Source organism: Agromyces sp. NPDC127015, assembly GCF_042725165.1.
GTDB lineage: Bacteria > Actinomycetota > Actinomycetes > Actinomycetales > Microbacteriaceae > Agromyces > Agromyces chromiiresistens.
This window is the reverse complement of sequence record NZ_JBHXDI010000001.1, coordinates 170,420-285,762: the sequence shown is the minus strand read 5'-3', so window position 1 is coordinate 285,762 and position 115,343 is coordinate 170,420. Positions and strand designations below refer to the sequence as shown.

101 protein-coding genes (2 of these 101 running past the window's edge) are annotated in these 115,343 nt (G+C 72.0%); 61 read left to right on the top strand and 40 right to left on the bottom strand.

Annotated elements, in window-relative coordinates:
* Positions 1–867, top strand: the 3' portion of a protein-coding gene (gene efeB / locus ACFWGP_RS01225; protein ID WP_376929949.1) for an iron uptake transporter deferrochelatase/peroxidase subunit. 450 nt of this gene lie to the left of the window's left edge; the window shows 867 of its 1,317 coding nt (coding positions 451–1,317); its start codon lies off the left edge, out of view; the stop codon is at positions 865–867.
* A gap of 20 nt (positions 868–887) precedes the next feature.
* Here efeB and ACFWGP_RS01220 read toward each other — a convergent pair whose 3' ends face one another.
* Both ACFWGP_RS01220 and ACFWGP_RS01215 read right to left on the bottom strand, forming a co-directional pair.
* Positions 888–1,271 carry a hypothetical protein gene (locus ACFWGP_RS01220; protein ID WP_275505953.1) on the bottom strand — a complete coding sequence of 128 codons (384 nt, stop codon included), beginning with the start codon at positions 1,269–1,271 and terminating at the stop codon, positions 888–890.
* Between the two features lie 94 nt (positions 1,272–1,365).
* Positions 1,366–1,761 carry a hypothetical protein gene (locus tag ACFWGP_RS01215; RefSeq protein ID WP_231429152.1) on the bottom strand — a complete coding sequence of 132 codons (396 nt, stop codon included), beginning with the start codon at positions 1,759–1,761 and terminating at the stop codon, positions 1,366–1,368.
* A gap of 504 nt (positions 1,762–2,265) precedes the next feature.
* Here ACFWGP_RS01215 and ACFWGP_RS01210 point away from each other — a divergent pair.
* From ACFWGP_RS01210 to ACFWGP_RS01190, 5 genes are all read left to right on the top strand, one after another.
* Positions 2,266–2,460: a hypothetical protein gene (locus ACFWGP_RS01210; RefSeq protein WP_231429151.1), complete on the top strand. Its 195-nt coding sequence runs from the start codon at positions 2,266–2,268 to the stop codon at positions 2,458–2,460.
* Positions 2,461–2,564: 104 nt separating this feature from the next.
* Positions 2,565–5,606: an AAA family ATPase gene (locus ACFWGP_RS01205; RefSeq protein WP_376929948.1), complete on the top strand. Its 3,042-nt coding sequence runs from the start codon at positions 2,565–2,567 to the stop codon at positions 5,604–5,606.
* Between the two features lie 81 nt (positions 5,607–5,687).
* A complete protein-coding gene (locus ACFWGP_RS01200; RefSeq protein ID WP_275505956.1) occupies positions 5,688–6,404 on the top strand; it encodes a tyrosine-protein phosphatase in 717 nt (238 codons plus the stop codon).
* Between the two features lie 70 nt (positions 6,405–6,474).
* A complete protein-coding gene (locus ACFWGP_RS01195) occupies positions 6,475–6,990 on the top strand; it encodes a GNAT family N-acetyltransferase (protein WP_231429148.1) in 516 nt (171 codons plus the stop codon).
* Positions 6,991–7,045: 55 nt separating this feature from the next.
* Positions 7,046–7,693: a TetR/AcrR family transcriptional regulator gene (locus ACFWGP_RS01190; protein ID WP_231429147.1), complete on the top strand. Its 648-nt coding sequence runs from the start codon at positions 7,046–7,048 to the stop codon at positions 7,691–7,693.
* Between the two features lie 147 nt (positions 7,694–7,840).
* Here ACFWGP_RS01190 and ACFWGP_RS01185 read toward each other — a convergent pair whose 3' ends face one another.
* The 4 genes from ACFWGP_RS01185 to ACFWGP_RS01170 all read right to left on the bottom strand — a co-directional run bounded on the left by ACFWGP_RS01185 (position 7,841) and on the right by ACFWGP_RS01170 (position 13,747).
* Positions 7,841–10,627: an immune inhibitor A domain-containing protein gene (locus ACFWGP_RS01185; protein ID WP_231429146.1), complete on the bottom strand. Its 2,787-nt coding sequence runs from the start codon at positions 10,625–10,627 to the stop codon at positions 7,841–7,843.
* 321 nt (positions 10,628–10,948) lie between these two features.
* Entirely contained in the window at positions 10,949–11,623 is a 675-nt protein-coding gene (locus ACFWGP_RS01180) for an HAD hydrolase-like protein (RefSeq protein ID WP_231429145.1), read from the bottom strand.
* A 127-nt stretch (positions 11,624–11,750) separates the two neighbouring features.
* On the bottom strand, positions 11,751–12,446 hold the full coding sequence (gene nucS / locus ACFWGP_RS01175) for an endonuclease NucS (RefSeq protein WP_231429144.1): 696 nt from the start codon (positions 12,444–12,446) through the stop codon (positions 11,751–11,753).
* Positions 12,447–12,490: 44 nt separating this feature from the next.
* Entirely contained in the window at positions 12,491–13,747 is a 1,257-nt protein-coding gene (locus ACFWGP_RS01170; protein ID WP_275505961.1) for an MFS transporter, read from the bottom strand.
* Between the two features lie 265 nt (positions 13,748–14,012).
* Here ACFWGP_RS01170 and ACFWGP_RS01165 point away from each other — a divergent pair, with 265 nt between their 5' ends.
* From ACFWGP_RS01165 to ACFWGP_RS01120, 10 genes are all read left to right on the top strand, one after another.
* Complete coding sequence (locus ACFWGP_RS01165; RefSeq protein WP_376929947.1) at positions 14,013–15,287, top strand: ABC transporter substrate-binding protein; 1,275 nt, start codon at positions 14,013–14,015, stop codon at positions 15,285–15,287.
* Positions 15,288–15,291: 4 nt separating this feature from the next.
* Entirely contained in the window at positions 15,292–16,266 is a 975-nt protein-coding gene (locus ACFWGP_RS01160; protein WP_231429141.1) for a carbohydrate ABC transporter permease, read from the top strand.
* The gene (locus tag ACFWGP_RS01155) at positions 16,259–17,161 is read left to right on the top strand and encodes a carbohydrate ABC transporter permease (protein WP_275505963.1); all 903 of its coding nucleotides are present in this window, start codon (positions 16,259–16,261) and stop codon (positions 17,159–17,161) included. Before ACFWGP_RS01160 ends, ACFWGP_RS01155 begins: the two co-directional genes overlap by 8 nt.
* 70 nt (positions 17,162–17,231) lie before the next feature.
* A complete protein-coding gene (locus tag ACFWGP_RS01150; protein WP_231429139.1) occupies positions 17,232–18,263 on the top strand; it encodes a LacI family DNA-binding transcriptional regulator in 1,032 nt (343 codons plus the stop codon).
* Positions 18,264–18,312: 49 nt separating this feature from the next.
* On the top strand, positions 18,313–19,503 hold the full coding sequence (locus ACFWGP_RS01145) for a Gfo/Idh/MocA family protein (protein WP_231429138.1): 1,191 nt from the start codon (positions 18,313–18,315) through the stop codon (positions 19,501–19,503).
* Between the two features lie 128 nt (positions 19,504–19,631).
* A complete protein-coding gene (tdh, locus tag ACFWGP_RS01140; protein ID WP_231429137.1) occupies positions 19,632–20,675 on the top strand; it encodes an L-threonine 3-dehydrogenase in 1,044 nt (347 codons plus the stop codon).
* A 1-nt stretch (position 20,676) separates the two neighbouring features.
* Positions 20,677–21,861, top strand: coding sequence for a glycine C-acetyltransferase (locus ACFWGP_RS01135; protein WP_231429136.1), 1,185 nt, complete (start codon positions 20,677–20,679; stop codon positions 21,859–21,861).
* Positions 21,862–21,977: 116 nt separating this feature from the next.
* Positions 21,978–22,409: an SRPBCC domain-containing protein gene (locus ACFWGP_RS01130; RefSeq protein WP_231429135.1), complete on the top strand. Its 432-nt coding sequence runs from the start codon at positions 21,978–21,980 to the stop codon at positions 22,407–22,409.
* A gap of 71 nt (positions 22,410–22,480) precedes the next feature.
* Complete coding sequence (locus ACFWGP_RS01125; RefSeq protein WP_231429134.1) at positions 22,481–23,557, top strand: LacI family DNA-binding transcriptional regulator; 1,077 nt, start codon at positions 22,481–22,483, stop codon at positions 23,555–23,557.
* A gap of 33 nt (positions 23,558–23,590) precedes the next feature.
* Positions 23,591–24,820, top strand: a complete 1,230-nt coding sequence (locus ACFWGP_RS01120; RefSeq protein WP_376929946.1) for an amidohydrolase — start codon at positions 23,591–23,593, stop codon at positions 24,818–24,820.
* Between the two features lie 118 nt (positions 24,821–24,938).
* Here ACFWGP_RS01120 and ACFWGP_RS01115 read toward each other — a convergent pair whose 3' ends face one another.
* The 5 genes from ACFWGP_RS01115 to ACFWGP_RS01095 form a co-directional block, all read right to left on the bottom strand.
* Positions 24,939–26,360, bottom strand: coding sequence for an MATE family efflux transporter (locus ACFWGP_RS01115; protein ID WP_376929945.1), 1,422 nt, complete (start codon positions 26,358–26,360; stop codon positions 24,939–24,941).
* Positions 26,361–26,473: 113 nt separating this feature from the next.
* A complete protein-coding gene (locus ACFWGP_RS01110; protein WP_275505969.1) occupies positions 26,474–27,394 on the bottom strand; it encodes an alpha/beta hydrolase in 921 nt (306 codons plus the stop codon).
* Between the two features lie 143 nt (positions 27,395–27,537).
* Positions 27,538–28,194 (bottom strand): response regulator transcription factor, encoded by a 657-nt coding sequence (locus tag ACFWGP_RS01105; protein WP_275505970.1) that lies wholly within the window; start codon positions 28,192–28,194, stop codon positions 27,538–27,540.
* On the bottom strand, positions 28,182–29,912 hold the full coding sequence (locus tag ACFWGP_RS01100; protein WP_231429129.1) for a sensor histidine kinase: 1,731 nt from the start codon (positions 29,910–29,912) through the stop codon (positions 28,182–28,184). The genes ACFWGP_RS01105 and ACFWGP_RS01100 overlap by 13 nt, the downstream gene beginning before the upstream one ends.
* Positions 29,913–30,037: 125 nt before the next feature.
* Positions 30,038–30,409 carry a YccF domain-containing protein gene (locus ACFWGP_RS01095; RefSeq protein ID WP_231429128.1) on the bottom strand — a complete coding sequence of 124 codons (372 nt, stop codon included), beginning with the start codon at positions 30,407–30,409 and terminating at the stop codon, positions 30,038–30,040.
* Positions 30,410–30,456: 47 nt separating this feature from the next.
* On the opposite strand from ACFWGP_RS01095, the gene ACFWGP_RS01090 reads away from it, so the two are divergent.
* The 3 genes from ACFWGP_RS01090 to ACFWGP_RS01080 all read left to right on the top strand — a co-directional run bounded on the left by ACFWGP_RS01090 (position 30,457) and on the right by ACFWGP_RS01080 (position 34,062).
* The gene (locus ACFWGP_RS01090) at positions 30,457–32,511 is read left to right on the top strand and encodes a M13 family metallopeptidase (RefSeq protein ID WP_376929944.1); all 2,055 of its coding nucleotides are present in this window, start codon (positions 30,457–30,459) and stop codon (positions 32,509–32,511) included.
* A 95-nt stretch (positions 32,512–32,606) separates the two neighbouring features.
* Positions 32,607–33,515: a serine hydrolase gene (locus tag ACFWGP_RS01085; protein WP_275505972.1), complete on the top strand. Its 909-nt coding sequence runs from the start codon at positions 32,607–32,609 to the stop codon at positions 33,513–33,515.
* A gap of 13 nt (positions 33,516–33,528) precedes the next feature.
* Positions 33,529–34,062, top strand: a complete 534-nt coding sequence (locus tag ACFWGP_RS01080) for a GNAT family N-acetyltransferase (protein WP_376929943.1) — start codon at positions 33,529–33,531, stop codon at positions 34,060–34,062.
* Here ACFWGP_RS01080 and ACFWGP_RS01075 read toward each other — a convergent pair.
* Both ACFWGP_RS01075 and ACFWGP_RS01070 read right to left on the bottom strand, forming a co-directional pair.
* Positions 34,035–35,603, bottom strand: coding sequence for an alpha/beta fold hydrolase (locus ACFWGP_RS01075; protein WP_376929942.1), 1,569 nt, complete (start codon positions 35,601–35,603; stop codon positions 34,035–34,037). The genes ACFWGP_RS01080 and ACFWGP_RS01075 overlap by 28 nt on opposite strands.
* A gap of 73 nt (positions 35,604–35,676) precedes the next feature.
* On the bottom strand, positions 35,677–36,084 hold the full coding sequence (locus ACFWGP_RS01070; protein WP_231429122.1) for an NUDIX domain-containing protein: 408 nt from the start codon (positions 36,082–36,084) through the stop codon (positions 35,677–35,679).
* Positions 36,085–36,174: 90 nt separating this feature from the next.
* Here ACFWGP_RS01070 and ACFWGP_RS01065 point away from each other — a divergent pair, with 90 nt between their 5' ends.
* Together ACFWGP_RS01065 and ACFWGP_RS01060 are read left to right on the top strand one after the other, a co-directional pair.
* Positions 36,175–37,560 carry a glycine--tRNA ligase gene (locus tag ACFWGP_RS01065; protein WP_231429121.1) on the top strand — a complete coding sequence of 462 codons (1,386 nt, stop codon included), beginning with the start codon at positions 36,175–36,177 and terminating at the stop codon, positions 37,558–37,560.
* Positions 37,561–37,567: 7 nt separating this feature from the next.
* A complete protein-coding gene (locus ACFWGP_RS01060) occupies positions 37,568–38,296 on the top strand; it encodes a GNAT family N-acetyltransferase (protein ID WP_376929941.1) in 729 nt (242 codons plus the stop codon).
* Between the two features lie 124 nt (positions 38,297–38,420).
* On the opposite strand, the gene ACFWGP_RS01055 is transcribed toward ACFWGP_RS01060, so the two are convergent.
* Positions 38,421–39,458 carry a LacI family DNA-binding transcriptional regulator gene (locus tag ACFWGP_RS01055; RefSeq protein ID WP_231429119.1) on the bottom strand — a complete coding sequence of 346 codons (1,038 nt, stop codon included), beginning with the start codon at positions 39,456–39,458 and terminating at the stop codon, positions 38,421–38,423.
* Positions 39,459–39,675: 217 nt separating this feature from the next.
* Between ACFWGP_RS01055 and ACFWGP_RS01050 the strand changes: the two genes are divergently transcribed.
* From ACFWGP_RS01050 to ACFWGP_RS01030, 5 genes are all read left to right on the top strand, one after another.
* Entirely contained in the window at positions 39,676–40,962 is a 1,287-nt protein-coding gene (locus ACFWGP_RS01050; protein ID WP_231429118.1) for a sugar ABC transporter substrate-binding protein, read from the top strand.
* A gap of 98 nt (positions 40,963–41,060) precedes the next feature.
* On the top strand, positions 41,061–42,062 hold the full coding sequence (locus ACFWGP_RS01045) for a carbohydrate ABC transporter permease (RefSeq protein ID WP_275505977.1): 1,002 nt from the start codon (positions 41,061–41,063) through the stop codon (positions 42,060–42,062).
* Positions 42,059–42,973: a carbohydrate ABC transporter permease gene (locus ACFWGP_RS01040; RefSeq protein ID WP_376929940.1), complete on the top strand. Its 915-nt coding sequence runs from the start codon at positions 42,059–42,061 to the stop codon at positions 42,971–42,973. The genes ACFWGP_RS01045 and ACFWGP_RS01040 overlap by 4 nt, the downstream gene beginning before the upstream one ends.
* On the top strand, positions 42,970–44,745 hold the full coding sequence (locus tag ACFWGP_RS01035; protein WP_376929939.1) for a glycoside hydrolase family 35 protein: 1,776 nt from the start codon (positions 42,970–42,972) through the stop codon (positions 44,743–44,745). The genes ACFWGP_RS01040 and ACFWGP_RS01035 overlap by 4 nt, the downstream gene beginning before the upstream one ends.
* Positions 44,746–44,806: 61 nt before the next feature.
* Entirely contained in the window at positions 44,807–49,168 is a 4,362-nt protein-coding gene (locus tag ACFWGP_RS01030) for an endo-alpha-N-acetylgalactosaminidase family protein (protein WP_376929938.1), read from the top strand.
* Positions 49,169–49,574: 406 nt separating this feature from the next.
* Here ACFWGP_RS01030 and ACFWGP_RS01025 read toward each other — a convergent pair whose 3' ends face one another.
* Entirely contained in the window at positions 49,575–50,387 is an 813-nt protein-coding gene (locus tag ACFWGP_RS01025; protein ID WP_275505981.1) for an AraC family transcriptional regulator, read from the bottom strand.
* A gap of 66 nt (positions 50,388–50,453) precedes the next feature.
* Here ACFWGP_RS01025 and ACFWGP_RS01020 point away from each other — a divergent pair, with 66 nt between their 5' ends.
* Entirely contained in the window at positions 50,454–51,305 is an 852-nt protein-coding gene (locus ACFWGP_RS01020; RefSeq protein ID WP_231429112.1) for a phytanoyl-CoA dioxygenase family protein, read from the top strand.
* A gap of 238 nt (positions 51,306–51,543) precedes the next feature.
* Positions 51,544–52,647, top strand: a complete 1,104-nt coding sequence (locus tag ACFWGP_RS01015; protein ID WP_275505984.1) for a phospholipase D-like domain-containing protein — start codon at positions 51,544–51,546, stop codon at positions 52,645–52,647.
* A gap of 24 nt (positions 52,648–52,671) precedes the next feature.
* Here the strand turns inward: ACFWGP_RS01015 and ACFWGP_RS01010 are convergent, their stop codons facing one another.
* Together ACFWGP_RS01010 and ACFWGP_RS01005 are read right to left on the bottom strand one after the other, a co-directional pair.
* Complete coding sequence (locus ACFWGP_RS01010; protein WP_376929937.1) at positions 52,672–54,063, bottom strand: glutamyl-tRNA reductase; 1,392 nt, start codon at positions 54,061–54,063, stop codon at positions 52,672–52,674.
* Between the two features lie 64 nt (positions 54,064–54,127).
* Positions 54,128–54,850, bottom strand: coding sequence for a hypothetical protein (locus ACFWGP_RS01005; RefSeq protein WP_376929936.1), 723 nt, complete (start codon positions 54,848–54,850; stop codon positions 54,128–54,130).
* Between the two features lie 338 nt (positions 54,851–55,188).
* Between ACFWGP_RS01005 and hemE the strand changes: the two genes are divergently transcribed.
* Together hemE and hemG are read left to right on the top strand one after the other, a co-directional pair.
* On the top strand, positions 55,189–56,346 hold the full coding sequence (gene hemE / locus ACFWGP_RS01000; protein WP_376929935.1) for a uroporphyrinogen decarboxylase: 1,158 nt from the start codon (positions 55,189–55,191) through the stop codon (positions 56,344–56,346).
* On the top strand, positions 56,343–57,917 hold the full coding sequence (gene hemG, locus ACFWGP_RS00995) for a protoporphyrinogen oxidase (protein ID WP_376929934.1): 1,575 nt from the start codon (positions 56,343–56,345) through the stop codon (positions 57,915–57,917). Before hemE ends, hemG begins: the two co-directional genes overlap by 4 nt.
* A 9-nt stretch (positions 57,918–57,926) precedes the next feature.
* Here hemG and ACFWGP_RS00990 read toward each other — a convergent pair whose 3' ends face one another.
* The 3 genes from ACFWGP_RS00990 to ACFWGP_RS00980 form a co-directional block, all read right to left on the bottom strand.
* Positions 57,927–58,487, bottom strand: a complete 561-nt coding sequence (locus tag ACFWGP_RS00990) for a GNAT family N-acetyltransferase (protein WP_231429106.1) — start codon at positions 58,485–58,487, stop codon at positions 57,927–57,929.
* Positions 58,488–58,580: 93 nt separating this feature from the next.
* A complete protein-coding gene (locus ACFWGP_RS00985; protein WP_231429105.1) occupies positions 58,581–59,090 on the bottom strand; it encodes an RNA polymerase sigma factor in 510 nt (169 codons plus the stop codon).
* Positions 59,087–59,626 (bottom strand): hypothetical protein, encoded by a 540-nt coding sequence (locus ACFWGP_RS00980; protein ID WP_376929933.1) that lies wholly within the window; start codon positions 59,624–59,626, stop codon positions 59,087–59,089. The genes ACFWGP_RS00985 and ACFWGP_RS00980 overlap by 4 nt, the downstream gene beginning before the upstream one ends.
* A gap of 328 nt (positions 59,627–59,954) precedes the next feature.
* On the opposite strand from ACFWGP_RS00980, the gene ACFWGP_RS00975 reads away from it, so the two are divergent.
* Genes ACFWGP_RS00975 through ACFWGP_RS00960 form a run of 4 tightly spaced genes read left to right on the top strand, consistent with a single transcriptional unit; the run spans position 59,955 to position 61,913 of the window.
* Positions 59,955–60,413 (top strand): hypothetical protein, encoded by a 459-nt coding sequence (locus ACFWGP_RS00975; protein WP_231429103.1) that lies wholly within the window; start codon positions 59,955–59,957, stop codon positions 60,411–60,413.
* Positions 60,414–60,431: 18 nt separating this feature from the next.
* Positions 60,432–60,839 carry a phage holin family protein gene (locus tag ACFWGP_RS00970; RefSeq protein WP_231429102.1) on the top strand — a complete coding sequence of 136 codons (408 nt, stop codon included), beginning with the start codon at positions 60,432–60,434 and terminating at the stop codon, positions 60,837–60,839.
* Positions 60,823–61,131, top strand: coding sequence for a DUF3618 domain-containing protein (locus tag ACFWGP_RS00965; protein ID WP_231429101.1), 309 nt, complete (start codon positions 60,823–60,825; stop codon positions 61,129–61,131). The genes ACFWGP_RS00970 and ACFWGP_RS00965 overlap by 17 nt, the downstream gene beginning before the upstream one ends.
* A gap of 26 nt (positions 61,132–61,157) precedes the next feature.
* Positions 61,158–61,913, top strand: a complete 756-nt coding sequence (locus ACFWGP_RS00960) for a GntR family transcriptional regulator (RefSeq protein WP_376929932.1) — start codon at positions 61,158–61,160, stop codon at positions 61,911–61,913.
* On the opposite strand, the gene ACFWGP_RS00955 is transcribed toward ACFWGP_RS00960, so the two are convergent.
* Genes ACFWGP_RS00955 through idi form a run of 7 tightly spaced genes read right to left on the bottom strand, consistent with a single transcriptional unit; the run spans position 61,903 to position 67,517 of the window.
* Positions 61,903–62,790, bottom strand: coding sequence for a prenyltransferase (locus tag ACFWGP_RS00955; RefSeq protein ID WP_376929931.1), 888 nt, complete (start codon positions 62,788–62,790; stop codon positions 61,903–61,905). The genes ACFWGP_RS00960 and ACFWGP_RS00955 overlap by 11 nt on opposite strands.
* Positions 62,780–63,085, bottom strand: a complete 306-nt coding sequence (locus tag ACFWGP_RS00950) for a lycopene cyclase domain-containing protein (RefSeq protein ID WP_231429098.1) — start codon at positions 63,083–63,085, stop codon at positions 62,780–62,782. The genes ACFWGP_RS00955 and ACFWGP_RS00950 overlap by 11 nt, the downstream gene beginning before the upstream one ends.
* Positions 63,082–63,417, bottom strand: coding sequence for a lycopene cyclase domain-containing protein (locus ACFWGP_RS00945; protein ID WP_275505995.1), 336 nt, complete (start codon positions 63,415–63,417; stop codon positions 63,082–63,084). The genes ACFWGP_RS00950 and ACFWGP_RS00945 overlap by 4 nt, the downstream gene beginning before the upstream one ends.
* On the bottom strand, positions 63,414–64,979 hold the full coding sequence (gene crtI, locus ACFWGP_RS00940; protein WP_376929930.1) for a phytoene desaturase family protein: 1,566 nt from the start codon (positions 64,977–64,979) through the stop codon (positions 63,414–63,416). The genes ACFWGP_RS00945 and crtI overlap by 4 nt, the downstream gene beginning before the upstream one ends.
* Complete coding sequence (locus ACFWGP_RS00935) at positions 64,976–65,902, bottom strand: phytoene/squalene synthase family protein (protein WP_376929929.1); 927 nt, start codon at positions 65,900–65,902, stop codon at positions 64,976–64,978. The genes crtI and ACFWGP_RS00935 overlap by 4 nt, the downstream gene beginning before the upstream one ends.
* On the bottom strand, positions 65,899–66,963 hold the full coding sequence (locus tag ACFWGP_RS00930) for a polyprenyl synthetase family protein (RefSeq protein ID WP_376929928.1): 1,065 nt from the start codon (positions 66,961–66,963) through the stop codon (positions 65,899–65,901). Before ACFWGP_RS00930 ends, ACFWGP_RS00935 begins: the two co-directional genes overlap by 4 nt.
* On the bottom strand, positions 66,960–67,517 hold the full coding sequence (gene idi, locus ACFWGP_RS00925; RefSeq protein ID WP_231432206.1) for an isopentenyl-diphosphate Delta-isomerase: 558 nt from the start codon (positions 67,515–67,517) through the stop codon (positions 66,960–66,962). Before idi ends, ACFWGP_RS00930 begins: the two co-directional genes overlap by 4 nt.
* A gap of 82 nt (positions 67,518–67,599) precedes the next feature.
* Between idi and ACFWGP_RS00920 the strand changes: the two genes are divergently transcribed.
* Positions 67,600–68,181 carry a MarR family winged helix-turn-helix transcriptional regulator gene (locus ACFWGP_RS00920; RefSeq protein ID WP_376929927.1) on the top strand — a complete coding sequence of 194 codons (582 nt, stop codon included), beginning with the start codon at positions 67,600–67,602 and terminating at the stop codon, positions 68,179–68,181.
* On the opposite strand, the gene ACFWGP_RS00915 is transcribed toward ACFWGP_RS00920, so the two are convergent.
* On the bottom strand, positions 68,172–68,630 hold the full coding sequence (locus tag ACFWGP_RS00915) for a pyrimidine dimer DNA glycosylase/endonuclease V (RefSeq protein WP_231429092.1): 459 nt from the start codon (positions 68,628–68,630) through the stop codon (positions 68,172–68,174). The two genes, ACFWGP_RS00920 and ACFWGP_RS00915, sit on opposite strands and share 10 nt — an antisense overlap.
* A gap of 74 nt (positions 68,631–68,704) precedes the next feature.
* Between ACFWGP_RS00915 and hemQ the strand changes: the two genes are divergently transcribed.
* The 17 genes from hemQ (at position 68,705) to ACFWGP_RS00830 (ending at position 92,858) form a co-directional block, all read left to right on the top strand.
* The gene (hemQ, locus tag ACFWGP_RS00910; protein ID WP_231429091.1) at positions 68,705–69,442 is read left to right on the top strand and encodes a hydrogen peroxide-dependent heme synthase; all 738 of its coding nucleotides are present in this window, start codon (positions 68,705–68,707) and stop codon (positions 69,440–69,442) included.
* The gene (locus ACFWGP_RS00905; RefSeq protein ID WP_376929926.1) at positions 69,442–70,521 is read left to right on the top strand and encodes a ferrochelatase; all 1,080 of its coding nucleotides are present in this window, start codon (positions 69,442–69,444) and stop codon (positions 70,519–70,521) included. The genes hemQ and ACFWGP_RS00905 overlap by 1 nt, the downstream gene beginning before the upstream one ends.
* Positions 70,518–71,477, top strand: a complete 960-nt coding sequence (gene hemC / locus ACFWGP_RS00900) for a hydroxymethylbilane synthase (protein WP_231429089.1) — start codon at positions 70,518–70,520, stop codon at positions 71,475–71,477. Before ACFWGP_RS00905 ends, hemC begins: the two co-directional genes overlap by 4 nt.
* Positions 71,478–71,491: 14 nt before the next feature.
* Complete coding sequence (locus tag ACFWGP_RS00895; RefSeq protein ID WP_231432205.1) at positions 71,492–72,292, top strand: uroporphyrinogen-III synthase; 801 nt, start codon at positions 71,492–71,494, stop codon at positions 72,290–72,292.
* A gap of 46 nt (positions 72,293–72,338) precedes the next feature.
* Positions 72,339–73,376, top strand: coding sequence for a DMT family transporter (locus ACFWGP_RS00890; RefSeq protein WP_376929925.1), 1,038 nt, complete (start codon positions 72,339–72,341; stop codon positions 73,374–73,376).
* Positions 73,373–74,740 carry a heparan-alpha-glucosaminide N-acetyltransferase domain-containing protein gene (locus tag ACFWGP_RS00885; protein ID WP_376929924.1) on the top strand — a complete coding sequence of 456 codons (1,368 nt, stop codon included), beginning with the start codon at positions 73,373–73,375 and terminating at the stop codon, positions 74,738–74,740. Before ACFWGP_RS00890 ends, ACFWGP_RS00885 begins: the two co-directional genes overlap by 4 nt.
* A gap of 9 nt (positions 74,741–74,749) precedes the next feature.
* Positions 74,750–75,748: a porphobilinogen synthase gene (gene hemB, locus ACFWGP_RS00880; RefSeq protein ID WP_231429087.1), complete on the top strand. Its 999-nt coding sequence runs from the start codon at positions 74,750–74,752 to the stop codon at positions 75,746–75,748.
* Positions 75,745–77,082: a glutamate-1-semialdehyde 2,1-aminomutase gene (gene hemL / locus ACFWGP_RS00875; protein ID WP_231429086.1), complete on the top strand. Its 1,338-nt coding sequence runs from the start codon at positions 75,745–75,747 to the stop codon at positions 77,080–77,082. The genes hemB and hemL overlap by 4 nt, the downstream gene beginning before the upstream one ends.
* 109 nt (positions 77,083–77,191) lie before the next feature.
* Complete coding sequence (locus ACFWGP_RS00870; RefSeq protein WP_231429085.1) at positions 77,192–77,572, top strand: hypothetical protein; 381 nt, start codon at positions 77,192–77,194, stop codon at positions 77,570–77,572.
* A 228-nt stretch (positions 77,573–77,800) separates the two neighbouring features.
* Positions 77,801–78,940 (top strand): serine/threonine-protein kinase, encoded by a 1,140-nt coding sequence (locus ACFWGP_RS00865; protein ID WP_231429084.1) that lies wholly within the window; start codon positions 77,801–77,803, stop codon positions 78,938–78,940.
* Positions 78,940–84,912, top strand: a complete 5,973-nt coding sequence (locus tag ACFWGP_RS00860; RefSeq protein WP_376929923.1) for an Ig-like domain-containing protein — start codon at positions 78,940–78,942, stop codon at positions 84,910–84,912. Before ACFWGP_RS00865 ends, ACFWGP_RS00860 begins: the two co-directional genes overlap by 1 nt.
* Positions 84,913–84,967: 55 nt before the next feature.
* On the top strand, positions 84,968–85,933 hold the full coding sequence (locus tag ACFWGP_RS00855) for a MoxR family ATPase (RefSeq protein ID WP_231429082.1): 966 nt from the start codon (positions 84,968–84,970) through the stop codon (positions 85,931–85,933).
* On the top strand, positions 85,930–87,318 hold the full coding sequence (locus ACFWGP_RS00850) for a DUF58 domain-containing protein (protein ID WP_376929922.1): 1,389 nt from the start codon (positions 85,930–85,932) through the stop codon (positions 87,316–87,318). Before ACFWGP_RS00855 ends, ACFWGP_RS00850 begins: the two co-directional genes overlap by 4 nt.
* A complete protein-coding gene (locus ACFWGP_RS00845; protein WP_231429080.1) occupies positions 87,315–89,885 on the top strand; it encodes a transglutaminase-like domain-containing protein in 2,571 nt (856 codons plus the stop codon). Before ACFWGP_RS00850 ends, ACFWGP_RS00845 begins: the two co-directional genes overlap by 4 nt.
* Positions 89,882–91,411: a DUF5684 domain-containing protein gene (locus ACFWGP_RS00840; protein WP_231429079.1), complete on the top strand. Its 1,530-nt coding sequence runs from the start codon at positions 89,882–89,884 to the stop codon at positions 91,409–91,411. Before ACFWGP_RS00845 ends, ACFWGP_RS00840 begins: the two co-directional genes overlap by 4 nt.
* A gap of 14 nt (positions 91,412–91,425) precedes the next feature.
* On the top strand, positions 91,426–92,247 hold the full coding sequence (locus ACFWGP_RS00835; RefSeq protein ID WP_231429078.1) for a PP2C family serine/threonine-protein phosphatase: 822 nt from the start codon (positions 91,426–91,428) through the stop codon (positions 92,245–92,247).
* A complete protein-coding gene (locus ACFWGP_RS00830) occupies positions 92,244–92,858 on the top strand; it encodes a hypothetical protein (RefSeq protein ID WP_231429077.1) in 615 nt (204 codons plus the stop codon). Before ACFWGP_RS00835 ends, ACFWGP_RS00830 begins: the two co-directional genes overlap by 4 nt.
* Positions 92,859–92,889: 31 nt before the next feature.
* On the opposite strand, the gene ACFWGP_RS00825 is transcribed toward ACFWGP_RS00830, so the two are convergent.
* Positions 92,890–93,273, bottom strand: coding sequence for a DUF1304 domain-containing protein (locus ACFWGP_RS00825; RefSeq protein WP_231429076.1), 384 nt, complete (start codon positions 93,271–93,273; stop codon positions 92,890–92,892).
* Positions 93,274–93,500: 227 nt separating this feature from the next.
* Here ACFWGP_RS00825 and ACFWGP_RS00820 point away from each other — a divergent pair, with 227 nt between their 5' ends.
* Complete coding sequence (locus tag ACFWGP_RS00820; protein WP_376929921.1) at positions 93,501–94,904, top strand: recombinase family protein; 1,404 nt, start codon at positions 93,501–93,503, stop codon at positions 94,902–94,904.
* Positions 94,905–95,080: 176 nt separating this feature from the next.
* Here the strand turns inward: ACFWGP_RS00820 and ACFWGP_RS00815 are convergent, their stop codons facing one another.
* The 6 genes from ACFWGP_RS00815 to ACFWGP_RS00790 form a co-directional block, all read right to left on the bottom strand.
* Positions 95,081–95,611 carry a hypothetical protein gene (locus ACFWGP_RS00815; protein ID WP_376929920.1) on the bottom strand — a complete coding sequence of 177 codons (531 nt, stop codon included), beginning with the start codon at positions 95,609–95,611 and terminating at the stop codon, positions 95,081–95,083.
* Positions 95,612–96,190: 579 nt separating this feature from the next.
* Positions 96,191–97,981 (bottom strand): ATP-dependent endonuclease, encoded by a 1,791-nt coding sequence (locus ACFWGP_RS00810; protein WP_376929919.1) that lies wholly within the window; start codon positions 97,979–97,981, stop codon positions 96,191–96,193.
* Positions 97,982–98,316: 335 nt separating this feature from the next.
* Positions 98,317–99,468, bottom strand: a complete 1,152-nt coding sequence (locus tag ACFWGP_RS00805; RefSeq protein ID WP_376929918.1) for a winged helix DNA-binding domain-containing protein — start codon at positions 99,466–99,468, stop codon at positions 98,317–98,319.
* A complete protein-coding gene (locus ACFWGP_RS00800) occupies positions 99,469–100,314 on the bottom strand; it encodes an ABC transporter permease subunit (protein WP_231429074.1) in 846 nt (281 codons plus the stop codon).
* Complete coding sequence (locus ACFWGP_RS00795; protein ID WP_231429073.1) at positions 100,311–101,210, bottom strand: ATP-binding cassette domain-containing protein; 900 nt, start codon at positions 101,208–101,210, stop codon at positions 100,311–100,313. The genes ACFWGP_RS00800 and ACFWGP_RS00795 overlap by 4 nt, the downstream gene beginning before the upstream one ends.
* Positions 101,211–101,393: 183 nt before the next feature.
* Entirely contained in the window at positions 101,394–102,164 is a 771-nt protein-coding gene (locus ACFWGP_RS00790; RefSeq protein WP_376929917.1) for an isocitrate lyase/phosphoenolpyruvate mutase family protein, read from the bottom strand.
* A gap of 64 nt (positions 102,165–102,228) precedes the next feature.
* Between ACFWGP_RS00790 and ACFWGP_RS00785 the strand changes: the two genes are divergently transcribed.
* Positions 102,229–103,677: an LssY C-terminal domain-containing protein gene (locus ACFWGP_RS00785; RefSeq protein ID WP_231429071.1), complete on the top strand. Its 1,449-nt coding sequence runs from the start codon at positions 102,229–102,231 to the stop codon at positions 103,675–103,677.
* A 51-nt stretch (positions 103,678–103,728) separates the two neighbouring features.
* Here the strand turns inward: ACFWGP_RS00785 and ACFWGP_RS00780 are convergent, their stop codons facing one another.
* The gene (locus ACFWGP_RS00780; protein ID WP_275506015.1) at positions 103,729–104,979 is read right to left on the bottom strand and encodes an FAD-dependent monooxygenase; all 1,251 of its coding nucleotides are present in this window, start codon (positions 104,977–104,979) and stop codon (positions 103,729–103,731) included.
* 106 nt (positions 104,980–105,085) lie between these two features.
* Here ACFWGP_RS00780 and ACFWGP_RS00775 point away from each other — a divergent pair, with 106 nt between their 5' ends.
* Complete coding sequence (locus ACFWGP_RS00775; protein ID WP_231429069.1) at positions 105,086–105,676, top strand: TetR family transcriptional regulator; 591 nt, start codon at positions 105,086–105,088, stop codon at positions 105,674–105,676.
* An 81-nt stretch (positions 105,677–105,757) separates the two neighbouring features.
* Here the strand turns inward: ACFWGP_RS00775 and ACFWGP_RS00770 are convergent, their stop codons facing one another.
* On the bottom strand, positions 105,758–106,657 hold the full coding sequence (locus ACFWGP_RS00770; RefSeq protein WP_231429068.1) for a rhodanese-related sulfurtransferase: 900 nt from the start codon (positions 106,655–106,657) through the stop codon (positions 105,758–105,760).
* 68 nt (positions 106,658–106,725) lie between these two features.
* Between ACFWGP_RS00770 and ACFWGP_RS00765 the strand changes: the two genes are divergently transcribed.
* Positions 106,726–107,283 (top strand): YbhB/YbcL family Raf kinase inhibitor-like protein, encoded by a 558-nt coding sequence (locus tag ACFWGP_RS00765; RefSeq protein ID WP_231429067.1) that lies wholly within the window; start codon positions 106,726–106,728, stop codon positions 107,281–107,283.
* Positions 107,284–107,289: 6 nt separating this feature from the next.
* Here ACFWGP_RS00765 and ACFWGP_RS00760 read toward each other — a convergent pair whose 3' ends face one another.
* Positions 107,290–107,928, bottom strand: coding sequence for a LysE family translocator (locus ACFWGP_RS00760; RefSeq protein WP_376929916.1), 639 nt, complete (start codon positions 107,926–107,928; stop codon positions 107,290–107,292).
* A gap of 189 nt (positions 107,929–108,117) precedes the next feature.
* On the opposite strand from ACFWGP_RS00760, the gene ACFWGP_RS00755 reads away from it, so the two are divergent.
* Positions 108,118–109,179, top strand: coding sequence for an enoyl-CoA hydratase/isomerase family protein (locus ACFWGP_RS00755; RefSeq protein ID WP_376929915.1), 1,062 nt, complete (start codon positions 108,118–108,120; stop codon positions 109,177–109,179).
* A 13-nt stretch (positions 109,180–109,192) separates the two neighbouring features.
* On the opposite strand, the gene sufU is transcribed toward ACFWGP_RS00755, so the two are convergent.
* Complete coding sequence (sufU, locus tag ACFWGP_RS00750) at positions 109,193–109,684, bottom strand: Fe-S cluster assembly sulfur transfer protein SufU (protein ID WP_231429064.1); 492 nt, start codon at positions 109,682–109,684, stop codon at positions 109,193–109,195.
* Positions 109,681–110,994, bottom strand: coding sequence for an aminotransferase class V-fold PLP-dependent enzyme (locus tag ACFWGP_RS00745; RefSeq protein WP_231429063.1), 1,314 nt, complete (start codon positions 110,992–110,994; stop codon positions 109,681–109,683). Before ACFWGP_RS00745 ends, sufU begins: the two co-directional genes overlap by 4 nt.
* A 126-nt stretch (positions 110,995–111,120) precedes the next feature.
* On the opposite strand from ACFWGP_RS00745, the gene ACFWGP_RS00740 reads away from it, so the two are divergent.
* The 4 genes in view from ACFWGP_RS00740 to ACFWGP_RS00725 are tightly spaced (at most 35 nt apart) and all read left to right on the top strand, a layout consistent with a single transcriptional unit that may run on beyond the window.
* On the top strand, positions 111,121–111,792 hold the full coding sequence (locus ACFWGP_RS00740) for a GntR family transcriptional regulator (protein ID WP_231429062.1): 672 nt from the start codon (positions 111,121–111,123) through the stop codon (positions 111,790–111,792).
* A 35-nt stretch (positions 111,793–111,827) separates the two neighbouring features.
* Positions 111,828–113,363, top strand: a complete 1,536-nt coding sequence (locus ACFWGP_RS00735) for an MmgE/PrpD family protein (protein WP_231432203.1) — start codon at positions 111,828–111,830, stop codon at positions 113,361–113,363.
* A complete protein-coding gene (gene prpB, locus ACFWGP_RS00730) occupies positions 113,363–114,262 on the top strand; it encodes a methylisocitrate lyase (protein WP_376929914.1) in 900 nt (299 codons plus the stop codon). The genes ACFWGP_RS00735 and prpB overlap by 1 nt, the downstream gene beginning before the upstream one ends.
* 32 nt (positions 114,263–114,294) lie before the next feature.
* Positions 114,295–115,343: the 5' portion of a bifunctional 2-methylcitrate synthase/citrate synthase gene (locus tag ACFWGP_RS00725; RefSeq protein ID WP_231429060.1), read on the top strand. 85 nt of this gene lie beyond the right edge of the window; only the first 1,049 of its 1,134 coding nucleotides appear in the window; the start codon lies at positions 114,295–114,297; the stop codon falls past the right edge of the window.

Below are 115,343 nucleotides of genomic sequence, written 5' to 3'. Positions count from 1 at the left end.
TTCGGCTTCGGGCCCGGCATCTTCGAGGACGCCTCGGGCGCCGACCGCTTCGGCCTCGCGAGCCGCCGACCGCCGGAGCTCGCGCCGCTGCCGCGCTTCCAGGGCGACGCCCTCGAACCGGCACGCACGGGTGGCGACCTCTGCATCCAGGCGTGCGCCGACGACCCGCAGGTCGCGGTGCACGCGATCCGCAACCTCAGCCGCATCGCGTTCGGGCGGGCGACGCTGCGCTGGTCGCAGCTCGGCTTCGGCCGCACCTCGTCGACCTCGACCGCACAGGCGACGCCTCGCAACCTGTTCGGCTTCAAGGACGGCACCGCGAACGTCAAGGCCGAGGAGGCGGACGTCGTCGACGAGCAGGTCTGGGTCGCGGAGTCCGACGGGCCTGCGTGGATGGCGGGCGGCTCGTACCTCGTCGCGCGGCGGATCCGCATGATCATCGAGAACTGGGACCGCGTGCAGCTCGGCGAGCAGGAGATGCTCGTCGGCCGGTCGAAGGGCGAGGGCGCACCGCTCTCGGGCGGCACGGAGTTCACGGAGCCCGACTTCGAGGCCGAGGGAGCGACCGGGGCACCGCTCATCGACACCAACGCCCACGTTCGCCTCGCGCACTCGTCGAACAACAACGGCGCGCGCATGCTGCGTCGCGGTTACAACTTCGTCGACGGCAACGACGAGCTCGGCCGCCTCGACGCGGGCCTGTTCTTCCTGTCGTTCCAGCGGTCGCCGCAGCAGTTCATCGACATCCAGACGTCGCTCGCGACCGACGGGCTCAACGAGTACCTGAAGCACGTCGGCTCGGCGATCTTCGCCGTGCCCGGCGGCGTCTCCGAAGGCGAGTTCGTGGGGCAGAAGCTGTTCGCCTGAGCCGCTGACGGCCGAGGCGGTCAGAACTCGACGACCTCCCACCGGTCGCCCGAGACGTGGCGCAGCCGGCCCCGCTCGCCGTGCTGTCCGTCGAGCACGCCGACGAAGTCGAGCACGGGCTGCGATCCCGACCGCTCCTCACCGGCCGTGACCTCGGTGTCGGTGTAGCCGAGCTCCGCGAGTGCGACCCGCTGCGCCTCGGCATCCCAGGCCTGCGACATCCCCCAGGTCATGAGCCCCCCGGCGACGAGCCCGCCGATCGCCGCGAACACGCCGAGCTCGATCATCCGCGAGCCCCTGCGCCGGACGCCGATGGCGACCACGACGGTGCCGCCGAACACGATGAGCAGCGGGATCACGAGCGGCCACGGGTTCCATGCCGCGATGGTGACGACCTCGGTCATTCGGGCCTCCTCGCCTCACCTGATGACCCGACGATACCGGGCGCCTGCGCGGGCATCCATCCCTGCTGCCGGCGCCGGCGCCGAGGCATCCCGTTCAGTCGTCTTCTTCGACCTCGGTGACCTGCCACTGGTCGCCGCCCGTGCTCTTGAGGAACCCTCGCACCCGTTCGCCGTCGCGCTCGGCCTGGAACGCGATGACGGCCGGTTCGCCCGGGCCGGTGATCTGCTCGGCCGAGAACGTCGGCGACTCGTAGCCGAGCCCGACGAGCGCGTCGGCGCGCGCACCCTGGTCCCACGAGCCGGGCATGAAGCCGAACATCGCGAGCGCCCCGAGTGCGGCGAGGAAGAAGATCGCGCTGCCGAGCTCGCGCACCGGCTTCGAGTGCCGGCGCGTGCCGATGCTCGACACGACGATGCCGCCGATCGCGATCACGATGGGGATCGCGAGCGGCCAGGGATGCCACGGCGTGACGGTGACGATCTCGTTCACAGCTGGCCTCCGCTCTGTTCGTACTGCGTGGTCTCCTACTGCGTGCACGGGCGGTTCGCGGGCCGATCGCGGCGGTGCGGTCGAGCGTCGAGGCGACAGCGAGGTCGCGGCAGTCCGCGTCGTCGATCACGATACTCGCCGCCGACCTCAGGGCCCACCCCGGCGGGCAGGCCCCGGTCCGATTCGGTGCGCGCGCTGATGACGCGGCCCGGAGACTCCCGAATGCTCTCCTGACGGAATGGAGACCCACTCATGCTCATGCTCATGCTCACCCTCGGAATGCTCGCCGTCTCGGCGATCGTCGCCGCCGTCGTCGAGGTCCGCCTCGACGGGCTCGGCAGGCCTCGGCAGACCCTTCCGGCGCCGGGCTCGCGATCGTCTTAAGCCGGTCTCCGGCGGCTGCGGCGCCGAAATAGGGCGATCGTCCGATGGGCCCGAGGCGCCTTAGCGAGGAGTCTGAGGTCATCCGATCGCAACGGTCGGAGTCCGACACAGGAGGAAACCATGCAGTACTCGGCAGATCTCGTCGCGATCCGCACGCATGAGGCGAACGTGCTCCTGGCGGAGCGCCGGCTCGCGCAGCGGCTCGCCGTCGACGAGCAGGCGGTCGAGGCGGACGCCGCGGGCACGGCCTCGGCCGGTCACGTCCGGCGCCGGCGGCACGTCGGCCGCCGCGCTCCGCAGCTCGCCCTGCGGTGAGCGGTTCGGCCGCGGTCGTGAGCATCTTCCCGGTCGTGCGATCGATCGCGGATGCCTCGGCCGAACGCACCGCGCGTGTCACCGGCGCATGGGACGATGTGTTGGTGACCACCGCCGCGTCCAGCGCCACGATGATCGGGCGCGATGCCGAGCTCGCATGGCTCGGCGGCCTCCTCGACGAGGCTGCCGCCGGGGTGCCCCGCACGATCGTGATCGGCGGCGAGGCCGGCATCGGCAAGAGTCGCCTCATCCGCGAGTTCCGGCAGCGCGCCGAGCGCACCGCGCGAGTCGTGTTCGGCCAGTGCGTCGACCTCGGCGCGGTCGCGGCGCCCTACGCGCCCGTCAAGGCGGCGCTCCGCGCCCTGGTCGCGGAGGTCGGCGGCGAGCGGGCGCTCGAGATCGTCGGCCCGGGCCGCGCCGCATTCGTCGCCCTCCTGCCCGAGCTGGGGGCGATCGGCGAGCCCGTCGACACCGTGGCGATCGCCGGTGGGTCGGGTGCGAGCGGGCAGTTGCACGAGGCGATCGCGGTGCTGCTCGAGACGCTCTCGCACGAGCGGCCCATCGTGCTCATCGTCGAAGACCTCCACTGGATCGACCCCGCGAGCCTCGCACTGCTGCGCTTCCTCACCCGCATGCTCGCGTCGAGCCGGGTGCTCATCGTGCTGAGCTACCGCAGCGAAGACGTCACCCGTGGCCATCTCCTGCGGCCCTTCCTCTCCGAGCTCGAGCGCGACCGCTGGGTCGAGCGGCGCGAGCTCGCGCGCCTCTCGCGCGACGAGGTGCGCGAGCTCGTGGCATCCATCGCCGACGAGTGGCCGACCGACGGTGTGCTCGACGTCCTCTTCCGCCGCAGCGACGGCGTGCCGTTCTTCGTCGAAGAGGTCGTGGGCCTCGACGGCTGCCGCGACGAGTCCGACCTTCCCGACACCCTGCGCGAGCTGCTGCTCGCACGCTACGAGCGCCTCTCCGACGAGGCGCAGCAACTGCTCCGGCTGATCGCGACCGGCGGCGTGCGCGTGAACCACTCGATGCTCACCGCGGTCTTCCGCGGCGGTGACGCCGATCCCTCGACCGGCGCGGGCCAGCGCCTCGATGAGGCAGCGCGCGAGGCGATCCTCGGCGGCGTTCTCGTCGTCGACGGCGACGAGTACGGCTTCCGCCACGCGCTCGTCCGCGAGGCGATCGCGGCCGACATCCTTCCCGGCGAACGGGCGCGGTACCACGCCCGGTACGCCGAGGCCTACGAGTCGCTGGCCGCCGCCGGCACGCGCCGTCTCGCGGCTGAGATCTCGTACCACTGGCTGGGTGCGAACAATGCGGCCAAGGCGTTCCCCGCCACCGTGCAGGCGATGCACGAGGCCCGCCGCTCGACGGCGTTCGCGTCGGCCGCGCAGCTCGGCGAGCGGGCGCTGGGCCTGTGGGACGTGGTCGACGATGCCGAGCAGATCGCCGGCATGAGCCGCATGGAGTTCATGGGCCGCACCGCTTCGCATCTGCGCAACGCGGGCGAGAACGAGCGCAGCCTCACCCTGCTGAAGTCCGCCCTCGCCGAGTGCCCGCCCGACGACCCCGACTTCCCCCGCCTCCTCCGCGACGAGGCGCTCACCCTCGCTGGGGCGGGGCGGCCGGGCTCGATCCCGCTGCTCGAGCAGGCGCTCGAGGTGCTCGGCGACCGGTCATCGCTCATGCGGGCGACGGTGCTCTCGGCGCTCGCCGGCCGGCAGATGATCGAGGGCCGACTGCGGCAGGCGATCGAGACGGCCGAGAGCGCACTCGCACTCGCACTGCGCGAGGGCTCGGCGCGCACGGCCTCGGTGTCGCTCAACGTCGCTGCCGTGTGCCGGGTGAACCTGGGCGAGGTCGAACGCGGCCTCGCCGACCTCGAGCGCAGTCGAGAGCTCGCGGAGGGCGACGGGCCCGCACTGCTGCGGTACTGGGTCAACGCCTCCGACGTGCACTACCTGATCGGCGAGTACGCGCGAGCCGTCGAGCTCGCCGAGGCGGGCCTCGCCCGCGCGCGACAGCTCGGCCTCGAGCGCAGTTCGGGCGTGATCCTCGCCTCGAACGCCGTCGACCCGCACTACGCGCTCGGCCAGTGGGAGCAGGCGCTGCCGCTCATCGAGCGTGCGCTCGCGCTCGACCCGCCGATGCAGTTCAAGGTGTACCTGCTTCGGGCGAAGGTCTGGGCGAGGCTGTGGCAGGGCGACGCGGAGGGCGCCGATCGCGAGTTCCGCGCGATCCGCCCGATCACCGTCAATCCCGTCAACATCGAGATGCAGACCCGGCTCTCGGTGGGCCGGCTCGCGACCGAGCTCGCGCTCGCGCGCGGCGACGTCGCCAGGGCCTGGCGCGAGACGCAGGGGCTCTTCGATTCACGAGAGCGCCCGGCGGTGGCGCTCGGCTTCCCGTACGCCTGGGCGGTGGCCCGCGTCGTGGCCGCGGCGAAGGCCGGAGCGGGCGCCGCCGATGCCGAGGGGGCGGCGATCGTCGCCGAGGCCGCCGCAGCCGAGCCAGCACTGCGCGAGCTCATCGACGAATTCGACGAGTGGCCGCTGCAGCCGCTCTGGTCCGCCCTCATCGACGCGGAGCTCGCCGCGCCGACCGACGACCCTTCGGGCACCGGCGTCACCGGCGCCGCCGGAGCGTCCGCCGTGGGCGCAGACGCGGCCGCCTGGCGGGCCGCGGTCGCCGCGACCTCCGACCCGACGGCCGAGGCGTTCCTCCGGCCGTACGCGCTGCTCAGGCTCGGCCAGGCCGAGCTCGCGGCGGGTGATCGGGCCGCCGCACGCGCGACCCTGCAGGCTGCGCACGACGAGGCCGAGGCGGTCGGCGTGGGCGCGGTGCTCGCGTCGGTCATGCGAGTCGCCGGTGCGGCCGGGCTGGCGCTCGAGGCCGACCAGCGCGTCGGCGCCGAGGTGATCGGCATCACCGACGGCGTCGCCGCCTCGACCGGTGCCGCCGCCGAGCTGACCGCCCGCGAGCGACAGGTGCTCGAGCTCATCGCCGAAGGCCTCAGCAACAAGCAGATCGGGGAGCGCCTCTTCATCAGCGGGAAGACGGCGAGCGTGCACGTGTCGTCGATCCTTCGCAAGCTGGGTGCGGCGACCCGCACCGAGGCGGCGTACCGCGCCGGCGCGCTGCACTGAAGCGCTGCCCCGCGCTGGAGGGCAACGCAGGGGAGCACTCCCCATGCGCTCGGTGCGACCCGGTCCGATAGCGTCGAGCGCATGACGCGTCGAATGACCTGGGCCGGGCTGCCGAACACGTGGGACCTCGGCGGGCTCGACGGTGCACTCGGTACCACTCGGCACGGGCGGGTCTACCGGTCGGCGATGCTCGACGGCCTCGGCGAGGCCGGGCGTTCCGAGCTGTACGACAACGGCGTGCGCACGATCATCGACCTGCGCAACGACGACGAGGTCGGCAGGGCGATCGAGGAGCCGTTCACGCGTCACCACCGTCCGGTGGAGGACCAGTCGAACACCGAGTTCATGGCGAGATGGGAGACGCTCGACTCGCCCGGCTACTACGCCGAGGTGCTCGAGCGCTGGCCCGAGCTCATCGTCGCGGTGTTCGACGCGCTCGCCGGCTCAGGCGGTCCGCGCGACTCCCGGCCGGGCGCGCTGCTCCTCCACTGCGCCCACGGTCGCGACCGGACCGGCATGATCACGTCGATGCTGCTGCAGTTGTGCGAGGTCGACCGCACCGAGATCGTCGCCGACTACCTCGGCGCGGTGCACGCGATCGATGCGCACGAACGGCTCGCGGGCGACGCGAGCGCCGGCGGCCGCACGGTGTCGCCGGCCGAGTTCGAGGTGCTCAACGAGCGTCGGGTGCGCGAACTCGATGAGTTCCTCGACGGCCTCGACGTCGCCGGCTACCTCGTCGCGAACGGATTCGAGGCAGACGGCATCGACCGCGTGCGGGCGCGGCTCCTCGCCTGATCGGGCGGTGGCATCGCACGCCGTCGTGCAGCACCTCGTCGCGTCGCGCCGCGATCGATACGCTCGAGTGATGGCGAGCTCCGCGGCATCCCCGGTCATCAGAGACGCCCGGTCGGGCGATGCGCCGTTCATCGCGCGCATGCACTGGGAGAGCCACCAGTCGACCTACATCGCGTCGGGCGCCGTCGCACGGGAACGCATCGAGGCGTGGACGCTCGACCGGCGCAGCGAGGCGTGGGAGCGCATCGTCGACGAATCGGTGCGCGGCGAGCGCACCGTCGTCGTCGCCGTCGACGGCGAACGCATCGTCGGCTTCGCCGACGCGAGACCGGCCGATCGCACGGAGGAGCCCGACGCGCCACGCGACCTCGAACTGAAGGGGCTGTACCTGCTCGATGCGTACCAGGGCTCGGGCCTCGGCCAGGCGCTGCTCGACGCCGCGATCGGTTCCCGGCCGGGGTTCCTCTGGGCGATGGCGGGTGAGACGAGGGCCCGCGCGTTCTACCGGCGCAACGGGTTCGAACCCGACGGGGTCGAGCTGCCGTTCGAGCCCTGGGACATCTCCACGGTGCGACTGGTGCGCTGAAGGCTGCCGCGCGCCCGGTAGCGTTGAGGGTCGACCCCGAGGAGCACCACCGCACATGAGACCCGGCCCCAGGCGCAGCGTCAGCCAGTCCGACATCGTCGACGCCGCGTTCGAGATCCTCGAGGAGAAGGGCGTCGCCGCCGTCTCGGTGCGCGGCGTCGCCGCGGCGCTCGGCCTCACGCCGACCGCGATGTACACGTACTTCGCCTCGAAGAACGCGCTGCTGCAGGCGATGGTCGAACAGCTGCTCTCGGGCGTCGCGAAGCATCCGCAGTCGATCGGAGATGCCTCGGCGCCGGCGTGGCGCGAGCGGGTCGTGGCGATCGCGCTCGCCCTCCGGGCGCGCCTCGCGGAGCATGCCGGCTCGATCGTGCTCGTGACGAGCGGGCCGCTCGACGGACCGAACGCCCTCGCCTTGGCCGAGACGCTCATCGAGGCGTTCGTCGAGTCGGGACTCGACGCCCCCGACGCCGCACGCGCGGGCCACGCCGTGCGCGCGTTCACGCTCGGGCAGGCGGCGCTCGAGGCGGCCCGTCGCGCGGCTCCGGGCGAGGCATCCGGATCTGAAACGCTGTGGTCGGACTCGCGCCACCCGCTCGTGGAACAGACGGCGCATCTCGACCTCGACGGCGAAGGCGACGCCGAGTTCTCCGCCGCGATCGAGCGGCTCATCGCCGGCGTCACCGCGTCGGTGGTCGAGTAGCGAGCAGCGTCGCGTCGCGCGCCACGTCCTGACTCGGCTCGGCCCGCCCGCACGATGGTCGGCTCGCTCCCGTCCGCCTGACGCATGCGGCGAGGCGCCGACCCCCGGAGGGGCCGACGCCTCGTCGGTGTTGCGAAGGTGCGGTGGTCAGTCGACCGTCGGGGGCACGACGCGGATGAGCGCCGCGGTGTTGCCCTTGAAGGCCTTCTTGACCTGGACGACGGTGCCGTAGCCCACGCCGTCGTCGGCCGGGTTGCCCGAGCCGAACGGGCCGAGGCCCACGTCGAGGCCGTCGTAATCGGGCAGGCGGTTGCCCTCGAGGTCGTACAGCGGGGTGCTGTACTGCGCGTTGCCCACCGACGGCACGACGGTCGACGCGTCGCGGTCGCGGTAGAACAGCGCGCCGTCCGACTCGCGGAGGGCGAAGCCCGGCACCCAGCCGTGGTCGTCGGTGAAGGTGCTCACCGGGTCGAGCGCGGGGATGTCGGTGCAGTACTCGTTGAAGTCGGCGTCGGCGATGCACTCGGTGAACGGGTGCGTCTTCTCGAGGCCGAAGGCCGCGTTGGACGACTGCGCACGCGAGGCCATCACGTTGAGCGTCGACGGGTCGACGTCGGCGGCCTCACCCGTGCGCTGCAGCGGGTTGAAGTGGCTGTCGACGATGAGCAGGCCGCCCTTGGCGCCGTAGCTCGGCAGGGCCGCTTCGTTCGCCGCCGGCATGTTCGAGTTGCCGTACGTCGTGTCGCGGTACCAGACGAGAGCACCCGGGGCGTTGTAGGCGAGCTTCGCGACCTTCCATGCGCCGTCCTGGTAGATGCTGTTGTAGCCGTACTTCAGGCCCTCGTCGAAGCCGTCGAAGTTGCGCCACTCGACCAGGTAGTACTGCGCCTTGACCGACGTGCCGGTGTCCTTGCGCCAGCCGGGGCCGGTGGTCGTCGTGAAGGAGGCGACCTCCTTCGTCCAGCCGTTGTCGTCGGCACCCTCGACGTCGTCGCTCCAGACGGCCGTGTCGCCGCTCGTGACCGAGAAGTCGTCGCTGAACCAGCCGCGGTCCTGGTAGGCCGCGTCGGTCGCGAGGCGCAGGCGAACCTGCACGGTCTGACCCGCGTAGGCGGTGAGGTCGACGTAGTCGTGACGCCAGCCGTCGCTCGAGCCGGTGAGGCCGTAGACCTTCGGTGCGCCCTCTGCCGCGCCGAAGTCCTTCATGCGCCCGTTGGGGTCGGAGTAGCCGTCGTCGGTCGAGACCAGGTTGCCGGCCGCGTCGTAGACCTTCTGCTCGGCCCACGTCGTGCCGCCGTCGGTCGAGACCTCGACGTAGCCGAAGTCCCAGTCCTCTTCGATGACGAAGTTGTTCCACATCCAGAACTTCGGAGCGGTGGCGGGAACCTCGACGGTGCGGCCCAGGCGCAGGTCGGCCCAGTCCTGGTCGGCGCCCGAGTACCACATGTTCTCACCGCTGTGCGGTTCGGCGAGCGTGATCACCTTGTCGGGAAGGTCGATCTTGATGCCGTCTTCGGTGCCCTTCGCGGGGCGCGAGGACTGGCCCACCTTGATGGTGGTCTCGTCGTCACCGGGCGACACGACCTCGGGGTCGGCCCAGCCGAGCACCCACTTGTCCCAGAGGCCCATGTGGGTGGGCATCGACTGGAAGATCGGGCCCGAGTGCGAACCCGAGCTCATGAGGTCCCAGAAGTCGACGTCGCTCGACGCGACGTTCGAGGTGTCGTAGAGGTCGGGCAGGCCGAGGTCGTGGCCGTACTCGTGCGCGAACACACCGACGCCCGAGTCCTCGGGCTGCACGATGTAGTTCGACAGCTTGAGGTCGGTGCCGGGGATGTCGGCGCCGCCTGCGACGGCGGAGGAGTGGGCCCAGAGGGCGTAGGTGCCCTCGGCGCCGCCGCCGCCCGACTTGTCTTCACCGGCGTGCACGAGCACGACGTGGTCGATCACGCCGTCGGGCTCGAGCACGTTGCCGTCGCCGTCACGGTCGCCCTGGTCTTCGATGTCGTAGTCGGCCCACGGGAAGTCGGGCTGCGCCGCCGCGAGCGCTGCGACCGCGTCGATCGGCAGCTGGCCCGGGCCGAGCGGGTTGTCGGGGTGACCCTGCATGTCCTGCATGGGGCCGGCCTCGTAGACGCCCTCGTCGTTGAGGTGGCAGACCGTGGCGCCGTAGTACGCCTCGGAGTGCGGCACCTTGATCCACGGGGTCGCCTCGCCGTGCACCGTGTAGGCGCCGCGCGACATCTCCTCGTACATGTTCTTCATGGTGAAGCCCGAGATGTCGAAGCCGGGCTGGCCGTCGGGACCCGTCAGGTCGGTGCGGACGCGCTCGGTGATGCCTTCATCGGTGAAGAGCATCTTGTTGAAGTGCTCGCTCGAGAAGTCGGGCACCCACATCGAGTTGTTGTCCTCGAGCTCGTACGTGGCGGGGTCGGGGATGTTGTTGTGCAGCGGGCCGGACTGGACGGCACCGGGCTTGCAGTCGGTCGCTCCGAACGACGTCGGCACCTGCAGGTTGCTGAAGTCCTCGGTTCCGTCGAACTCGACGAGGATCGTGAGCAGCTTCGCCTCTTGCGTGCCCTTGGCCTTCTTGAGCGCCTTCGGGCTCTTGCCCGTCTTCTGCGCCTTGGCCTCGGTCTTCGCCAGCTGATGCGCGGCCTTGGGGTTGCCCTGCGCGTACTTCTGGTCGACGGACTTGGCGAGCTCGAGCGCCGTCTCGGCGCTCGGGGCGCCGGACTTCTTGCCGTTGACGTCGACGACCGCTTCATCGTCGCCCGTCAGTTCGGCTTCGGCGCGAGGCGCGACGTAGTTCATGTAGTACTCGTCGTCGCCGATCACCGGCGCGGAGATGTGCGATGGCGTCGCGTTCGCGGGCACTGCGCCGAAGGTCGCCAGACCGGCGGCCGCGAGCGCAAGCACGGAAGTCGTCGCCACCACGCGCCTGCGCGCGCGAGTGGAGTTTCCAGACATGCTTCTCCCTTCGAGTGCCGCGGCGGGGGTGACCGCCGGCAACACGCATGGCGCCCGTCGGTGGACGGACGTAATCGGAATCCTGCCCTTAACGGGCGGGCCTATGGAAGACCTGAGATTCAAACTGTGGAGAACTCGGCCCATCCGTCATGCAGACGGCGGCGATCGGGTCACGATGTCCGAGAACGCTTCCGCGAGGCGAGGGAGTCGAATAGACTCCGACCTTCCGGTCGGTCGGCGGCACGATCCCCGGTGGGAGTGCGAAGGGGCTCGAGCGTCGCCTCGCTACCCGACGAGCAGGCCGCGCAGCTGGTCGGTCGAATGCACGATCGCCATGGCGTCGTCGGCCTCGGCGGGCGAGCCGTACCCCCACTCGACGAGGATGGTCGGAACGCCGTTCGCGAGCGCGCCGATCGTGTCGTGGCTGCGGTCGCCCACCATCACCGACTGCGACGTGTCGACGCCCTCCGCCTGCAGGCGGCGGAGCGCCTCGGCGACGACGGCCGTCTTCGTGGCACGAGTGCCGTCGGTGGTGGCCCCGGTGATCACGGTGAAGTACTCGCTGAGCCCGGCGTTGTCGAGCACCGCGCGTGCGGTGTGCTCGGGCTTCGACGTGGCCAGCGCAACGGGCACGCCCGCGGCGTGCAGCCGCTCGAGGAGGCCCCGCACGCCGGGGAACACTGGCGATGACAGCACGTGGTCGGCGTAGTGCGCGCGATACGTCGCGACGGCCTCCTCGGCCAGCGCGTCCTCGAGGCCGTGGCCGGCGCCGAACACCTCCGTCAGCGGCGGGCCCACGTACGAGCGCAGCGTCGCGTCGTCGGGAACGGGCAGCCCGAGCGTGGAGAACGTGTGCGCGAGCGAGGCGGTGATGTCGGCGGCCGAGTCGATGATGGTGCCGTCGAGGTCGAAGAGCACCGCCGACCAGGTGCGGGTGAGCATGGGTGCGGGGGAGGTCACCGTGACATCCTAGGGTCATCGAATGCGAGCATTGCTCGCATCGCCGCGGGATCACAGAGAACCGGCAGCCCGCGCTCAGGAAACTGGGTCAAGCGTCCCAGTCCAGACGGGCCGACGCAGTCCGTCGTCAGAACAGCCGAGCATGCCCGTCGTCGACGCCGCGCATGGCGTCGTAGTCGAGCACGAGGCAGCGGATGCCGCGGTCCTCGGCGAGCGTGCGCGCCTGCGGCTTGATCTCCTGCGCGGCGAACACGCCAGACACCGGCGCGAGCAGCGGGTCGCGGTTCATGAGCTCGAGATAGCGGGTGAGCTGCTCGACGCCGTCGATGTCGCCGCGTCGCTTCAGCTCGACCGCGACGCTCGCGCCCGAGGCATCCGTCGCCAGGATGTCGACCGGGCCGATCGCCGTCATGTACTCGCGGCGCACCAGCCGGTGTCCCTCGCCGAGCAGTTCGATCTGCTCGGCGAGCAGCTTCTGCAGGTGCGCCTCGACGCCGTCCTTCTGGAGGCCGGGGTCGATGCCGAGCTCGTGCGAGGTGTCGTGCAGCACCTCGTGGATCGAGACGATGAGGCGGTCGGCGGTCTTCTTGTGCGTGACCGTCCAGAGTTCGGCGATGCCGGCCTCGCGCTGCTCGTCGTCGGGCTCGGCCGTCTCGAGCGTGCACGGCGGGCTCATCCAGTTGAGGGGCTTGTAGCTGCCGCCGTCGGAATGCACGAGCAGGCTGCCGTCGCCCTTCACCATCAGCAGCCGGGTGGCCAGCGGGAGGTGGGCTTGCAGCCGCCCCGCGTAATCGACGGAGCAGCGGGCGATGACGAGACGCACCCGACGAGTTTACCGGCGGGGGCGCGCGGGCGCGCAGGTCACGGTCAGGCCTGCGAGCCGGATGCCGCGGGCCGCGTCTGCTCGCGGGCGGCCGGCGCCGCCAGCGCCGAGAGCACGAGCAGCACGAGGATCACGAGGAGCGCGTTGAGGATGCCGAAGTGCTGCCCGATGAAGCCGAGCAGCGGCGGCCCGGCAAGGAAGGCGCAGTAGCCGATGATCGCGACGGCGCTCACGCGCGCCGCCGAGTCGGTCGGGTGGTCGGCCGCGGCCGACATGCCGACCGGGAACCCGAGCGACGAGCCGAGGCCCCACAGCACGGTGCCCACGACGAGCATCCACGTCTCGGTGCCGAAGATGAAGAGCGAGAGCCCGGCGATGCCGATGATCGCGAGCGTGCGCAGCACGGGCACGCGCCCGAACCGGTCGAGGATCGGACCGCCGACGACCCGGCCGGCCGTGATCGAGACCGTGAAAACGCCGAACATGAGCGCGCCGGTGGTGGCGTCGAAGCCGTGGCCGTCGACGACGGCGAGGGCGAGCCAGTCGTTGGCCGAGCCCTCGGCGAACGACATGCCGAGCATGATGACGCCGATGAGCAGCAGCCGCACGTCGCCCCACACGGCGAGGTTCGCCTTGAGCCGCTCGGTCCACGGCGGCCGGGGTGCGCCGGCGTGCGTGTCGTCGCCGACCTCGGCGCGCAGCGGCACGTAGCGCACGGCCACGAGGATGCTGGCGGCGATGAGCAGTGCCATCACGCCGAGGTGCATCGACACCGGCACGTCGATCGCCGACGCGGCGGCGGCGACCGCGGCACCCGCGACCGTGCCGAACGAGAAGAACGCGTGCATGAGCGGCATCACCGTGCGGCCGATCTCGCGCTCGGCCTCGGCGCCCTCGACGTTCATCATCACGTCGACCGCGCCGTTGCCGAGGCCGAAGAGTACGAGCCCGATGACGACGAGGGGCACGGCGGGCAGCAGGGAGCCGCCGACGCCGACGAACACGAGCCCGACCGAGACGGTCACGAGTGCGGCGATCATGCCGAGGCGGGCGCCCAGGCGCGCGAGCAGCCAGGGGGCCGCGACGAGACCGAGGATCGAGCCGATCGAGCCGCCGAGGATGACGAGCCCGACGCCCTGGGTGCTGAGCCCGGTGTCGTCGCGGATCGCGGGGATGCGCGCGACCCAGCTCGCCATGCTGAGCCCCGAGAGGAAGAAGATCGCGAAGATCGCGTTGCGCCAGGCGACGAGCTCGTGAGCGGGGCGCGTCGTCGGCGCGGCGTTGCCGGAGGTCTCGGTCATGGTCGGTGCTGCTTCTCAGGTCGGCGGTGGGGTTCCGGTGGGCGATCGGACGAGTCGAATCGATTCGACTCGTCGAGAACCCTAGCCGCCCGCGGGATCGCCCGCAAGCCGCGGCCGAGCCGATCGTCCGCAATCGGCGGCTCGCGCTTGCGTCGGCCTCCGGCCTCCCCTACAGTCACGTGTTAATCGTTTAGCTAAACGATTAACACTCGCGGGCTCCGCACCCGCACCCTTCACCAGAGAGACAGATCCAAAGGAGGATCGGATGCTTCGACGTGCAATCACCCGCCGCGGTGCCGCCGCGCTGGCCGTGGCCGCGACCGCGGCGCTCGCGATGAGCGCCTGCAGCGGCTCGGGTTCGAACGGAGGCGACGGCGAGGACGTCACCATCACGTACGGGATCTGGGACGAGAACCAGCAGCCCGCGATGGAGGAGATCGCCTCGGCGTTCACCGAGGAGCACCCGAACGTGACGGTCGACATCCAGCTCACGCCGTACAAGGAGTACTTCACGAAGCTCCAGACCTCGGTGTCGGGCGGATCGGCGCCCGACGTGTTCTGGATGAACGGTCCGAACTTCCAGCTCTACGCGTCGAACGGCGTGCTCGCGCCCCTCGACGACCAGGGGATCGACGCCGCCGACTACCCGCAGGGACTCATCGACCTGTACACCTACGACGGCGCGCTCTACGGTGCGCCCAAGGACTTCGACACCGTCGCGCTCTGGTACAACAAGGAGCTCTTCGACGCGGCGGGCGTCGCCTACCCCGAGGCCGGCTGGACCTGGGACGACCTGAAGGCCGCCGCCGCGAAGCTGACCGACCCGGCGAAGGGCCAGTACGGCATCGCCGCGAGCCAGTACGGCCAGGAGAACTTCTACAACTCGATCGCCCAGGCGGGCGGCGAGGTCATCGACGCCGACGGTACCGAGTCGGGCTACGGGTCGCCCGAGGCCCTCGCCGGCATCGAGCTCTGGACCGACCTCATCGAGGCCGGCTCCTCACCGACGGCCCAGCAGATGACCGACACGAACCCCGAGGACTTCTTCCTCTCGGGCAAGGTCGCCATGTTCCAGAACGGCTCATGGGCCGCGGTCGCGTACGCCGACAACGCCGACATCGCCGACAAGGTCGACGTCGCGCCGCTCGCCGAGGGCGCCACCGGCAACCAGAGCGTGATCCACGGCATCGGCAACGTCGCCAACGCCAAGAGCGAGCACGTCGACGTCGCGAAGCAGTTCGCCGCCTTCGCGAGCTCGGAGCAGGCCGCCGAGATCCAGGCGGAGACCGGCACGGTCATCCCGGCCTTCAACGGCACCCAGCAGGCGTGGGTCGACGCGCTCCCGCAGTACGACCTGCAGGTTTACATCGACGCGCTCGACACGGCCGTCGCCTACCCCGTCTCGAAGAACACCTCGGCGTGGACGTCGATCGAGAGCGAGGTCCTCGCGCAGGTCTGGGCCGGCACGGTCTCGCCGGAGGAGGGCCTCCAGCAGCTCGCCGAGCAGATGCAGGCCGCGCTGGACGCGGAGTCGGAGTAATCCCATGTCCGACCTGATCGCGCAGCGCACGAGCGCGCCGATCTCCGAACTCGACCGGGAGCGGCCCGAGGCCGCTCCCGGCCGGGGGCGGCGACGCGGCCGGGGTCCCGGGCAGTCGCCGTGGTGGGCGCTGCTCTTCATCGGTCCGACCGCCGCAGGCCTCCTCGCCTTCTACCTGTGGCCGACCGTGCGCACCTTCCTGATGTCGTTCACGGAGTCGGGCCCGTTCGGCGGCTCCCAGTTCGTCGGCCTCGACAACTACGTCCGCCTCTTCCAGGACCCGGAGCTCATCGGGGCGCTCCGCAACACCGCGGTCTACACCGTGATCGCGCTCGTCGGCATCCCGATCGCCATCGCCATCGCCGCGCTGCTCAACACCACCGGGCTCCGCGGGCGCGGCGTGTACCGCACCCTCTACTTCATCCCCGTCGTGACGATGCCCGCGGCGATCGCGCTCGTCTGGCGCATGATCTACAACGGCGACTACGGCGTGCTCAACGCGGCGCTCGCGGTGTTCGGCATCGAGGGCAAGAGCTGGCTCACCGACCCGAACACCGCCCTCGTCGCCATCGCGGTCGTCGGCATCTGGGCCGGCCTCGGCACCAACATCGTCATCTTCCTCGCGGGCCTGCAGAGCATCCCCGACACGGTGATGGAGGCCGCAGACCTCGACGGCGCCGGTCCGATGCGCAAGTTCTTCTCGATCACGATCCCGCTGCTGAGCCCCAGCATCTTCTTCGTGAGCGTCATCAGCGTGATCGGCGCGCTGCAGGTCTTCGACCTCATCTACATGATGCTCGGCCGGTCGAACCCCGCGATGCCGAGCACCCGTACGATCGTCTACCTCTTCTACGAGGCGGGCTTCCTCGACAACCAGCAGGGGTACGCGGCCGCGATCGCGTTCCTGCTGCTCATCATCATCCTCATCCTGACGGTCGTGCAGTTCCGTCTGCAGAAGAAGTGGGTGCACTATGAGTGACCTCGCCGTCGACACCCGTGCCATGACGGGCGCCCCGCCCGAGGCATCCGCCCCTCGCCCCGCCCGCACCCGCGGCGGCCGCAACCGCGGCCACTGGGTCGTGCACCTGCTGCTCGCCGGCGGCGCGGTGCTCATGGTCTTCCCGTTCGTGTGGCAGACGCTGACCGCGTTCAAGACGTTCCAGGACTCGGTGCAGGTGCCGCCCGTGGTGTTCCCCGATCCGTGGGTGTGGACGAACTTCGCCGAGGTCTTCGAGTCGATGCCGTTCGGCCAGATGTTCCTCAACTCGGTGCTGCTCACCGTCGGCCGCACCGTCGGCCAGGTGGTGCTGTGCACGATGGCGGGCTACGCCTTCGCGCGCATCCCCTTCAGGGGCCGCAACGTCGTCTTCGTGCTGTTCCTCTCGGTGCTCATGGTGCCCTCGCAGCTCTACCTGCTGCCGCAGTACGAGATCATCCAGAACCTGGGCTGGCTCAACACCCTGCAGGCGCTCATCGTGCCGGGCATCTTCAGCGCCTTCGGCACCTTCCTCATGCGGCAGTTCTTCATGTCGATGCCGGCCGAGCTCGAGGAGGCGGCCCGCATCGACGGTGCGAACCCCTGGCAGACGTTCTGGCGCGTGATGGTGCCGCTCGCCAAGCCCGGCATCGTCGCCCTCACGGTGTTCACGGTGCTGTGGTCGTGGAACGACCTGCTGTGGCCCCTCGTGGTCACGACCGACCCCGAGAAGATGCCGCTCTCGGTGGGCCTGTCGCAGCTCGTCGGCCTGCACGGCACTGACTACCCTGTGCTGATGGCGGGCGCACTGCTGGCGACGCTGCCCATGCTGGTCACCTTCATGATCCTGCAGAAGCAGTTCATCCAGGGCATCGCGTTCTCGGGAACGAAGGGGTGACGTGATGGTGCGGGCGAATGCGGGAGGCGCGACGGCGCACGGAAGCTCCGGCCCGGCAGGGGGCACGAACGTGCGCCGCCGCCCCACGCTGCGGATGGTCGCCGAGCTCGCCGGCGTCTCGACGGCGACGGTGTCGTACGTGTTCTCGGGCCGCTCCGGCGGCGGCTCGGGCGTCGCCGAGGCGACGGCCAAGCGCGTGCTCGAGGCCGCCGAGCAGCTGAACTACCGGCCCAACCGCGCCGCCCGCACGATTCGCACCGGCCGCAGCGACACCGTGCAGCTCTCGCTGCACATGCTGAGCGACCCGTGGTCGCTCGCCGTCGCGGCCGCGGTCAACGACGAGGCGAACCGGCACGGCCTCACGACGCTGATCCTGGCCGACGGCGACTGGTACGCCGCGCTCGAACGGGTCGAGAGCGACGTCGCCTACCTCGACGCCGCGGTCGGCAGCGACGAGGTCAGGCGCCACCTGCAGGCGCTCGCCGAACGCGGCCAGCGGCTCGTCGTCTTCAGCGAGACGCTCGAGCCCGACGGCTACGACGTGATCCGCTCCGACGCGATCCCCGGCTGCTACCTCGCGATGGACCACCTGCTCGAACGGCACACCGCGATCGGATGCCTCGTGGCCGAGGACGCCGTGCGTGCACCCGAGCACTCGCGGTACACCCCGTACCTCGCTCGCATGCGCGAGCGCGGGCTGCCCGTGGTGCCCGAGCACACCGCGACCTACGCGAACACGCAGGCGAGCGCGTTCGCCGCGGCGGTCGCCCTGCTCTCGCGCGACGACCGCCCCACGGCGATCTACGCGACGACCGACTTCGCCGCGATCGCGGCGATCAACGCGGCGCACATGCTGGGCCTCAGGGTGCCGCACGACGTCGCCGTGATCGGCGTCGGCAACACCCCCGACGCGCAGTCGATCGCCCCGACCCTCACCACCGTCGGCCCGACGGACTTCTATCGCAGGCAGGCCGAGATCATCGTCGCGCGAGCCCTCGACTCGGGCGCGACCGAGCCCCGCCTGCACGAATTCCCCTGGTCGCTCGTCCCGGGCGGCTCGACCGATCTGGACGCACCGCCGCGCGCGGTGCGCACGCTGTGACCCCCTGCGACGCGAACTCGCGCAGGAAGACTCGAAGGAGCACCACCCCGTGGATCTGAACATCGGCATCGTCGGCTTCGGCGCGCGCGCGACCCTCGTGCACGAGGCGCACCGGCCCGGACGGGGCTCCCGCGTGACGGGCGTCTGCGACCTGTCCGAGCGCTCGCGCGCGGAGGCGCGTGCGGCGCTGCCCGAGGCGACCGTCACCGACTCGCTCGACGAGCTGCTCGCGAGCGGCGTCGACGCGGTGATGGTGCTGACCCCCGACCACCAGCACGCGTCGGTCGCGATCGCGGCGCTCGAGGCGGGGGTGCCCGTCTTCTGCGAGAAGCCGCTCGCCGTGACCGTCGAGGACGCCGACGCGATCCTCGAGACCGCCCGCCGCACCGGCACCCGGCTCTACGTCGGCCACAACATGCGCCACATGTCGGTCGTGCTCCTCATGCGCCGGCTGATCCTCGAGGGCCGCATCGGCGAGGTCAAGGCGATCTGGTGCCGCCACTTCGTCGGCAACGGCGGCGACTTCTACTTCAAGGACTGGCACGCCGAGCGCGAGAAGACCACGGGCCTGCTGCTGCAGAAGGGCGCGCACGACCTCGACGTCATCCACTGGCTCGCGGGCGCCTACACGACCGAGGTGCAGGCCATGGGCTCGCTCAGCGTCTACGGCGACATCGACGACCGGCGCGACCGCGCGGGCGAGCGGATGCGCGACTGGTTCAGCCTCGACAACTGGCCGCCGACCGCGCAGACCGGGCTGAACCCGGTGATCGACGTCGAGGACATCTCGATGGTCAACATGCGGCTCGGCAACGGCGTGCTCGCGAGCTACCAGCAGTGCCACTTCACGCCCGACTACTGGCGCAACTACACCGTCATCGGCACCGAGGGCCGCATCGAGAACTTCGGCGACGTCTCGGGCTCCGAGGTCGGCCTCTGGAACCGCCGCCACCAGGGCGCGGCGCCTGCCGACGAGACCTTCATCGTGCCCGAGTCGCCCGAGGACGTGGGGCACGACGGCGCCGACGCGCTGCTCGTCGCCGAGTTCCTCCGCTTCGTGCGCGACGGCGGCCTCACCGAGACCTCGCCGGTCGCAGCCCGCGAGGCGGTCGCCGTCGGCATCCGGGCGACGGAGTCGCTGCGCAGCGACGGCGGCACGCTCGAGGTGCCGCCGCTCGACCCCGCACTCGTCGCGTACTTCGAGGCCGGGCAGGTCGAGCCGGCCGCGACGCCGGCCTGAGGCGTCCCGCCGCCGACCCCGACCTCGCGCCGGTACGATGGCTGAGTCATCCGGCGCACCCACCGGACCACTCGCATGAGCCGCCGCACCCAGCGGTTCGTGCGCCGAACAACGGAGTTTTCGAAGCGATGAAGGCCCTCTACAAAGCCGCCCCGGGCGCCGGTTTCGAGTTCGTCGAACGGCCCGAGCCCGAGCCCGGTCCCGCCGACGTGAAGATCCGGGTGCTGCGCACCGGAATCTGCGGCACCGACCTGCACATCGAGAAGTGGGACGACTGGGCCGCGTCCGAGATCCGCACTCCGCTGATCCCCGGTCACGAGTTCTACGGCGAGGTCGTCGAGGTCGGCGAGCTCGTGCACGACGTCGCCGTCGGCGACCGCGTGTCGGGCGAGGGGCACGTCGTCTGCGGGATGTGCCGCAACTGCCGTGCCGGCCGCCGTCAGATGTGCATCCGCACGCAGGGCGTGGGCCTCCACCGCGACGGCGCGTTCGCCGAGTACGTGGTGATCCCGGGCGAGAACGTGTGGGTGCACCACTCGCCCGTCGACCCCGAGGTCGGCGCGATCTTCGACCCGTTCGGCAATGCCGTGCACACCGCCCTCGCCTTCTCGGTCGTCGGCGAAGACGTGCTCGTCACGGGTTGCGGCCCGATCGGCCTCATGTCGATCGCGGTCGCCCGCCACGTCGGCGCGCGGTTCATCGTCGCCTCGGATGTCTCGCCGTCGCGGCTCTCACTGGCGATGGAGATGGGCGCCGACGCGGTCGTGGACGTCTCGAAGGAGCGCGTGCGCGAGGTGCAGTCGCGGCTCGGCATGCGCGAGGGCTTCGACGTCGGCTTCGAGATGAGCGGGTCGCCGAAGGCGCTGCCCGAGATGATCGAGAACATGAACCACGGCGGCCGCATCGCGATGCTCGGCCTGCCCTCCGAGCCCTATGCGATCGACTGGGGCAAGGTCGTGACCCACATGCTGACCCTCAAGGGCATCTACGGCCGTGAGATGTTCGAGACCTGGAACTCGATGTCGGCGATGCTGCAGACCTCGAGCGAGCTGCGCTCGCGCGTGGCGTCGATCATCAGCGACCGCTTCGCCGCACGCGACTGGCGGCAGGCGTTCGACGTGGCCGCCTCTGGCGGCGTCGGCAAGGTCATCCTCGACTGGACGGAGGTCTGAGATGTACGGAGACGTGAAGGCGCAGCTGCGCGCGGAACTCGACGAGATCGAGGCCGCGGGCCTCACCAAGCGCGAACGCGGCATCCGGGGCCCGCAGTCCTCCGAGATCGAGGTCGCCGGCCGCGAGGTGCTCAACTTCTGCGCCAACAACTACCTCGGCCTCGCCGACGACCCCCGCATCGTCGCCGCCGCGCACCGCGGCCTCGACGAGTGGGGCTACGGCATGGCGAGCGTGCGGTTCATCTGCGGCACGCAGGAGCAGCACCTCGAGCTCGAGCGGCGGGTGTCCGAGTTCCTCGGCTACGACGACACGATCCTCTTCTCGTCGTGCTTCGACGCGAACGGCGGGGTCTTCGAGACCCTGTTCGGTCCCGACGACGCGATCATCTCCGACGAACTCAACCACGCGTCGATCATCGACGGCATCCGGCTCTCGAAGGCGCAGCGGTTCCGGTACAAGAACCGCGACCTCGCCGACCTCGAGGCCCGCCTGGTCGAGGCATCCGGTGCCCGCCGCACGGTGATCGTGACCGACGGCGTCTTCTCGATGGACGGCTACATCGCACCGCTGCGGGAGATCTGCGACCTCGCCGACCGGTACGGCGCGCTCGTCTTCGTCGACGACTCGCACGCCGTCGGCTTCGTCGGCGCAGGCGGTCGCGGCACGCCCGAGTACTGCGGCGTCGAGGGCCGGGTCGACATCACGACCGGCACCTTCGGCAAGGCGCTCGGCGGCGCGTCGGGCGGCTACGTCGCGGCCCGCCAGGAGATCGTCGACCTGCTGCGCCAGCGCGCCCGCCCGTACCTGTTCTCGAACACGCTCGCGCCCGCGATCGTCGCCGGCACGCTCGAGGCGCTGTCGCTGCTCGCCTCCTCGGGCGAGCTGCGCACGCGGCTGAACGCGAACGCGGCCCTCTTCCGCGAGCTCATGGATGCCGCGGGGTTCGAGCTGCTGCCGGGCGAGCACCCGATCGTGCCCGTCATGTTCGGCGACGCCGCGCTCACCGCGCGCATCGCCGACGCGCTGCAGGAGCGCGGCGTGTTCGTCACGGCCTTCTCGTACCCGGTCGTGCCGAAGGGCGCGGCGCGCATCCGCGTGCAGCTCTCGGCGGCGCACTCCGACGACGAGATCCGCCGCTGCGTGGCCGCGTTCGCCGAGGCGCGCGACGCCGTCGCGGCGGGCTGAGGCCGGCGCCGCCGGTGTCGCGTATCTGCAAGACCGGCGCGATCGGCCCGGCGTAGCCTGAATCCCGAACCATGAGCGGAGATCGCCGTTCGGCGACGAAGCGAGGGGAGACGATGATGGCTGGGCACTTCGATGCGGTCTCGAGCATCACGATCGACGCGCCGCGCGAGCGCGTCTGGGCGGTGGTGACCGACCCGGCCGCGGCGCGTGAGTTCATGTTCGGCACCGAACTCGTGACCGATTGGTCGGTGGGCGGCCCGATCCGCTGGCGCGGAGTCTGGGAGGGGAAGCCCTACGAGGACCACGGCGTCGTGCTCGAGTTCGCACCGCCCGAGCGCCTCGTGCACACACACTTCAGCCCGCTGAGCGGCGAGGCCGATGCGCCCGAGCACCACCACACCCTGACCTGGGCCCTGCGAGACGCCGGCGGGGCGACCGAGCTGACGCTCACCCAGGACAACAATCCGACGGCCGAGGCCGCGCAGCACTCGAAGGCGATGTGGGACACGCTCGTCGCGAAGGTGAAGGAACTCTCGGAGCAGGCCTGACGCCGCCGTCGCGACGCGGTGCGGCGGCGGGCCCGGACGTCTTCGAATCGATTCGGCCTAGAATCGGGCGCATGCAGCCCGAACCCGCAGCCCCGGCCGCCTCCCGGCCGACGCTCGCCGACGTCGCCGCGAAGGCCGGCGTCTCCGCGTCGACGGCCTCGCTCGCATTCAGCGGGTCCGGCCCCGTCTCGGACGCGACGAAGCAGCGCGTGCTCGACGCGGCCGCCGCGCTGGGCTACGGCGGGCCCGACCCGCGCGCCCGCTCGCTGCGGCAGGGGCGGTCGGGCATCGTCGGCGTCGTGCTCGAGGAGCGGGTGCGAGCGGCGTTCCTCGACCCGGTGAAGATCCAGATGCTCGACGGCATCACCGAGGGCATCGCCCCGCTCGGCGCCGGCCTGCTGCTGCTCACCGACACCGGCGAACCCGGCGAGAACGCCGTCAACATCGAGAGCGCCCCCGTCGATGCGGTCGTGCTCATCGGGTGCAGCCCGCGACTCGCGGTGTCGATCGAGGCGCTCCGGCGCCGAGGCATCCCCGCCGTCGCCATCGAGGGCGACACCGGCGAGGGCCTGCCCGAGATCTCGATCGACAACCACCAGGCCACCCGGCGGGGCGCCGACTACCTGCGCAAGCTCGGGCACACGCGCGTCGCACTCGTGACGCTGCCCTTCGACGCGGCGCGAACGCGCGGGCCGCTCACCCCCGAGCTCGAGCAGTCGGGCACCGCGGCGACCGCACGCGACCGGCTCGCGGGGGCCCGCGAGATCTTCCCCGACATCACCGGCCAGGTCGCCGGGGCGAGCTCGATCGAAGAGGGCCTCGAGGCCGCCCGCGCGCTGCTCGCCGACCCCGCGACGCGTCCGACTGCGATCATCGCGCAGAGCGACCTGCTCGCGGCCGGCGTGATCCGCGCCGCCGAGGAGCTCGGCATCGCCGTGCCGGCCGAGCTCAGCGTCATCGGGTTCGACGGCATCCGCGTCGACGGGCTGCAGCACGACCTGACGACGCTCTCGCAGCCGTCGGTCGCGAAGGGGCGGGCCGCCGGCGAGGCGGTCGTGAGCCTGCTCGCGGGCGAGTCGCCCGAGTCGGTCTGCTTCACGAGCACCCTGCACGTCGGCGACACGACCGCCCCGCCGCCCGCCCGCTGAGGGCAGAGCGAGGGCCGGTCGTAGGCTGACCGCATGAGCCTCGACCTCGCAGCGATCTACCGCGACCTGCACGCCAACCCCGAACTCTCGTTCCAGGAGCACCGCACCGCCGCCATCGTCGCGGAGACCCTGACCGGGCTCGGCTTCGACGTCGTGACGGGGCTCGGCACCACCGGCGTCGCGGGCGTGCTCGCGAACGGCGCCGGCCCGAAGGTGCTGCTGCGCGCCGACATGGATGCGCTGCCCGTGCTCGAGGACACCGGACTGCCATACGCCAGCACCGCACGCGGGACGGACGCCGACGGCAACGACGTGCCGGTGATGCACGCATGCGGCCACGACGTGCACGTGACGTGCCTGCTCGGTGCGGCCGAACGGATGGCCGCCGAGCGCTCCCGGTGGTCGGGCACGCTCGTCGTCGTCTTCCAGCCCGCCGAAGAGCTCGGCGGCGGCGCCGAGTCGATGGTCGCCGACGGCCTCTTCGACCGCGTGCCCCGGCCCGACATCGTGCTCGGCCAGCACGTCGCCCCGCTGCCCGCGGGATTCGCGGGCGTGCACGCCGGCGTCGCGATGGCGGCGGCCGACGAGCTGACGGTGCGCGTGCACGGCGTCGGCGGCCACGGCTCGCGCCCCGAGGCGACGATCGACCCGGTGCTGCTCGCCGCGGCGATCACCGTGCGGCTGCAGGGGGTCGTCGCCCGCGAGATCGCCGCGACCGATGCCGCCGTCGTCACCGTCGGGCAGTTGCACGCCGGCACGAAGCACAACATCATCCCGTCCGAGGCGATGCTCGGCATCAACGTGCGCAGCTTCGACGAGTCGGTGCGCACGAAGGTGCTCACCGCGATCGAGCGCATCGCGACGGGCGAAGCGGCCGCCTCGGGCGCCCCTCGTGACCCCGACTTCGACTACGGCGCGCGGTTCCCGGCCACCGTCAACGACGCGGATGCCTCGGAGCGCACCGCCGCGGCGCTGCGCCGTGCGCTCGGCGAGGGGCGGGTGTTCGACCCGGGCGTCGTCTCGGGCAGCGAGGACGTCGGCGTCTTCGCGACCGCCGCGGGCGTGCCGCTCGTCTACTGGTTCCTCGGCGGGTTCGACCCGTCGCTGTTCGACCCGGCCGCGCTCGCCGCGGGGCGACTGCCCGAGAACCTGCCCTCGAACCACTCGCCGAAGTTCGCGCCGGTCATCGACCCGACCCTCGAGAGCGGCGTCGCGGCCCTCGTCGCCGCCGCGCGCGAGTGGCTCGGTGCGTCGGTCGGGTAGACCCGCGGTCGTCTCGATGCGCCTGAAGTGAGTCGTCGCGCCTGAAGCGAGTTGCAACCTCGCTCTCGCGCGAGAACCTCCTTCAGCGGGGCAGCGGGCGTGACCGGCCCGGTCGAGGTCAGGCGGGCGCGCCCGTGACCATCCACCGCTCGCCGCGCGCCCGGAGCCCGAGGGTCACCGCGCGCGCCGCCAGGTAGCCGATGGCGAACGCCGCCATGAGCCAGGCGGGCCCCGCGGCACCCGGCGGGGCCACCGACGCGACGCCGAGGGCGAGCGGCACGAACACGGCGAGGTTCACGAGGCCCGTCCAGGCGAGGTAGCGGGCGTCGCCGGCGCCGATGAGCACGCCGTCGAGCACGAAGACGAGGCCGCCGAGCGGTGCCGACAGGCCGAGCACGACGAGCGCCGGCGGCAGCAGGGCGGCCACCTCGGCCGAGCTCGTGAACAGCCCGGGCAGCACCCAGGCGAGCGCGATGAGCAGCGCCCCGATGGCCGCACCCGACCCGATGCCCCACTCGATGCAGCGTCGCAGCACGCGCCGGACGGCCGTAACGTCGCCGGCGCCGAGCCCTCGCCCGACGAGGGCCTGTGCGGCGATCGCGAGCGCGTCGAGCGCGAAACCGAGCGTGAAGTAGATCGTCATCGCGACCTGGAACGCGGCGAGCTCGTTCGACCCGAGCGAGGTCGCCGCCCAGGTGGCGAGCAGCAGCGCGACGCGCAGGCTCGCGGTGCGCACGAACAGCCAGCCGCCCGACTTCGCCCCGCGCAGCACCCCGGCGTGGTGGGGCCACGGGCTCGCCCCCGCCCGGCGCGCGTGCGTCGCGACGACGACGAGGTAGACGACGACCATGCCCCACTGCGCGATCACCGTGCCGACGGCCGAGCCCGCGATGCCCCACCCCGCGACGTAGATGAACACGTAGTTGAGCGCGATGTTGACGGCGAAGCCGATGCCCGCGACCCAGAGCGGGGTCTTCGTGTCCTGCAGGCCGCGCAGGAGTCCGGTCGCCGCGAACACGATCAGCATCGCCGGCAGGCCGCCCATCGAGATCGACAGGTACGTGGATGCCTCGGCCGTGACTTCGCTCGTCGCCCCGAACAGCCCCACGAGCCACGGTGCCGCGAACCACCCGCCGACGGCGAGCACGACGCCGATGCCGAGGGCGAGCCAGAGCCCGTCGATGCCCGACGCGACCGCGCCGCGCAGGTCGCCGGCGCCGAGCCTGCGGGCGACCGCGGGCGTCGTGGCGTAGGCGAGGAACACCATCAGCCCGATGATCGTCTGCAGCACCGCGCTCGCGAGCCCGAGCCCGGCGAGGGGCTCCGCACCGAGGTGGCCGACCATCGCCGTGTCGGCCAGCAGGAACAGCGGTTCGGCGATGAGCGCGCCGAGCGCGGGAATCGCGAGGCGGAGGATGTCGCGGTCGACGGCGCGCCCCGCCGACCGTGCGGCCGCGGAGCTCGCGGCGGGGTCGGTCGGGTCGGTCGACGAGCCCGTGGTGCCGGCGGTGCCCGGTTCGGAGGCGTCGGAGCGATTCATGTGCCCTCGAGCCTACGTCGGGCCGGTGACACGACCGGATGCCGGCCGGGGCGCTCCGGCATCCGGTCGTCTTCGGGAACCGGCGCGGCGCTCGGGCTGCGCGCCGGCCCGGCTCACGCGGCGGTGCGCACGCTCCGCTCCTCGCCCCGCTCGATGCGGTCGACCGCGGCGACGCCGCCGCCGACGAAGGCCGTGACGGCGTCGAGCGTGCGGTCGGCCCCGAGCAGCCTGACGTGACCGGATCCGCTGGACAGCAGCATCCTCGACCGGTCGCCGTGCGCTGCGTGCAGCAGCTCGCTCTGCGCGGCGTCGATCTCGCGGTCTTCACGGTCGTGCAGCAGCAGCAGCTCGACCGACGCCGGCAGCGGTGCGGCGAGCGTGTCGAAACGACGCCACGGGTCGGACGCGTCGGGGAAGACCCGCCGGGTGTAGCGCTCGCGCTGGATCGCGGCGGCCTGCTCGCTGAGACCGACGCCGTGCGCGAAGGCGTCGAACAGGTAGCGGCCCGACGACATCGGCGCGAGCCCGACGACACCGCGCGTCGAGACGCCGTCGCGCACCGCGGTCATCGTCGTGAGCGCGCCGAGCGAATGGCCGATGATCGCCTCGAAGCGGCCGTACTTGAGGTGCAGCCGGTTGATCGCCTCCACCCACGAACGGATGTCGGTGCGCCGGCCCGCCGCGTCGCCGTGCGCCGGTGCGTCGAATGCGACGAGGTGGAAGCCCGCGGCGCGCAGCTCGCGGATGATCGGCGCGAACTGCGAGGCGCGGCCGCGCCAGCCGTGCACCAGCAGCACGGTGCGGGGGCCCGTGCCCCATTCGTAGAGCACGCCGTCGCCGTGCGGCAGCGGCAGCGGGTGCCGCTCGGCGGCGAGGTGCACGGGCTGCTCGCTCGGATGCACGACGCGCGACGGGCGCGTGCGCTCGAACATGGGGCCGGCGATGCCCGCGGCGAGTGCGGGCGAGACGCGGTCGGCGGTGCGCACCGCGCTGAGCGCGGCGTTCGTCATCTGGACGGAGGTCGACAGAGCCATGGATGATCCTTCCGGGAGTGGCTCGCGTAGGGGCGCGCATCGCACACTCTCCTCGCGCGTCGCCGCCGCCGACATGGACCCATGTCGCCATTCGCCGCGGCGGCGGCACCCAGAACGGGGGTCGGGGCCTCGCGACGCCTCGCTCAGTCGGCCGCGCCGTCGAGGTACCGGATCACCGCGAGCACCCGGCGGTGATCGTCGGCCGTGACGGGCAGCCCGAGCGCGTCGTAGATGCCCGAGGTGTGCTGCACGATCGCCTTCTCGGTGAGCACGAGCCGTTGCCCGATCCAGGCGTTGCTCCGACCTTCCGCCATGTAGGCGAGCACCTCGCGCTGGCGGCGCGTGAGTCGCCGCACGTCGCCGCCGCCGCGCCCGGCGCGCGAGATGAGCACCGCGACCACCTCGGGGTCGAGCGCCGTGCCGCCCTCGGCGACGCGGCGGAGGTCGTCGCGGAACGCGCCGACATCGGCGATCCGCTGCTTCAGCAGGTACCCGATCCTGGATGCCTCGCCCCCGAGCAGCTCGAGCGCGTAGCGCCGCTGCACGTACTGCGAGAGCACGACGATCGCGATGTCGGGGCGCTCGTTCCGGATGCGGAGGGCCGCTCGCAGGCCCTCGTCGCTGTGCGACGGCGGCATCCGGATGTCGGTGATCACGAGATCGGGCCCGTGCGCGTCGACGGCGCCGAGCAGCTCGTCGGCATCGCCCGCCGCGGCGACGACCTCGAACCCGCCCTCCTCGAGCAGCAGTCGCAGCCCCTGCCGCAGCAGGGTCTCGTCTTCGGCGATCACGACCCGCACGGCAGCTCCGCCCTGAGGCTCGTGCCACCGCCGGGGACGTTCCGCAGCGACATCCTGCCCCCGACCGCATCGATGCGGTCGGCGAGCCCCGCGAGCCCGCGGCCGCGATGCACGCCCGTCCCGCCGACGCCGTCGTCGGCGATCTCGACGGCGAGCACGTCGCCCTCGCGGGTCAGGCTGACCGACGCGGATGCCGCGCGCGCATGCTTGACCGTGTTGGCGAGTCCCTCGGCGACGACGAAGTACGCGACGTTCAGGACGGTCGGCGACAGCGGCGCGTCGAGTCCCTCGGCGCGCAACGTCGTCGGAATCGGCATCCGGTCGACGAGGTCCTCCGCGGCGAGCACCAGTCCGCGCTCGACGAGCGCCGACGGCATCACCTCGTGCACGAGCCGGCGCAGCTCGTCGGCCGCCTCCTCGATGCCCTGACGCAGGTGCAGCGCACGATCGCGGACGGCCTCGACCTGCGCGTCGTCGTGGATGCGCCCCGCCTCGAGTGCGAGCAGCACGAGCTGCACCTGGAGCCCGTCGTGGAGGTCCTTCGCGATGCGGGCGCGCTCCCGGTCGGCCGCCTCGACGAGGCGCACGCGCGAGTGCCGCAGCGCCGTCTGGCTCGCTCGCAGCTCGGTCGTGAGCCGTTCGCGCGCGATCGCGATCGCGGCGACCCGGCCGACGGCCTGCACGCGCTGCTGGTCGCCCACGAGCCTGGCGTCGTACACGATCGCGCCGACCGGGGCGCCGTCGGACTCGATGACGGCGAAGCCGCGACCGGGATCGTCGGGCGGGTCGACGCCGATGCCCTGCTCGTCGACGAATCCCTCGCGCACCGGCAGCCAGTAGACGAGCTCGACGCTCGGATCGCCGAGCGCGCGCGCGATGGCGGACCGCAGCGGCTCGCGTCCGGACTCGGTGCCGAGCCACGCCGCGAGCTCCTCGAGCTCGGCCGTGCGCTCGAAGCCGCCGACGAGCACCCCGACCGTGAAGGCGACGGCGACGCCGGCGATGAGCGCGAGCTGGACGGCGACGACGGCGGGCACCGGCAGGGCGACGTCGAGGCTCGCGCTCGCCGGGATGAGCACGACCGACGCCATGCCGTAGCCGTAGAGCGGCACCAGCACGCGCCGGCGGCCGGGCGACGTCGCGCGCAGCCGCATGCCGAGCACGACCGCCGTCGCGACGACGACGACGAGCCCGGCCCACCGCTGCACCTCGCCGCCGATCGTCGCGAGCTCCGAGTTCGCCGGGATCGCGGGGGCGAACAGGCCCATGCCCCACACGTAGACCGGGGTCTGCAGCACGAGCGCGACGAAGTAGCCCGCGAGCGCGATCGCGCGGGAGGTCCGGTCGGGCAGTCGGCCGGACGGGAAGGCGAGCAGCAGGTGCACGATGACGGCGACGATGACGGTCGCGAAGACGCTGCCGACCACGATGCCGAACTGGATGCCGGTGTTGAGCAGGCCTCCGGCGAGCAGCGAGATGCCGCCGACCCAGATGAGCAGGCCGGTGCGACTGCTCGGCCGTCGGCGCCACGCGATCGTTCCCGCGACGAACCAGACGAGCGCGACGGCGGGGAACAGGGCGATCACCCAGAACTCGGGCGGGATGGGGAGGAGCAGCGCGAACTCGAGCGCGGCGAACAGCACGCCGAGCACCATCATGAGGGTGAGCGCGGCGCCCAGCGATCGTGCGAGCGGGGGCGCCGACCAGTCCGATGCCATGCCCCTCCGCCCCGCGCCGACCCGGCGCCCAGCCCCATCTTGGCCGAGGCCGTCGGCGAACGGAATGGACCTGGATCGCGTCATCCCCGTCAGGAGGGTCGGGCGAGCGGGGGCGAGCCGACGGCTCAGGCGTCGACGATCTCCTTGCCGAGGGGCGCGAGCGAGACGGGCACGAGCTTGAAGTTCGCGATGCCGAGCGGGATTCCGATGATCGTGATGCAGAGCAGCAGGCCCGTGACGATGTGCTCGAGCGCGAGCCACCAGCCGGCGAGGATGACCCAGATCACGTTGCCGATGAACGACCACGCGCCCGAGGTCGGCTTCTGCACGACCGTGCGGCCGAACGGCCACAGGGCGTACATCGCGATGCGGAACGACGCGATGCCCCACGGGATCGTCACGATCAGGATGCACATCACGACGCCCGCGAGCACGTACGACAGGAACAGCCAGATGCCCGAGAGCACGAGCCAGATGATGTTCAGCAGCGTCTTCATGTCGATCCTCAGCCTATGCGCCGGAAGCCGAGCATAGGCTGTTGCGCATGACCGACGTCGCGCTGCCCTCCGGAATCACGCTTGACGAGCTCGACCCGGGCGTGCGCCCGCAGGACGACCTGTTCCGGCACGTCAACGGCAGGTGGATCGAACGCACCGACATCCCCGCCGACAAGGCGCGCTACGGCTCCTTCTACGTGCTGCACGAGGAGGCCGAGGAGGCCGTGCGCGAGATCATCGAGGAGTCGCAGCAGGCCGAGCCCGGCACCGAGGCCCGCAAGGTGGGCGACCTCTACGCGAGCTTCATGAACGAGGACCGGGCCGAGCTGCTCGGGGTCACGCCGATCGCCGGCCAGCTGCTCGAGGTGTCGCTCGTGAACTCGATCGGCAGTTTCGTCGAGACCCTCGGCCGGCTCGAGCGGCAGGGCGTGTCGGGCTTCGCGCAGCTCTACGTCGACAACGATCCGGGCGACCCCGAGCGCTATCTCGTCTTCGTCGAGCAGGGCGGCATCGGCCTGCCCGACGAGAGCTACTTCCGCGAAGACCGCTTCGAGCCGATCCGCGCGGCCTACCGCGAGCACCTCGAGCGGATGCTGCGGCTCGCGCAGTTCGACGCGGCCGCCGAGCGGGCGGCCCGCGTGTTCGAGCTCGAGACCGAGATCGCGAGGGTGCACTGGAACAACGTCGACTCGCGCGACAGCGAGAAGACCTACAACCTGAAGAGCTGGGCGGATGCCTCGGCGCTGGCGTTCCCCGGCGCCGAGCCCGCGGGTTCGGGGCTGTCGGTCTGGCGCGACGCGATGGGCGTTCCGTCGGGCGCCTTCGACGAGCTCGTCGTGCGGCAGCCGTCGTTCGTGCAGGGCCTCGGCCGGCTGCTGACCGAGGACCGGCTGCCCGCCTGGCGCGACTGGCTGGCCTGGCAGGTCGTGCGCTCGAGCGCGGCCTACCTCTCGAGCGACCTCGTCGAGGCCAACTTCGACTTCTACGGCCGCACGCTCACCGGCACGCCGCAGATGCGCGAGCGGTGGAAGCGCGGGGTCTCGCTCGTCGAGGGCGCCATGGGCGAGGCGGTCGGCCGCATCTACGTCGAACGGCACTTCCCGCCCGCGGCGAAGGAGGCGATGGACGAGCTCGTCTCGAACCTCGTCGCGGCCTACCGCGAGTCGATCGAGGGCCTCGACTGGATGGGGAAGGCCACCAAGAAGAAGGCGCTCGACAAGCTCGCGAAGTTCACGCCGAAGATCGGCTACCCCGTGAAGTGGCGCGACTACTCGACCCTCGAGATCACCGACGACCTCGTCGGGAACGTGCGCGCGACGGCCGAGTTCGAGTTCAAGCGCGAGCTCGGCAAGGTCGGCGGGCCGATCGACCGCGACGAATGGTTCATGACCCCGCAGACGATCAACGCGTACTACAACCCCGGCTTCAACGAGATCGTGTTCCCTGCGGCGATCCTGCAGTTCCCGTTCTTCGACGCCGGCCGCGACGCCGCGGCGAACTACGGCGCGATCGGCGCGGTGATCGGACACGAGATCGGGCACGGCTTCGACGACCAGGGGTCGAAGTACGACGGCGACGGGCGCCTCACCGACTGGTGGACGGCCGACGACCGCGCCGCCTTCGAGGAGCGCACGAAGGCGCTCATCGAGCAGTACGACGCGCTCGTTCCCGCCCAGCTCGCCGACGGCGCGCCCGGGTCCGAGGGTGCCGCGGGCGAGGCATCCACCGAGGGCGGGGCCGAGGCGAACGAGGCGCCGCACGTGAACGGCGCGCTCACGATCGGCGAGAACATCGGCGACCTCGGCGGGCTCGCGATCGCGTGGAAGGCGTACGTGCTCTCGCAGGGCGGCGACGTCGACGGGGCTCCCGAGATCGACGGGTACTCGGCGGTGCAGCGGTTCTTCCTGTCGTGGGCGCAGGCCTGGCAGATGAAGGGCCGCGACGAGGAGGTGGTGCGCCTGCTCGCGATCGATCCCCACTCGCCGAACGAGTTCCGGTGCAACCAGATCGTCCGCAACATCGATGAGTTCTACACTGGCTTCGGAGTGACTGAAGAGGACGCCCTCTGGCTCGACCCTGCCGAGCGGGTGACCATCTGGTAGTCGCAGATCCGAAGTCCGAGTATCCGAACATCTCGAGCGCGCCGCGGCCTGCGGTGGGGGAGCGCCGACCGTCCGAGGAAGAGCGTGCAAGCACCGTGGTGACGTCGTCGCAGGGATCCGAGCGACGCGCACGCCATGCCGATCTGCGCAAGGGCAAGCACCGCACCGAGGAGCCGGGCGAGAACTTCGCCCGCGGGTTCGCCGCGCTCGGCGAGCTCGCGCTCGCCGGGGTGCAGGTCTCGGCCCGCGCGACCGACCTCGCGACCGGCAAGGTGCTGTTCTCGGTCGACGACCACGTCGTGATGCCGACCGCCTCGATCGGCAAGGTGCTGCTGCTCGTCGAGATCGCCTCGCGCCTCGTCGGGGCGAGCACCGAGACGTTCACCGTGCTCGACCGCGCTCCCCGCGATGCGGCCGGCGACTCGGGCATCTGGCAGCACCTGCAGTCGCCGTCGCTGCCGATCGCCGACCTCGCCGCGCTCGTCGGCGCGACGAGCGACAACCTCGCGACGAACGTGCTCATCCGCCACATCGGCCTCGAGGCGGTGCGCGCGCGCACCGAGACGCTCGGCCTCACGCGAACCGCGCTGCTCGACCTCGTGCGCGACCACCGCGGGCCCGACGACGCCCCGCAGCTCTCGATCGGCTCGGCGAAGGAGCTCACCTGGCTCTTCGCCTCGCTCGCCCGCGGCGAGATCGTCTCGCCCGAGGTGTCGCAGCGCGTCGTCGGCTGGCTCTCGCTCAACGCCGATCTCTCGATGGTCGCCTCGGCGTTCGGGCTCGACCCGCTCTCGCATCGCACGCCCGACCACGGCGTGCTGCTCATGAACAAGACCGGCACCGACGGGGGAGTGCGCAGCGAGGTCGGCGTCCTGCGGGGGCCGCGCGCGAGCGTCGCCTACGCCGTCTCGATGTACTACGCCGACACGATGCTCTCGTCGCGCCTCGCGGTGCTCGACGGCATGCGCCAGGTCGGCATGGACCTGCTCGAGTTCGTGCACTGAGGTGCTCGCCCGAATGCTGATCCGCACGTACCGCGTGGACGACCGCGCGGCCGTCGACCGGCTTCTCGCCGAGGCGTTCTCGGGGCCGCAGCCCGACGGTTCGCCGGCGGCGTCGCCGCCGATCGAGGTCGTGCTCAACACGGCGCTCGTCACCTCGGTGGAGTTCCTGCCGCACCTCGCCCTCGTCGCCGAGATCGACGGGGCGGTCGCCGGCTACTGCATCACGACGAGGGGGTGGGTCGGCGACGGGTCCGCGCTCGGGCTCGGCCCCATCGGGGTCGATCCCTCAGTGCAGCGGCGCGGCATCGGCTCGGCGCTCGTGCGCGAGACGTTGCGGCTCGCCGCGGAGCACGGCGAACGAGTCGTGGCGCTGCTCGGCGACCCGGCGTACTACGGCCGGCTCGGCTTCGTGCCGAGCGTCGACCTCGGCATCACGCCGCCCGAGCCGGCCTGGGGCGCGTACTTCCAGGCGATCCGGCTCGGCGCGACCGAGGCGGACGCCCCGGTCGGCGCGTTCCGCTACGCGGCCCCGTTCGACGAGCTCTGACCCGCTCCCGGCTGCTCCGCGGGTTGGTCGGCGGCGTCGGCCGTGGCGTCGGCGTCGGCGAGCTGCCGGATGCCGGTGACCACCGCGTCGACCGTCTCGGTCGCGCCGAGCACCCGGAAGTGGCCGGCGACCGGCACCTGCACGTTGGTCGCCCCGTCGAGCGCGCTTCCCTTCGGCACGTGCGGGTCGAACGGCCCGAACACCGAGACGATCCGCGAGTTCACCGAGACGCCGTCGGCGAGCTCGACGATGATCGGCGCATCGGGATCGAACTCGCGCAGGGCCCGGTCGAACATGAATCGCGAGTAGATCGAACCGCCGAACGGCGTCGCGATCGCGACCATGCCGAGCAGGCCGAGCGACGGCGCGTCGTCGTCGAGCAGCATGCGCTTCGCGACGAGCCCGCCCTTCGAGTGGGCGACGAGCACCTGGCCGGCCGCCGGGATCGACACCCGGGCGAGCGCGCGCGAGACGCGGGCGGCGGTCTCGGGGATGTCGAGCAGGTTCGCCCCGAGGCCGTGCACGACGCGCACGCGGTGGCCGCGGGCGTTGAGCGCGTCGCCGAGGAGTCGCAGGAACGACCAGTGCTCGTACACGCCCGGCAGCAGCACGATCGTCGGGAGCGCGGTGTCGCCGCGCGACCATTTCGCGGGCGGCTTCCAGGCACCGAGCACTGCGAGCTGGCGCCATCCCGCGTAGAGGTAGTCGAGCGCCCACCAGCGGATGATCTTCGCCAGGGGCGGCCGCCGGCGGGCGGGCACGACGACGGCGCCGTCAGCGGGCCCGACGACCCGGCCGACCGCCTCGCCCCTCGCGTGGGCGGCGATCAGGTTCGCGACCCGCGCTCCCGCCGTGATCATCGTCTCGTGTCCACGGCCCGGCACCTCGGCGTACCGGCCGTCGCCGACGAGCGATGCGACCCGCTCGGCCCACTCGCGCGGCACGAGGCGATCGCGTTCGCCTCGGATCACGAGGGTGCGGGCCGCGACGTTCGGCAGCGTGAGCTCCACGCGGTGCTCGATGACCGGCGGCAGGCTCTCGAGGTACCAGGAGACCCCCGCCTTCGCGTACGAGACGACGCCGAGCCCGAGCACCTTCGGGTGGGTGAGCGAGAGGTCCTGCAGGAGCCGCAGGGCCTGCTTGCCGGCCGAGCGTTCGCGAGGGTTCACCGTCGGCGCGATGAGCACGATGCGCTCGAACAGCTCGGGATGCCACGCCGCCGCCTCGGCGACGGCCTGGGCCCCCGCGCTGTGGCCGACGAGCACCGGGTCGGCGATGCCCTCCGCCCGCACGAGATCGGCGAGGAGGTCGCCGGCCCCGCGCATCGTGAGCGGCTCGTCGGGCTGGGGCGCGTCGCCGAAGCCCGGGAGGTCGAGTGCGTAGACCGTGCCGCTGCGCCCGAGCTCCGCCGCGACATCCGACCAGTACTCGTGGGCCATGCCGATGCCGTGCACGAGCACGTAGCCCGGGCCGTCGTCGCGACCGCTGCGCGTGATGCGCGTGACGCGGCCTCCGCTGCGGAATACGCGAGTCGACGCCATGCCCCGCAGTCTATGGGGACGGGCGGGGTCCGGACACGGCGCCCCGGCGCTCACTCGGCGGCCGGGACCGTGCTCAGTCGATCAGGCCGGTCGCAGCGAGCCGGGCGAGCACCTCGCGCCCGGCGGGCGGGCAGCGGTCGGCGTCGGCCGTGGTCACCCAGTGCAGGCTGCCGACCTCGGCGGAGGGCGCCGGCGAGGCATCCGTGTCGGTCTGGAAGACCCGCATGCGCACGAGCCGGCCGTCGGGCTCGCCGTGCGCCTGGGTGACGACCTCGAACAACTCGTCGAGGGAGGCAGGGTCGAGTTCGAGCGCGACCTCTTCGAACGCCTCGCGCGCGGCCGCTTCGGCGGCCGTCTCGCCCGCATCGATCTTGCCGCCGGGCATGTAGTAGACCTCGCGATCACGGGCGGTGACCATGAGCACCCGACGGTCGCGCACGAGCGCGATCGCGGAGACGAGGAGGTCGGGCAGCTGGGGCATCCGTTCAAGCCTAGAGTGCCGTCGCCCGTAGGATGGTGGCACCGCCGGGCTGTCCGCCCGAGATCTCCACCCCCGACCATTGGAGCCACCGTGGCCGCACCCAGCCGTCTCGAATCCGTCATCGCCCTCGCCCAGCACCGGGGGTTCGTCTTCCAGGCCGGCGAGATCTACGGCGGTTCGCGTTCGGCGTGGGACTACGGCCCCCTCGGCGTCGAGCTGAAGGAGAACATCAAGCGGCAGTGGTGGCGCTACATGGTCACCCGCCGCGACGACGTCGTCGGCCTCGACTCGAGCGTCATCCTGCCGAAGCAGGTCTGGGTGGCCTCGGGCCACGTGGGCGTCTTCACCGACCCGCTCGTCGAGTGCCTGCACTGCCACAAGCGCTTCCGCGAGGACCACCTGCTCGAGGCGTATGAGGAGAAGAAGGGCCGCGCCCCCGAGAACGGCATGGGCGACATCGCCTGCCCGAACTGCGGCACCCGCGGCGAGTGGACCCCGCCCCGCGACTTCAACATGATGCTGCAGACCTACCTCGGCCCGGTGCAAGACGAGTCGGGCCTGCACTACCTGCGCCCCGAGACCGCGCAGGGCATCTTCACGAACTTCGCCAACGTGCTGCAGGCGGCGCGCATGAAGCCGCCGTTCGGCATCGGGCAGATCGGCAAGTCGTTCCGCAACGAGATCACGCCCGGCAACTTCATCTTCCGCACTCGCGAGTTCGAGCAGATGGAGCTCGAGTTCTTCGTCGAGCCCGGCACCGACGACGAGTGGTTCCAGTACTGGCTCGACTACCGCTGGAACTGGTACGTCGACCTCGGCGTCGACCCCGAGAACCTGCGCCTCTTCGAGCACCCGAAGGAGAAGCTCAGCCACTACTCGAAGCGCACCGTCGACATCGAGTACCGCTTCGGCTTCACCGGCGGCGAGTGGGGCGAGCTCGAGGGCGTCGCGAACCGCACCGACTTCGACCTCTCGACGCACTCCGAGCACTCGGGCAAGGAGCTCAGCTACTTCGACCAGTCGAAGAACGAGCGCTGGATCCCCTACGTGATCGAGCCCGCAGCGGGCCTCACCCGCTCGCTCATGGCGTTCCTCGTCGACGCGTACCACGTCGAGGAGGTGCCGAACGCGAAGGGCGGCACCGACACCCGCACCGTGCTGAAGCTCGACCCGCGCCTCGCGCCCGTCAAGGCCGCCGTGCTGCCGCTCAGCCGCAACGAGAAGCTCTCGCCGCTCGCGCGCGAGGTCGCCGCGTCGCTGCGCCAGTACTGGAACGTCGACTTCGACGATGCCGGCGCGATCGGCCGCCGCTACCGCCGCCAGGACGAGATCGGCACCCCGTTCTGCATCACGGTCGACTTCGACTCGCTCGACGACGACGCCGTGACGGTGCGAGACCGCGACACGATGGAGCAGCAGCGCGTGCCGCTCGCCGAGCTCGAGGGCTTCCTCGCGGCGCGGCTCATCGGGGCGTAGGGCGTTCGTGCCCGCCTCGGCCGAGCCCGTCGACGGCACGACCGCGACCGCGGCGACCGGCGCGGCCGCGGCGACCGGCGCAGCCGCGGCGACCGGCGCAGCGTTCCCGTTCGACATCGCGTCGATCGAGGGTGCCCCGCTGCGGACCGACCGCATGACGCTGCGCCCGATCTCGCCCGATGACAGCGACGACGTCTGGGAGTACCAGCGCCTGCCCGAGGTGCTGCGCTACATCCCGTGGCCGCCGCGCAGCCGCGAGGACGCGCACGTGCACACGCTGAAGCGCGCCGGCATGCGGGTGCTCGCCGCCGACGGCGACGCGACCCACTTCGCGATGGTGCTGCACGGCGAGCCGTCCGTCGGCGTGCCGGTCGCGGGCGGCGCCGGCGCCGAGGCATCCGCCCCTCGCGACCGCGTGGTGGGCGACGTGATGCTGCGGGTCGGCAGCATCGAGAGCGCGCAGGTCGAGATCGGCTGGGTGCTGCATCCTGCGTTCCAGGGTCGCGGGCTCGCGCGCGAGGCCGCCGCCGAGGTGCTGCGCTTCACCTTCGAGGTCATCGGTGCGCACCGCGTGTTCGCCCACCTCGATGCGCGCAACACCGCCTCGGCCGCGCTGTGCCGCCGGCTCGGCATGCGCCTCGAGGGCACGATGCTCGAGGAGATCCTCGAGGACGACGGCTGGCAGGACAGCGAGCTCTACGCGATCCTGCGGCGTGAATGGATGCCTCGGGGCTGAACCCGCGCCGTCGCTCGGCGCTATGGAGGAACTTCTGCGCGACACGCCGGACCTGACGGCGTGCGATCGGCGTGTCGGGCGGATCCTCCTCCAGAGCGGACGACGCGGGACGGGACGATGCCCCTCAGCCCGCGTAGGGCGCGGTGCTCGACCGGATCACGAGCTGCGCCGCCACCTCGGTCGACGCCGGCGGCGCGGTCGGGTCGTCGATGCGTCGCAGCAGGTGCTCGACCGCGAGCGCGGCGATGTCGCCGAACGGCTGGGCGACGGTCGTGAGCGCGGGGCTGCAGTACGCGGCGAGGGCGATGTCGTCGACGCCGACGACCGAGAGGTCTTCGGGCACCCGGCGGCCGAGCTCGTGCAGGGCTCGGATCGCGCCGAACGCCATCTCGTCGCTCGCGACGAAGACGGCCGTCGCCTCGGGGATGCGGCCGAGCAGGAGCCCCGCCTGGTAGCCCGACTCGGGCGACCAGTCGCCGTGGAGGAGCGGCGGCACCTCGCGACCCGCGGCCTCGAGCGCCGCACGCCAGCCGGCGGCCCGGCCGGTCGAGTCGAGCCACTCGTCGGGTCCGGCGACGTGCCAGACGGTGGGGTGCCCGAGCGACAGCAGGTGCTCGGTCGCGAGCCGGCCCACCTCGAACTGGTCGATCGCGACGACCTCGCTCGACATCGTGCGCGAGCCGTCGATCGTGACGGTCGGGATGCGGCGGGCGATCGTCTCGACCTCGTCGGTGCCGGTCGCCACCGGCACGACGAGCACGATGCCCTCGACCGACTGCCGGTCGAGGCGGGTCATCGCGGCGGCGATCGCCGCAGGGTCGGGCGAGCTCGCCGTCGAGATGTTGACCGCGTAGCCCGCGCGGCGGGCGGCGGACTCGACGCCGTGGGTGACGGCGGCGCCAGAGTAGTCGACCGTCGGCAGCACGACGACGCCGATCGTGCGCGTGCGGCCCGACGAGAGCGAGCGCGCGGCGTTGTTCATGCGATAGCCGAGCTCGTCGACCGAGGCGAGCACGCGGTCGCGGGTTGCGGGCTGCACGTTGGGGTGGCCGCTCAGCACGCGCGACACCGTCTGCGCCGAGACGCCGGCGTGGGCGGCGACGTCGGCCATGCTCGGCGTGCGCGCGCGTCCGTTCGCGTCGAGTCGCCGCGTCGTGCTCATCTGATGCCCCTTCGCCATGCCAGCCCCCATGCTAGCGAAAACATGCTATCTCGAAGACTGGGTCGATTGTCCCGTTCTTTCGTCAAGAATCCGTGCTTGTTATCGATAACAAGATGTGGCACCATCAGAGCACGCCCCGCGGAACCCGCACCCGAGACCGCGCGGGGCCCGGTTCGTTGCACGACGCATTCCGAGCTCATTCAAAGGAGAGGCAGCAGTGAAGAAGACAGTCATGCGCACGGTGGGCATCACCGGCGCGATCGGCATCGGCCTGGCGCTCGCCGGCTGTGCCGGGGCCGCGCAGCCCGAGCAGTCCGGTCCGGCCGAGGTCACGTTCTGGGGCTGGGCCCCGGGCTACGCCGACGCCGTCGAGGCGTTCAACGCCTCGCAGGACGACGTGGTCGTCACCTACGAGGAGGTCGCCCCCGGCGCCAAGGGCGGCTACGACAAGATGCTCAATGCCGTGACGGCCGGCAACGCGCCGTGCCTCGCGCAGGTCGGCTACGAGACGCTCACGAGCTTCGCCGCGCAGGGCGCGCTCGAAGACGTGTCCGAGTTCGCGAACGAGAGCGAGGGCGAGTTCTCGCCCGCGACGTGGTCGGCCGTCTCGATCGGCGACGCCGTGTACGGCGCGCCCGTCGACCAGGGCCCGATGGCGCTCTTCTACAACAAGGAGGTCTTCGACTCGCTCGGCATCGCCGTGCCGACCACGTGGGCCGAGTACCAGGCCGCCGGCGAGAAGCTCAAGGCCGCGGGCAAGTCGCTCTCGGCGAGCTACCTGAACTACGACTACGCCGGCTTCGACTGGCAGGCCGAGGCGCCGTGGTTCTCGGTCGACGGCGACAGCTGGAACGTCTCGATCGACTCGCCGGAGGGCCAGAAGGTCGCCGACTACTGGCAGGGCCTCACCGACGCCGGCCTCATCAGCCAGGCCCCCATGTGGGACCAGTCCTGGTACACGGGCCTCGGCGACGGTTCGATCGCGACGCACGTCGGCGCGGTCTGGATCGCCGGCATCCTAAAGGGCAGCGCCCCCGACGGCGCCGGCAAGTGGGCCGTCGCCCCGATGCCGCAGTGGGAGGCCGGCGACGACAAGGTCGGCAACGTCGGCGGCTCGGCCACGGCCGTGCTGAAGGGCTGCGACAACCCCGAGGCGGCGTGGACGTTCGCGCATGCCATGAGCACCGATCCCGACATCTACACGGGCCTCATCGAGGCCGCCGCGCTCTACCCGGCGGCGACCGAACTGCTCGACCTGCCGGTGCTCACCGAGCCCGACCCGTACTTCGGCGACCAGGTCATCTTCGACGTCTTCGCCGAGGCCTCGCCGCTCGTCACGACCGGATGGACCTGGGGGCCGAACATGCCCGAGACCGTCGGCTTCCTCGACGACGGCCTAGGCAAGGCCTGGTCGAAGCAGGGCACCTTCGCCGACGCGCTGAAGGGCACCCAGCAGCAGACCGTCGACGCCCTCGAGGCGCAGGGCCTCTCCGTCTCGGAGTAGCCCGCGAGACCCGGGCCGGGGCGGCGAGGATCCGCCCCGGCCCGCACCACCATCGCGCATCACCACCGCGCGCCACCACGAGAACCACGCAGGACGACATGCTCACCTCATCGACCCGGGCGGTCACGACCGCCGGCACCGCGCGCCGCGGGCGCACGGGCGGCCCCGGGCTCTCCGGGCCCGATGCCCCCGCCCCCGGCGGTCGGGCCCCGCGCCGCGCCGCCGGCCGTTGGCGCATCCCGCTGCTCTTCCTGCTGCCCTTCGGCGTGCTGTTCGCCGCGATGTACCTCGTGCCGATCGCCTTCGCGTTCGTGCAGAGCCTGTTCACCCTGCAGCGCTCGGGCCTCGGGCTCGAGGCGCCCACGCTCGAGTTCACGCCGTTCGCGAACTACGCCCGCCTGCTCGGCGATGCCGACTTCATCGCGTCGCTCGGCAGGGTCGCCCTGTTCGGACTCGTGCAGGTGCCCGTCATGCTCGGCCTCGCGCTCGTGCTGGCCCTCCTGCTCGACTCGCGCTCGGCCCGCGGCAAGGGCTTCTTCCGGCTCGCGGCCTTCCTGCCCTATGCCGTGCCCGGCGTCATCGCCGCCGTCATGTGGTCGTTCCTCTACTCGCCCGTGACGAGCCCGATCAACACCCTGCTCGAGCGGGTCGTCGGTACCGGCATCCCCTTCTTCGCACCCGAGGTGGTGCTGTGGGCGGTCGCCAACATCGTCACCTGGGGCTGGACCGGCTACAACATGCTCATCATCTACTCGTCGCTGCAGACGATCCCCGCCGAGACGATCGAGGCGGCACGCCTCGACGGCGCCGGCGCCTTCCGCATCGCGTGGAGCATCAAGATCCCCATGGTGCGCCCGGCCCTCGTGCTGACCGCCGTCTTCTCGATCATCGGCTCCGCCCAGCTCTACAACGAGCCCAAGGTGCTGCAGACCATCTCGGGCGGAGCGATCAGCAACACGTTCACGCCCCTCATGGCGGCGCAGGCGCAGGTCACCGCCCAGAACTACCCCTACGCGGCCGCGCAGTCGGTCGTGCTCGCGCTCCTCGTCGGCGTGCTCTCGTTCACCTTCTTCAAGCTCATGAATCGAGGCGAGCGATGAGCGCCCCCGCCCTCGTGTCGGCCGAGCGACCGCCGCGTTCCGACCGACCGGATGCCGACCGCCCGGGCCGCTCGCGGCGAGAGGCGAACCTCGCGAGCCGCCTCGGCGTCTTCGCCCTGCTGGGGCTCTCGGCCCTCTACTTCATCGTGCCGATCTGGTGGCTCGTCGTAGCGTCGACGAAGCCCGTCGGTAAGCAATTCTCCGAGCCGGGCCTGTGGTTCGACGGCTTCGGGCTGTTCGACAACATCACGCTCGTCTTCGCCGAGAGCGACGGCATCTTCGGCAGGTGGATGCTCAACAGCGTCTTCTACGCGGGGACGTCGGCGCTCGTCGGAACGCTGCTCTCGGCGATGGCCGGGTACGCGCTCGCGAAGTACGAGTTCCGCGGCCGCGGCGTCGTGTTCGGCGTCATCCTCGCCGCCGTGCTCATCCCCAAGGTCATGTTCACGCTGCCGCTCTTCCTGCTGTTCAACCAGGTGGGGCTGCTCAACAACCCGCTCGCCGTGCTGCTGCCGAGCGTCGTGAGCCCGTTCGGGGTCTACCTCGCCCGCGTGTTCGCGGCGCAGTCGGTGCCCGACGAGCTCATCGAGGCCGGCCGGATCGACGGGGCGGGCGAGTTCCGCATCTTCTTCTCGATCGGCATGCGCATCATGTCGCCGGCGCTCGTCACGATCTTCCTCTTCCAGTTCGTCGAGGTCTGGAACAACTTCCTGCTGCCGCTCATGGTGCTGAACGACAGCTCGCTGCAGCCCGTGACCGTCGGCCTCGTCGGCTGGGCGGGCAGCAACGGGCAGGTGCCGGCCGGCACGGTCGTGGTGGCCGCGCTGCTCTCGGTGGTGCCGCTCATCATCGCCTTCCTCAGCCTGCAGCGCTTCTGGCGCGCCGGGCTCACCGCGGGGGCCGTGAAGTGACCGACACGCAACAGCGCGCCGCGACCGCGCTGCTCACGTACGAGGCGGGCGCCTTCCTGCGCGGCGGCCGTCCGCACCGCGTCCTCTCGGGCTCGCTGCACTACTTCCGGGTGCACCCGGCGCAGTGGCGCGACCGCCTCGAGCGCATGGTCGCGCTCGGCCTCAACACCGTCGACACCTACGTCGCGTGGAACTTCCACGAGCGCCGCCGCGGCGAGGTCGACTTCTCGGGCTGGCGCGATCTCGAGCGCTTCCTCGAGCTGGCCGCCGAGGTCGGCCTCGACGCGATCGTGCGGCCCGGGCCGTACATCTGCGCCGAGTGGGACAACGGCGGGTTTCCCGCCTGGCTCTCGGGCACGCCGGGCCTGCGCCTGCGTTCGAGCGACCCCGCCTACCTCGACGCCGTCGACGCGTGGTTCGACGAGCTGCTGCCGCGGCTCGTGCCGCTGCAGGCGAGCCACGGCGGCCCGATCGTCGCCGTGCAGCTCGAGAACGAGTTCGGCAGCTACGGCGACGACGCCGACTACCTCGCGTGGCTGCGCGAGCGTCTGGTCGCGGGCGGCGTCACCGAGCTCGTCTACACGGCCGACGGCCCGACCGAGCTCATGCAGGACGGCGGGAGCGTGCCGGGCGTGCTCGCGACCGCGACGTTCGGCTCGCGCGCCGCGCAGGCGGCGTCGATGCTGCGCGAGCGCCGCGCCGACGAGCCGTTCATGTGCGCCGAGCTCTGGAACGGCTGGTTCGACCACTGGGGCGACCCCCACCACGTGCGGACGCCCGAGGGCGCGGCCGGTGTCGTCGCCGACATCATCGCCGAGGGTGGTTCGCTGAGCCTCTACATGGCGCACGGCGGCACGAACTTCGGCCTCTGGTCGGGCGCGAACCACGACGGCGTGCGCCTGCAGCCGACGCAGACGAGCTACGACTCGCACGCCCCGATCGCCGAGAACGGCGCGCTGACCGAGAAGTTCTGTCGCATCCGCGACGTGCTGCAGGATGCCTCGGGGCTGACGCCGCCCGAGGCATCCCCGACTCCGCCCGTGCTGCCGGCGGCGACGCTGCCCGTGCGGCCGGGTCGCGAGCTGCTCGACGTGCTGCGCGCGGCCGGCGAGCCGGTGCGCGCGGCGAACCCGCCCACGTTCGAGGAGCTCGGCCTCGACGCGGGCCTCGTGCTCTACGAGGCCCGTCCGGTCGTGCCGTCGGGCGGGGCACTGCTCACGATCCGGGGGCTGCGCGACCGCGCCCTCGTGTTCGTCGACGGCGTGCGGGTCGCGGTGCTCGACGCCGAGCAGGCCGCATCGGGCGTGCGACTCGCGGGGGAGGGGCGGCCCGTCGTGCTCGAGCTCGTCGTCGAGAACCAGGGTCGCATCAACTACGGTCCGCTGCTCGGCGAGGGCAAGGGCATCCTCGGCGGCGTGCAGCTCGACCGACGGCTCGTGCAGCGCTGGGCGGCGCGACCGCTGCCGCTCGACGAGTGGGGCGCGCGCGAGCTGGCCGGGCTGACGACGGCGAACCTCGCCGTCGACGAGCCGGCCGATGCGTTCCTCGCGTTCCCCGGCTTCGGCAAGGGGTTCGTGTGGGTGAACGGATTCCTGCTGGGCCGCTACTGGGAGATCGGTCCCCAGCAGACCTACTACGTGCCCGCGCCGCTGCTGCGGGCGGGCGAGAACACGATCGCCGTGCTCGAGCTCGAGCGACTCGGCGACGCCGTCGAGCTGCGCGAGCGTGCCGAGCTCGGACCCGAGCAGGAGTACATCGAGACCTTCGACTGAACTGCGCCGTCGGCGCAGGTCGATGTGGACGCGTCGACACGACGCGGGAATGGAGACGAAGATGCCTTCATCACGACCCCCTGGCCGCCTCTGGCGACTCGGGCTGGGGTGCGCCATCGCGGGCGGCGTGATCGCCCCGCTCGGCGCGGTGCCGGCGCAGGCCGCCCCACTCGTGCCCGACGGGTTCGCCGTCGCCGTCGCGGGCGAGACGTTCGCCCTGCAGAGCCGCGATCTCGCGGTGACGGCGTCGGCCGGCTTCCCGCAGGTCGTCGCGTACACCGACCGCGAGTCGGGCGCGACGATGCACGGCAACGACGCGACGATCACGTCGATCACGATCAACGGCACGGCCGAGCCCGTCGAGGTCGCCTCGCGCGTCGACGACGGCGACGCGGTCGACTACGTGCTCACGCCGTCCGCCCTCGACGGCGTCTCGATCGAGGCGCGGCTCTCGGTGAAGCAGAACGTCGTCACCATCGAGGTCACGAAGATCACCGACCCCGACGGCGTCGTGAAGACGCTGCAGATCCCGAACCACCGGCTCGTCACCGTCTCCTCCGACGAGGCCGGCGCCGCGGTCGCGGCGGCGAACCTGTCGGTCGACCGCAACGTCTCGGGCGACGTGTTCCTCCCCGTGACGGCCGGCACCCCCCTCGATGCCGCGCCCAAGGGCTCGAACGCGATCATCGCGAACACGGGCGAGCTCGCCGCGGCGTTCGCGACGAACGCGCTCTACGACACCTCGTCGGGGCCCTCGCAGAAGGACGCCGGCAACTTCTGGCGCCAGGCGGTCGCGGACGGCGACGGCGTCGAGGTCGGCATCGCGAGCGGACCGTGGCTCTACCGCGCCCAGGGGTCGAGCGACACCGAGGAGCTGCCGTGGGTCGCGGTCGCGATCACCCCAGACGCCAACGGCGACGACGTCGTCGACTGGCAGGACGGCGCGATCGCGATGCGCGACATCCGCGTCGCCCCGAACAAGGGCGACCAGACCCCCGAGAACGTCATCACGCACATCCCGTTCAACTTCGCCTCGCAGGCGACCCACCCGTTCCTGCGCACCCTCGACGACGTGAAGCGCATCGCGCTCAACACCGACGGCCTCGGCCAGGTGGCCATGCTCAAGGGCTTCACGAGCGAGGGCCACGACTCGGCGAACACCGACTACGGCGACAACTTCAACGAGCGCGCCGGCGGGCTCGACGAGCTCAACGCGGCGGTGAAGGCCGGCAAGAAGTGGAACGCCTCCTTCGGCGTTCACCTCAACGCGACCGAGATCTACCCCGAGGCGAACTCGTTCAGCGACGAGATCGCGAACGAGAACTCGAAGGGCTGGAACTGGCTCGACCAGTCGTACTACATCGACCAGCGCTACGACCGCGTCTCGGGCGAGCTCGACAAGCGCATCGGCGAGCTCGCAGACGCGACCGACGACAACCTCGACTTCGCCTACATCGACGTCTACTACGAGCACGGCTGGCTCGCCCAGACGCTGCAGGACTCGCTCGTCGAGCACGGCTTCCGCGTCGGCTCCGAGTGGGCCGACAAGCTCGCCGAGAACAACACGTGGTCGCACTGGGCGAACGACGAGAACTACGGCGGCTCGTCGAACAAGGGCGTGAACTCGCAGATCCTGCGCTTCGTGAACAACACGCAGTCCGACGTCTGGAACCCGCATCCGTTGCTCGGCACGAGCCACATCGTCGAGTTCGAGGGCTGGACCGGGCAGAACGACTTCCCCGGTTTCCTCGAGAACGTGTGGACGGCGAACGTGCCCGCGAAATTCCTGCAGCACCACGAGATCACGCGGTGGGCAGCCGACCGCATCGACTTCGAGGACGGCGTGAGCGTGACCGGCACCTCGGCCGCCGACCGCGTCATCACCGTCGACGGCACCGAGGTGCTGCGCGGTGACACGTACCTGCTGCCGTGGTCGTCGAAGGCGGGCAAGGCCGCCGACAAGCTCTACCACTACAGCCCGGCGGGCGGTCAGACCACGTGGCAGCTCACCGACGGGTTCGCGGATGCCTCGTCCCTGCAGCTGTTCGCCCTGGGCGACGAGGGCCGCACGAAGGTCGCCGACCTGCCCGTCACGGGCGGCGCCGTCACGATCGACGCCGAAGCGGGCCGGGCCTACGTGCTCGTGCCCGGTGCGAACGCGACGGGCGCATCGACGCTGCCGAAGAAGGCCTCGTTCGGCCAGGGCACCCCGGTGCAGGACCCCGGCTTCAACGAGACGGACCTCGACGGCTGGAACCCGCAGGGCGCAGCGACCGTCGAAATCGACGGCCGCGGCCGCCGTGCCGCCGTGCTCGGTGCCGGCGAGGCCTCGATCAGCCAGCGTCTCGGCGAGCTCGCGCCCGGCACCTACGCGGTCTCGGCCGACCTCGGCGTCGCGGCCGGGCGGACCAGGCCGACGACCCTGTCGGTCGACGTCGCCGGCGACGCCGGCGAGGGCGGTTCGACGAGCATCGACAGCTCTGGCGCCGTCAACCTCATGGCGGCCGATGAATGGCGCGACACCACGCTGCAGCGGCTGCGGAGCTACATCACCGTGACCGCCGACACCCGGCCGACGCTCACGATCGCCGCGGGTGACGGTGAGGCGCCCGTGCGCATCGACAACGTGCGGGTGGTCTCGAGCGACGACCCGACGGGGCGCGAAGACGTGCTCGTCGACGAGGACTTCGAACAGGTCGACCAGGGCTGGGGCCCGTTCTTCAAGGGCGACGCGGGCGGCTCGACCGACCCGCGCACCCACATCGCGAAGCGCAACGGGCCCTTCACGCAGCAGGGCTGGAACGGCCGCTCGTTCGACATGGTGCTCGACGGCGACTTCTCGCTCATGGCGCACGAGGAGAACCGCGGACTCGTCTACCGCACCTCCGAGTACACCGCGCCGTTCGTGGCGGGGCATCGCTACCGGGTCTCGTTCGACTATCAGAGCGGGGTCGCGGGCGCCTACTCGTTCGTCACGGGCGTCGACCAGATCGCCGACGGTGCGTCCAAGACGGTCGACCTCACCTCGTCGGCGTTCGACGCCGTCCACGAGACGACCGAGTTCGTGCACGAGTTCGACGCACCCGCTTGCGGCGACCCGTACATCGGCCTCCGGCGCAACGCCGTCGGCGGCGCAGGGTCCGACCTCATCCTCGACAACCTCCGCATCGTCGACCTCGGTGAGAGCGAGTCCTCGGGCGCCTGCGCCCGCCTCGCGCTCACCGCGCCCGTGAGCGGCCTCGTGCCGGGTGAGGCCAACGCCTTCACCACCGCCTTCACGAACCATGAGCCCGAGCCCGCGACGCAGGTCGCGACCGAGCTCGTCGCGCCCGAGGGCTGGAAGGTCACCCCCGTCGGCGCCGCGGAGTTCGCCTCGGTCGCGCCGGGAGCCACCGTGAAGACGACCTGGCGCGTGTCGGCCCCGGCCGACATCGAGCAGGGGAGCTACGAGATCTCGGCCGGGGCCGGGTACACCGTCACGGGCGGCACGCGAACCGTCGAGGCATCCGTCTCGGTGCCGACCCTGCCGCCGGGACTGATCCCGCAGTCGCGCCTCTCGATCGCCGGGGTCAGCGACGCCGAGCCGGGCACCGGCGACGGCAGCGCGAATGCCGCGATCGACGGCAACGCCGCGACCATGTGGCACTCCGCATGGTCGCAGGTGAACCCCGACACCCCGTACCCGCACTGGATCGCGCTCGACCTCGGCGACAGCTACGCGGTCGACGGGTTCGACTACCAGGTGCGTCGTGGCAACGGTTCGATCAAGCAGTACGAGCTGTATCTCAGCACCGACGGCAAGAGCTGGGGCAGCCCTGTGAAGGCCGGCCAGTTCGCGAGCACCGCCGAGGTGCAGCACCTGTCGTTCGCGGCGACGGACGCGCGGTACGTGAAGCTCGTCGGGCTCAACGCGATCAACGGTGCGGCCTTCGCCGGCGCGAACGAGCTCAACGTCTGGGGCACCCGCGCGGCCGCCCCGACGCCGCTGCCGAAGGACGCGATGACGGTCGTCGACGCCGACTCGGAGGAGACGGAGGGTGAGGACGGCCACGCGACGAACGTGATCGACGGCGACCCGGCGAGCTGCTGGCACAGCGAGTGGCTCAACGCCTCGCCGGCCTACCCGCACCACGTCTCGATCGACCTCGGCGGTGCGCAGGAGCTGCGCGGGATCTCGATCCAGCAGCGTCCGGGCACCGAGCCGAACGGCCGCATCAAGGGCTACGAGGTGTACGTGAGCGCCGACGGCGAGGACTGGGGCGACCCCGTCGCGAGCGGTGAGCTCGCCACCGGCACTGCGCCGCAGCCCGTCATGTTCGACGAGCCGGTGACCGCCGGCTTCGTGAAGGTCGTCGCCACGAGCTCGCACAACGGGCAGCCATGGGCCTCGATCGCCGAACTGGAGTTCTTCGGCGCCGAGTGATCGACCGGCGCCGGGCCGCTTCGCCGCCCCGCCCGGCGCCCACCTGCGCGAACGCCCCCGCGATCCTCACCGCGGGGGCGTTCGTGCGTCTAGCCCGCGGATCATGCACTCCGAAGGCGGATTCTTCGACCGGTTGCCCGTGCCTCCCGAGCCGGGCGCCCAGCCGCCGATACTTTCCGTGGTGGCAGCCGCCGCCCGGCGAGCTGCCCGGGCGGCTCGTACTCGATGAGGTGTTGTGTCACGACCGACGGCTCGTGATCGTGCTGCGCGAGCTGCGCCGATTCTCGAACGGGCTCGAGGTCGGACTTCGCGGTGCCCGAGCTCCGTCGAGTGCTCGGCGCGGAACTCTTCGACGTGCTTCCGGCGACGCGGCGCCTCTGGCCCGACGACGAGGCCTAGCCACCGGCTAGCGGCGGTGCCGCCTGCGGAACTCGGCCGGGCCGACTCCGATGCGCTGCGTGAACAGGCGCGAGAAGTAGGCTGCGTCGTCGTAGCCGACACTCGCCGCGACCGCCCGCACTGCGAGGCGGGTGGATGCGAGCAGCCCGCACGCGCGGTCGATCCGGGTGCCGATGACGAGCTCGTTGGGCGTCCCGCCGGTCACCTCCCTGACGTGCTCGCGGAGCGTGCCGACGCTCACGCCCGCGAGCGCGGCTCGGGCCGCGACATCCAGGTGCAGCGCAGCATCGGCCTGCACGGCGGCGACCGTCGCCTCGCTCGCCGTCGGCGAGGCGCGGCGGCCGGCGACCGAGTCGGCGAGGAGGTCCTGCGTGAGGGTCGATGCGTCGAACGCTCCCCGCCAGCCCGGCCGGCCGAGCGCGCCGCGCAGCGCGTCGAATCGGACGGCAAGGTCGGCCGGAAGCGTCACGCCGAGCTGCACGGGCCGGCGCCGGTCGAGCACGCCCAGCCCCTCGAAGGCGGCGACGGTCGCCCCCGTGTAGAGCACCCAGTGCTCGGTCCAGCCTCGCGGCGAGGCGTAGTCGTGCGGACGCTGCGGGAGCACCTGGATCGTCGCCGGCGCCTCGATCTCGATCGTGCCGACGAGCGGGTCGCGGTAGACACCGGCGCCGCTCGTGACGAAGACGATCGCATAGTCGCCGAGCCGGCGTCGACCGCCGAACCCGGGCGACGGGCCTTCGTGCCGACCGGCCCCGAGGCAGGCGAGGCCGTACTCGACGAGCAGCGGGTGCGATTGCGAGTAGAGCGCCCAAGCGGTCATGAAAGTCCAATTCCTTCGTCTCAGGAGTCTATTCCGCGTGCGCTCGCCCGAGTTGATGATGGACGCATGCTGACGTCCAACGGATACGTGCTCGAAGAAACTCCATCACGTCTCGGCGAGCTCGAGCCGGTGCCGATGGCCGAGCGCGGCGATCGCGATGCGCTGTGGGCCCGGCTGCGCCGAGACGGGTACCTCTACCTCACTGGCCATCTCGTGCCGGAGGACGTCCTCGAGTTCCGCCGCTACTACTTCGAGGTGCTCGCCGAAGCGGGCCTCATCGCCGAAGGGTCCGACCCCGTCGACGGCATCGCCGCGCCGCACGACGTCGACCGGGCCTCGTACCGGCGCATCCTGTTCGACGAGATCGTGCCCGGCGCGCAGTACGAGGCGCTCTGCCGGTCGCCGCGGATCTCCGAGTGGTTCGCGTGGCTGCTCGGCGACGACGTGCACCTGCACCGGCGCAAGATCATCCGACACACGAAGCCGGGCGAGCGCGGCATCGGCACGGCCACGCAGGCGCACTACGACCTCGTGTACCTCCGCGAGGGCAGCGACCGCGTGCTGTCGATGTGGATCCCGCTCGGTGACATCCCGCTCGAGCGGGGCGGACTCGCTTACCTCGAGGGCAGCCATCGCCGGGTGATGGCGCAGGAGGCGGCCGGTGAACTCCGCCACCCCGCGGCGTCGATCACCGCCGATCTTCCCGGCCTCGCCGACGAGTACGACGCCCGCTGGCTCGTCGCCGACTACGCCGCGGGCGACGTCATGGTGCACTCCGCGCACCTCGTGCACGCCGGCCTCGACAACGTCGACGCCGAGGGGCGCATGCGCCTGTCGACCGACATCCGGTACCAGCGCCTGTCGGAGCCGATCGACTGGCGCTGGCAGAACCACTGGCACCTGGAGGACGGGCTGTGAGCGGCTCGGCGCCCGCGTGACCGCTCGTGCTCATGCCGGACCGGGGCAGCGGCCCCGTACCGTACGCCCCTGCGGGCGCCGACGGCCGAGCCGTCGTCGATCCTGCGCGGTCGAATCGCCGGAGCATGCACGAGATCCGGCGCCGGTTCCGAGGCACCGGCCTCCGGGCCCGCCCTGATCCGGACGGGCACTCCGCGCGGCACCCTGGGTGAGGATGTCTCAGATAAGGAGGCCCATCATGTCGGTGAGCATCGGCGGCATCGAGCTGCACCTCGGCCCGCGGTCGGTCGGGGGACCCGACGACCTCGACGGCGCGATCCGCGACTTCATCGACGAGGCCGACCACAGCCTCGCGATCGCGGTGCAGGAGATCGACTCGCGCGCGATCGCAGCATCGATCATCGCGGCGAGGGCCCGCGGCGTCCGGGTGCGCCTCATTCTCGAAGGCGACTACCTCACGGAGGAGACCGCACTCGCCGACCCCTGGCGAAGCGCCGGCGACCACGAGGAGAACCGGATCATCCTCGGGGCGCTCCTGAAGGCCAGGGTCGACGTCGTGAGTGACCTCAACCCGAAGATCTTCCACCAGAAGTTCATCGTGCGCGACACGCGCAAGCCGAAGGCCGCGGTGCTGACCGGCTCGACCAACTTCACGCTCACCGACACCGGGACGAACGCCACCTCGGGCCGCGGCGCCGGACAGAACCTCAACCACGTCGTGGTGCTGCACGGGCAGCGGGCCGCGACCGAGTACGTCCACGAGTTCGAGCGCATGCGCTCGGGCACGTTCGGCGACCTCCACGAGCGGGTCGAGCCGAAGCCGAAGGAGTTCGACCTGCCGCACGTGCGGGTCAAGCCGCTGTTCGCGCCGCGGCACGGCCCCGAGATGGAGATCATGAAGCAGATGCTGAAGGCGAGGGAGTCGGTCGACTTCGCGATGTTCACCTTCGCGCAGTCCTCGGGCATCGACGACACGATGATCCGGCTGCGTCCTCTCGTGCAGCGCATCCGCGGGGTGCTCGACCGCGAGCAGGGCGCCGCGAAGTGGGCCGCGACCGCCGGCCTCGCCGCCGGCGACGTCGACCTCTACGTCAACAAGCCGAAGACGGGCGTGCGCAAGCTTCACCACAAGCTCATGGTCATCGACGAGCGCCTGCTCGTCGTGGGCAGCTTCAACTACACCGCCCCCGCCAACACCCTCAACGACGAGAACATCATCGTGATCGGCGACCTCGAAGAGACGGATGCCGCGGCCGAGGCCGAGCAACGCGAACTCGCGGCCTATGCGGTCGGCGAGATCGAGCGCATCATCGCCGATCTGGGTGCCCCGATCCCCGGCTGAGCGCCGGGCGATGCGGCTGCGGGGTCAGCGCGACTCGTCGGCGCGCACGCCGAACACGGCCTCGAGGCCGTCGATCCACGCACGCTGCTCGCCGGCGCGAGCGTATTCGCGTGAGCGCACCATGGGCGTGTGCAGCAGCACGCCGGCCATGTGCCGCAGTGCGGCCTCGACGCGTTCGTCGGCTGCGGGGTCGCCCGTGCCGCGCGAGCGGGCGCGGGTGATCTCGGCCTCGAGCACGCCCTGCACGTGCGCACGGAGCGCGACGACCGAGGGGGCGAGGTCGAGCTCTTCGCCGACGGCGCCGAAGTTGCGGGCCGCGCGCTCGATGAGCACGCGTGCGTCGTCGGAGGCGCCGAGCTCTTCGAGCGGTGCATGCCGGCGGATGGTCTCGAGGTCGAGCAGCTCGACGCCCTCGACCTCGACGACGTCGGTCGCGACGTTGCGCGGCATGCCGAGGTCGATGACGAGCTGGCGCGCGCCCTGCGCGGCCTCGGGCACGGGGCACCAGGCGCGGAACTCGGCGAGCACGGCGTGGGCCGCGGCATCCGGGCCCGTCGCCTGCGACTCGGGCGCGCCGGAAGCGGCGAGCGCGGCGTGCGAACCCGCGAGCGTCGCCCGGCCGCCCTCGAGCAGCACCCGGTCGACGACGTGGTGGTCGGCGGTCGTGCAGGTGATGATGACGTCGGCGGCCGCCGCGGCGATGGCGTAGCCCGCGTGCGAGACGGCCGTGATGTCGTGGCCGCGTGCGAACTTCGCAGCCCGGCCCGAGGGCGAGTAGACGCGCACGTCGTTCGCGCCGCGGTCGCGGAGCGCCGCGAGCGTCGCCCCGGCGTACTGGCCGGTGCCGACGAGCAGCACGCGCGCGGCCGACCAGTCGGCGACGCGGCTCGACGCGAGCTCGAGCGCGAGGCGCACGAGCGAGCGCCCGGCGCCGCCGATGCCCGTCTCGTTCTTCACCCGGCGGGAGGTCTGCGAGGCGCGCTGGAAGAGCCGCTCGAGTTCGGGGGTCGTGGTGCCCTCGGCGCGGGCGCGCTCGAGCGAACGACGCACCTGGCCGGCGATCTCGCCCTCGCCGACGACGACCGACTCGAGGCCGGCGGCGACCGAGAAGAGGTGGCCGGCGACGGCGTTGCCGTGCACGAAGCCGAAGGTGGACCGCAGCTCGTCGGGCTCGACGCCGGCCGCGTCGCCGACCGCGCGGATCGCCTCGTGCACGGCGGGCACGGGGGAGTCGCCCTCGCGGGTGTCGAGGTCGAGGTAGGCCTCGAAGCGGTTGCAGGTCGCGACGACGACCGCACCCTGGAGCGAGTCATGACGGTCGAGGATGCGCGGCGCGGCGGATTCCGCGTGCGCCGAAAGCCGTTCGAGGGTGTCGAATGCGGCGTTCTTGTGGCTCGCGGTCAGGCAGATGAGCACTCGTAGATTCTACCCGGGGTCGAAAGCGAGGATGACTCGGGGCGCAACAGCCTCGCGTCGCGCCCTACCGGACCCCCGCGAACGCCGCGCCCGGCCGGATCACCGGGATCGCGCCGGTCACGGGCGGCGGCTCGATGCCCTCGGCCCTGAGCGCCTCGCGGTGCAGCGCCTTCCAGCTGCGCACGAGCGCGAAGAACGGGGCGTCGCCCAGGGCGTAGGCACCGGGGCGGGGCGCACTGAAGACGATCGGCAACTCGACGCTCGTGCCGCCTCGGCGAACGCGCAGCACGAGCACGGAGACGAGCGTGCCGCCGATGACCATCGAGTCGGCGCGGATATTGCGCACCTCGCGCCACGGGAAGAAGACCGCTCGGCGGGGGCGGCGGCCGCCGTTCCAGAACGCGACGCCGAGCTCGTCGACGACGATCGAGTAGCGGGCCGCGAGGCGGATCGGATGCGGCTCGTCGACGCGCAGCTCGTTGAGGTCGGCGACGAGCATGCGCGTGCGGATGCCGCAGCTGACCTGGCCGCGCACGCTCGCCTCGAGCGCACGACGCCGGGCACGGCAGCGTCCGGCACGACCGAGGCGGACGAGGAGCCAGATCGCGCAGACGACCGCGGCGGCCGCGATCACGGCGAGCGTGGCCCTGCCGCCCGACACCGACGGCAGCCCGAGCACGACCTCGTCGACGCGGCTGCCGCCGAGGGCGAGGGCCGCGATCACGAGGGCGGCGAAGAGCGCGATGAGGACGGTCAGCTTCGCGCGGTGCGGCGCCTCGGCGTTCACCGGACGCCTCGCAGGCGACCGGCGCCGCGAGCGGCACGCGCGATGGACAGGGTGGACGACATCGTTCGGGACATGCGTTTCTCCGTGGGGGCGGAGGCGCGCCGCCTGGCGGCGCGTCGTCATGCGTGGGTGGCGCACAACGCCTCCGACCATAGCGCGTGGCGCGCCGCGAGCGGAAGAGTCGGTGAGCTTTCCTTCCTATTCGCCGCGGACCCTCTTCTCGCGAGTGCGAGCGGCGATCGGCCGGTGCCCGGCGAGCGTGCTCGGGTAGATCGACGACGCGCTCCGCTTCCACCGCTCGCTGCAGCAGCCCGCTGCTCCCAGCCCGATGCGAGACAATGTCGGGCGTGATCCTCTCCCCGCAGCATCCCCTCTCCGCCGGCCTCACCAGCGACTCGCGACTCGTGCGCGCGTACCGCGGCGAGCGTGCCGACACCACGCCCGTCTGGTTCATGCGCCAGGCCGGTCGCTCGCTGCCCGAGTACCGCGACCTGCGCGTCGGCACGCGCATGCTCGACGCCTGCCTCGACCCGGCGATGGCGAGCGAGATCACCCTGCAGCCGGTGCGGCGCCACGGGGTCGACGCGGGCATCTTCTTCAGCGACATCGTGGTGCCGCTGAAGCTCGTCGGCGTCGACGTCGAGATCCAGCCGGGTCGCGGCCCGGTCTTCACGAAGGGCTACGCGGATGCCGCGGCCGTCGCCGAGCTCACCGCCATCGATCCCGCCCGACTCGACGAGGCATCCGCCCCCATCGCCGAGGCGGTCGCGCTGACGATCGCCGAGCTGAACCGCACGCCCGAGGCGGCGTCGACCGGCGGGAACGCGGCGACCCCGCTCATCGGCTTCGCGGGCGCGCCGTTCACCCTCGCCGCCTACCTCGCCGAGGGCGGCCCCTCGAAGGACCACCTCGCCGCCCGCACGCTCATGCACGCCGATCCCGGTGCCTGGCGGGCGCTCATGGAGTGGACGGCCGAGCTCACCGGCCGGTTCCTGCGCACCCAGATCGTCGCGGGCGCCTCGGCAGCGCAGCTCTTCGACTCGTGGGCCGGCGCGCTCTCGCTCGCCGACTACGAGGCCCACGTCGCCCCGGCCTCGGCACGCGCGCTGAGCTTCGTGCACGATCTCGAGTTCGAGACCGCGGACGCCTCGGGCGCGACCCGGCCGGTCCCCGTCGTGCACTTCGGCGTCGGCACGGGCGAGCTGCTCGGCGCCATGAAGGAGGTCGGGGTCGACGTCGTCGGCGTCGACTACCGCGTACCGCTCGACGTCGCCGCCGAGCGCGTCGGCGCGGGGGTGCCGCTGCAGGGCAACCTCGACCCGGCGCTGCTCGCCGCGCCGTGGCCGGTCCTCGAGGCCGCGGTGCGCGAGGTCCTCGCCAAGGGAACGGTCGCGCCCGCGCACGTCTTCAACCTCGGCCACGGCGTTCCGCCCGAGACCGACCCGACGGTGCTCACCCGCGTGGTCGAGCTCGTGCACGAGGCGGGCGCGTCATGAGCGACCTGGCGGGATCCGGAGACGCGGCGCGTCGCGACGACGAACCCGCTCCTCGGCGCGACGCACAGGCGGAGTCTCCGAGTCCGCTGACCGCGGCCGACGTCGTGGTGATCGGCGGCGGGGTCGCCGGCATGGTCGCCGCGCTCGAGTGCGCGAAGATCGGCCTGCGGGTCGCGCTGCTCGAGCGTCGCGACGCGCTCGGCGGATGCGTCGGACGCATCGAGCTCGACGGCCTCACGCTCGACTCGGGCGCCGAGTCGTTCGCGACGCGCGGCGGCACGGTCGCCGAACTGGTCGCCTCGCTCGGGCTCGACGACGAGGTCGTCGACCCGAACCCGGCGGGCGCCTGGCTCGTCTGGAGCGGTGGCGCGAACGATGCGCTCGACGCCGCGCCCCTCCCGAGGACCGGCGTGCTCGGCATTCCCGCGAATCCGCTCGGCGACGACGTGCGCCGCATCATCGGATGGAACGGCGCGGCCCGGGCGTATGGGGACCGGCTCATGCCGATCCTGCGGATCGGTCGCGCCCGCAGCCTCGGTGAACTCGTGCGCTCGCGCATGGGATCGGCCGTGCTCGACAAGCTCGTGACGCCGATCTCGGCCGGCGTCTACTCGGCCGACCCCGACCTGCTCGACCTCGACGTCGTCGCGCCCGGCCTCAACGAGGCGATGACCCGCATGGGGTCGCTGTCGGGCGGCGTCGGCCAGCTCGTCGAGCAGCGCAAGGCGGGCGGTGCGGTACGCGGCCTGCGCGGGGGCATGCACACCCTCGTCGATGCGCTCGTGCGCGAACTCGAGCGATTCGACGTGACGGTGATCACCGGTGCGGAGGCCACCTCGATCGAGCGCGTCGGCGACGCGGGGTGGCGGGTGCGCGCGACGGTGTCCGACGCCGATGCCGATGCCGATGCCGATGCCGATGCCGATGCCGCCGACGAGTTCGACCTCGTCGCACCCGACGTAGTGCTCGCGGCGCCGGCGCACACCTCGCTCCGCCTCCTCGACGAGGCCGTCGAGGGCTGGGAGTCGACGGGCGACTGGCCGCACGCGGCCTCGGTCGAGCTCGTCACGCTCGTGCTCGACGCGCCGGCGCTCGACGCGTCACCCCGTGGCACCGGCGTGCTCGTCGCCGCCGACACCTCCGGGGTCGCCGCAAAGGCGCTCACGCATTCGACCGCGAAGTGGAGCTGGCTCGCCGAGCGCGCCGGTGGGCGCCATGTGGTGCGGCTCTCGTACGGGCGGGCCGGTCAGCCGAACCCGCTCGACGGCCTCGCCGACGACGCGGTCGCGGCGCTCGCGCTCGCCGACGCGAGCCGGCTGCTCGGAGTGCCGCTCGACGCGGGGATGCTTCGCGCATCCGGCCGCACCGAGTGGCGCGACGCCGTCTCGCACGCCGCCATCGGGCAGCGCGATCGCGTGCGCGCCCTCGAGGACGCCGTCGCAGCCGAGCCCGGCGTCGAGGTCACCGGCTCGTGGGTCGCGGGAACCGGGCTCGCCTCGGTCGTTCCGCACGCGCGCGAGGCGGCGGCGCGCATCCGCCACCGGGCGGTCGGCCGGCGCGAGCAGGGCTGACGCGGCCGCTCAGGCGAGGGTCGCCGCGAGCTGCTCGGCCGTGAGCTCGCGGTCGGAGTAGACCAGCCGGATCGCCGACGCGTCGGGGTTGCCCGCGTCGGGCGCGCGGTGGCGGAGTGCGAGCCCGACCTTCTCGGCGACGCGCGCCGAGGCGAGGTTGTGCTCGAGCAGGTAGGCGACGACGGGCAGCTCGGGCCGATGCGCACGGGCGTCCTCGACGGCGGCGAGCGAGAGCTCGGTCGCATACCCCTGCCCGTGCGCCTCGGGCCGGAATCGGTAGCCGAGGTTCCAGAAGGCGCCGCCGGTCGTCGCCCCACCCCGAACCGCACAGCCGCCGTGCCCGATCACCGTCGACGGGTCGGCTGCGGTGCGCACCGTCCACGCGGCGAAGCCGACGGTGCGCCAATCGGTGAGCCAGCGGTCGAGCACCCGCCTCGTCTCGTCGAGGCCGGCGTGCCGGCCCGACGGCAGGTGCCGCCACGTGCGCTCGTCGCCGTAGATCTCGTGGAGCGGCCCGAGGTCGGCGGCGACCGTCTCGTCGAGGAGCAGGCGGGCGGTGCGTCGGGTCATGCGAGGGAGTCTAGAGGCGCGCGCCGACGAGCACCGCGGCCGGAACAACGACGAGGCTGCGCCCGCGACGTCGTGAACAGGTCGGGCCTCGCGCTACGGCGCGTCGTCCAGAGCGAGACGCAGCGTGGCGCGTGCGCGACTGTAGCGGCTGCGGATGGTGCCGGCGGGCCGGCCGAGGTGGCGAGCGATTTCTGCCAAGCTGAAACCGTCCCAGTGGTGGAGCCGGATGATCTCGGCATCCAGGGGCGCGAGGGCCCCGAGGGCTCGGTGGACATCGTCGTCGCGTGCTGGCACGTGGGTGCCGTCGGTGAGTGCCTGGTCCCGCAGGCGGTCCATGAGCGCTTGTCGCCGAACTCGACCTCGGCGGCTGGTGCCGAGCACCCGCCGGGCGATTCCGTACAGCCACATGCGCGCTTCCTGGTCATCGTCGGGGAGGACGTCTGCGCGTCGCCAAGCGACGAGCAGGGTCTCACCGAGGAGATCCGGCGCTTCCTCGTACGGACAGCGTCGCTCGAAGTACGCGAGCAGCGCCGGTGCTTCACGTCGCACCACGCACTCGACCCGGCCCTGCAGTCGCCGTATCACCGTGGAGTCCGCGGTCATCCGCGGTACCCCAGCGCATCGAGATCGTCCGTGCACACCCGGCTGATCGCGCCGAGGTGCGGCTCACCATGACTGAACGGCTGGTTCGGTGGCGCCGTCCCCCAGACGATGCCGGGCACCACCTCGTCGAGGTCGTGAATGATCTGATCCTGGATCGCCTTCCATTCCTTGTCGTCCGTCGTCGGCACAACGCCGAGTCGGCTCTCGATGCTCGTCGCGAATGCCTCGGAGTCAGCTGTCGCCCAGTAGTCGCTCACCGCAGTGAACTCATCATCGGTGAGACCCTCGAGGTCGAGGTAGAGCGCGCATTGCTCGCCACGATCCGTTTCGCCGACAGAAACATACGGAAGTCCCGACATCGGGCGCATCGCTCCGTCAGTGAGGGTCGAGAACGGCGGTACCGAGAGCAGGTACGTGTCGAGATCGGTCGCGGCCGCGAGCCCGCCGGCGAGCGCGAGCCCTCCGCAGAGTGTGATGACGGGCAGCCACCAGCGGCGTCGTCGGGATACCGACTGAGCCGTGAGCTCGTCGATCACCGCGTCGAGCGCGACCGGAGTCGGTCGCGCAGGATCGGCGTACTTCAGTCGGCGATCCAGATCCTGATCCATGGGCTTCTCCCTGCTCTCATCATGAACATGGCCGGGAGTCGCCCAAGTGTTGCACGCATCGAACCGACCACCGAGACGCGTTCACGTGCACGGGCTCTGCGACGTCGCAAGGGCGGGCAGGCAGTTGACGTCCGAACGAGGCCCGATCGCATAGCCGGAACGGAATATTTCGACGCAACCCCCTTGCGCGCCTCGGTGCGGGGTCTACGCTGGAGGGGTCGCTGTGGGCGGATCAGCGGGGGAAGACGGGGTGCACATGAAGGGCAAGATCCTCTTCGTCGTAGGGCTGGGAGTCGGCTACGTGCTCGGCACGCGGGCCGGTCGAGAGCGGTACGAGCAGATCAAGCGGGCCGCAGAGGGCGTGTGGAACACGCCGGCGGTGCAGCAGGGCGTCGACCAGGTGAAGGGCTTCGCGGCCTCGAAGGTGGGCGATCTCTCCGACTCGGTGCTCGACGGCGTGAAGTCGTTCATCGGCAATGCCACGCGCGGGTCCGGCGCCACCAAGACCGACGTCGGCGATGCCGCCGCGAAGGCCAAGCGCGGCGTGTCCGACGGTGCGAAGGCTGCGAAGTCGGCGGTCGACGGGGTCGCCGACACGCTGAGCGACGCGATCGACTCGGCCGCCGAGGTCGCAGAGGGGGCGGCGAAGCCGTCGAAGCCCGCGCCGAAACGCACCACGTCGCGCGGCGGCAAGCCCGCGGCATCCGATTCCTAGACGGGAGGCGACCGCGCGATGGCCGCACCGACGAACGACGAACGCTCGCTCTTCACGCTGATCGGCGAACTGCCCGACACGATCTCGAACCTCGTGCGGGCCGAGATCGACCAGATCAAGGCCGAGGTGACCTACAAGGTCAAGCACTTCGGCATCGGCTCGGGCTTCTTCGTGGTGGCGCTCATCGTGCTGCCCTTCCTGATCTTCACCCTGCTCGCCGCGGCGATCTTCGCGCTCGCGCTCGTGATGCCGGCGTGGGCGGCCGCGCTCGTCGTGTCGGGCGTGCTCGTGCTCGTCATCGCCGTGCTCGTGTGGATCGGCATCGTGAACTTCCAGCGGGGCTCCGAGCCTCTCGAATCGGTCGAGAGCCTCAAGGCCGACCTCGACGCCCTGAAGGGAACGGGTGACTATGACCGCCGCTACTGACGCACCCCGCCCTTCGAAGCGCGAGTCCGCGCAGCGCGAGCGCAACCTCACCCGGGTGCAGGCGCGGGTCGCCTCCCGGCAGGCGCGCGACGAGTTCGCCCGCACCCTCGACGCCCTCGAAGACAAGCTCAACGTGCCGAAGCAGGTCGGCATCCGGGTCGACCGGGCGAAGCTGTCGCTCAAGGCGTTCTACGACGAGCAGCCCGGGGTCGCGATCGCGGCCGCCGTCGGCGTCGCCGCCGCCGTGGGCGGCCTCGTGTGGCTCGTCGTGCGATCGAAGCTCGGCGACTGAGCGGTGCGAGAAGCGGGCCGGCACCGGTGACGACGTCCTCAGCGGACACCGCCGTCGAGCGGGTCGCCGACGCGATCCGCTCGGAGATCCTGAGCGGGGCGATCGCGCTCGGCTCGCCGTTGCGCGAGGAGGCGCAGGCCGAGCGCCACGGGGTCTCGCGGCACACGGTGCGCTCGGCGTTCCAGCGGCTCGTGGCCGAGCGCCTCGCCGAGGCCCAGCCGTACCGCGGCGTGCGGGTCGTCAGCTTCGATCGCGATGAGATCCGGGCGCTGCAGCAGCTGCGCGCCGCCCTCGAGGGCGAGGCGGTGCGCATCATCGCCGAGCGGTACGGCGACACGTGGCCTGACGAGCTGCTGGCGCCGGCGGTCGACGTGCTCGAGCGGTTGAGCGGGTTGACGAGCGAGCGCGGCGAACGTCCTGAAGCCGAGTCGCATGCGGTCGCGGGCCTCGATGCACGTCCTCCGGCGTCGGGCGCCGCTCGACCGGCGGACGGGGACGTCGACTGGCTCGAGGTCGAACGGCTCCACGCCGACTTCCACCGCGCGATCGTCGCCGCGTCGGCGAGCCCGCGCATCATCGAGGCCCATGACGCGCTCGGCAGCGAGCTGCTGCTGTTCCTGCTGCACGTGCGCCCGCACTACACGCTCGAGGCCATCATCGACGAGCATCGCGAGCTCCTCGTCGAGATCCAGGCGCAGGGTCCCGAGGCGATGCGCGAGCATCTCGGGCACTCGACCGACCTGCTGCTCGGCCAGATCGACGGTTCCGACGTCACGGCGTGATCGCGGCGTACCAGATCAGCAGCAGCGTCACGACGAAGCCGACGGCGTAGTTGATGCCGAGGAACCGCTTCCACCCCGCGTTCGCACGGCCCGACGTCGCGTCGGTGACGTCGACGAACGGGGCCGCCGCCACGATGTAGGGCACGACGAGCACCGCGGCGAGCGGGCCCGGCCACGACGTCGCGAGCATGAGCACCCCGGCGACCGCCCACAGCGCGATCGCGAGGCGAACGGTGCGGCGCGCCCCCATCGCCGTGGCGATCGAGGCGATTCCGCCCGCCCGGTCGGGCACGATGTCCTGCACGGCTCCGAAGGCGTGGCTCGCGACGCCCCACGCCAGGAACGCGAGGAGCAGGGCGACGAGCGGTGGCGTGAACGCGGCCCCTGCCAGGACGAGCCCGTAGACGGCGGGCCCGACGAAGTGCACGCTCGAGGTGAGCGAATCGAGCCCGGGCACCTCCTTGAAGCGGAGGCCCGGAACCGAATACGCCGCGACGGCGAACAGGCACACCGCGAGCACCGCCGACGCCGCGAGACCGCCGAGCAGCACGAGCACCACGACGAACGGCAGGCAGGCCGCGATCGCCGCCATGATCGTCAGCCGGTGGCGTCCGGGCACGAGCAGCGCGCCCTCAGCGCCCCCCTTGCGCGGGTTCGCGGCATCCGACGCGTAGTCGAAGACGTCGTTCACCCCGTACATCGCGAGGTTGTACGGCACGAGGAAGAAGAGCGTGCCGACGACGAATGCGGCATCGACCTCGCGAGTCGTGAGCAGGTACGCCGCGGCGAACGGGTACGCCGTGTTCACCCAGCTGAGCGGCCGCGACGCGGTGACGAGATCGGCGAAGGCGCCGCGCCGGCGGACGTCAGCGCGCATGGCGAGGCCCGTCGAGGAGGTTCCAGAGCCCGCTGAGCAGCAGCACGCCGGCGATCGGGTAGGCGAGGTCCTCGACCGGGGCGAGCCAGATGCGCACCCCCCAGATGTGCGCGTCGCCGTAGTCGAAGAGCCCTGCGGCGATCATGACGGAGTCGAAGAGGACGGTCAGCACGACGAGGATGCCGCCGCTCGCCAGGACCGCCTCCCAGTGCCGTCGGGGAGCGCGCGGTGCCCCGACGGCGGCGACGGCGATCGCTGCGGCCAGGAACGCCGCCGAGAGCACGAGATAGGTCATCGTCGGCGATCCTCCCGCGTCGAGGCGAAGCGCAGCGCCGCCGTGTAGAGCACGAGCGTCAGGTACGCGAGGAACGCGAGGAACACGAGTTCCTCGATCGGCAGCTCGGGGGCGAGCAGCACGCCAGTGCTCACCGCGTTCTCAGCCCGATGGAAGATGCCGAGCGCGATGCCCGCGAGATCCCATGCGAGGAAGAACGCCACGCCCGCGGCGACCACCACGGCCGCGCGTCGCGACCGACCGGGGGCGGCGAAGACGAGGCGGAACCGCACGTCGACGAGCGCCAGGCACGCGATGCTCGCGGCGAGCGCACCGAGGTAGGCGAAGCTCATGCGGGCACCCGCCCGCCCTGCGGCTCCGGCAGGCGCGCGGCGCCGCGCTCGCCGCGCACGGCCTTGGCGACGAGCTCCGCGCTGATGAGGCACATCGGCAGGCCGATCCCGGGCACCGTCGTGGCCCCGGCGAAGTAGAGCCCGCGGACCTTCTTCGACGCCGTCCGACCGCGAAGGAACGCGCTCTGCCGCAGCACGTGCGCCGGCCCGAGCGCCGAGCCTCGCCACGAGTTGAGTTCGTCCGCGAAGTCGCCGGGTCCGACGGTCCTGCGGACCAGGATGCGGTCGGCGAGGTCCTCGATGCCCGTCCACGCCGCGATCTGCGCGATCGCGGCGTCGGCGACCCGTTCGATCGCGGGGTCCCCTCCGCCGTCGACGCCCCCGCGGCCGAGGCGCGGGTCGGCCGGCACCGGCACCAGCACGAACAGGTTCTCGTCGCCGGCCGGGGCGACCGAGGCGTCGGTGGCGCTCGGCCGGCACACGTACAACGACGCCGGGTCGGGTACCGACGGCGACGGGCCGAAGATGCGCGCGAAGTTGTCCTGCCAGTCGGCGGTGAAGAGCAGGTTGTGGTGCAGCAGCTGCGGCAGGCGCCCGCGGACGCCGAGCATCACGAGGACGGCTCCGGGACCGGGGTCGGCGCGCCGCCACGACGCGGCCGACCGGCTTCGGAGCTCGGGCGCGAGGAGGGCGGTCTCGGTGTGGTGCAGGTCGGCCGCCGAGACCACGAGGTCGGCCGTCTCGACGCGCGGCAGGCCGCGGGCGTCGAGCACGCGGATGCCTCGTGCCGTTCCGTCTTCCACGACGATGCCCGTCACCCGGGAACCGGTCACCACGCGGGCGCCGGCTTCCTGGGCGAGCGCCGCCACGCGATCGATGAGCTCGCCGAACCCGCCGCGCGGGTAGAGCACGCCGTCGTCGAGGTCGAAGTGGCTCATGAGGTGGTACATGCTCGGCGCGGCCGCCGGGGACGTGCCGAGGAAGACCGCCGGGTAGCCCAGGATCTGGCGGAGCCGCGGGTCGCGGAAGCGCCGGGCGATGAAGCGGTCGAGCGGTTGGAAGAGCAGACGCCCCAGGCCCCCGGCATGGCGGAGCACCGGGCGGGCCGCAATGGACGCGGGTGAGGAGAAGTCGTTGTAGAGGAAGTGGTCGACGGCGAGGCGCGCGGTCGACCCGGCCGAGTCGAGGTACCGCTCGAGCTCGACGCCGGCACCCGGTTCGATCGACTCGAACACGGCGGTCGCCCGCCGTCGGTCGGCGTGCAGGTCGAGCGGAGCGCGATCGTGCTCGAAGAACACGCGGTACCCCGGCTCGAGGCGCACGAGGTCGAGCTGCGCCTCGGCGCTCGTGCCCATGAGCCGGAAGAAGTGCTCGAAGACCTCGGGCATCAGGTACCAGGACGGACCGGTGTCGAAGCGGAAGCCCCCTGCCTCCCACCGGCCGGCCCGCCCGCCGATCGCGTCGCGCGCCTCGTGCACCGTCACGTCGTGGCCGTCGCGCGCGAGGAGGGCGGCGGTGGCGAGCCCGGCGATGCCGGCGCCGATGACGACCACCCGGCTCACGACCGTGCCCCGTGCGCGAACGCGCTGGCCTCGGCCGGGGCGCCCGGCCGAGGCATCCCGCGTCGTGGCCGGACGACCGAACGGAGCAGCAGCGCGAGCTTCCTCGGCGAGGGGACGCTGACCCGTTCGCGGACGAGCCGCGGCGCCGGCGTCCGCCGGAGCCGCGCCGAGAGCTCGGAGAAGAGCCCGTGCGCCGCGGCGACCGCCCGACGGCATCCGCCCGGCAGCTCCACGATCACGCCGCCCGCGATCGCGAGGTCGCGGTCGATGTCGTCGAGGACCCGCGACTTCTGCGCCTCGGTGAGATGGGCCGGGTCGATGCCCGGAAGGTAGCGGCGTCCGCGCTCGCCGAAGTCGTCGGCGAGGTCGCGCAGGAAGTTCAGCTTCTGGAACGCGGCACCGAGGTGCCGCGCGCCGCGCTGCCACCGCAGGTCGCGCTCGGCGTCGGCCGGCAGGCCCTCGCTGAAGGCACGCAGGCACATGAGCCCGATCACCTCGGCCGAACCGTACACGTACGCGTCGAGCTCGTCGGCGTCGAAGTCGACCGGGTCGAGGTCGCGGCGCATGGACGCGAAGAACGGCCGCGTCGACTCGACGCCGAAGCCCGTCGCGCGGGCCGTCTGCGCGAACGCGTCGACGACGAGGTTCGCGCTGTAGCCGCAGCGGATCGCCCGCTCGGTCTCGACCTCGAGGGCATCGAGCACGGCTCGGCGCTCGTCGCGGTCGAGCCCGGCCTCCTCGGCCGGACCGTCGACGATCTCGTCGGCGATCCGGACGAGCGCATAGATGGCGGCCACGTGCGTGCGCACGGCGCGCGAGCAGAGCCGGCTGGCGAGGCCGAACGAGGTCGAGTACTCGGTGATCACGCGCGCCGAGCCGAGCCGGGCCGTGCGGTGGTAGAGGTCGAGGCCCGTCGGGGTCATCGCTCTCGCCCCACGCATCCCGACGCCGTGGCGAGGAGGCCGGCACGGAGGGCGCTCGGGAAGTCGCCGAACTCGATCGCGGCGACCGCCTCGGCGTGGCGTTCGCGGATGACGGCCTCGACCCGCGCCCGGGCCCCGGTCGACTCGATCACCTCGCGCAGTCGGGCGGCGGCCGCGTCGTCGAGGTCGGGTCGTCCGAAGTCGTCGGCGACCGTGCGCCACGCCGGGTCGCTGCGAGCCCACGCGATCAGCAGCGTCTGCTTGCCCTCTCGGAGGTCGCCGACGACCGACTTGCCCGTCACCGCCGAGGTGCCGAACACGCCGAGCACGTCGTCGCGCAGCTGGAACGCCACACCCAGGTGCCGGCCGACTTCGCCGAGCCGGTCGACCGCGTCGCGGGGCGCGCCGCCGAGCAGGGCGCCCGCCTGCAGCGGCGCGCTGAACGAGTACCACGCCGTCTTGCGCTCGATCATCGCGATGATCTCGTGCCGCGTGGGCGAGGCCGTCGCCTGCCGCACGTCGGCGTGTTCACCCGCGGCGGTGAGGAAGACGCAGTCGTCGAGCACGTCGAGGAGCGCGGCACGGACACGGTCGGGCGCTTCGACCTCGGCGACGATGCGGTGCGCGGCGCTGATCAGCAGGTCGCCGGCGAGGATCGCCGCGGCCTCCCCGTAGTCGCGAGCCCGGCCGACGGCGAGTCCGCGTGCGCGGGCCTCGAGCATGAATCGGCCGGTCACGTTGGGTGCGCCGCGGCGCACGAGGTCGTGGTCGATGACGTCGTCGTGCATGAGGAAGGCCGTGTGCAGGAGTTCGAACGCCAGCGCGAGCCGCACCGCCTCGCCACGGCCCGCTCCCGCGTATGCGGCGTGCGCGGCGAGCACGAGTTCGGGGCGCAGCCTCTTGCCACCGGCCGCGCTGTCGCGTGCCGCCGTCCAGAGTTGCGCGTACTCCGCGTCGTGCGCGACCGCCCGGGCGATCCGCCTGGCGAAGAAGGCCTCGATCTCGTCGTCGATGTCGGTGATCGCGGCGCGCGGCGCCGCGTCGAGGGCCACGCCCGTCATGACGCGAGCACCCGCGGCTCGACGGCCGCCCCCGAGAGGAACGGCAGCAGCCGCGCCTGCAGCACGAGCCACGGACTGAATGCCCACGGGGCATCGTCGACGGCTGCGGCGAGGCGGGCGGGATCGACCCACGCGATGTCCATGACCTCGTTCGGGTGCGGATCGGGCGTCGAGCGGGTGCGGGCGGTGTAGACCGGGCAGAGCTCGTTCTCGACCACGCCCGACGCGTCGACAGCGCGGTAGTGGAAGGTGGGAAGCACGGGTTCGATGTCGTCGAGCTCGAGGCCGAGTTCGAACTCGCCGCGGCGGCGGATCGCATGGAGGAGGGTCTCCGAGGGGGCCGGGTGCCCGCAGAACGAATTCGTCCAAACGCCGGGCCAGGCCTGCTTCGAGAGCGCCCTGCGCGTGACCAGGAGTCTGCCCTGCCCGTCGAAGACGTGGCAGGAGAAGGCGAGATGTCGTGCGGTGTCGGCTCCATGGACGCTCGCCTTCGGAGCTCGACCGATGGGCCGGTCGTCGGCGTCGAGCAGGACGACCTCTTCGATCTGGGTCACTGTCACGGCGACTCCTCGTTCTATCTGCCTTGGCAAGAAGCTAGCTTAGCGAACTATATGCCGAGTTGGCTAGAATCACGACATGGCAGATGAGTCCGCCTCGTGGCGGGAGGTCGCGCGAGGCATGCACGACCCCCGCATCTCGGACCGCGACGGCGACCTCGTCGACCGCTCGGGCCTCGACGACGCCGAGGTCGACCAGGTCGTGCGCGTCATGCGGAGCCTGCGCGGCTGGCACGAGACGCAGCGCCGCATGAGCGAGGCCTCGCGGCGCTACATGAAGCTCAACGAGACCGACATGCGAGCGATCCGCTACCTCATCGCCGCCCGCAACCAGGGCGAGATCGCGACGCCGGGTGCGCTCAGCGCCTACCTCGGAATCTCGAGCGCCTCGACCACGAAGCTCCTCGACCGGCTCGAGCACGGCGGCCACATCGTGCGCGCACCGCACCCGACCGATCGTCGTGCGCTCGCGATCTCGGTGACGGACGCGACCCGCGTCGCGGCACGCGAGTCGGTCGGGCGTCTCCACGCCAGGCGCTTCGCCGTCGCCGCCGCGCTCACCCCCGCCGAGCGGGAGACGGTGATCCGGTTCCTCGACGCGCTGAGCGCGACCGAGCCCGACGAGGTGACCGAGCCCGAGCCGGACCCCGATCAGGCCTGACCGGTGACCTCGGGCGTTGCACCTGCTCGCTCCCACGACGCGACCGGGCCGTCGACGACCGTGAACAGCGGATGCGGGTCGGGCGTCACGACCGCCGACCAGCGTTCGGCGACCTCGGGACTCCGCGCCGCGAGCTTCGCCCGCAGGTGCCGCCACTCCAGGTCGAGCTGACCGCTCGTCACCTCGATGGCTGCCGCCGCGCCGCGCCGGTGCACCTTGGTCGTGTCGAAACGGTAGCCCCGGGCGCTCGCCTCGTCGGCGACGGCGGCGAGGTAGTCGCCGATCGCCTCCAACGGCCGGCTCGCCTCCCGGAACCGTTCGAGCTGCGGGTGCCGCGTGTATCCGCGGGTGGCGCCCTCGAGCACCGCCTGCGCGAGCAGCGTCTCCCGCCAGCAGGCGGTGAGGCCCTGGCGGTCGAGGTACCGGGGGTGCAGCGACCAGATCCGCATGGCAGGCAGCCTATGCGCCGACCGGCGGACGGACCGCTTTTGGCCGTTCGCTCCGGAAGGGGGAGACTGGAGACATGTCTTCCCCCGCTGCCGAAGCGGCAGCCGACGCGTTCCACACCGATTCCGACGCAGCGCAGACGCTCGAGGGGTACACGGTCTTCGCCGTGCTCCGCCGCGATCCCGCTCGTCCCGACGACTTCGACGGCCACGACGTCCCCCGCGTCGTGTCCGAGCTCGACGGCGTGATCTCGCTGATCGAGAACGAGGGCGTGACCCTCCGCGGCATCTACGACGTCTCCGGCCTCCGTGCCGACGCCGACGTCATGCTGTGGCTGCACGGCCCGACCGCCGAGGGCCTGCAGTGGGCGCTCCGCGAGCTGCGCCGCGCCCGGCTGCTCAAGGCGCTCCTGCCGACGTGGAACGCCATGGGCGTGCACCGCGACGCCGAGTTCAACAAGGCGCACGTGCCCGGGTTCCTCCGCGGCCTCGAACCCAAGGGCTGGCTCACGGTCTACCCGTTCGTGCGCAGCTACGACTGGTACCTGCTCGACCCCGCCGAGCGCAGCCGCATGCTCGCCGAGCACGGCCGCAAGGGCGCCTCGTTCCGCGGCGCCATCGCGAACACGGTCGCCGCGTTCGCCCTCGGCGACTACGAGTGGCTGCTGCCGATCGAGTCCGACGAGCTCACCGAGCTCGTCGACATGATGCGCGAGCTCCGCGCCACCGACGCGCGCATGCACGTGCGCGAAGAGGTGCCCTTCTACACCGGTCGACGCATCTCGACCGCCGAACTCGTGGAGGTCCTGCAGTAATGGCGCACTACGACGCGATCCTGCTGTCGTCGTTCGGCGGGCCCGAGGGGCAGGACGACGTGATCCCGTTCCTGCGCAACGTGACCGCCGGCCGAGGCATCCCCGACGAGCGCCTCGAAGAGGTCGCCCACCACTACCGCCATTTCGGCGGCGTGAGCCCGATCAACGAGCAGAACCGGCAGCTCAAGGCCGCACTCGAGGCGGAGCTCGCGAAGCGCGGCATCGACCTGCCGGTCTACTGGGGCAACCGCAACTGGGCGCCGTACTTCGGCGATGTCGTCGCCGAGGCCGAGCGCAACGGCCACACCGAGCTGCTCGGCCTCGTCACGAGCGCGTACACGAGCTACTCGGGCGTCGGCCAGTATCGCGAGGACTTCCAGAAGGCGACCGCGGGCACGGGCGTCGCGATCGACCGGGTGCGCGAGTACTTCGACCACCCCGGCTTCGTGCAGCCCTTCATCGAGGGCGTGCAGGATGCCGCGGCGGAGCTCGCCGCGGAGGGCGTCGCCGCCGACCGCACCCACATCATGTACGTGACCCACTCGATCCCGACGCGCGCGTCGCAGGAGTCGGGCGCCGGCTTCGAGGACCGCGTCGGCACGGGCGAGGGCGGGGCGTACGTCGCCCAGCACCTGGGCGTGGCGCAGGTCATCAACGAGGCGGCCGCGTCGTCGTCGCCGTGGTCGCTCGTGTACCAGTCGCGCTCGGGTGCCCCTTCGACGCCGTGGCTCGAGCCCGACATCAACGACGCCATCGAGGAGCTCGCCGTCGGCGGGCTCACCGACGCGATCGTCATCGTGCCGTTCGGCTTCGTCTCCGACCACATGGAGGTCATGTGGGACCTCGACAACGAAGCCGTCGAGACGGCGGGCGAGCACGGGCTGAAGGTCCGTCGCGTCCCCACCCCGGGCGTGCACCCCGCGTACGTCGCGGGCCTCGTCGACCTCGTGCTCGAGCGCGTGAACGACGTGCCCGAGGCCGAGCGCCCGCACCTCACCGCCCTCGGCCCCTGGCCCGACCACGCGCGCGTCGCCGGCGGAGCGGTGCTCGACCCCGCCCAGGAGGCGACGTCGCGATGACCGCCGTCATCCGGGTCGGCACCCGTGGCAGCGCGCTCGCCATGGCGCAGACGCGCCAGATCTCCGAGCGCATCGCGAAGGCCGCGAACGCCGAGATCGAGCTCGTGCCGATCACGACGCAGGGCGACACGTCGCGGGCCTCGCTCGCGTCGATCGGCGGCACGGGCGTGTTCGCCGCGGCCCTGCGCGAGGCCCTGCTCGCGGGGGAGTGCGACCTCGTCGTGCACTCGTTGAAGGACCTGCCGACCGCCGAGCACCCGGGCCTGCGGCTCGGTGCGGTGCCCAAGCGGGTCGACGCGCGCGACGTGCTCTGCGCACGCGACGGGCTCACGCTCGACGAGCTGCCCGAGGGCGCGCGGGTCGGCACGGGCTCGCCGCGCCGCATCGCGCAACTCCGCGGTGCCCGCCCCGACCTCGAGGCGGTCGACCTGCGGGGCAACGTCGACACCCGGCTGGGTCGGGTGCACGGCGACGACGCCGACCTCGACGCGGTCATCCTCGCCGCCGCCGGACTCGGGCGCCTCGGCCGATCGGACGTCGCGACCGAGCACTTCTCGCTGGGCGACTGGCCGACCGCACCGGGCCAGGGGGCCCTCGCGATCGAGGTGCGCCGCGAGCGCGGCGACCGCGACCTGGAACGCGCGCTCGAGACGATCGACCACCGTGCGTCACGGGCGACCGCGCTCGCCGAACGTCTCGTGCTCGCCGGGCTCGAGGCCGGATGCGCCGCACCCGTCGGGGCGACGGCCTTCGTCGAGGACGAACTTCTGTTCCTGACGGCGAGCGTGTACAGTGCCGACGGGACGCGACGACTCACGAGCTCGCACGCGACCACTCCTGACAGCCACTCGGCCGCCGATCTCGCGGTCGCAGCGCACGACGTCGCAGACCGCGTCGTCGCAGAACTCCTCGGCAACGGCGCCGCAACCCTCGTTCCCCCAGAGGAGCAGCCGTGAGCGAATTCGAACCGATGACGGGCGCGATCAACCTGCCCGCGTCGGCCGGCGGCGCCAAGCCGCTCGCCGGGTGGCGCGTGCTCGTGCCGCGCGGCGGTCCGTGGGGCGACGGCGTCGCCGCCGCGCTGCGCGCCCGCGGCGCCTCGCCGATGGTCGCCCCGCTCATCAACTTCGCACCGGCCGACGACCAGCCGGCCCTCGAGGCCGCACTCGCCAAGCTCGCCGCAGGCGGCTTCGACTGGCTGACGATCACGAGCGCGACGACCGTCGACGTGCTCTCGTCGTACGGCGCCGTGATTCCCGAGACGACGAAGGTCGCAGCAGTCGGCGAGACGACCGCTGCCGCGCTCGGCGCCGCGGGGTACCACGCCGACATCGTGCCGTCGGAGGAGAACTCGGCGCGCGGCATGCTCGAGGAATGGGAGGCCGCGACCGGCGGGGCGAAGGGGCTTCGCGTGCTCGCGCTCCGCTCGGCGATCGCCAAGCAGGTGCTCTCGATCGGCCTCGAGCGAATGGGCCACCACGTCGAGGCGGTCGTCGCCTACCGCACCATCGGCGTGCCGGTCTCGGCCAAGGTCGCCGAGGACGTGCGGGCCGGCCGCGTGAACGCCGTGCTCGTCACGTCGGGCAGCGTCGCCGAGCAGGTGCAGGACCAGCTCGGGCCCCTGCCCGAGTCGACCCTCGTCGCCGCCATCGGCCCCCAGACGAAGAAGGACGCGGCGAAGGTCGGCCTGCGGGTCGACGTCGTCGCCCGCGAGCGCTCGGCCGAGTCGCTCATCGACGCCGTCGTCGACGCCGCCACCGCGCTCGCGTGAGGCGCCGAGCGCGGGCTCGCAGCACTGCGTCGCCGCGGGAGACGCGATGACGCGGACCGACTCGCCCGAGGCATCCACGTCGCTCGAGACGCGGCCGCGCCGCCGCTGGGTGCCCGTCGTCGGCACCCTCGGGGTCGTGCTGGCGGTCATCGGCGCCGCCGCGTTCGCGACCAAGGGCATCGTCGTCAAGCTCGCGCTCGCCGAGGGCGTCGACTCGCTCACCACGCTGACGTGGCGAATGATCGTCGCCGTGCCGGTGTTCGCGACGGTCGGCCTCGTCGGCGTGCTCCGCCACCGGGGCAACCGCACGCCGACGGGGGAGCGGGTGCTCGACGTCGCCTCGGCGCTGCAGGCCGCCGGCGTGGGGGCCATCGGCTATTACCTCGCGAGCCTCCTCGACTTCACCGCCCTCGAGTACATCTCGGCGCAGCTCGACCGGCTGATCCTGCTGCTCTATCCGTTCTTCGTCGTGCTGTTCGGCGTCGTGTTCTTCCGCCGCAAGGTCACCCGCGTGATGATCGTCGGGCAGGTGCTCAGCTACCTCGGCATCGCCGTCATCTTCTGGCGCGACCTGAGCCTCGCGGGCGACCACGTGCTGCTCGGCGCGACCCTCGTGCTCGGAGCGGCGATCGCGTACGCCGTGTACCAGATCCTCGCGAAGCCCCTCATCGACCGCATGGGGGCTGGGCTCTTCACCTCGATCGCGATGAGCGGGGCGGGCGTCGCGATCGTCGTGCACTTCGCGGTGACGCACCCGATCACCGACCTCGCGGTTCCCGGCGAGGCGTGGCCGCTCGTCATCGCGATCGGGCTCGTCTCGACCGTGCTGCCCGCGTACTGCATCTCGGCGGCGATCGGCATGATCGGCTCGGAGCGCACGGCTGTCATCGGCAACGTCTCGCCGGTCATCACGATCGTGTTCGCCGTGTGGCTCCTCGGCGAGCCCTTCACCGTCTGGCACGCCGTCGGCACTGCCCTCGTGCTCGTCGGCGCCTGGATCTTCGCGATGCCGCGTGCGGCGCGGAAGCCGCGCTCGAAATCGCTTGCGCACGACGGTCGCGACGCCCCTATCATGCAGGAGTGACCGCACCCGAACCCTCGCGGGGCCACGCGCACACCGTCGTGCGCGACCGCATCCTCGGAATCGACGACGCCCGATTCCTCGCCCTCGTCGGCATGATGGCGACCCACCTGTGGGCATCGAACACGGACGACTTCTGGACGACGCCGCTCATCAGCGAGGTGATCGCCGGCAAAGCTGCGGCGCTCTTCGCCGTGCTCGCCGGCGTCGGCATCGCGTTCGTCACGGACGCGCCGATCGCGAACGGACGCCTGGCGGCGGCCAGGCTGACGGTGTTCGGCCGCGGGTTCGCGCTCGTCGTGATCGGCATGACACTCGGGCTCGTGCCCGGGTCGATCGCGGTCATCCTCGTCTTCTACGGCGTGGCGTTCTGGTTCGTCATCCCTTGGCTCCGCCGACCGGTGCGGAGCCTCTTCGCGCTCGCCGTCGTTTGGGCGATCACCTGGCCGATCATCTCGAGCTTCCTGCGGTTCGCCGTGCAGGACCCGACGGATCCGTTCGACTTCATCGAGGCGAACTGGCTCGAACTCGCCGACCCCGGCCGATTCGTCGCCGGCCTGCTCATCACGGGCGTCTACCCGGTGCTCACCTGGGTCGTCTACCCGATCGTCGGGCTCGCGGTCGGCAGGCTCGTCCGTCGTGCCCGAGAGCACGACGGGATGCGGCGGCTCGCGCTGCGCCTGCTGGTGGCCGGTGCCGCCGTCGCGTCTTCGGCCTTTGCCCTGAGTTGGCTCCTGACGGCGCCCCTCGGCGGGCTCGCCCGGCTCCAGGAGGACTATGCCGGGTACGGCTCGCCCGAGGAGATCGAGTTCACGTACTACCTCGAGATGCACTACGCGCCCCCGGGCGACCTGCGCTGGCTCGCTTCGCCCGCACCGCACACGGGCACCTTCTTCGACCTCGCGATCACCGGGGGCATCGCGGTCGCCGTGATCGGGGGCTGCCTGGCCCTGCGGACCGTGCTGCCCGAGCGTGCCGCGCGGCTGCTGCGCCCCGTCGCCGGTGCCGGCGCCGCCCCGCTGACGATCTACACGCTGCACGTGATCGCCGCGGGCCTCGTCGCCGAGCTCGTCGTCGCCGACTGGCTCGTCGAGGCGGCAGGCCCGGTGCCGTGGCTGCAGTCGAGCCCGTGGATCTGGGGCGTGCACGTCGCGGGCGCCCTCGTGATCGGAGCCGTCCTCTCCTGGCTGCATCGCCGGGGGCCGCTCGAGACGCTCGTCAACTGGACCGGTCGCGGCTTCGCGAGGATCGCCGGCCGGGCCCCGGCCGAGCCCGCGGCGCCCGCCGACCGCGCTGCGCCAGCCGAGCCCGCGGAACCCGCTCCGCGCGCCACCACTCCCGGAGTGCGCCCAGCCGGGCGCGCGTAGGCTGGTCCGGTGAGTTCCGCGCCCCTTCCCCGCGTCCGACCGCGCCGGCTCCGCGAGACCCCGGCCCTGCGCCGCCTCGTCTCCGAGACCCGCCTCGACCCCGCCGACCTCGTGCTGCCGATCTTCGTGCGCGAGGGCGCGGCGGCTCCCGTGCCGATCGGCTCGATGCCGGGGGTCGTGCAGCACTCGCTCGAGAGCCTGCCGCAGGCGGTCGACGAGGCCGCGGCCGCCGGGCTCGGCGGCGTGATGCTCTTCGGCGTGCCCGCGGTGCGCGACGCGCGCGGCTCGGGTGCGACCGACCCCGACGGCATCCTCAACGTCGCGACGCGCGTCGCCGCCGAGGCATCCGCCGGCCGCCTGGTCGTGCAGACCGACCTCTGCCTCGACGAGTTCACCGACCACGGGCACTGCGGCGTGCTCGACGAGCGCGGTCGTGTCGACAACGACGCGACCCTCGAGCGCTACACCGCCATGGCGCTCGCCCAGGCGCGTGCCGGCTCCGAGCTGCTGGGCCTCAGCGGCATGATGGACGGCCAGGTCGCCGCCGTGCGCGAGGCGCTCGACGACGCCGGCCGGCAGGACGTCGCGATCCTCGCCTACTCGGCGAAGTACGCGAGCGCGTTCTACGGTCCGTTCCGCGACGCGGTCGAGTCGACGCTCGAGGGCGACCGCCGCAGCTACCAGCTCGACCCTGGCAACCGCCGCGAGGGCCTGCGCGAGGCGATGATCGACATCGACGAGGGCGCCGACGTCGTCATGGTGAAGCCCGCGGGCGGCTACCTCGACGTGCTCGCCGACGTCGCCGCCGCGAGCGAGGTGCCCGTCTGGGCGTACCAGGTGTCGGGCGAGTACGCGATGATCGAGGCCGCCGCCGCGCACGGCTGGATCGACCGCAAGCGCGCCGTCGTCGAGTCGGTGCGCTCGATCAAGCGCGCCGGCGCCGACGCCGTGCTCACGTACTGGGCCGTCGAACTGGCCGAGTGGATCCGGAAGGGGGACGCCGCGTGACCGCGACGCCGACCAACGCCGAACTGTTCGCCCGCGCGCAGGCCGCGATCCCGGGCGGGGTGAACTCGCCTGTGCGCGCGTTCCGCTCGGTCGGCGGCACCCCGCGCTTCTTCGTCTCGGCGAAGGGCGCCTACCTCACCGACGTCGAGGGCCGCGAGTACGTCGACCTGGTCGCCGGATGGGGGCCCGCGATCCTGGGCCACGCCGACCCGCGGGTCGTGCAAGCGGTGCAGGACGCCGCGGCGCGAGGCCTCTCGTTCGGCTCGTCGACCCCCGCCGAGACCGAACTGGCCGAACTCGTCGAGGGCCGAGTCGCACCGGTCGAGCAGCTGCGGCTCGTGTCGACGGGCACCGAGGCGACGATGAGCGCCATCCGCCTCGCCCGGGGATTCACCGGCCGCGACCTGCTCGTGAAGTTCGCCGGGCACTACCACGGCCACTCCGACGGCCTCCTCGCCGAGGCGGGGTCGGGCCTCGCGACGTTCGCCCTGCCCGGCTCGGCCGGCGTTCCCGCCGAGATCGCCGCGCTCACCCTCGTCGTGCCCTACAACGACCTCGACGCGCTCCGCGCCGTGTTCGCCGAGCACGGCGACCGCATCGCCGCCGTCATCGTCGAGGCGGCGGCCGCCAACATGGGCGTCGTGCCGCCCGCGCCGGGCTTCAACCGCGCGCTCGTCGACCTCGCCCACGCCAACGGCGCGCTCGTCATCAGCGACGAGGTGCTCACCGGATTCCGCGTGTCGGAGGCCGGCTGGTGGGGCGTCGAGGCGCGGCACGAGGCATCCGCCTACACGCCCGACCTCATGACGTTCGGCAAGGTCATCGGCGGCGGCATGCCGGTCGCGGCCCTCGGCGGCCGCGCCGAGATCATGCAGCGACTCGCCCCGCTCGGCCCCGTCTACCAGGCCGGCACGCTCTCGGGGAACCCGGTCGCGGTCGCCGCGGGCATCGCGACGCTGCGCGCCGCCGACGCCGCGGTGTACGCGAGGCTGGATGCCGCGGCCGAGGCGATCAGCGAGGCCGTGACCGCCGCGCTCGCCGCGGAGGGTGTCGCCCACCGGGTGCAGCGCGCCGGCAACCTCTTCAGCTTCGTGTTCGGCGAGGACGTCGCGGGCGACGAGGTGCGCGACTACGCGACCGTGCAACGGCAGGAGTCGTGGCGCTACGCCCCGTTCTTCCACGCGATGCTCGACGCCGGCGTCTCGCTGCCGCCGAGCGTGTTCGAGGCCTGGTTCGTGACCGCGGCCCATGACGACGTCGCGATCGGGCGCATCGTCGAGGCGCTGCCGGCCGCGGCTCGGGCTGCGGCACGCGCCGTTCCGTCGGTCGGGTAGCGACGAAGGAGCGTCCCGAGGCCGCTGAGCGGCGGGTTGCGATGCACCTCTTCCGGCGTCGGGCGCGACTCGACCGGCGGTTGTCCCAGGTTTCGGGCAGGATGGGAGTATGGCGAAGCTCCGCGTGCATCACGACCGGGTCGAGGTCCACCTCACCGCGGCCGAGAAGTCGCTCGCGCTCCGTGCCGACGACCTCGTGGTGCAGCGCGACGACATCCGGTCGGCGACCATCACCGACGACCCGTGGATCTGGATCCGCGGCATCCGCCGACGCGGCACCGAGGTGCCCCTCGTCATCGCCGTCGGCGTGTGGAAGTACCACGGCGGCAGCGACTTCGTGATCGTCAAGGGCAAGCGCCAGGCCGTCGTGCTCGAGCTGGCCGACGGCGAGTTCGCCCGCATCATCCTGAGCACGAACCACGCGGCCGAGCTCATCGACCGCCTCCGGCTCACCCCCGTCGACGACCCCGCCGACGGCGCCGGCGAGTAGTCGCCGCGAGGCTCGGCGACCCGTTCGTGGCGCGCCCGCGTCATCTCGTCGCGCCCGGATTCGGCGGCACGACCGCCCTCGTTTAGGATGTCCCCCGGATGCCGCGGCCCTGCCGCGCCGCCGTCCGGGGGATGTTCGTCGCCGTCGGCGGTCTCGGCGAGGCGTCCGTCACCCGAACCCGACCGGCCCCGCCGGTGACCCGAACAGCTGGCAGGAGGGGCGCAGCTCGTGGCGAAACGCCTGCCCTCGGCACCACCCGTGCTCTCCGGGTACAGCTACGTGCGACCCCTCGGCACCGGGGGCTTCGCCGACGTGTTCCTCTACGAGCAGGACCTGCCCCGCCGCGTCACCGCCGTCAAGGTGCTGCTCGTCGACGTCGTCGACCCCGACGCCCGCCGCTCGTTCACGGTCGAGGCCGACGCGATGGCCCGGCTGAGCGCCCACCCCTCGATCGTCACGATCTACCAGGCCTCGATCTCGGCCGACGGCCGCCCGTACTTCGTCATGGAGTACTGCCCCGAATCGCTCGGCGCCCGCTCGAAGCGCGGCCCGATGCCCGTCGGCGAGGTGCTCGACATCGGCGTGCGCATGGCCGGCGCCCTCGAGACCGCGCACCGCTCGGGCCTGCTGCACCGCGACATCAAGCCCTCGAACCTGCTCGTCAACTCGCTGGGCGCCCCGGTGCTCGCCGACTTCGGCATCGCGGGCGCGATCAGCGACGACGGCACGGGCGACACGTTCGCGATGTCGATCCCGTGGAGCGCCCCCGAGGTGCTCGGCGAACGCACCACCGGCACCGTCGCGACCGAGATCTGGAGCCTCGGCGCCACGCTCTACACGCTGCTCGCCGGCCACAGCCCGTTCGAGCTGCCCGATCGCAGCCGCAACACCGTCGATCAGCTCTCGCGCCGCGTGCTCGGCGCGAAGTTCACGCCGCTCGCCCCGCGCGGGGTGCCGGCCCGCATCGACACCGTGCTCTCGACGGCGATGCAGCGCGACCCGGCTCGTCGCTACGGCACGATGGCCGAGTTCGGCGAGGCGCTGCGCTGGGCCCAGTACGAGTTGGGCGTCGCGCCCACGAGCCTCGAGGTCGCGTCGCCCGAGTGGGCGGCTGCGGCGCCGCTCGATTTCGCGGATGCCTCGGAGCGCGGCCCCGTCGTCACCACCGTGAACCCCGACTCTCGTCGGGCGGGCCGGGCGGCCGCCGTCGCCGCGGCGCGCCCTTCAGGACCGCGCGTCGACGACGGCGGCCTCGCACCCGCCAGGGCGCGCGGCGGCGTGTGGAAGCCCCTGCTCATCGGCGTCGGTTCGGCCGTCGTCGTCATCGGGCTGGCCGCGGCCGGGCTCGTCCTGTCGGGGGCGATCTGATGGCGGGCCGCCGGGGCGCGATCATCGCCTCGATCGCGGGGATCGCCGCGGTCGCGACCGTCGTCACGCTCGCGGTCACGGCGAACGGCTACGAGGCGCAGGAGGTGCCCCAGCTCGAGACCTCGATCTGGGTGACGCGCGACGCCGGCCAGTACGCGCGCGTCAACACCGACCTCGCCGAGATCGACCTCGTACGCGACGTCGACGACCCGAGCACCGTCGTGCAGTCGGGCTCGACGGCCGCGATCTACAGCCAGGGCCTGCGGCAGCGCTGGGCGATCGACCCCGCCGAACCCGTCGACCTCGTCGCTGAGGACGGCGGCGGTTCGGTGCCCACGCCGACCGGAACGCGCGACGTCGTCACGGCGGGCGACTGGGTCGCCTACCGTACCGACACCGGTACCGTGCACGCGGGGCGCATCGACGGCGACGACGCCTTCCCGGTCGACCCCTACGCCGAGGCTCGCAGCGACGACGGAGGCGACGGCGAGGGCGACGAGACGTACGCCGCGACCGCCGTCGGCGTGTCGTCGGCGGGACTGATCGCGATGTACTCGGCCCGCGAGGAGGCCGTTCGGCTCTACGACGCGTCGACGGGCGAGTTCACCGGCGGCGAGATGGGGGTGCCCGAGCCGCCCGCGGCCGACGCGTCCCTCGAGCTGACCGTGCTCGGCGAACGCTGGGTCATGCTCGACCCCGCCGACGGACGTGTCTGGCTGTCGGGGCGCGACGCGCCGGTCGCCCTCGACGTGGCGCCCGACGCGCGCCTGCAGCAGGGCTCCGGCCCCGAGGCATCCGTGCACGTCGCCGACTCGGCCGGCCTCGTCGAGCTGCCGCTCGACGGCGGCGACGCCGATCGCGTGGTCGAGGCGAGCGGGGCGCCCGCCCAGCCGATCCTCGTGGGCGACGAGCTCGTGGCGGCCTGGCTCTCGACCGACGGCGGGGCCGTGTGGACGTCGAGCGGCGGCGAGACGGTGCCGCTCGAGGTGCCCGAGGGCGAGGCCGCCGGCGAGGGACCGCAGTCGCTCACCCCCGTGCTTCGCGGCAACGGCGACCGAGCCGTGCTCAACGAGACCTCGTCGGGCATCGTCTGGACGGTGCCCGACGGCCGCGTGGTGCCGCTCGAGCAATGGGAGCTCGACGACGAGATCGAGGACCGGGTCGGCACGGAGGAGGTCGAGGACCTCGCCCGCCAGGAGCCGCCGGTCGCCGTGGCCGACAGCTTCGGCGTGCGGTCGGGCCAGCAGGTCGAGCTCCCCGTGCTCTACAACGACCACGACCCCAACGCGAAGGACGTGCTCACGGTCGACCCCGCGTCGATCACGGGCGGCTTCGCCGACCCCGCCTTCGGCGAGCTCGCGCTCACCTCGAACGACCAGACGCCGACCGTGCGGGTGCGCGCCGAGTCGGGGTCGACGACGTTCACCTACGCGGTGACCGACGGGTCGGCGAGCTCGGCGCCCGTGACGGTCACGCTCACCGTGGTGCCCTCCGACGTGAACTCCGCACCGGTCTGGTGCGGCGTCGACGACTGCCTGCAGACCTGGCCCGAGCCGCAGCTCATGCCCGGCGGCACGGCGCTCGTGTCGGTGCTGCCCGGCTGGGTCGACCCAGAGGGCGACGCGTTCGTGCTCGCCGACGCCCAGCCCGTCGACGCGAGCGCACCGGTGACGGTCGTGCCGATGGCCGACGGTCGCGTCGCGATCCGCCACACCGACCCGAACGCCGCCGCCGAGAAGGTGCAGGTGCGACTCACCGTCGCCGACGTGAACGGCGCGGCGACCGAGGCCACGCTCGACGTGCGCGTCACCACGAGCGCCTCGCTCGAGGTCGCGCCGGTCGCGGTGACCGCGGGTGCCGGCGAGACGGCGATCGTCGACATCGCCGAGCACGTGAGCGGCGGCTCCGGCTCGTTGCGACTGCTCGACGCCGTTCCCACGGCCGCGGCCGCGGGCGCCGGGCTCGTCGTCGTGCCGAACGCCGCCGCCGGCGAGGTCGAGCTCTCGGCCGAGAAGCCGGGCGCCTACCTCGCGACGTTCACCGTGCAGGACCTGGTGACCCGCGCCGAGCAGACCGCGACGATCCGCGTCACGGTCGCAGCTCCCGGTGCGCCCGTCGCACTCGCCCCGATGACGGCGTTCGTGCGTGCGGGCGAGGACACGATGGTCGACGTGCTCGGCGCGGCGCAGAACACGAGCGGTCGCGTGCTCGTCGTCACCGGCGCGGTGTCGGGCAGCCCCGAGCTCGGCGTCGGCGTCGTCGCCCAGTCGCAGGTGCGGGTGACGGGCGTGACCCGCAACGGCGAGCCGGGCCTCGTCGGCCGGGCGAAGGTGACGGTCGCCGACGGTGCCGGTGCGACGGCGACCGGCGACCTCAGCGTGTTCCTCGTCGCGCCCTCGGCGGGAATCAGCCCCATCGCGATGCCCGACACGGTCACGATGCGCGTCGGCGAGCTCATCTCGATCCCCGTGACCGACAACGACGTGAGCCCGCGCGCCGAGGCGCTCGTCGTGCACCCCGAGGTGTCGAGTTCGGGCGCCGACGGCGAGCTCGCCTTCGCCTCGGGCGACGAGGTGCGCTACCTCGCGCCCAAGACGCCCGGCACCTACGAGCTCGGCTACGCGGTCGGGCTCGCGCAGGCGCCCGAGCGCCTCGACCACTCGACCGTCACGGTGACGGTGCTGCCCGACGGAGCCAACCGCGCGCCCGAGCCGCACCCGCTCGTCGCCCGCGTGCTGAGCGGCCAGAGCGTGCGCATCCCCGTGCCCTCGACCGGGATGGACCCCGACGGCGACCGCACCGTGCTCGTCGGCGTCGCCCAGCCCAAGGCGGGCCTCGGCATCGCGACCATCTCGGCGGAGGGCGACGCGATCGTCTACACCGCGCCCGAGAACGGCACCGGAGACGGCCAGCCGTCGTTCGAGTACACCGTGCGCGACGCCTCGGGCTCCGAGGGCGAGGGGCGCGTGCGAGTCGGCGTGCTCACCGCCGCCGTGACCGACGCCGCACCCGTGACGTTCAGCGACTACGTGCGCGTGCAGCAGTCGGCCGCGTCGCCCGTCACGGTCGAGCCCGCCGGCAACGACCTCGACCCCGCCCAGGGCGAGCTCGAGCTCGTCAAGGTGGTGCCGAACGCGCCCGAGGGCAGCCCCGAGCACGACCGGCTCGCCGCGCTCATCGACCCGTCGACCGATCCCGCCGCCGGTCGCGTCGTGCTGCACCCCGGCGACGTCGCCGGTTCCAACTCGTATCGCTACACCGTGCGATCGGAGCGCACCTCGAGCACGGCCGAGGGACTCATCGTGGTCAAGGTCACCGAGGGCGAGTCGCCCGACGCACCCGTGGTCGCCGACACGGTCGTCACGGCGCGTTCGCGCGCCGACCTGCCCGAGAAGGGCCTCGACGTGATCGCCGGCCATGTCACCTGGGCCTCGGGCGACCTCGCCGCCCTCGAGCTCGAGCTGTGGGGCAAGGCGCCCTCCGGGTTCCGGGTCGAGGGGCACCGCATAATCGGGCCGCTGCCCGACGGGGGCGCGCTCGTGCCGTTCCGCGTGCACGGCGCCGACCGCGCCGGGCGCGACGCCGAGGCGTTCGGCTTCCTCGTCGTGCCCGCGACCGACGACCTCCGCGTGCAACTGCGAGGGGACCTCGACGACCTCGAGGTGAAGGAGGACGCGAAGGTCTCGTTCGACGTGCGCGAACTGCTCGACCTCGCGCCCGGAGACTCGGCCGAGGTCGGCACCGACGGGTACACGGTCCAGCGCGCGAACGCGACCTGCCGCCCGGTCGCGGGCGGCGGTGCCGAGTACGCGGCCGGGCGCGACGCACCGTGGAGCGACCACTGCCTCGTGCCCGTGCGCCTCGACGGCCAGAAGAGCTGGTCGTGGGTGGGCGTCCCGATCGCGATCGTGCCGCGCGACCCGCAGGCCATCCTCTCGGCCGTGAGCCGCACGGTGGCGCCGGGTGCCTCCGAGAGCGTCGCCCTCTACGACGAGATGACGACGTGGGAGGGCGGCCGCGAGGGCGACCGCGCGAAGCTCGACTACTCGATCTCGTACTCGGGCAGCGCGTTCACCGTCGAGCAGAAGGGCGACGGCGTCACCTTCGAGGCGCACGCGGATGCCCGCCCGGGCACCCGCGAGACCGCGACCGTCAGCGTGAGCGCGTTCGGGGGGCTCACCTCGGCCATCACGCTCGTCGTCGGCCAGGCGCCGCCCGACACTCCGCGCGGCGCCGTCTTCACGCAGCAGTGCTCCGTCGGCGAGGGCGCCTCGTGCACGATCGCGGTCGTCGGCGTGCCGGGCGAGTACGACCCGTTCTCGGGCAAGACGGGCGCGGGCCTCAAGCTCGCCGGCCTCGGGTCGGGCGCGAACAGCTGCCAGGTCGCGAGCATCCGGGCCGTCGACGACCGCTCGGTCACCGTCACCTGGCCGACCGGCAAGAACGCGTTCGGCGGCGAGTGCGTCGTGCCGTTCTCGGTGACCGACGCGCAGGGCCGTTCGGGCGACGGCCGGCTGACGGTCGACCTGCTCGGTCTGCCGCAGGCGCCCGCGTCGGTGTCGACCGCCGACTACACGGCGAACTCGGTGACGCTCGAGGTCTCGCTCGGCGAGGCGCTGCGCGCCCACCCCGAGGTCACCGGCGTCGAGATCCTCGAGGGCGAGCGCGCCGTGCGCGCCGACTGCAAGCCGGGCGCCCCCGGGGTGTGGTGGTGCACGGTCGGCGGGCTGACACCCGGTGAACGGCACCGGTTCGCGGCGCGCGCAGTCAACAGCGTCGGCGTCTCGACCGCGACGAGCCCCGTCGAGACGTGGAGCTACAAGGCCCCCGTCATCTCCGCGGCCTCCGCGTCGCCGGTCTACCGAGAGGGCACGACCGGTCCGAACACGGGCGTCGTCGAGCTGCGCATCTCGGCGGAGCGCGATGCACGCTCGTTCCGGGTGCAGGAGACCGGCCAGGTCATCGACCGCCGTGCTGCGACCACGACGACCGAGCTCACGCTCGTGCCCGGCCCGCAGATGCTCACGCTCGTGCCGATCAGCATCTACGAGCCCCCGACGGGCCGCGGCGGCAACGAGGGCGGCAACGCCGTCGTGCCGATCACGGCGGCCGGGTCGCCCGTCCTGAACCCGAACGGCATCGCGGCGGCCGCGGCGTCGAACACCTCGATCCTCGTGACGGGCGTCGGCCTCGACGCCAACCACAGCGCTCGTGCGTCGGAGCTCGTGTACCTCGCATGGCAGCGGGGCGACGCGCGGTGCTGGGCCGACGGCGACGGGGGGCTCCAGACCTCGGGCGCAGAGGTCGTCTCGAGCTCGTCGACGATCGCCGGGCTGCAGGACAGCCAGCGCTACTACATCAAGGCCTGCGCCTCGAACGGGTACGGCGTCGTCGAGACCGAGACGGTGCGCGCCGACACGATCCACGACGTCGACCCGCCGAGCGGCACGCTGACCTACACGGTCGCGACGGCGCCCGCCGGCGGCGGCGATCACTTCGAGTACCGGCTCGAGCAGGCGCCCGTCGTCGAGGCCGACAACGGGTTCACCCCGTACTTCTACATGTACGGCGAGTGGCGCGAGGACTTCGTGCTCGAGACGTGGGGCACGCCCGGCGACGTCAAGGTGAGGACCTGCAAGCGGTCGTGGTTCGACACGAAGTGCTCCGGCGACGTCGCCATCGTCGCGAAGACCGCGCCGACCGAGGTCACGGTCGACTTCGCGACCGGTTGCATCCCCAGCCAGGACGAGATCGGCGTCACCGTCTCCGATGCGGCGCGCGGCTCGTACGAGATCCGCAACTGGCGCCAGACCGACCCGACGAACGCGCCGCTCGCGGTCGCGTACGACCTCGTGTTCACCGGCGCGTTCATCGCGCTCGATCCGATCCCGCGCACGGGCGAGCTGTGCCCGCAGCCCGAACCGACGCCGACGCCGACGCCGACACCGACGCCCGAGGCGCCGGCGCCCTGACGTCGCAGCACCAGCCCCGAGACATCCCCGACCGCCCTTCGAGAGGAACACCACCGTGACGATCGCCCCGGAGCAATCCGCCTGGTTCGCCGAGACGTTCTCGCTCATCGCCGACAACGTCGAGCAGGCCGTGCTCGGCAAGCGCCACGTCGTCGAGCTCGTGCTCGCGACGGCGATCTCGGGCGGCCACGTGCTGCTCGAGGACGCCCCCGGCACCGGCAAGACCGCGCTCGCCCGCGCGATCGGCCAGACCATCCACGGCACCAGCTCGCGCATCCAGTTCACGCCCGACCTCCTGCCCGGCGACGTCACCGGCATCACGGTCTACGACCAGAAGGCCGGGCAGTTCGAGTTCCACGCCGGCCCGGTGTTCGCGAACATCGTCCTCGCCGACGAGATCAACCGCGCGAGCCCCAAGACGCAGTCGGCGCTGCTCGAGGTCATGGAGGAGGGCAACGTCACGATCGACGGCGTCACCCGCCCGGTCGGCAATCCGTTCATGGTGATCGCGACGCAGAACCCGATCGAGCAGGGCGGCACCTACCGCCTGCCCGAGGCGCAGCTCGACCGCTTCACCGTGAAGACCTCGATCGGCTACCCCGACGAGGCCTCGACCATGCGCATCCTGCAGGCGGTCGGCGCACCGAAGCCGCGCCTCGAGGGCATCGTCGGCACCGACACGGTCGTCGCGATGACCGAGCTGAGCCGCGGGGTCTACGTGAACCCGCTCGTCTCCGACTACATCATGCGCATCGTCGACGCGACCCGCCGCGCCAGCGAGGTGCGCCTCGGTGTGAGCGTGCGCGGTGCCATCGCGCTGTCGCGCCTCGCGATGACCTGGGCCGCGGCCGCGGGCCGCACGTATGCGACCCCCGACGACGTGCGCGAGCTCGCCGTCGCCGCGCTCGCGCACCGCCTCGTGCTCGAGCCCGAGGCCGAGTTCGACGGGGTGACCGCGATCGCCGTGGTCAACCAGATCCTGCTCGACGTGCCGGCGCCCCGGGAGAACGGCGTGGCGTGACCGAACCGACCGATCTCCTCCACAAGCCCGCGACCGCCGACACGCTCACCTCGACGCGTGGCGCGACGGTCACGAGGCTCTCGCGCACGCGCCGCGGCCCCGTGGCCGAGGGCGCGGCGCGACTGCGCCGCGGCGCGCGGTGGGCGGGCGGCGCGGTCCTGCGCGCCGTCGAGTGGGTGCGGGAGACGGTCTCACCGGCGGGGATGCTGCTCGCGGGGCTCGTCGTCGCCGGCATCGCCTGCGGTGCCGTGTTCGGGTGGTTCGAGGCCTGGGTGGTCGCGGTGATGGCGGCGACGCTCCTCGTCGTGTGCGTGCCGTTCCTGCTCGGGGCGCACGACTACCGGGTGAAGCTCGAGCTCGACCGCGACCGGGTGGTCGCCGGCTCCGAGATCCGCGGCACCCTCGACCTCGTCAACAGCGGGTCGCGGCCGTCGCTGCCGGGCGTCGTCGACATCCCGGTCGGCAAGGGCCTCGTCGAGGCGCACATCCCGCTGCTGCGCGGCGGCGGGCATCACCGCGAAGAGCTCGTGATCGCGGCGCAGCGCCGGGGCATCATCGACGTCGGCCCGATGACGGTCTCGCGCGGCGACCCGTTGCGGGTGCTGCGACGCGAGATGAGCTGGCCCGAGGTGCAGCGCGTGCACGTGCACCCGGTCACGGTGGCGCTGCCGCCGTCGAGCGCGGGCCTCATCCGCGACCTCGAGGGCGCCCCGTCGAACCAGCTCGTCGACGCCGACCTGTCGTTCCATGCGGTGCGCGAGTACGTGGTCGGCGACTCGCAGCGGCACGTGCACTGGAAGTCCACGGCCCGCACCGGCAAGCTCATGGTGCGCCAGTACGAGGAGTCGCGCCACGCCCGCATCGCCGTGCTGCTCGACCTCGACCTCGACGGCTACTCGAGCGACGACGAGTTCGAGACCGCCGTCAGCGCCGCCGCCTCGCTCGGCGTGCAGGGCGTGCACGAGGGTCGCGACGTGCTCGTCGGCGTGAGCGCCTGGCTCGACACCGCCGACCGCGGCGCCGTGCAGTCGATGCGGTCACTGCCGACCGTCACGTCCCGCGTGCTGCTCGACGGCATGTCGGGCCTCGAGGGCGGCTCCGCCGCCGGAACGGGTGCACGCGTCATCCGCCTCGAATCGGTCGCGGCCCTCGTCGCCCAGTCGTTCGGCGACCTCTCGATCGCGTTCCTCGTGACCGGCTCGCAGGTGCCGCTGCAGCGGCTGCGTCGGGCCGCGATCACCCTGCCGCCGGGCATCACGGTCGTCGCGGTGCGCTGCGAGCCGGGCGCCGAGCCCGGTGCGCGCCGCTCGAGGGAGCTCACGGTGCTCACGCTCGGCGAGCTCGGCGACCTTCCGCAGCTGCTCGCGAGGGGAGCGGTGCGATGACCGACGCGAACGGCCCCCGCACTGCTGCCACCTCCGCGGTCTCCGCCGCGGCGCCGGCCGGCGCCCGGGCGGCGTCACGTGCACGCGACCGCGAGTCGACGCGAACCGCGCTCGGCATCGGCTACGTCGTCGTCGCCGGCCTGCTCGCGACCGTCGCCGCCTGGCCGGTCTACGCCTCGGTGCGCATGCTCGTCGTCGCCGTCGTCGCCATCCTCGCGGGACTCGGGCTCGCCGCCCTCGCCCGCGCCCTGCCGCTGCACGGCGTCGTCAAGGCGATCGTCGTCGTGCTCGCGACCGCCGCGGCGTACGCGATCGTCGTCGTGCCGGTCGCGATCCCGTCGGCGATGGCCGATGCGCCCAGCTGGCTGCGAGGCATCCGCGACGGCTTCGTCGGCGTCGTCGTCGGCTGGAAGCAGCTGCTCACCCTCTCGCTGCCCCTCGGCGAGTACCAGGCGGTGCTCGTGCCGTTCCTGGTCGTGATGCTCGTCGGCACGCTCGTCGCGACGCTCCTGGTCGTGCCCGACCGTCGCACCTCGCCGCTCGCCGTGATCGTCGGACTCGCGATGTCGGGCTTCGGCCTCGCCTTCGGGTCGTCGACGCTCAGCGACCCCTTCGTGATCGGGCCCGTGTCGGTGCCCGCCCCCCGTGAGCTGCTCGTCGGCATCGGGGGACTCGCCGCCGCGCTGGTCTGGCTGCTGCTGCGGTCGCGCTCGATCCGGGCGGTCGCACTGCGCCGGGCGACCGCGGGCACCGTGCAGCGCGCGGGCCTGTCGGGCTGGCCGGCCTGGCGCCGACGCGGACTCGCGGGCGTGCTCGTCGTGCTGGCGCTCGTCGCCGGTGCCGTCGCGACGCCCGCGGCCGCCTCGCTCGCCGACCGCACGGCGCTCCGCGACCGGGTCGAGCCCGAGGTCGTCGTGCGGCAGACCGCCACCCCGCTCGCGAGCTACCGCGCCGCATTCGGCGCCGACCGCATCGACGAGACGTGGCTCGAACTCGACGGCAGCACCACGGGCGTGCAGCGCCTGCGGCTGGCGACCCTGGAGGACTACGACGGCGAGACCTTCCACGTCGCGACCGAGGGCGCGGCGTCGCGGTTCAGCCGGTTGCCGCGTGCTGCGGTGCGTGCGCCCGGCGACGTCGCGTTCGAGGTCGCCGTCGGCGACGGCTACGCGGGCATCTGGGTGCCCGCCCCGCTCGGGCTGCGTGCCGCGCCCGACTTCGGCGGGGCGCGGCAGTCGGCGCTCGACGACGGCTTCCACCGGTCGGCCGACGGATCGACCGCCATCAGCATCGCGAAGATCCCGGATGCCTCGGCCGCGCCTCCGAGCGTCGCGCGAGGGCTCGCGCCGGGCGACGTGTACGACCTCGTCGCGGCGCCCGACACCGTCGCGGCGCAGCTCGGCGAGCCCGGTGCGAGCGCGCAGCTCGACCTCGAGGAGTACCCGGCGCTGTCGGCGTGGCTCGAGCTGCAGGCCCAGCCGAACTCCGCGTCGGGCTTCACCGAGCTCGTGCAGCGCCTCCGCGCCCGCGGCTACCTGAGCCACTCGGCGGTCGACGGTCCCGACGCGGCGGGCTGGATCGGGCAGCTCGGCGGCGGCTACTCCTTCCTGCCCAGCTACTCGGGTCACTCGAAGGCGCGCATCGAGGCGCTCTTCACCGAACTCGTCGACCAGCAGCGTCTGGCGGGTCCGAAGGCCTCCGACGCGGCCCTCGTCGCCGGGATCGGCGACGACGAGCAGTTCGCCGTCGCGACCGCGCTCATCGCCCGCGCCCTCGGCTACGACTCGCGGGTCGTGCTCGGGTTCCGGCTGCCCGGTGCCGATGAGGTGCCGGGGGTCGCGACCTGCACCGACGTCTGCAGGGGCGGTGCGCTCACGGTGTGGACCGAGGTGTCGAGCAGCGGCACCGACGGCTGGGTGCCCGTCGACGCGACGCCGCAGTTCGAGGTCGCGCCGAGCCTGATCCAGGAGGGCGAGCAGCTGCCGCAGCACCCGACGACGCCCGATCGGCCGGACACCGCGACCGTCGATCCGCCGTCGGCGCAGAGCGAGTCGAGCGACGCCGCCGCGGCGCCGCCGAAGGACGACACGGTGTTCGGCTCGTCGCTGTTCGCGACGCTGCGCTGGGTCGGCCTCGGCGTCGCCGCCGCACTGTTCCTCGTGCTCCCGCTGATCGTGCTGTTCGTCGTGAAGGGGGCGCGCACGCGACGGCGTCGCAACGACCCGGTACCCGAGGTGCGCATCGTCGGCGCGTGGGACGAGCTCGTCGACCTCTACATCGACCACGGCGTGATCGACTCCGAGCGCGCCGTCCGCGCCGACACCGCCCGCGCGGCCGGTCGTCCTGCGGCCGTCTCGCTCGCCTCGCTGGTCGCCCGCGCGGTGTTCGCCGGCGACCCGCCGTCGGCCTCCGACGCCGATGCGGCGTGGGCGATCGTCGACACCGAACGGCGCGAGCTCCGCGCGGCTGCTCGCGCTCGACGCCGACTTTCCGCGAGGCTGTCCCTCGCCTCACTCTTCCACCCGTTCCGACCTGCTCGCGCATCACTCGAGGAGCCCGCACGATGACCAACGCCGACACGCAGCAACTCGCCGCGCTCTCGCTCATGATGCTCGGCATCTCCTTCCTCGTCGCCGTCGGCGTGTACGTCTGGTACGCGGTGATGTTCGCGAAGGTGCTGAAGCGCTTCGGCCAGCCCGCATGGTCGGCGTGGGTGCCGGTGTACAACGAGATGCAGCTCTTCAAGATCGGCGGTCAGCAGCCGTGGCTCGCACTGCTGCTCTACGTGCCGCTCGCGCAGATCGTGGGCATCGTGTTCAAGGTGTTCGCGCTCCACCGCATCAGCCAGCAGAGCTGGCGGGGCATCGGCACGACGGTGCTCGGCGTGCTGCTGCCGCCGGTGTGGGCGACCGTGCTCGCGTTCGGCCCGTCGCCCGACCCCGAGCAGGGTCGTATGCCGGTGCGGAGCACGCCGGCCGGTGAGATCCCGCCCGTCGCTCCGACCGGACCGCTCGCGGGCACGGCTCCGGGCGCGCCCGCACCGGCCGCGGCAGCGCCGTCGACCCCGGTCGCTGCGCCGGCCGCTCCCGACGGATGGTTCCTGGCGCAGCAGCAGCAGGCCGGACCGGCGCCGATCGTTCCGCCGGCGCCCACCGCGGCGCCCGTCCAGCCCGCGGCGCCCGTGCAGACCGCGCCGCCGGCCTCGTGGGCGGCACCCGCCAACGCCGCGCCGCCTGCAGCTGCCGTGCCCGGCTCCGCGACGGTCGCCGGCCCGGCCGTGCCGCCGCCGGCCTCCGCCGAGCCGGGCGGAACCGGCGCGACCGGAGGCGCCGCGGCGCTGTCGTCGCTCTTCGCCCCGCCGAGCGACGCGCCCCCCGCACCCGCCGCTGCGCCCGCCGAGCCGGCACGCATTCCCGGACGCATCGAGCCGCTGCCGCCGGCGCCGGTGATGCCGCCGCCCGCGGCGACGCCGGTTTCGCCCGCCGCGACGCCCCCGGCACCGCCTGCTGCGGCCCCGGCACCGCCTGCTGCGGCCCCGGCAACCCCTGCTGCGGCCCCCGCCCCACCCGCGGCGGCCCAGCCCGTGCCGTCTCCTCTGCCGGGGCTGCCGGTCGCGCCGCCGCCCGGCCTCGCCGCAGCCGCCGCGACGCCCATCGCCGGTTACGACCCCGCCGACGCGGAGACGATCGTCACGGGCGACGGCGAGGACGACCCCTTCGACCGGACGGTCGTCGTCACCCGGCGGCCGACCGTGCCGTGGCGCCTCGTGCTCGACGACGGGAACCCGCTCTCGCTCGACGCCGTCGTGGTCGTGCTCGGCCGGAACCCGCGCGAAGCGCTCACGGGCGAGCAGCGCCTCGTCGTGCCCGACCCGAGCCGCACGCTGTCGAAGACCCACGCCGTGCTCCGCCTCGAGGGCGAGCAGTGGGCGATCACCGACCTCGATTCGACCAACGGCGTGATGGTGCCCGACGGCTCGGGCGTCGACCAGCTCATCGACGCGGGCGTGCCGACGCCCGTGGGCGACCGATTCGTGCTCGGCACGCTCGGCGTCCGGCTCGAGCGCGTCGACGAGACCGCGGGCGGCCGATGACCGACGCTCGTGCCGTGATCCTCTCCGCCGCCGCCGCGACCGACGTCGGGCTCGTCCGGCGCGCCAACGAGGACGCCGCCCTCGCCGAATGGCCCGTCTACGTCGTCGCCGACGGCATGGGCGGGTACGAGGCGGGCGACCGGGCGAGCGCCGCGGTGGTCGCGGCATTCCGCGAGCACGTCGTCGGACAGCAGCTCGCGACCGTCACCGACGTGCGCTCGGCCCTCGCGACGGCGAGCGACGCGGTCGCCGCCGTCGCCGCGACGACGGCCCGCGGCGCCGGGTCGACGGTCGCCGGCATCGCCCTCGTCGACGACGACGGCGAACCCGCATGGCTCGTGTTCAACGTCGGCGACTCGCGCGTGTACCGCCATCACGGCACCGTGCTCGAGCAGCTGACCGTCGACCACTCCCTCGGCCAGGAGCTCGTCGACAGCGGGGCAATGCAGCCCGAGGACCTCGCGACGTTCGAACGGCGCAACGTCATCACGCGCGCGATCGGCGCACCCGACTCGACCGCCGACAGCTGGCTGCTGCCCGTGGTGAACGGAGAACGGCTGCTCATCTGCAGCGACGGGCTGACCGGCGAGGTCAGCGACGAGGGCATCCGGGCGACGCTCACCATGAGCGGCCGCCCCGAGTCGGCCGCGGCCGCACTCGTGCAGCGCGCCCGGCAGGCCGGCGGTCGCGACAACATCACGGTCGTCGTGGTCGACGTCGTCTCGGGCGGCATCGACGAGCAGGGCGACGCCACGACCGGGCTGCCGCGACCGACACCGCCCGAGGGGCCCGAGGTCGACGACGAGACCACGATTCCGGTGCGGGGACGCTCATGAGCGACGACACCGACCTGAACGACACCGACCTGAACGTCGACGGCGTGATCGCCGACCGGCACGACGAGGACGCCACCGTCGTCATCAGGGCGGCCGGCGATCCCGACGCGACGATCGTGGTCGAGCGCGGCCATCCCGATGCCGCGGCTCCCGGGGCCGATGCGGCGGATGCCGCCGACGATGCGACGGTCGTCGTGCGCCCGGCCGACTCCGACGACGCCACCCGGGTGGTCGAGCGCGGCGACCAGGTGAAGCAGCGCCTCACGCACGGCGAGCCGGTCATGAACACGCCCCGCCGTCGCGATCGACGCCGCCCGGCCCCCGCCCCGGTCGCCGAGGACGTGCTGCGCACCGCCGAACCCGGTGCCGGCCCCGGCCCGCTCGAACGCTACGAGGTGCGCGAAATCGAGGCATCCGCCCCGCCCGCGCCGCCGCGGTTCGCCGACGGACCGCCGGCCACTCGCGCGACCGACCGCCCGCTGCCGTCGGTGCGCCGCCGGACGCGACGCAGCGCCGCTGCGGCGATCGCCGTCTTCGCGGGGGCGTGCCTCGTCGCCGTCGGCGGGCTCACGGCCGTCGCCCTCGTCGTGCTCGGCGAGCTGCTGGGCTGACCGGTCCCTCGCTCCGGCGGTGCGCTCCGCCTCAGGCGAAGGCGAACAGCACGAAGCCGATCAGCGGGAGCGTGCCCTGCATCAGCGCCGGCTTCAGATAGCCGCGACCCGTCGTCGTGAGCACGGCCGCCGCGAGGAACATGCACGCCGTGGTGAACAGCACGAGCGTCTTGCCGACGGGCATCGCGCCGGCCCAGTACAGCACGAGCCCGAGGGCTGCGCCGATGCCGAGGAACAGGTTGTAGAAGCCCTGGTTGTACGCCATCGGGCGCGTGGCGTCGGCCTGCGCCTGGTCGGCGACGCCGAACCGCTTCCAGGTGGACGGGCGCGTCCACAGCACGCTCTCCATCAGGAAGATGTAGCCGTGCAGGAGGGCGGCGAGGGCGACGAAGACGGTTCCGATGACGGCGGCCATGCCGCGATCGTACGCGCAGTGGATGCCTCGTGGCGGGCGCCGCGCGTGGAGCCGCACCGCGATGAACGGATCTGGGGCGGCACCGGCCCGCAGGCGTGCCGGCCGTACCGAGCGGGTGTCGACGTCAGGCGGCGTCTGTTGCGAGGTGGGTTGCGGGGTCGGGTGGCGGTGGTGATGGTGAGAGCAGAGCATGATCCCGTTACTCACAAGTCACTAATGTGACCTCTATGAAGACGGTGAAGTCTGCAGCGATCTACGCCCGTATCTCGAGCGATCAGACCGGCGAGGGCTTGGGCGTGGCACGGCAGCTCGAGGACTGCCGCAGGCTTGCTGCCGAACGCGGCTGGAAGGTCGGCGCTGAGTACGTCGACAATGACATCTCCGCGTATCGGGGCAAGACTCGACCAGAGTACGCACGAATGCTTGCCGACATCGAGGCCGGACACATCGACGCGGTGATCGCGTACCACCAGGACCGGCTCACTCGTCGTCCGATGGAGTGGGAGCAGTTCGTCGAACTGTGCGACCGCGCCGGGGTCGAGCAATTGGCGACCGTCACGTCGGATATCGACTTCGGCAACGACAACGGGATGCTCGTCGCACGGATTACCGCAGCCGTCGCCGCGAACGAGTCAGCCCGGAAGTCCGCTCGAATCCGGCGGAAGATCCAGCAAAACGTGGAACAGGGCAAGCCCAACGGCGGCGCGCAACGGCCGTTCGGGTACGAACCCGACAAGGTCACTGTGCGCGAGCCCGAGGCCGAAGTCATCCGGCAGCTCGTCGCCCGATTCCTCGCAGGCGAATCACTACGCTCGCTCGTGACCTGGATGAACGATCAGGGCATCCCGACGATGGCCGGGGGCGAGGAATGGCGCACACCGACGCTGCGTCAGATCCTCGTTGGCGGCCGGATCGCCGGCATCCGCGACCACCACGGCGAGCCGGCCGGCCCTGCCGCGTGGCCGGCGATCATCACCCACGACCAGCACGACCAGATCCTCGCGACCATGCGCTCGAAGCAGCGCACCGGGCGGCGCGCACCGCGTCGCTACCTTCTCAGCGGACTGCTCCGCTGTGGGAAGTGCGGCAACCGGCTGTACAGTTCAGCACGGCAGGACCGCCGCCGCTACGTGTGCATGTCCGGCCCTGACCACGGCGGATGCGGCCGACTCACGGTCGTCGCCCCGCCCGTCGAGGAATGGATCGCCGCCGCCGTGCTGCTCAGACTCGACACACCCGAGATGGCCGACACCCTTGCCGGTCGCGCAGCAGCCGACGAGCGCCATGTGGCATTGATCGCGGAACTCAACGCCGCGCAGTCCACGCTGGGGGAACTGGCCGAAATGTTCGGCGCGGGCGAGATCTCCCGCGCGGAACTGCTCGCCGCGAGGAAGCCCGCGGAAGCACGCGTCATCGCGGCGCAACGACAGCTCGACCAGATCACCGGCACCCACGCCCTCGATGGGCTCGTCGGCAACGGAGCCGCGTTGCAAGAGTCATGGGACAGCCTCAACCTCGACCGTCAACACGCGATCGTGCGTGCTGTGTTGGAGCACGCGACGATCTTGCCGGGAACTTCAGGCGCCCGAACCCTGGACCCGTCCCGCATCGTTCCCACTTGGGCCAGCTGAGGGCTCCGGGGTCGCGGCGCCGCCGCTCCGCGGCAGCATGCCGCGATCCCCGGACGCCCCGAGCAGGACCCCAAGTCGGGACACGATCGCCGGATCGGTCACATGCACTGGCACCCCCTGCGCCGCGCACGACGCGATCAACCATGCCCGCACCGATTCGAGATCAACGTTGAGCATCAGCGACCCCACTGAGCCCAGATCGCGGGGGCGCCCTGCCACTCCGGATTCTCCGACGATGACCACCGGGTGAATGGGTCGCCGCCCATCAACTCCGAGGCTTCATCGACCACGGCCTGCGCCGAGGTTCCGGTGAGCCGGATTCGTTCCGGCTGGAATCCCTGCGCCACGTCATACCGATGCAGGCCCAGATCCCGAGCGACCGGATCCGCGAACGTCTTCGCGACGTACTTCGATAGGTATGTCGCCGCGATGCGGGCCTCGGACAGGGCCCCAGCGCCGACCGGCAGGTCGCCGATCAACTTGATTCCGATGTACCCGCGTCCCCACGCCTCATCGATCAGACGCCGCTTGATGTACTTCCCAACCGCGAAATGCGCGTGCAACCCGTGATCGGTCTTGTGCCATTCCGGTACCCATGCATAGGGCAGCGGCTTGCCGCCAAGCCCGTCCCGGAGGTTCCGGAAGAAGTCGCCCAAATGTTCGCGCAGCAAAGCCGGGTCATGGTTGCCCGCGCCGCGGTACGTCAACGTGCCCAGCCGATTCAGTCGGTTCGCCGCGCAGTACCGACGAAGGCGCGACCTCGCCCTCCGACCCGCCTCGGCAAGAGCACGCTCGGGATCCTTCGCTGCACCGCGTGCGACGTACTCCGGAACCCGCCGCACGGAACGCTGAAAGGAGCCTCCGCCCTCACCCGCGGCTGGACAGAGCGTGAAGGACCAGCCCGCGTCCGGGCGGGCAAGAAAGGACAGCGATGAGGTGGAAGGGGAGACTGACACGAGAACCCGTTCGATGGCGCCGACAAGAAGTCGGCCCGAACAGGTATGGGTAGCTTTCGCGCGACGGGCACTGGCCGATTAGTGTCGCGCAGCCCTCCCAGACAAGGGCTCCTCGCTCAGTCTCTTTTGTCCTCCCGACGGGATCTGGGGTGCCCCTTATCCGAGATTGGTTCCAGTCAACCTGGGACCACCGACATTCATCAACACCACGAGCAGGGCACAAACTGCCGCGCGTTCACCCCCTGACGGGGGTGAACGCTTGCCAACGACGGCGCGACAGAGCTCCCGAGTTATGTTGCAGATTCAAGTCAAGCGCGCCGCTTGCGCGCGCTACCCCCGTAGCTTCCTATCCCCGGAAGCAAGGATTCGATCTGCGTGAGCTTGGGTGGCCTGGTTGCATTGCGCGCCCCCGGAGAGCGCCGCCTGCAGCCACCCCGGCCCTTTACGAACCGCAATTTCTGGCGCTAGTCTCTCTAGCTCTCCCTGCTCGACTAGTACCACACCAATGTCGTCGAGCTCGCGAAGCAGCGATGCAACCGCCTGCCTCGCTTCCCCCTTGAATGCCGACAGACCGTGATCCTTTACGGCCCCCCAAGGCGACCCGCCGGTACGAAGCTGCGCGATGACAAGCTCTCTAAACGCTGCCGAATACGGTTCACCTCGGCTCGAATCAAGTGCTGCTGTGATCGCATCCAAGACGTGACCCACCTTCGCTGGCTCCCTGACGGCCCGAAGGTCCGCAGTCGCGATTGACCACAGCTTGGAAACCTCTTCCGTCCAGGCGCCTCCCACCGATTCGACCAGGGCCTTCAGCTTCGACTCATCGGACAGCACGTCGAGGTCCGGAGCGGCGACAACGGGAACGTTCACCGCAGTGAGTGCCGCGCATACCTTCGGCATCCCATCCTTTCCGCCAGTCGGAACGAAAAGGATCTCGTTACGAGGCAAGGGGCCTTCGCCACGCCCTTCACAATCCAGTGCAGCCGCAAGGTATGCGCAATCCCCCTCTGCCTCTGCTACGACGACGAGACGGTGAAATAGACCATCAAGTACATTCGTGTACTTGAGAACAGGGTCCGTCCAAAGTGCCTTCAGCTGGGCAGAGTCCAGTCGGCTCGCCTTAGGCGGTCCGTCACCTCTCGTTAGCCTCACGACGGATACGTCAACACCGGAATCAAGGAGTCCTGTCAGCAGAGCCCGGTCGTGAGTCGCCACAAGGATCTGGACACCGCCGGTAACAGCCAGCCGACCAAGCTCCACTCCGAGTGCATGCGCTTGGGGTGGGTGCAGGAAGGCCTCGGGCTCATCGACAACGATGAGCCGGTAGGCAGCAGTCACCACAGGCAGCAGCTGACCCAGCAAACTCCGCATACCGTCGCCTTGTTCGTCCAGAGGACGCAGACGCGACATCTGCTCACGGTACTCAGTTGGAATGTCGTCTATTCGGGGCGCCTCTAGAGATACTTCACCGACCCGCAGCCGCAACGTTCGCCCAAGGGTATCGAGAGTGAGTTTTGGGCCAAAGATCTGTTGCGTAACCGAGCTAACTTCGTCCAGTAGCGCCTTTGAGTCCTGTAGATAGTGAACGGGATGCTGAGGGGGGTCGCCTACCGACTCCCGCATCTCTGCAGAGCCTCCGATGCTGAAACGGCCCTGGGCGTTTCCGTAGAAAGTCAGGAAGGGCGCGAGCGCGCCCAGACCCTCCAACGGAGAGGGCCATGTCTTCACGAGAACCCTCGGTTGCTCGATGCTTGTCTGCGGACGTTGAAAGCCCGCGGACGTGCCCTGCACCACGAAGTTCGAGTTGTTTCCGAGCCAGGCGATGACGTCGTTGGGTCCGCCCTTGCGAGTTGTTTGAAGCGAGTCAACAGCGACACGCGGTTGCTCCGGGAAGCCTCGCCGATGATTAAGCTTGTCCACCACCTCTCGCAGAATCGTGGATTTTCCGACGTTGTTGGCCCCAACGATCGCTGTAACTCCCGCCTGCTGCAACTCGATGCGCTCTCCGCCGATTAGCTGGATGGAGTCCACCGAAAACTCGAAGGCTTCTGCGTCGCCGTCCGCTAGGTGGGCGTCGTTGGGGAAGGCGAGCTGAATGCGCTCGCGCCAGTCTTGAGTCATGTCGCCTACGCTCTCATCGCAGGCCCGCGCTCGCCATGAGGTTGTATTTAGGATTGACCCCGTTGTCGAGATCGGTCGTGCCCTTGTGGCGCTTCCACCACCTGATGCGGTGCGGCTGGGTGTGCGACGGTGGCCCTGTGCACCCGGGCCACGCGCACCCGCCGCAACGGTGCCCGTCATTCGCGCCCAACGAGCGCCGGGCGATGTCGGCGAGGGCGTCGAGTTCATCTGCACGATCGTGCGCTCCTCGGCGAACACGTCATCGACCGGGTCGGGGCCCTGCCCGCGGGCCGCATGCCGTGCTCGTCTTCCCGGATGCGACCGTCTCGATACGCTCACTCCCCGTCCATCGGCTCGAAGGCGACGTCGGTCGACATTCCGAGGAACGCGCCGACCTCGGCCAGGCCCGCGTCGAGCGAGCGCCGCTCGCCGCGCGAGAACACCCGCCACGGCAGCACGCGCAGCGTCGCCCGCCCGCCCTGCACGACCGGCGCCCATCGGCCGACCATGACGCCGCCGGCGAGCATCGCGTGCAGCGGGAACTCGGGGATGATCGGCGCCTCGACGCCGGGCGGCTGCAGGTACGCGCGGGGCATCGCGTAGCCCATGATGTACTCGTCGTAGCCCTGGAGCAGGTCGACCCGCTCCCCGTCGTCGTCGTGCGCGGCCCGCGCCGCGGGCCGTGCCGACCAGGCGGCCGCGACCTCGGCGTCGTGCCAGAGCTCCTCCTCGTCGTCGTCGAACCGCTCGATCCGGCCCCGGCTGCGTTCGGATGCCGCGGCGAGTGCCGTCCGCACGTCGCCGAGCGTCGAACCCGACCAGGCGGCGAGGTCGCGTACCGTCGCGGGGCCCCGGGTCGAGAGCGCGCGGTCCACGAGTTCGGCGAGGGCCTCCTCCCGTGGGCGGGGCGCCGCGGCGGGCACCCGCTCGTCGAACGCCGCGTACGTGCGCTGCCGCCCGGCGCTCGCACCGGAGATCGCGACGAGCTCGAGCTCGGCGATGAGCAGCACGAAGAGCAGCCCCGCCGTCGGCAGGCCGGCCCGTTCGAGCTCCTGGGCGATCTCGCCGCGCGTGCGGTGGCCGCCCGCGACCGAGCGCGCCACCACGTCGACTGCCCGTGTGCCGGCCTCGCCGTCCCATCCGGCCTTGCGGATCGTGCCGGCCATCTGCCGGCGCACCCGGGGCGCCGACAGCTCGAGCAGCCATCGTGCATCGTCGGGCGCCACGAAGTGCCAGGTCGGGCGCAGCACGTGGGTACGCAGGATCTCGCCGCGATCGATCGCGGCGGCGACCGCGGCCGCGTCGGGTCGACCGTCGGGCGCGATGCGCTGCGCGAGACCCCATTGCGCGGGCAGGTACTCCTGCGCCTGCACCGCGAGCGCACGCCGCACGACCTCGGGGGCCGTCGTGGGCGCCGGCCTCGAGGCATCCGGCCCGCGCAGGCCCTGCGCGAACAGGCGCCGCGAGCGCAGCTCGGCGGCGAGCACCTACGTCACGTCCCTCCGCCAGGTCGTCGCGCCGCCGATCACGGTCGCGACGACGGCGATGCCGAGCAGCACGAGCCCGCCCTGCCACCACTCGAGCGACTGGGCGGTGCCGCCCGGCGTCGCCATCGTGTAGAACGACGCCCCGACGAGGGCGTCGCTCGCCGCGCCCGGCAGGAACTTGCCGATCGCGGCCGTGACCTCGCTCAGCGAGGCCACGATGCGCAGGATCGGCTCGATGAACTGCGCGAACACGATGACGATCACGATGGCCGCCACCTGGTTGACGACGAGCACGCCCAGGCCGACGCCGATGCCGCCCCAGAGTGCGAGGGCGAGCACGCCGCGGCCGATGAGGGCCCAGGTGTCCGACGAGTCGAGGCCGGTGTCGAGGCCGAAGCCCGCGAGCGCCGCGGCTCCGGCGCCGACCGAGGCGGCGAACGCGACCACGCCGAGGCCGGCGCCGATGACGATCTGCGTCGCGAACTTCGACCACAGCACGACCTGACGGTGCGGCGCTGCGAGGAACGTCGGCGTGAGCGTCTTGTGCCGGTACTCGCTCGTGACCGCGAGCGCGCCGAGGAGCACCGGGAACACGTACCCGATCGACGAGGCGAAGCTGTAGATGAGCGGTGCCAGTTCGGTGCCGGGCGGAACGACCGCGCCGCCGCCCGGTCCGCCGCTCGCCTCGGCGGCCGCCTCGGGGTTCGCGGTCGCCCAGCCGAGGAAGGCGCCGAGTCCGCCGGCCGTGACCCCGACGTAGGCGAAGAGGATGATCGCGAGCAGCCACCACATCCGCGTGGTGAACACCTTGCGGAACTCGGCGCCGATCGCGTTCCAGCCGTTCACGACTCGTCACCCCCGCCCACGAGCGACAGGAACGACTCCTCGAGCCCGGATTTCAGCCGGTGCAGCGCGCTGAGCTCGACGCCGCCGACGAAGGCCGCGTGCCCGACGCGCGCCGGATCGGGCTCGGCGACGATGAGCCCGCCGCGCCCTTCGGTGTACTCGAGCCCGGCCGCGTCGAGCGCCGCCACGAGCGCCGCCCGGTCGGGCGAGTCGACGATGGTGCGGGGCGCCGCGTCGAGCTCGAGGCTCGCGAGGGTGCCGCGCTTCACGAGCCGGCCCTTCGAGATGATCACGACGTCGTCGACCGACTGCTGCACCTCGCTCAGCAGGTGCGACGAGACGAGTACGGTGCGTCCCTCGCGGGCGAGCGCCTGCAGGAAGCCCCTGATCCACTTGATGCCCTCGGGGTCGAGCCCGTTGATCGGCTCGTCGAGCACGAAGACGCCGGGGTCGCCGAGCAGCGTGTACGCGAGCGCGAGGCGCTGCCGCATGCCGAGCGAGTACCCGCCGACGCGGCGGTCGGCGTACTCGGCGATGCCCACCTGGGCGAGCACCGCCGGCACGCGCGAGCGGTCGATGCCCGCCGCCGTCGCGTACACGAGGAGGTGGTTGCGGGCCGACCGGCCGGGGTGGAAGCTCGCGTCGAGCGATGCGCCGACGGTCTCGAGCGGGCGCGGCAACGCCGCGTAGGGCGTGCCGCCGAACGTCGCGGTGCCGGCGTCGGGTCGCTCGAGCCCGAGCAGCACGCGCAGGGTCGTGGTCTTGCCCGCGCCGTTGGGCCCGAGGAAGCCGGTCACCTTGCCGGGCTGCACCGTGAACCCGAGGTCCTCGACCGCGGTGACCGCGCCGAAGCGCTTCGTCAGACCCGTGATCTCGATGGGGATGCCGTCGGCCATGCGCGCTCCTCACGTCAGGGGCGTCGCAGGTCGCCCCCTCGACGAGCTCGGGGACCGGGCCGCGCCCCCGCTCGACCCATGCTCGCGGCCGAGGCCGCGGACATGCTCACCCTAGCGAGCGCGCGGGCCCTCGGGCATCCGTCTCGTGGGGGATTCGCAGATCAGCGCAAGGATCGCTCGGTCTCAGTTCAGCGCCCGGATGCCGTCGGGCAGCACCCCGCCCGAATAGAGGTCGGTCGCGAGGTCCTGCAGGGCTCCGAGTGCGACCCGCTGGGTCGTCGGGCCGTAGGAGAGGCGGGCGACGCCGAGCGCCTCGAGGCGGGCGGGGGCCGGCACCCCTGGCAGCCCGATGAGGGCCAGCTTCTGCTCGCCGAGGGCGGCGACGATCTCTTCGATCTCGGCCTCGCCGAACACGCCGGGAACGAACACGCTCGTCGCACCGGCGTCGAGGTAGGCGCTGCCGCGCTCGACGACGTCGGCGATCCACACCTCGCGCGGGCGTTCGCGGCCGCGCAGCCACGCGTCGGTCCGGGCGTTGAGGGCGAACGGGACGCCCTCGGCCTCGGCCGCGGCGACGGCCGCCTGCACCGTGGCGACCGACTCGGTGAGCGGCTTCAGCCGGTCTTCGATGTTCGCGCCGACGATGCCCTCGCCGATCGCACGACGGACCGTCTCGCCGGGGGCGCCGTAGCCGTCGTCGAGGTCGGCGCTCACCGGGACCTCGACGGCGCGGGCGATGCGACCGGCCATGTCGAGCATGAGCTCGACCGGGATCTCGCCGTCGGCGTAGCCGAACGACGCGGCGATCGAGTGGCCGGCGGTGGCGAGGGCGCGGGTCTCGGGCAGGGCGGCGACGGCGCGGGCGCTCACGACGTCCCACACGTTCACCACCTGCAGGAGCTCGGGGGCGGCGTGCAGTCGGCGGAGTTCGGCGGCGGTCTCGGCGAGGGTCATGACCTCACCCTACGGGCCTCGTCCGACAGGGGCGCCGTGCGTTCGCCGCGAGTAGCATTCGGACATGGGGGAGCGTCCGGCCGAGGCATCCGGGCCGCCGCGCGCCCGCAGGGTGTCGCTCAGTGCCGTGCTCGACGGCTTCTTCTTCGTCTACGCGGGGCTCGCCTCGATCTGGCTGGCCTGGCTCGTGCTCGAGCAGAGCTTCGACTGGGGCTGGTTCGGGCCGCTGTTCTTCGTCGTGTTCTGGCTCGTGCTCGCGTACCTCGTGCTGCCGCGCCTGCACCGCATCCTCACGACGATCTACGTGCCCGACTACTTCATCGGCCGGGCCCGCACGAGCGACGGGCTGCTGGGCGACCCCGTGAACCTCGCGCTCCGGGGCGACGAGCGATCGCTGCACGAGGCGATGGCCGCCGCCGGCTGGACCCGTGCCGACGACGTCGACGCCCGCTCGAGCTGGCGCATCATCGCCTCGACGCTCACGCGCAGGAGCTACGACGAGGCGCCCGTGAGCCCCCTCTTCCTCTTCGGCCGGATGCAGGACTTCGCCTACCAGCAGGAGGTCGCGGGCAACCCGGCGAAGCGCCACCACGTGCGGTTCTGGCGCACCCCCGACGGCTGGCTGCTGCCGGGCGGGCGCCGGGTCGACTGGCTCGCCGCCGGCACGTTCGACCGCTCGGTCGGGTTCTCGCTCTTCACCCTGCAGATCACGCACAAGATCGACGCCGACACCGACGTCGAGCGCGACCACATCGTGCGCACGCTCGTCGACTCGGGCGTGCCCGTCGAGGTCGGGGTGATCAGCGACTTCTCGACCGGCTACCACTCGCGCAACGGCGGCGGCGACACGATCCGCACCGACGGCGACCTGCCGGTCGTCGTGCTGGGCGATGCCATCGGCGTGGAACCCGCGGCCGCCGATGCGGCGGCGCGCGCACGACGCGACGAGCTCGAGGCCGCACTCGCCGCCGGCGGCGGGCCCGGCGAGGTCGGCAAGCGCACCGCCTTCGAGCCGTTCGCCCGTCTCGCCGAGCGCGACACCGGCCGGATGCCTCGGCCGGCGGCCGCTCGACGGCCGATCACGATCTCGCTCGGTGCCGCGCTCATCGTGGTGCGCGTGCTGCTCGGCGTCGTCTGGCTCATCTCGCTCGCGATGCAGTGGCCGACGATCGTGGGCGAGGCGGCCGACATCCACATCGACGACGTCTCCGACGCCGACGCGGCGCAGATCGTGCTGTGGTTCATCGTGGGCGCCGGGGCGATCGTGCTGCTCGCGCAGCTCGTCTTCGCCTGGCTCGTCTTCCGGGGCAGCAACTGGGCCCGCGTCACCGTCATGGTCGTCGCCGTGCTGTCGACGCTGCTGTCGGCGATCGACTACTGGGTCGGCAGCGCCGAGATCACGATCCGCACGACGCTGCTGACCCTCGCCGTCGACATCCTCGTGCTGCTCGCACTGTCGAGCCGGGCGGCCCGCACATGGTCGCGCCGCCCGCGGTATCGCTCCGCCGGCTGAGCGCGACGACCGTCGACGGGCCGCGGGGGCGGGACGAACGTCCCGCCGCCTTCACCCGGCCGCGACCCGTTCGCCCGGCTCGATCGCGGGCAGTGCCAGGTCGGGCGTTCCGGCCGCGAACATGCGCCGCACGATCGGCAGGAACGGCTTCGACAGCATCACGCGCGTCATCAGCCTGGCCATCGCCGCGTCGAACCGGCTCGCCGGCACCATGCGCTTGATGCCGCCGCCCGGGATCCGCTTGCCCGCCTCGACGAACGGCGCGATGTCGCTCGCGTACCGGGCGAGCGCCGCCGGCAGCTCCCCGGGCGAGGCCACGACGTGCTCGGCGAGCAGGTAGGCGCCGATGAGCGCGGTCGCGGTGCCCATGCCCGTCATCGGCGAGCCGCACGACGCGGCATCGCCGAGGAGCGCGACCCGGCCGTTCACCGGCTCGTCGAGGTCGATGCGCACGAGCTCGTCGAAGTAGAAGTCGGATGCCTCGGCCATCGCCGCGACGATGGTGTCGGCGTGCCACCCGGCGCCGTCGAGCGCCCGGCGGACGAACGCCTCCTGCGCGGCGCGGTCGCCGCGCAGGGCGGGGTCGTGCGCGCCGCGCAGCGTCAGGATCGCCTTCGAGGTGGCCGGGTCGCGGTCGGGCCGGAGACCGAACGCGATGCCGGGCACGAAGCGCAACGCGAACCAGCCGGGCTCGAGGTCGGCCGGCGTCGGCAGGGTGAAGAACGCGGCGTATCCGCCGAGCGGGTGCGCGTAGCGCTCCTCGGGGCCGAAGGCGAGTCGCCGGGTCGCCGAGTGCACGCCGTCGGCGCCGACGACGAGGTCGAACGAGGCGGGCGCGGCGTGCTCGAAGCCGACGTCGACGCGGTCGTCGTGCTGTTCGAGCGCAGTGATGCGGTCGCCGTAGCGCACCTCGACGAGCCCCGGAGCGGTGGCCGCAGCCTCGTCGAGCGCCTCGAGCAGTGCATCGGCGAGGTCGCCGCGGGCGATCTCGATCTCGGCGACGGCGCCCTCGCCGTCGAAGTCCTCCATCGACATGCGGCCGAAGACCCGGCCCTGTTCGTCGACGTAGGACATGCCGGTCTCGTGCACCCGGCGGGCGTCGATGCCCGGCATTAGCCCCATGCGCTCGGCGACCTCGCGGCTCGCTCCGCGCAGGTCGACGGCCTGGCCGCCGGGGCGCGGCGCGTCGGCGCGCTCGACGACGGTGGCGCGGATGCCGTGGCGCACGAGTTGCAGTGCGAGCGCGAGGCCGGCGATGCCGGCGCCGGAGATCAGGACGTGCGGTGCTGCGGTGCTGCTCATGTTCGTGCCCCTCCAGGATTGAGACATTTGTCTGATACGTCTGTTCTACACCCGATTTAGACAAATGTCTAATACAAACGTCTGAATCGTTCGGTACGATGGGGGCATGGGCAATCGTGAGGACCTGTTGGAGGGCGCGCGCCGGGTGATCCTCGAGCGCGGCGTGGCGAAGGCGACCGCGCGCGACATCGCGGCGGCGGCCGGCGTGAGCCTGGCGGCGATCGGCTACCACTTCGGGTCGAAGGAGCAGCTCATCACCGAGGCGCTCACGGAGTCGCTCGGATCGGGTATCGGCGATCGCATGGAGGCCGTCATCCAGGAGACGACCGCGCTCCCGGCCCTCGAGGGGTTCGCGGCGCTCTTCAACCGCATGCCCGAGGTGTTCGCCGACAACCGCGAGGCCCTGCTCGCCAGCCTCGAGAACACGGTGCGTGTGCTGCGCGGTCCCGAAGGCGCGCACGACCTCGCCGCGGCGACGAACGAGGCCTGCCGCGGGATCGCCGAGCATCTTCGCATCTCCCGGCCCGAGCTCGACGACGCCCGGGTCGACGCGATCGCGAAGCTCGACTTCGCGCTGACGCAGAGCCTCGGCATCCTGTGGCTCGTCGACCCCGACCTGGTGCCGACGGGCGACGAGCTCGCGCTCGCCGTCGCGGCGATCGCGGGGGAGCCGCAGACCGCGCCGCCGGCCGAGTAGCGCGCGACGAAGTCGCACCCGTATCGACGCCCTGGTGGCCCGGTCTCGCGACCGGTCACGTGGTTTCGAGGTGCGTCGGCGCTACTCCACGAGCGATCGGTGCGCCGCGCACGGCGCGGCGCCGCACGGCTCGCACAGCACGAACTCGGCGTCGCACGAGGCATCCGTGCAATTGGCGGTCCTGCTGGTCGCCGCACCGCAGCGGGCGCACTCGCCGATGACGGCCGCATGGTCGGAGAAGTCGATCGACCCGCGCCCGTCGAAGACGTACAGCGATCCCTCCCAGAGCCCGTCGTCGCCGTAGCGCTCGCCGTAGCGCACGATGCCGCCGTCGAGCTGGTAGACCTCGCCGAAGCCGCGGCTCGTCATGAGGCTCGAGAGCACCTCGCATCGGATCCCGCCCGTGCAGTACGTGACGACCGGGCGGTCCTTGAGGTGGTCGTACGCTCCCGAGTCGAGCAGGCCGACGAAGTCGCGCGTCGTCTCGGTCGGCGGCACGATCGCTCCGCGGAACCTCCCGATCTCGGCCTCGAGCGCGTTGCGGCCGTCGAAGAAGACGACGTCGTCGCCGCGCTCGCCGACGAGGTCGTGCAGCGCGTCGGGGTCGAGCTTCGTGCCGCCGCCCACGACGCCCGTCTCGTCGACGCGGAGCTCGCCGGGCGCGCCGAACGACACGATCTCGTCGCGCACCTTGACGCTGAGCTTCGGGAAGTCGAGGCTGCGGCCCTCGTCGTCGAGGCCCGTGCCCTCGCTCCACTTGAAGTCGACATGCTTGAAGGGCGCGTACTCGCGGGTCTTGCGCACGTAGCGCTTGAGCGCCCGCAGCTCGCCGCCGAGGGTGCCGTTGAGCCCGTCGTGCGAGATGAGCAGGCGCCCGCGGAGTCCGAGCGATTCGGCGAGGTCGCGCTGCCACAGCCGGATCGCCTCGGGGTCGGCGAGCGGCGTGAAGGCGTAGTACAGCAGGATCTTGGCGACGGGCACCCGCAGATCTTACGGGCGTAGGCTGACGACGGCCTCGGATGCCGCGTCCGAGGCCGGAGAGGACGCCGATGTTCGACTACGATCCCTACGCGCAGTTGCAGGCCCTGAGGCCCCTCGACTCGTTCACGGTGACGAGCGCGGACCTCGAGCCGGGGCAGCCGCTCGCCGCGCCGCAGCGGAGCGCCGGTCGCGGCGGGTCCGACGTGTCGCCGCAGCTCGGCTGGACGGGATTCCCGGCGGAGACGAAGAGCTTCGCGGTGACGTGCTTCGACGCCGATGCGCCGAGCGGGGCGGGTTGGTGGCACTGGGCCGTGGCGAACATCCCGGTGACGACGACATCGCTCGAGGCCGGCGCCGGCGCGCCCGATGCGCTGTCGCGAGGCCTGCTGCCCGAGGGCGTGGTCGTGCTCGACAACGAGTACCGCGAGCCCCGGTACCGCGGCTCCGGGCCGCCCGCCGGTACCGGCGTGCACCGCTACTTCTTCGTCGTGCACGCGCTGGGGGTCGAGCGACTCGACGTCGACCCCGCGACGACGACGCCGACGGTGCTGAGTGCCCAGTGCTTCTTCAACGGCGTGGCCCGGGGCATCCTCGTCGGCACCGACGTGAACCCCGCCGACGCGTAGCCCGCGTCAGTGCTTCGAGCCGCTGAAGGCGAGCACGCCGCCGAGGCCGATCATCATCACGCCGCCGGTCGCCGCGAGGTGCTCGGCGCGCTTCGGCGACTTCGCGAACCAGTCGCGAGCCGACCCGGCCGCGAGCGCCCACACGGAGTCGCACGCGAGGGCGAGCACGACGAACACGAGGCCGAGCTCGGCGAGCTGCAGCGGAATCGAGCCGGCGTCGAAGTCGACGAACTGCGGCAGCACCGCGACGAAGAACGCGATGGTCTTCGGGTTCGAGACGCCGACGAAGAATCCCTCGGAGAGCAGCCGCAGGGGTGAGCGGCGCACGACGGTTCCGGTCACCGCGGCCGACGCGTCGGCCCGGTGCCGGATCGCCTGGATGCCGAGATACGCGAGGTAGAGCGCGCCCGCGATCTTGATCGCCGTGAAGACGACGACCGACTGCGCGACGATCACCCCGACGCCGAGCGCGACGGCGGCGATGAGCGGGAGCATGCCGATCGCGTTGCCGACGACGCTGAGCAGCCCGCCCACGCGGCCGAGTGCGAGCGACCGCCCGATGACGAACAGCACGCTCGGCCCCGGGATGACGATGAGCACGACCGACGCGACGATGAACGCCCAGAGGTTCGATGCGGGGACCATTCCGGAATCGTACGCCTGATCGCTCCCTCAACCCGCCCTCGCACCTCTCCGGGCGGTCGCTCGCCATGCGGACGGATCCGCGGTGCCCCTTCCGCCCGGCCCGGTGCCGGTGCTCTGCATGCGGCGCGGGTGGGGCCGGGCGGGCACTCGAACCCGTGGAGGACGACTCGGAGCGATACGGTGGCACACGTGAGCGCCCACATCTCCGCGACGGTCGCCGACGGCGTCGGCCACGTCACGCTCGACCGACCGCAGGCCATCAACGCCCTCTCCTACGAGATGGTGCGTGAACTCACCGCCGTGTTCGACGCCTGGCGCGACGACAGCGAGGTCGGCGTCGTCGTGCTCGACGGCGCGGGCGACCGCGGGTTCTGCGCGGGCGGCGACATCCGCGAGCTCTACGGCTACGCGACCAACGGCGGGCACGGCGAGGCGCGCGACTTCTTCCGCACCGAGTACCGGCTCGACGCCGCGATCGCGCGCTACCCGAAACCCGTCGTGTCGATCATGGACGGCATCACGATGGGCGGCGGCATCGGCCTCTCGGGCCACGCCTCGATCCGCGTCGTCACCGAGCGGTCGAAGCTCGCGATGCCCGAGACCCGCATCGGCTTCACTCCCGACGTGGGCGGCACCTGGTTGCTCGCGAAGGCGCCGGGCGAGCTCGGCGTGCACCTCGCCCTCAACTCGCGCACGATGACCGCGGCCGATGCCCTCTACGCCGGCTTCGCCGACGCCTACGTCCCTTCACGCGATCTGCCGCACCTGCTGCAGGCGCTCGCCGAGCGCGCCGACCCCGGCAGCCCCGCCGAGATCGTCATGCTCTTCGACGAGACGCCGGCCGAGGCATCCACGCTCGCCCTCGCCCGTGACTGGATCGACGACTGCTACGTCGCGCCCTCGGTGGGGGAGATCATCGCCCGACTGCGCGCGCACGGGCACCCCGATGCCGCGACCGCGGCCGACGAGCTCGAGACGCTCTCGCCGACGGCGATGGCCGTGACGCTCGAATCGGTGCGCCGGGCGCGCACCCTGCCGAACCTCGAGGCGGCGCTCGAGCAGGAGTTCCGCGCGGTCAACTGGTTCCTCGGCCAGCACGACCTGCACGAGGGCATCCGGGCGCAGGTGATCGACAAGGACCGCGACCCGAAGTGGAACCCGCCCGAGCTGCGCGACCTGCCGCGCGACCTCGGCGCGCGCGTGCTCGACGACCCGAGCGCCGGCCGCGTCTTCGACACTCCCGCCGGTTGAGGGGCACCGCTCCTCAGCGAGCGGGTCGGGTCGCCTGCGCGAGGCACGCCTCGAGCGCGACCCACGCGAGCATCGCGCACTTGACGCGCATCACGTACTTCGAGACGCCGTGGAACGCGATCGCGTCGCCGAGCACCTCTTCATCGGGTTCGCCCGCTCCCTGCGACCGCAGCATCGCGCGGAACGCCTCGATGAGCTCGCGCGCCTCGTCGACCGTGCGCCCGGCGACGAGTTCGGTGAGCGTCGACGCCGAGGCCATCGAGATCGAGCATCCGTCGCCCTGCCAGGCGAGCTCGGCGATGCGGGCGGTGCCGGGGCCGCCGCGGTCGTCGGTCGAGTCGGCGGCATCGGCGGACGAGAGCTTCACGCGCACGGTGATCTCGTCGCCGCAGGTCGGGTTGTACTCGTGGTGCTCGGCGTCGGGGTCCTCGAGCAGTCGGTCGCCGTTGCGCCGCTTCGACTGGTCGAGGATGATCTGCTGGTACAGCCCCTCGAGCCCGCTCACGCGATCACCGCCGCGGCCTGGTCGGCGACGCCGAAGAACCGTCGCACCTCACCGAGTGCGTCGACGAAGCGGTCCATCTCGTCGGCCGTCGTGTAGACGTGCGCGCTCGCACGCGTCGTGGCGGTGACGCCGAGCGCACGGTGCAGCGGCTGCGCGCAGTGGTGGCCGACCCGCACGACGACGCCGGCCTCGTCGAGGAACTGCCCCACGTCGTGCGCGTGCACCCCCTCGACGCCGACCGCGACGAGGCCCGCACGCGGGGCACCGGCCTGCGGGCCGACGACCCGCACGCCGGGCAGCGACGCGAGCCGGTCGACGACGCGCGCCGCGAGCGCCTGCTCGTGGGCGGCGACCGCCTCCATGCCGATCGCCTCGAGGTAGCGCACCGCCTCGGCGAGGGCGACGGCCTGCGACACGGGCTGGGTGCCCGCCTCGAAGCGGTGCGGTGCCGGCAGGAACTCGGCATGGTCGAGCGTCACCCGGGTGATCGTCGATCCGCCGGTGCGAGCGGGCGGCAGCGCGTCGAGCAGCTCGGCGCGTCCGTAGAGCACGCCGATGCCGTTCGGACCGAGCATCTTGTGTCCCGAGAACGCGGCGAAGTCGACGCCGAGCGCCGCGAAGTCGGTCGGGCGGTGCGGAACGGACTGGCACGCATCGAGCACGACGAGCGCCCGCGGCGCCCGCTCGCGCACGAGCGCGACGACGTCGGCGACGGGCGCGATGAAACCCGTGACGTTCGACACCTCGGCGAACGCCACGACCCGGGTGCGCTCCGAGAGCTCGGCCGCGAGCCCGTCGAGCGACCACAACCCGTGCTCGTCGACCCGCACGCCGCGCAGGCGCGCGCCCGTGCGGGCCGCGAGTCGTTGCCACGGGATGAGGTTCGCGTGGTGCTCGGCCTCGGTCACGACGATCTCGTCGCCGGCTTCGAGCACGAATCGGGATGCCTCGGGGCCGGCGAGTCCGGCCGAGGCGTCGGCCAGGCCGAGCGCGACGATGTTGAGCGCGTCGGTGGCGTTCTCGGTCCAGACGACCTCGCGGTCGCCGGCGCCGACGAAGCGCGCGACCGTCGCACGGGCGTCTTCGAAGAGCGTCGTCGAGCGGCCCACGGCCGCGCTCGCACCGCGGTGCACGGGCGCGAGGTGCCGTTCGAGGTAGTCGCGTTCGGCGTCGAGCACCTGCCGCGGGCGTTGTGCGGTCGCGGCGGAATCGAGGTACGCCGGGGCCGAGCGGTCGGCGAATGCGGGGAAGTCGCCGCGGAGGTCTGAGACCGCACGTGCGCCGATGCGGTCGAGGTCGGTGGTGCTCATCCCTTCAATCGTCCCACGCATGAGAGCCGTGTCGGCTGGGAACTCGATGTATACACAATTGCCAGATTTGCTCGGAATTTGCGCCGAAGCGGGCGTGAGCGTATACATGAGTGGGGGAGGGTAACCATGCGAGCGAGTGAACGCGCCTACCGGGCGCTCCGCGAGGAGATCCTCGACGGCGTGCTCGCGCCCGGAACCGCGCTCGCCGAGGTCGAGCAGGCGAACCGGCTCGGCGTCTCCCGCACCCCGGTGCGCGAGGCGCTCGCGCGACTCGAGGCCGACGGGCTCGCGACGGCCGCCTCGGCGCGCGTGCTGCAGGTCTCTGCGCTCGACGCCGCGAGCATCGTCTCGCTCTACGAGGTGCGCGAGGCGCTCGAAGGCCAGGCCTCGCGCCTCGCCGCGCGCCGTCGCGACCCGGCTCGCTTCGCCGAGCTGCGGCGTCGGCTCGCCGAGGCGCCCGAGCTGCTCGACGAGGGCGACGACGGGCTTCGCGCCTACTACGACGTCGTCGACGCCCTCGACGACGAGATCGAGGCGGCCGTCGCCAACCCCATGCTCGCCGCCGCCCTGCAGAGCGCCCGCCTGCACTCGGCCCGCGTGCGCCGGCTCGCGCGCCAGCACCCCGAGCGACTCCGCGCCGCGGCATCGGAGCACCTGCTCATCGTCGACGCGATCATCGCCGGCGACACCGATCTCGCGGCGCACGCCACCCACGTGCACCTGCACCTCAGCCTCCGGCACGCGCTCGCGTCGATCGAGGAGAGATCCGCGCTCGTCAGCCCGACGGGCACCGCGTAGCCTGACCGATGGAACACTTCAGAAAGGTCCACCCCATGCACAACCACCACGTCCGCACGCACCGCAGCGATGAGAACCTGCAGCGCGAGGGCCAGCTCGCCTGGGCGCTCGCCGGTGTCGCGACCGACCCGGTCGAGCTCGACGACGACGTCGTCGACATGGTGGTGAACCGCGTCATCGACAACGCCGCGGTCGCGGCGGCCGCGATCGCACGCCGCCCCGTCGTCTCGGCCCGCAGCCAGGCACTCGCCCACCCCGTCTCGATCGGCGGCGACGGCGCGACCGTGTTCGGCGCCGACGCGGCACGCCGCACGAGCCCCGAGTGGGCGGCGTGGGCCAACGGCGTCGCCGTGCGCGAGCTCGACTACCACGACACCTTCCTCGCGGCCGAGTACTCGCACCCGGGCGACAACATCCCGCCGATCACTGCGGTCGCCCAGCACCTCGCGCAGGGCCGCGGCCTCAGCGGGCGCGACCTCGTGCGGGGCATCGCGACCGGCTACGAGATCCAGGTCGACCTCGCCAAGGCGATCTCGCTCCACCAGCACAAGATCGACCACGTCGCGCACCTCGGCCCGTCGGCCGCCGCCGGCATCGGCACCCTGCTGGGCCTCGACCGCGAGACGATCTTCCAGGCGATCGGGCAGGCCCTGCACACGACCACCGCGACGCGCCAGTCGCGCAAGGGCGAGATCTCGACGTGGAAGGCTCACGCGCCCGCGTTCGCCGGCAAGATGGCGATCGAGGCCGTCGACCGCGCGATGCGCGGCCAGACGAGCCCCGTGCCGATCTACGAGGGCGAGGACGGCGTGATCGCGTGGCTGCTCGACGGGCCCGACGGCTCGTACGAGGTGCCGCTGCCCGACGAGGGCGAGTCGAAGCGCGCCATCCTCGACTCGTACACGAAGGAGCACTCGGCCGAGTACCAGGCGCAGGCGTGGATCGACCTCGCCCGCAAGCTCCACGAGGAGTACCCGCTGATCCTCGACGCCGAGCACATCGAGTCGATCACGCTGCACACCTCGCACCACACGCACTACGTCATCGGCTCGGGCGCGAACGACCCGCAGAAATACGACCCGGATGCCTCGCGCGAGACGCTCGACCACTCGATCCCGTACATCTTCACGGTGGCGCTGCAAGACGGGGCCTGGGACCACGAGGTCTCGTACTCGCCCGAGCGTGCGCACCGCCCCGAGACGATCGCGCTCTGGAAGAAGGTGTCGACCGTCGAGGACCCCGAGTGGACGCGCCGCTACCACTCGCTCGACATCGCCGAGAAGGCGTTCGGCGGCCGCGTCGTCATCAAGCTCGCCGACGGCGGCGAGATCGTCGACGAGATCGCCGTGGCCGACGCGCACCCGCTCGGCGCCCGGCCGTTCGCCCGCGAGCAGTACGTGAACAAGTTCCGCACGCTCGCCGAGTGGGCGCTCACGCCCGACGAGATCGAGCGGTTCCTCGACGTCGCGCAGCGCCTGCCCGAGCTCGGCCCCGACGAGCTCGGCGGCCTCACCTTCACGGTCGCGCCGGGCGCCCTCACGGGCGTCGAGATCCCCGAGGGGCTGTTCTGATGCTGTACTCATCCATTCCGGCCCACGAGAAGCGGCGGCTCTTCCGCGAGCGGCTCGCGACCGGCGAGATCATGCGGTTCCCCGGCGCGTTCAACCCGCTGTCGGCGAAGCTCATCGGCGAACGCGGCTTCGAGGGCGTCTACATCTCGGGCGCCGTGCTGTCGGCCGACCTCGGCCTGCCCGACATCGGGCTGACGACGCTCACCGAGGTCGCCGGCCGGGGCAGGCAGATCGCCCGCATGACCGAGCTGCCGGCCATCATCGACGCCGACACCGGCTTCGGCGAGCCGATGAACGTCGCCCGCACCGTGCAGGAGATGGAGGACGCGGGTCTCGCCGGCCTCCATATCGAGGACCAGGTCAACCCGAAGCGCTGCGGCCACCTCGACGGCAAGCAGGTCGTCGACGACGAGACCGCGCTGCGCCGCATCCGTGCCGCGGTCGACGCGCGCCGCGACGAGAACTTCCTCATCATGGCGCGCACCGACATCGCCGCGGTCGACGGGCTGCAGGCCGCGATCGACCGGGCGAAGGCGCTCGTCGACGCCGGTGCCGACGCGATCTTCCCCGAGGCGATGCGCTCGCTCGAGGAGTTCGCTGCGATCCGCGCCGCGGTCGACGTGCCGCTGCTCGCGAACATGACCGAGTTCGGCAAGAGCGAGCTCTTCACGGTGCAGCAGCTGGCCGATGTCGGCATGAACATCGTCATCTGGCCGGTGTCGCTGCTGCGACTCGCGATGGGCAGCGCGATGCGCGGGCTCGACGAGCTCGAGGCATCCGGTTCGCTCAGCGCCAAGCTCGGCGACATGCAGCACCGGGCCGAGCTCTACGAGCTCGTCGACTACGAGGCGTACAACCACTTCGACACCTCGATCTTCAACTTCACCGTCGCACGCTGACGACCGCAGAACGCCAACGCAAGGGAGCATCCATGGCCGAGCAGGAGATCTACAAGGGGCTGGCCGGGGTGCCGGTCGACTACACCGCCATCTCGAAGGTCAACCCCGAGACGAACTCGCTGCTCTACCGCGGGTACCCCGTGCAGGAGCTCGCCGCGTCGTGCACGTTCGAGGAGGTCGCGTACCTGCTCTGGTACGGCGAGCTGCCGAACGACGACGAGCTCGCCGCGTTCGAGGACCGCGAGCGGTCGCTGCGCGGCCTCGACCACGAGGTGAAGCGGATCATCGACGAGCTGCCGCTGTCGGCGCACCCGATGGACGTCGTGCGCACGGCGGTGAGCGTCATCGGCGCGAGCGACCCCGCGACGCCGGACGACTCGCCCGAGGCCAACCTCGACAAGGCGATCCGGCTCTTCGCGAAGCTGCCGTCGATCGTCGCCTACGACCAGCTGCGGCGGCGCGGACTCGAGTTCGTCGAGCCGCGCGACGACCTCGGGTACTCGGCGAACTTCCTCTGGCAGACGTTCGGCGAGGTGCCCGAGCTGCCGGTCGCGAACGCCTTCGACGTGTCGATGATCCTGTACGCCGAGCACTCCTTCAACGCGTCGACGTTCACGGCGCGGGTCATCACCTCGACGCTGGCCGACCTGTACTCCGCCGTCACGGGTGCGATCGGTGCGCTCAAGGGGCCGTTGCACGGCGGCGCCAACGAAGCGGTCATGCACGCGTTCGATGAGATCGGCCCGGGCGAGGGCGGCGCGGAGCGCGCGGTGGCGTGGCTCGACGACGCGCTCGCCTCCAAGCGCAAGATCATGGGCTTCGGGCACCGCGTCTACAAGAACGGCGATTCGCGCGTGCCGACGATGCGCGACGCGATGGAGCGCATGGTCGAGTTCTACGACCGCCCCGACCTGCTCGAGCTCTACGTCGCCCTCGAGCAGGCGATGGGCGAGCGCAAGAACATCAAGCCGAACCTCGACTACCCGGCGGGCCCGACGTACCACATGATGGGCTTCGACACCCTGACCTTCACGCCGCTGTTCGTCGCCTCGCGGGTCACCGGGTGGACGGCGCACATCAT

Bases quoted from the DNA above. Each gene is read 5' to 3' on its own strand.
- ACFWGP_RS01220 (WP_275505953.1), bottom strand. From the start codon at position 1,271: ATGACCGAGGTCGTCACCATCGCGGCATGGAACCCGTGGCCGCTCGTG.
- ACFWGP_RS01210 (WP_231429151.1), top strand. From the start codon at position 2,266: ATGCAGTACTCGGCAGATCTCGTCGCGATCCGCACGCATGAGGCGAAC.
- ACFWGP_RS01200 (WP_275505956.1), top strand. From the start codon at position 5,688: ATGACGCGTCGAATGACCTGGGCCGGGCTGCCGAACACGTGGGACCTC.
- ACFWGP_RS01195 (WP_231429148.1), top strand. From the start codon at position 6,475: ATGGCGAGCTCCGCGGCATCCCCGGTCATCAGAGACGCCCGGTCGGGC.
- ACFWGP_RS01190 (WP_231429147.1), top strand. From the start codon at position 7,046: ATGAGACCCGGCCCCAGGCGCAGCGTCAGCCAGTCCGACATCGTCGAC.
- ACFWGP_RS01170 (WP_275505961.1), bottom strand. From the start codon at position 13,747: ATGACCGAGACCTCCGGCAACGCCGCGCCGACGACGCGCCCCGCTCAC.
- ACFWGP_RS01165 (WP_376929947.1), top strand. From the start codon at position 14,013: ATGCTTCGACGTGCAATCACCCGCCGCGGTGCCGCCGCGCTGGCCGTG.
- ACFWGP_RS01160 (WP_231429141.1), top strand. From the start codon at position 15,292: ATGTCCGACCTGATCGCGCAGCGCACGAGCGCGCCGATCTCCGAACTC.
- ACFWGP_RS01155 (WP_275505963.1), top strand. From the start codon at position 16,259: ATGAGTGACCTCGCCGTCGACACCCGTGCCATGACGGGCGCCCCGCCC.
- tdh (WP_231429137.1), top strand. From the start codon at position 19,632: ATGAAGGCCCTCTACAAAGCCGCCCCGGGCGCCGGTTTCGAGTTCGTC.
- ACFWGP_RS01135 (WP_231429136.1), top strand. From the start codon at position 20,677: ATGTACGGAGACGTGAAGGCGCAGCTGCGCGCGGAACTCGACGAGATC.
- ACFWGP_RS01130 (WP_231429135.1), top strand. From the start codon at position 21,978: ATGGCTGGGCACTTCGATGCGGTCTCGAGCATCACGATCGACGCGCCG.
- ACFWGP_RS01125 (WP_231429134.1), top strand. From the start codon at position 22,481: ATGCAGCCCGAACCCGCAGCCCCGGCCGCCTCCCGGCCGACGCTCGCC.
- ACFWGP_RS01120 (WP_376929946.1), top strand. From the start codon at position 23,591: ATGAGCCTCGACCTCGCAGCGATCTACCGCGACCTGCACGCCAACCCC.
- ACFWGP_RS01115 (WP_376929945.1), bottom strand. From the start codon at position 26,360: ATGAATCGCTCCGACGCCTCCGAACCGGGCACCGCCGGCACCACGGGC.
- ACFWGP_RS01110 (WP_275505969.1), bottom strand. From the start codon at position 27,394: ATGGCTCTGTCGACCTCCGTCCAGATGACGAACGCCGCGCTCAGCGCG.
- ACFWGP_RS01100 (WP_231429129.1), bottom strand. From the start codon at position 29,912: ATGGCATCGGACTGGTCGGCGCCCCCGCTCGCACGATCGCTGGGCGCC.
- ACFWGP_RS01095 (WP_231429128.1), bottom strand. From the start codon at position 30,409: ATGAAGACGCTGCTGAACATCATCTGGCTCGTGCTCTCGGGCATCTGG.
- ACFWGP_RS01090 (WP_376929944.1), top strand. From the start codon at position 30,457: ATGACCGACGTCGCGCTGCCCTCCGGAATCACGCTTGACGAGCTCGAC.
- ACFWGP_RS01080 (WP_376929943.1), top strand. From the start codon at position 33,529: ATGCTGATCCGCACGTACCGCGTGGACGACCGCGCGGCCGTCGACCGG.
- ACFWGP_RS01075 (WP_376929942.1), bottom strand. From the start codon at position 35,603: ATGGCGTCGACTCGCGTATTCCGCAGCGGAGGCCGCGTCACGCGCATC.
- ACFWGP_RS01070 (WP_231429122.1), bottom strand. From the start codon at position 36,084: ATGCCCCAGCTGCCCGACCTCCTCGTCTCCGCGATCGCGCTCGTGCGC.
- ACFWGP_RS01055 (WP_231429119.1), bottom strand. From the start codon at position 39,458: ATGAGCACGACGCGGCGACTCGACGCGAACGGACGCGCGCGCACGCCG.
- ACFWGP_RS01045 (WP_275505977.1), top strand. From the start codon at position 41,061: ATGCTCACCTCATCGACCCGGGCGGTCACGACCGCCGGCACCGCGCGC.
- ACFWGP_RS01040 (WP_376929940.1), top strand. From the start codon at position 42,059: ATGAGCGCCCCCGCCCTCGTGTCGGCCGAGCGACCGCCGCGTTCCGAC.
- ACFWGP_RS01030 (WP_376929938.1), top strand. From the start codon at position 44,807: ATGCCTTCATCACGACCCCCTGGCCGCCTCTGGCGACTCGGGCTGGGG.
- ACFWGP_RS01025 (WP_275505981.1), bottom strand. From the start codon at position 50,387: ATGACCGCTTGGGCGCTCTACTCGCAATCGCACCCGCTGCTCGTCGAG.
- ACFWGP_RS01020 (WP_231429112.1), top strand. From the start codon at position 50,454: ATGCTGACGTCCAACGGATACGTGCTCGAAGAAACTCCATCACGTCTC.
- ACFWGP_RS01015 (WP_275505984.1), top strand. From the start codon at position 51,544: ATGTCGGTGAGCATCGGCGGCATCGAGCTGCACCTCGGCCCGCGGTCG.
- hemE (WP_376929935.1), top strand. From the start codon at position 55,189: ATGTCGGGCGTGATCCTCTCCCCGCAGCATCCCCTCTCCGCCGGCCTC.
- hemG (WP_376929934.1), top strand. From the start codon at position 56,343: ATGAGCGACCTGGCGGGATCCGGAGACGCGGCGCGTCGCGACGACGAA.
- ACFWGP_RS00990 (WP_231429106.1), bottom strand. From the start codon at position 58,487: ATGACCCGACGCACCGCCCGCCTGCTCCTCGACGAGACGGTCGCCGCC.
- ACFWGP_RS00985 (WP_231429105.1), bottom strand. From the start codon at position 59,090: ATGACCGCGGACTCCACGGTGATACGGCGACTGCAGGGCCGGGTCGAG.
- ACFWGP_RS00975 (WP_231429103.1), top strand. From the start codon at position 59,955: ATGAAGGGCAAGATCCTCTTCGTCGTAGGGCTGGGAGTCGGCTACGTG.
- ACFWGP_RS00970 (WP_231429102.1), top strand. From the start codon at position 60,432: ATGGCCGCACCGACGAACGACGAACGCTCGCTCTTCACGCTGATCGGC.
- ACFWGP_RS00965 (WP_231429101.1), top strand. From the start codon at position 60,823: ATGACCGCCGCTACTGACGCACCCCGCCCTTCGAAGCGCGAGTCCGCG.
- ACFWGP_RS00955 (WP_376929931.1), bottom strand. From the start codon at position 62,790: ATGCGCGCTGACGTCCGCCGGCGCGGCGCCTTCGCCGATCTCGTCACC.
- ACFWGP_RS00950 (WP_231429098.1), bottom strand. From the start codon at position 63,085: ATGACCTATCTCGTGCTCTCGGCGGCGTTCCTGGCCGCAGCGATCGCC.
- ACFWGP_RS00945 (WP_275505995.1), bottom strand. From the start codon at position 63,417: ATGAGCTTCGCCTACCTCGGTGCGCTCGCCGCGAGCATCGCGTGCCTG.
- ACFWGP_RS00935 (WP_376929929.1), bottom strand. From the start codon at position 65,902: ATGACCCCGACGGGCCTCGACCTCTACCACCGCACGGCCCGGCTCGGC.
- ACFWGP_RS00930 (WP_376929928.1), bottom strand. From the start codon at position 66,963: ATGACGGGCGTGGCCCTCGACGCGGCGCCGCGCGCCGCGATCACCGAC.
- ACFWGP_RS00920 (WP_376929927.1), top strand. From the start codon at position 67,600: ATGGCAGATGAGTCCGCCTCGTGGCGGGAGGTCGCGCGAGGCATGCAC.
- ACFWGP_RS00915 (WP_231429092.1), bottom strand. From the start codon at position 68,630: ATGCGGATCTGGTCGCTGCACCCCCGGTACCTCGACCGCCAGGGCCTC.
- hemQ (WP_231429091.1), top strand. From the start codon at position 68,705: ATGTCTTCCCCCGCTGCCGAAGCGGCAGCCGACGCGTTCCACACCGAT.
- ACFWGP_RS00905 (WP_376929926.1), top strand. From the start codon at position 69,442: ATGGCGCACTACGACGCGATCCTGCTGTCGTCGTTCGGCGGGCCCGAG.
- hemC (WP_231429089.1), top strand. From the start codon at position 70,518: ATGACCGCCGTCATCCGGGTCGGCACCCGTGGCAGCGCGCTCGCCATG.
- ACFWGP_RS00895 (WP_231432205.1), top strand. From the start codon at position 71,492: ATGACGGGCGCGATCAACCTGCCCGCGTCGGCCGGCGGCGCCAAGCCG.
- ACFWGP_RS00890 (WP_376929925.1), top strand. From the start codon at position 72,339: ATGACGCGGACCGACTCGCCCGAGGCATCCACGTCGCTCGAGACGCGG.
- ACFWGP_RS00870 (WP_231429085.1), top strand. From the start codon at position 77,192: ATGGCGAAGCTCCGCGTGCATCACGACCGGGTCGAGGTCCACCTCACC.
- ACFWGP_RS00860 (WP_376929923.1), top strand. From the start codon at position 78,940: ATGGCGGGCCGCCGGGGCGCGATCATCGCCTCGATCGCGGGGATCGCC.
- ACFWGP_RS00845 (WP_231429080.1), top strand. From the start codon at position 87,315: ATGACCGACGCGAACGGCCCCCGCACTGCTGCCACCTCCGCGGTCTCC.
- ACFWGP_RS00840 (WP_231429079.1), top strand. From the start codon at position 89,882: ATGACCAACGCCGACACGCAGCAACTCGCCGCGCTCTCGCTCATGATG.
- ACFWGP_RS00830 (WP_231429077.1), top strand. From the start codon at position 92,244: ATGAGCGACGACACCGACCTGAACGACACCGACCTGAACGTCGACGGC.
- ACFWGP_RS00825 (WP_231429076.1), bottom strand. From the start codon at position 93,273: ATGGCCGCCGTCATCGGAACCGTCTTCGTCGCCCTCGCCGCCCTCCTG.
- ACFWGP_RS00820 (WP_376929921.1), top strand. From the start codon at position 93,501: ATGAAGACGGTGAAGTCTGCAGCGATCTACGCCCGTATCTCGAGCGAT.
- ACFWGP_RS00810 (WP_376929919.1), bottom strand. From the start codon at position 97,981: ATGACTCAAGACTGGCGCGAGCGCATTCAGCTCGCCTTCCCCAACGAC.
- ACFWGP_RS00795 (WP_231429073.1), bottom strand. From the start codon at position 101,210: ATGGCCGACGGCATCCCCATCGAGATCACGGGTCTGACGAAGCGCTTC.
- ACFWGP_RS00790 (WP_376929917.1), bottom strand. From the start codon at position 102,164: ATGACCCTCGCCGAGACCGCCGCCGAACTCCGCCGACTGCACGCCGCC.
- ACFWGP_RS00785 (WP_231429071.1), top strand. From the start codon at position 102,229: ATGGGGGAGCGTCCGGCCGAGGCATCCGGGCCGCCGCGCGCCCGCAGG.
- ACFWGP_RS00780 (WP_275506015.1), bottom strand. From the start codon at position 104,979: ATGAGCAGCACCGCAGCACCGCACGTCCTGATCTCCGGCGCCGGCATC.
- ACFWGP_RS00775 (WP_231429069.1), top strand. From the start codon at position 105,086: ATGGGCAATCGTGAGGACCTGTTGGAGGGCGCGCGCCGGGTGATCCTC.
- ACFWGP_RS00765 (WP_231429067.1), top strand. From the start codon at position 106,726: ATGTTCGACTACGATCCCTACGCGCAGTTGCAGGCCCTGAGGCCCCTC.
- ACFWGP_RS00760 (WP_376929916.1), bottom strand. From the start codon at position 107,928: ATGGTCCCCGCATCGAACCTCTGGGCGTTCATCGTCGCGTCGGTCGTG.
- ACFWGP_RS00745 (WP_231429063.1), bottom strand. From the start codon at position 110,994: ATGAGCACCACCGACCTCGACCGCATCGGCGCACGTGCGGTCTCAGAC.
- ACFWGP_RS00740 (WP_231429062.1), top strand. From the start codon at position 111,121: ATGCGAGCGAGTGAACGCGCCTACCGGGCGCTCCGCGAGGAGATCCTC.
- ACFWGP_RS00735 (WP_231432203.1), top strand. From the start codon at position 111,828: ATGCACAACCACCACGTCCGCACGCACCGCAGCGATGAGAACCTGCAG.
- prpB (WP_376929914.1), top strand. From the start codon at position 113,363: ATGCTGTACTCATCCATTCCGGCCCACGAGAAGCGGCGGCTCTTCCGC.